This window comes from Microbacterium oleivorans, from assembly GCF_023715745.1.
GTDB classification, from domain to species: Bacteria; Actinomycetota; Actinomycetes; order Actinomycetales; family Microbacteriaceae; genus Microbacterium; species Microbacterium oleivorans_D.
On sequence record NZ_JAMBOV010000005.1, the window covers coordinates 56775 to 169941 of the forward strand.

At 69.6% G+C, this 113167-nt stretch carries 114 protein-coding genes and 3 tRNA genes (2 of these 117 only partly in view); 65 read left to right on the forward strand and 52 right to left on the reverse strand.

What is annotated here, in order from left to right; translation table 11 throughout:
- From M3190_RS12620 to M3190_RS12655, 8 genes are all read left to right on the forward strand, one after another.
- Window positions 1-162 carry the final stretch of an Rv3654c family TadE-like protein gene (locus M3190_RS12620; RefSeq protein ID WP_251582205.1) on the forward strand. Its footprint begins 165 nt before the window's first position, so 162 of the gene's 327 nt are visible here — the last part of the coding sequence; its start codon lies off the left edge, out of view; its stop codon occupies window positions 160-162.
- Between the two features lie 77 nt (window positions 163-239).
- Window positions 240-2903, forward strand: coding sequence for a type I DNA topoisomerase (gene topA / locus M3190_RS12625; RefSeq protein WP_251582207.1), 2664 nt, complete (start codon window positions 240-242; stop codon window positions 2901-2903).
- A complete protein-coding gene (gene tmk / locus M3190_RS12630) occupies window positions 2900-3523 on the forward strand; it encodes a dTMP kinase (RefSeq protein ID WP_251582209.1) in 624 nt (207 codons plus the stop codon). The genes topA and tmk overlap by 4 nt, the downstream gene beginning before the upstream one ends.
- 30 nt (window positions 3524-3553) lie before the next feature.
- Window positions 3554-4705: a DNA polymerase III subunit delta' gene (locus tag M3190_RS12635; RefSeq protein ID WP_251582211.1), complete on the forward strand. Its 1152-nt coding sequence runs from the start codon at window positions 3554-3556 to the stop codon at window positions 4703-4705.
- A gap of 59 nt (window positions 4706-4764) precedes the next feature.
- Window positions 4765-6249, forward strand: a complete 1485-nt coding sequence (locus M3190_RS12640; protein ID WP_285876380.1) for an alpha/beta hydrolase — start codon at window positions 4765-4767, stop codon at window positions 6247-6249.
- A gap of 68 nt (window positions 6250-6317) precedes the next feature.
- Window positions 6318-6393 (forward strand) — tRNA-Thr (locus M3190_RS12645).
- Between the two features lie 17 nt (window positions 6394-6410).
- Window positions 6411-6800 (forward strand): hypothetical protein, encoded by a 390-nt coding sequence (locus tag M3190_RS12650; protein WP_251582214.1) that lies wholly within the window; start codon window positions 6411-6413, stop codon window positions 6798-6800.
- Window positions 6801-6839: 39 nt separating this feature from the next.
- Entirely contained in the window at window positions 6840-9071 is a 2232-nt protein-coding gene (locus M3190_RS12655) for an MMPL family transporter (RefSeq protein ID WP_251582216.1), read from the forward strand.
- A gap of 9 nt (window positions 9072-9080) precedes the next feature.
- On the opposite strand, the gene M3190_RS12660 is transcribed toward M3190_RS12655, so the two are convergent.
- The gene (locus M3190_RS12660) at window positions 9081-9467 is read right to left on the reverse strand and encodes a DUF3054 domain-containing protein (RefSeq protein WP_251582218.1); all 387 of its coding nucleotides are present in this window, start codon (window positions 9465-9467) and stop codon (window positions 9081-9083) included.
- A 71-nt stretch (window positions 9468-9538) separates the two neighbouring features.
- On the opposite strand from M3190_RS12660, the gene M3190_RS12665 reads away from it, so the two are divergent.
- The 5 genes from M3190_RS12665 (at window position 9539) to M3190_RS12685 (ending at window position 14919) form a co-directional block, all read left to right on the forward strand.
- Window positions 9539-10138: an isochorismatase family protein gene (locus M3190_RS12665; RefSeq protein WP_251582220.1), complete on the forward strand. Its 600-nt coding sequence runs from the start codon at window positions 9539-9541 to the stop codon at window positions 10136-10138.
- Window positions 10135-10830, forward strand: a complete 696-nt coding sequence (locus M3190_RS12670; RefSeq protein WP_251582222.1) for a DUF2510 domain-containing protein — start codon at window positions 10135-10137, stop codon at window positions 10828-10830. The genes M3190_RS12665 and M3190_RS12670 overlap by 4 nt, the downstream gene beginning before the upstream one ends.
- 79 nt (window positions 10831-10909) lie before the next feature.
- Window positions 10910-12097, forward strand: a complete 1188-nt coding sequence (locus tag M3190_RS12675; RefSeq protein WP_251582224.1) for a glycosyltransferase — start codon at window positions 10910-10912, stop codon at window positions 12095-12097.
- A 75-nt stretch (window positions 12098-12172) separates the two neighbouring features.
- Window positions 12173-13984: a glycoside hydrolase family 15 protein gene (locus M3190_RS12680; RefSeq protein ID WP_251582226.1), complete on the forward strand. Its 1812-nt coding sequence runs from the start codon at window positions 12173-12175 to the stop codon at window positions 13982-13984.
- A 38-nt stretch (window positions 13985-14022) separates the two neighbouring features.
- A complete protein-coding gene (locus tag M3190_RS12685; RefSeq protein WP_251582228.1) occupies window positions 14023-14919 on the forward strand; it encodes an SDR family oxidoreductase in 897 nt (298 codons plus the stop codon).
- Window positions 14920-14976: 57 nt separating this feature from the next.
- On the opposite strand, the gene M3190_RS12690 is transcribed toward M3190_RS12685, so the two are convergent.
- From M3190_RS12690 to M3190_RS12700, 3 genes are read right to left on the reverse strand one after another with little or no spacing between them, the layout of a single operon-like run.
- A complete protein-coding gene (locus tag M3190_RS12690) occupies window positions 14977-16506 on the reverse strand; it encodes a tripartite tricarboxylate transporter permease (RefSeq protein ID WP_251582236.1) in 1530 nt (509 codons plus the stop codon).
- A 1-nt stretch (window position 16507) separates the two neighbouring features.
- Window positions 16508-17092, reverse strand: coding sequence for a tripartite tricarboxylate transporter TctB family protein (locus M3190_RS12695; protein ID WP_251582238.1), 585 nt, complete (start codon window positions 17090-17092; stop codon window positions 16508-16510).
- Window positions 17089-18102, reverse strand: a complete 1014-nt coding sequence (locus M3190_RS12700; protein ID WP_251582240.1) for a tripartite tricarboxylate transporter substrate binding protein — start codon at window positions 18100-18102, stop codon at window positions 17089-17091. The genes M3190_RS12695 and M3190_RS12700 overlap by 4 nt, the downstream gene beginning before the upstream one ends.
- 138 nt (window positions 18103-18240) lie before the next feature.
- Here M3190_RS12700 and M3190_RS12705 point away from each other — a divergent pair, with 138 nt between their 5' ends.
- Window positions 18241-19506: an ATP-binding protein gene (locus M3190_RS12705; RefSeq protein ID WP_251582242.1), complete on the forward strand. Its 1266-nt coding sequence runs from the start codon at window positions 18241-18243 to the stop codon at window positions 19504-19506.
- Window positions 19503-20216, forward strand: a complete 714-nt coding sequence (locus M3190_RS12710) for a response regulator (protein ID WP_251582244.1) — start codon at window positions 19503-19505, stop codon at window positions 20214-20216. The genes M3190_RS12705 and M3190_RS12710 overlap by 4 nt, the downstream gene beginning before the upstream one ends.
- Before the next feature lie 7 nt (window positions 20217-20223).
- Here M3190_RS12710 and M3190_RS12715 read toward each other — a convergent pair whose 3' ends face one another.
- The 3 genes from M3190_RS12715 to M3190_RS12725 are packed head-to-tail and all read right to left on the reverse strand — an operon-like array spanning window position 20224 to window position 22049.
- The gene (locus M3190_RS12715) at window positions 20224-20814 is read right to left on the reverse strand and encodes a hypothetical protein (protein WP_251582246.1); all 591 of its coding nucleotides are present in this window, start codon (window positions 20812-20814) and stop codon (window positions 20224-20226) included.
- Window positions 20811-21347 (reverse strand): RNA polymerase sigma factor, encoded by a 537-nt coding sequence (locus M3190_RS12720; protein ID WP_251582248.1) that lies wholly within the window; start codon window positions 21345-21347, stop codon window positions 20811-20813. Before M3190_RS12720 ends, M3190_RS12715 begins: the two co-directional genes overlap by 4 nt.
- 39 nt (window positions 21348-21386) lie before the next feature.
- On the reverse strand, window positions 21387-22049 hold the full coding sequence (locus M3190_RS12725) for a TetR/AcrR family transcriptional regulator (RefSeq protein ID WP_251582250.1): 663 nt from the start codon (window positions 22047-22049) through the stop codon (window positions 21387-21389).
- 125 nt (window positions 22050-22174) lie between these two features.
- On the opposite strand from M3190_RS12725, the gene M3190_RS12730 reads away from it, so the two are divergent.
- The 3 genes from M3190_RS12730 to M3190_RS12740 are packed head-to-tail and all read left to right on the forward strand — an operon-like array spanning window position 22175 to window position 25285.
- Window positions 22175-23458 carry an extracellular solute-binding protein gene (locus M3190_RS12730; RefSeq protein ID WP_251582728.1) on the forward strand — a complete coding sequence of 428 codons (1284 nt, stop codon included), beginning with the start codon at window positions 22175-22177 and terminating at the stop codon, window positions 23456-23458.
- 5 nt (window positions 23459-23463) lie between these two features.
- A complete protein-coding gene (locus M3190_RS12735; protein WP_251582252.1) occupies window positions 23464-24390 on the forward strand; it encodes a carbohydrate ABC transporter permease in 927 nt (308 codons plus the stop codon).
- A gap of 1 nt (window position 24391) precedes the next feature.
- Entirely contained in the window at window positions 24392-25285 is an 894-nt protein-coding gene (locus M3190_RS12740) for a carbohydrate ABC transporter permease (RefSeq protein WP_251582254.1), read from the forward strand.
- Window position 25286: 1 nt separating this feature from the next.
- On the opposite strand, the gene M3190_RS12745 is transcribed toward M3190_RS12740, so the two are convergent.
- The 6 genes from M3190_RS12745 to M3190_RS12770 form a co-directional block, all read right to left on the reverse strand.
- On the reverse strand, window positions 25287-27527 hold the full coding sequence (locus M3190_RS12745) for a glycoside hydrolase family 3 N-terminal domain-containing protein (RefSeq protein ID WP_251582256.1): 2241 nt from the start codon (window positions 27525-27527) through the stop codon (window positions 25287-25289).
- Entirely contained in the window at window positions 27524-28549 is a 1026-nt protein-coding gene (locus tag M3190_RS12750; protein WP_251582258.1) for an ABC transporter permease, read from the reverse strand. The genes M3190_RS12745 and M3190_RS12750 overlap by 4 nt, the downstream gene beginning before the upstream one ends.
- 2 nt (window positions 28550-28551) lie before the next feature.
- The gene (locus M3190_RS12755) at window positions 28552-29631 is read right to left on the reverse strand and encodes an ABC transporter permease (protein WP_251582260.1); all 1080 of its coding nucleotides are present in this window, start codon (window positions 29629-29631) and stop codon (window positions 28552-28554) included.
- Window positions 29628-30437, reverse strand: coding sequence for an ABC transporter ATP-binding protein (locus M3190_RS12760; protein ID WP_251582262.1), 810 nt, complete (start codon window positions 30435-30437; stop codon window positions 29628-29630). The genes M3190_RS12755 and M3190_RS12760 overlap by 4 nt, the downstream gene beginning before the upstream one ends.
- The gene (locus M3190_RS12765) at window positions 30434-31258 is read right to left on the reverse strand and encodes an ABC transporter ATP-binding protein (RefSeq protein ID WP_251582265.1); all 825 of its coding nucleotides are present in this window, start codon (window positions 31256-31258) and stop codon (window positions 30434-30436) included. Before M3190_RS12765 ends, M3190_RS12760 begins: the two co-directional genes overlap by 4 nt.
- 88 nt (window positions 31259-31346) lie before the next feature.
- Window positions 31347-33014: an ABC transporter substrate-binding protein gene (locus tag M3190_RS12770; RefSeq protein ID WP_251582267.1), complete on the reverse strand. Its 1668-nt coding sequence runs from the start codon at window positions 33012-33014 to the stop codon at window positions 31347-31349.
- Window positions 33015-33196: 182 nt separating this feature from the next.
- Here M3190_RS12770 and M3190_RS12775 point away from each other — a divergent pair, with 182 nt between their 5' ends.
- From M3190_RS12775 to M3190_RS12785, 3 genes are all read left to right on the forward strand, one after another.
- Window positions 33197-33835 (forward strand): TetR/AcrR family transcriptional regulator, encoded by a 639-nt coding sequence (locus M3190_RS12775; protein ID WP_251582269.1) that lies wholly within the window; start codon window positions 33197-33199, stop codon window positions 33833-33835.
- Window positions 33836-33924: 89 nt separating this feature from the next.
- Window positions 33925-34353, forward strand: coding sequence for a YciI family protein (locus tag M3190_RS12780; protein ID WP_251582271.1), 429 nt, complete (start codon window positions 33925-33927; stop codon window positions 34351-34353).
- A 7-nt stretch (window positions 34354-34360) separates the two neighbouring features.
- Window positions 34361-35611: an RNA polymerase sigma factor gene (locus M3190_RS12785; RefSeq protein ID WP_251582273.1), complete on the forward strand. Its 1251-nt coding sequence runs from the start codon at window positions 34361-34363 to the stop codon at window positions 35609-35611.
- Window positions 35612-35680: 69 nt separating this feature from the next.
- Here M3190_RS12785 and M3190_RS12790 read toward each other — a convergent pair whose 3' ends face one another.
- The 4 genes from M3190_RS12790 to ctaD form a co-directional block, all read right to left on the reverse strand.
- Complete coding sequence (locus M3190_RS12790; protein WP_251582275.1) at window positions 35681-36151, reverse strand: GbsR/MarR family transcriptional regulator; 471 nt, start codon at window positions 36149-36151, stop codon at window positions 35681-35683.
- Window positions 36118-36963 (reverse strand): alpha/beta fold hydrolase, encoded by an 846-nt coding sequence (locus M3190_RS12795; protein WP_251582277.1) that lies wholly within the window; start codon window positions 36961-36963, stop codon window positions 36118-36120. Before M3190_RS12795 ends, M3190_RS12790 begins: the two co-directional genes overlap by 34 nt.
- A gap of 54 nt (window positions 36964-37017) precedes the next feature.
- Window positions 37018-38373, reverse strand: a complete 1356-nt coding sequence (locus tag M3190_RS12800; protein WP_251582279.1) for an HNH endonuclease signature motif containing protein — start codon at window positions 38371-38373, stop codon at window positions 37018-37020.
- 113 nt (window positions 38374-38486) lie between these two features.
- A complete protein-coding gene (gene ctaD, locus M3190_RS12805; protein WP_251582282.1) occupies window positions 38487-40202 on the reverse strand; it encodes an aa3-type cytochrome oxidase subunit I in 1716 nt (571 codons plus the stop codon).
- A gap of 216 nt (window positions 40203-40418) precedes the next feature.
- Between ctaD and M3190_RS12810 the strand changes: the two genes are divergently transcribed.
- The 4 genes from M3190_RS12810 to M3190_RS12825 all read left to right on the forward strand — a co-directional run bounded on the left by M3190_RS12810 (window position 40419) and on the right by M3190_RS12825 (window position 44915).
- Entirely contained in the window at window positions 40419-41621 is a 1203-nt protein-coding gene (locus M3190_RS12810; protein ID WP_251582284.1) for a glutamate--cysteine ligase, read from the forward strand.
- A gap of 123 nt (window positions 41622-41744) precedes the next feature.
- A complete protein-coding gene (locus tag M3190_RS12815; RefSeq protein WP_251582286.1) occupies window positions 41745-42926 on the forward strand; it encodes an NAD(P)/FAD-dependent oxidoreductase in 1182 nt (393 codons plus the stop codon).
- Window positions 42927-43109: 183 nt separating this feature from the next.
- Window positions 43110-44048 carry an alpha/beta fold hydrolase gene (locus M3190_RS12820; RefSeq protein WP_251582289.1) on the forward strand — a complete coding sequence of 313 codons (939 nt, stop codon included), beginning with the start codon at window positions 43110-43112 and terminating at the stop codon, window positions 44046-44048.
- Between the two features lie 33 nt (window positions 44049-44081).
- Window positions 44082-44915, forward strand: a complete 834-nt coding sequence (locus M3190_RS12825) for a MerR family transcriptional regulator (RefSeq protein WP_251582291.1) — start codon at window positions 44082-44084, stop codon at window positions 44913-44915.
- Window positions 44916-44930: 15 nt separating this feature from the next.
- On the opposite strand, the gene M3190_RS12830 is transcribed toward M3190_RS12825, so the two are convergent.
- Window positions 44931-45974, reverse strand: coding sequence for a GNAT family N-acetyltransferase (locus M3190_RS12830; protein WP_251582294.1), 1044 nt, complete (start codon window positions 45972-45974; stop codon window positions 44931-44933).
- A gap of 184 nt (window positions 45975-46158) precedes the next feature.
- On the opposite strand from M3190_RS12830, the gene M3190_RS12835 reads away from it, so the two are divergent.
- From M3190_RS12835 to M3190_RS12850, 4 genes are all read left to right on the forward strand, one after another.
- Window positions 46159-47247 (forward strand): hypothetical protein, encoded by a 1089-nt coding sequence (locus M3190_RS12835; protein ID WP_251582297.1) that lies wholly within the window; start codon window positions 46159-46161, stop codon window positions 47245-47247.
- Window positions 47248-47404: 157 nt separating this feature from the next.
- A complete protein-coding gene (locus M3190_RS12840; RefSeq protein WP_251582299.1) occupies window positions 47405-48958 on the forward strand; it encodes a molybdopterin-dependent oxidoreductase in 1554 nt (517 codons plus the stop codon).
- A 25-nt stretch (window positions 48959-48983) separates the two neighbouring features.
- On the forward strand, window positions 48984-49472 hold the full coding sequence (locus tag M3190_RS12845) for a MogA/MoaB family molybdenum cofactor biosynthesis protein (RefSeq protein ID WP_251582302.1): 489 nt from the start codon (window positions 48984-48986) through the stop codon (window positions 49470-49472).
- Window positions 49469-49894 carry a molybdenum cofactor biosynthesis protein MoaE gene (locus M3190_RS12850; protein WP_251582304.1) on the forward strand — a complete coding sequence of 142 codons (426 nt, stop codon included), beginning with the start codon at window positions 49469-49471 and terminating at the stop codon, window positions 49892-49894. The genes M3190_RS12845 and M3190_RS12850 overlap by 4 nt, the downstream gene beginning before the upstream one ends.
- A gap of 10 nt (window positions 49895-49904) precedes the next feature.
- Here the strand turns inward: M3190_RS12850 and M3190_RS12855 are convergent, their stop codons facing one another.
- From M3190_RS12855 to M3190_RS12870, 4 genes are read right to left on the reverse strand one after another with little or no spacing between them, the layout of a single operon-like run.
- Window positions 49905-50138 carry a MoaD/ThiS family protein gene (locus M3190_RS12855; protein ID WP_251582308.1) on the reverse strand — a complete coding sequence of 78 codons (234 nt, stop codon included), beginning with the start codon at window positions 50136-50138 and terminating at the stop codon, window positions 49905-49907.
- A complete protein-coding gene (moaC, locus tag M3190_RS12860; protein ID WP_251582310.1) occupies window positions 50135-50635 on the reverse strand; it encodes a cyclic pyranopterin monophosphate synthase MoaC in 501 nt (166 codons plus the stop codon). The genes M3190_RS12855 and moaC overlap by 4 nt, the downstream gene beginning before the upstream one ends.
- Window positions 50632-51864 carry a molybdopterin molybdotransferase MoeA gene (locus tag M3190_RS12865; protein ID WP_251582313.1) on the reverse strand — a complete coding sequence of 411 codons (1233 nt, stop codon included), beginning with the start codon at window positions 51862-51864 and terminating at the stop codon, window positions 50632-50634. Before M3190_RS12865 ends, moaC begins: the two co-directional genes overlap by 4 nt.
- The gene (locus tag M3190_RS12870; RefSeq protein WP_251582315.1) at window positions 51861-52640 is read right to left on the reverse strand and encodes a HesA/MoeB/ThiF family protein; all 780 of its coding nucleotides are present in this window, start codon (window positions 52638-52640) and stop codon (window positions 51861-51863) included. Before M3190_RS12870 ends, M3190_RS12865 begins: the two co-directional genes overlap by 4 nt.
- Window positions 52641-52765: 125 nt before the next feature.
- Here M3190_RS12870 and M3190_RS12875 point away from each other — a divergent pair, with 125 nt between their 5' ends.
- The 4 genes from M3190_RS12875 to M3190_RS12890 are packed head-to-tail and all read left to right on the forward strand — an operon-like array spanning window position 52766 to window position 55743.
- Complete coding sequence (locus M3190_RS12875; RefSeq protein WP_251582317.1) at window positions 52766-53158, forward strand: TOBE domain-containing protein; 393 nt, start codon at window positions 52766-52768, stop codon at window positions 53156-53158.
- Window position 53159: 1 nt separating this feature from the next.
- On the forward strand, window positions 53160-53906 hold the full coding sequence (gene modA, locus M3190_RS12880) for a molybdate ABC transporter substrate-binding protein (RefSeq protein WP_251582319.1): 747 nt from the start codon (window positions 53160-53162) through the stop codon (window positions 53904-53906).
- Complete coding sequence (gene modB, locus M3190_RS12885) at window positions 53903-54685, forward strand: molybdate ABC transporter permease subunit (protein ID WP_251582328.1); 783 nt, start codon at window positions 53903-53905, stop codon at window positions 54683-54685. Before modA ends, modB begins: the two co-directional genes overlap by 4 nt.
- Complete coding sequence (locus M3190_RS12890) at window positions 54682-55743, forward strand: ABC transporter ATP-binding protein (RefSeq protein ID WP_251582330.1); 1062 nt, start codon at window positions 54682-54684, stop codon at window positions 55741-55743. The genes modB and M3190_RS12890 overlap by 4 nt, the downstream gene beginning before the upstream one ends.
- Here the strand turns inward: M3190_RS12890 and M3190_RS12895 are convergent.
- Window positions 55730-56119: a hypothetical protein gene (locus M3190_RS12895; protein ID WP_251582332.1), complete on the reverse strand. Its 390-nt coding sequence runs from the start codon at window positions 56117-56119 to the stop codon at window positions 55730-55732. The two genes, M3190_RS12890 and M3190_RS12895, sit on opposite strands and share 14 nt — an antisense overlap.
- A gap of 138 nt (window positions 56120-56257) precedes the next feature.
- Here M3190_RS12895 and moaA point away from each other — a divergent pair, with 138 nt between their 5' ends.
- Window positions 56258-57343, forward strand: coding sequence for a GTP 3',8-cyclase MoaA (moaA, locus tag M3190_RS12900; RefSeq protein ID WP_251582334.1), 1086 nt, complete (start codon window positions 56258-56260; stop codon window positions 57341-57343).
- A gap of 6 nt (window positions 57344-57349) precedes the next feature.
- Here moaA and M3190_RS12905 read toward each other — a convergent pair whose 3' ends face one another.
- The 5 genes from M3190_RS12905 to M3190_RS12925 all read right to left on the reverse strand — a co-directional run bounded on the left by M3190_RS12905 (window position 57350) and on the right by M3190_RS12925 (window position 60223).
- Window positions 57350-58606 (reverse strand): RNA polymerase sigma factor, encoded by a 1257-nt coding sequence (locus M3190_RS12905; protein ID WP_251582336.1) that lies wholly within the window; start codon window positions 58604-58606, stop codon window positions 57350-57352.
- Window positions 58603-58989: a YciI family protein gene (locus M3190_RS12910; protein WP_251582338.1), complete on the reverse strand. Its 387-nt coding sequence runs from the start codon at window positions 58987-58989 to the stop codon at window positions 58603-58605. The genes M3190_RS12905 and M3190_RS12910 overlap by 4 nt, the downstream gene beginning before the upstream one ends.
- A gap of 150 nt (window positions 58990-59139) precedes the next feature.
- Window positions 59140-59421 carry a winged helix-turn-helix transcriptional regulator gene (locus M3190_RS12915; protein WP_251582340.1) on the reverse strand — a complete coding sequence of 94 codons (282 nt, stop codon included), beginning with the start codon at window positions 59419-59421 and terminating at the stop codon, window positions 59140-59142.
- Window positions 59418-59822 carry a VOC family protein gene (locus tag M3190_RS12920; protein ID WP_251582342.1) on the reverse strand — a complete coding sequence of 135 codons (405 nt, stop codon included), beginning with the start codon at window positions 59820-59822 and terminating at the stop codon, window positions 59418-59420. The genes M3190_RS12915 and M3190_RS12920 overlap by 4 nt, the downstream gene beginning before the upstream one ends.
- A gap of 50 nt (window positions 59823-59872) precedes the next feature.
- A complete protein-coding gene (locus M3190_RS12925; protein ID WP_251582344.1) occupies window positions 59873-60223 on the reverse strand; it encodes a VOC family protein in 351 nt (116 codons plus the stop codon).
- 176 nt (window positions 60224-60399) lie between these two features.
- Between M3190_RS12925 and M3190_RS12930 the strand changes: the two genes are divergently transcribed.
- From M3190_RS12930 to M3190_RS12980, 11 genes are all read left to right on the forward strand, one after another.
- The gene (locus tag M3190_RS12930) at window positions 60400-61005 is read left to right on the forward strand and encodes a GtrA family protein (protein WP_251582346.1); all 606 of its coding nucleotides are present in this window, start codon (window positions 60400-60402) and stop codon (window positions 61003-61005) included.
- The gene (locus M3190_RS12935; RefSeq protein WP_251582348.1) at window positions 61002-62501 is read left to right on the forward strand and encodes a glycosyltransferase; all 1500 of its coding nucleotides are present in this window, start codon (window positions 61002-61004) and stop codon (window positions 62499-62501) included. Before M3190_RS12930 ends, M3190_RS12935 begins: the two co-directional genes overlap by 4 nt.
- Complete coding sequence (locus M3190_RS12940) at window positions 62498-64522, forward strand: ArnT family glycosyltransferase (RefSeq protein ID WP_251582350.1); 2025 nt, start codon at window positions 62498-62500, stop codon at window positions 64520-64522. Before M3190_RS12935 ends, M3190_RS12940 begins: the two co-directional genes overlap by 4 nt.
- A 209-nt stretch (window positions 64523-64731) precedes the next feature.
- On the forward strand, window positions 64732-65469 hold the full coding sequence (locus tag M3190_RS12945; RefSeq protein WP_251582352.1) for a DUF4397 domain-containing protein: 738 nt from the start codon (window positions 64732-64734) through the stop codon (window positions 65467-65469).
- Complete coding sequence (locus tag M3190_RS12950; RefSeq protein WP_251582354.1) at window positions 65466-67067, forward strand: class F sortase; 1602 nt, start codon at window positions 65466-65468, stop codon at window positions 67065-67067. The genes M3190_RS12945 and M3190_RS12950 overlap by 4 nt, the downstream gene beginning before the upstream one ends.
- 44 nt (window positions 67068-67111) lie before the next feature.
- Window positions 67112-67894 carry a polyprenol monophosphomannose synthase gene (locus M3190_RS12955; protein ID WP_251582356.1) on the forward strand — a complete coding sequence of 261 codons (783 nt, stop codon included), beginning with the start codon at window positions 67112-67114 and terminating at the stop codon, window positions 67892-67894.
- A gap of 307 nt (window positions 67895-68201) precedes the next feature.
- Window positions 68202-69272 (forward strand): acyl-CoA dehydrogenase, encoded by a 1071-nt coding sequence (locus tag M3190_RS12960; RefSeq protein ID WP_251582358.1) that lies wholly within the window; start codon window positions 68202-68204, stop codon window positions 69270-69272.
- Window positions 69266-70618: a PIG-L family deacetylase gene (locus M3190_RS12965; protein ID WP_251582360.1), complete on the forward strand. Its 1353-nt coding sequence runs from the start codon at window positions 69266-69268 to the stop codon at window positions 70616-70618. Before M3190_RS12960 ends, M3190_RS12965 begins: the two co-directional genes overlap by 7 nt.
- Window positions 70615-71331, forward strand: a complete 717-nt coding sequence (locus M3190_RS12970; protein WP_251582362.1) for a glycosyltransferase family 2 protein — start codon at window positions 70615-70617, stop codon at window positions 71329-71331. The genes M3190_RS12965 and M3190_RS12970 overlap by 4 nt, the downstream gene beginning before the upstream one ends.
- 106 nt (window positions 71332-71437) lie before the next feature.
- Window positions 71438-72388 carry a manganese catalase family protein gene (locus M3190_RS12975; RefSeq protein ID WP_251582365.1) on the forward strand — a complete coding sequence of 317 codons (951 nt, stop codon included), beginning with the start codon at window positions 71438-71440 and terminating at the stop codon, window positions 72386-72388.
- Window positions 72389-72484: 96 nt separating this feature from the next.
- The gene (locus M3190_RS12980; RefSeq protein WP_251582374.1) at window positions 72485-72883 is read left to right on the forward strand and encodes a nuclear transport factor 2 family protein; all 399 of its coding nucleotides are present in this window, start codon (window positions 72485-72487) and stop codon (window positions 72881-72883) included.
- Between the two features lie 36 nt (window positions 72884-72919).
- Here M3190_RS12980 and M3190_RS12985 read toward each other — a convergent pair whose 3' ends face one another.
- Complete coding sequence (locus M3190_RS12985) at window positions 72920-73504, reverse strand: 1-acyl-sn-glycerol-3-phosphate acyltransferase (RefSeq protein WP_251582376.1); 585 nt, start codon at window positions 73502-73504, stop codon at window positions 72920-72922.
- Between the two features lie 202 nt (window positions 73505-73706).
- Between M3190_RS12985 and M3190_RS12990 the strand changes: the two genes are divergently transcribed.
- Window positions 73707-74234 carry a hypothetical protein gene (locus M3190_RS12990; RefSeq protein WP_251582378.1) on the forward strand — a complete coding sequence of 176 codons (528 nt, stop codon included), beginning with the start codon at window positions 73707-73709 and terminating at the stop codon, window positions 74232-74234.
- Between the two features lie 9 nt (window positions 74235-74243).
- Here the strand turns inward: M3190_RS12990 and M3190_RS12995 are convergent.
- The 3 genes from M3190_RS12995 to M3190_RS13005 all read right to left on the reverse strand — a co-directional run bounded on the left by M3190_RS12995 (window position 74244) and on the right by M3190_RS13005 (window position 75328).
- Window positions 74244-74316: transfer RNA gene (locus tag M3190_RS12995), tRNA-Lys, on the reverse strand.
- A gap of 39 nt (window positions 74317-74355) precedes the next feature.
- Window positions 74356-74532 (reverse strand): hypothetical protein, encoded by a 177-nt coding sequence (locus M3190_RS13000; protein WP_251582380.1) that lies wholly within the window; start codon window positions 74530-74532, stop codon window positions 74356-74358.
- A 115-nt stretch (window positions 74533-74647) separates the two neighbouring features.
- Complete coding sequence (locus M3190_RS13005) at window positions 74648-75328, reverse strand: fasciclin domain-containing protein (RefSeq protein ID WP_251582382.1); 681 nt, start codon at window positions 75326-75328, stop codon at window positions 74648-74650.
- Window positions 75329-75544: 216 nt separating this feature from the next.
- On the opposite strand from M3190_RS13005, the gene sigK reads away from it, so the two are divergent.
- The 4 genes from sigK (at window position 75545) to M3190_RS13025 (ending at window position 78858) form a co-directional block, all read left to right on the forward strand.
- The gene (gene sigK, locus M3190_RS13010; RefSeq protein WP_251582730.1) at window positions 75545-76132 is read left to right on the forward strand and encodes an ECF RNA polymerase sigma factor SigK; all 588 of its coding nucleotides are present in this window, start codon (window positions 75545-75547) and stop codon (window positions 76130-76132) included.
- Complete coding sequence (locus M3190_RS13015) at window positions 76129-76980, forward strand: anti-sigma factor (RefSeq protein WP_251582384.1); 852 nt, start codon at window positions 76129-76131, stop codon at window positions 76978-76980. Before sigK ends, M3190_RS13015 begins: the two co-directional genes overlap by 4 nt.
- 44 nt (window positions 76981-77024) lie before the next feature.
- Window positions 77025-77663 carry a DNA-directed RNA polymerase subunit beta gene (locus M3190_RS13020; protein WP_251582386.1) on the forward strand — a complete coding sequence of 213 codons (639 nt, stop codon included), beginning with the start codon at window positions 77025-77027 and terminating at the stop codon, window positions 77661-77663.
- Window positions 77664-77973: 310 nt separating this feature from the next.
- Window positions 77974-78858 carry an aminodeoxychorismate lyase gene (locus tag M3190_RS13025; protein ID WP_251582387.1) on the forward strand — a complete coding sequence of 295 codons (885 nt, stop codon included), beginning with the start codon at window positions 77974-77976 and terminating at the stop codon, window positions 78856-78858.
- A 289-nt stretch (window positions 78859-79147) separates the two neighbouring features.
- Here the strand turns inward: M3190_RS13025 and M3190_RS13030 are convergent, their stop codons facing one another.
- The 8 genes from M3190_RS13030 to M3190_RS13065 all read right to left on the reverse strand — a co-directional run bounded on the left by M3190_RS13030 (window position 79148) and on the right by M3190_RS13065 (window position 88392).
- Window positions 79148-79912, reverse strand: coding sequence for an endonuclease domain-containing protein (locus M3190_RS13030; RefSeq protein WP_251582389.1), 765 nt, complete (start codon window positions 79910-79912; stop codon window positions 79148-79150).
- Window positions 79913-80340: 428 nt separating this feature from the next.
- Complete coding sequence (gene pstB / locus M3190_RS13035; RefSeq protein WP_251582391.1) at window positions 80341-81120, reverse strand: phosphate ABC transporter ATP-binding protein PstB; 780 nt, start codon at window positions 81118-81120, stop codon at window positions 80341-80343.
- Between the two features lie 29 nt (window positions 81121-81149).
- Window positions 81150-82244, reverse strand: a complete 1095-nt coding sequence (gene pstA, locus M3190_RS13040; RefSeq protein WP_251582393.1) for a phosphate ABC transporter permease PstA — start codon at window positions 82242-82244, stop codon at window positions 81150-81152.
- Window positions 82244-83206 carry a phosphate ABC transporter permease subunit PstC gene (gene pstC, locus M3190_RS13045; RefSeq protein WP_251582395.1) on the reverse strand — a complete coding sequence of 321 codons (963 nt, stop codon included), beginning with the start codon at window positions 83204-83206 and terminating at the stop codon, window positions 82244-82246. The genes pstA and pstC overlap by 1 nt, the downstream gene beginning before the upstream one ends.
- 76 nt (window positions 83207-83282) lie before the next feature.
- Window positions 83283-84398 (reverse strand): phosphate ABC transporter substrate-binding protein PstS, encoded by a 1116-nt coding sequence (locus tag M3190_RS13050; protein WP_251582397.1) that lies wholly within the window; start codon window positions 84396-84398, stop codon window positions 83283-83285.
- Between the two features lie 137 nt (window positions 84399-84535).
- Window positions 84536-85474: an NUDIX hydrolase gene (locus tag M3190_RS13055; protein ID WP_251582399.1), complete on the reverse strand. Its 939-nt coding sequence runs from the start codon at window positions 85472-85474 to the stop codon at window positions 84536-84538.
- Window positions 85471-87639, reverse strand: a complete 2169-nt coding sequence (locus M3190_RS13060; protein ID WP_251582401.1) for an RNA degradosome polyphosphate kinase — start codon at window positions 87637-87639, stop codon at window positions 85471-85473. Before M3190_RS13060 ends, M3190_RS13055 begins: the two co-directional genes overlap by 4 nt.
- Before the next feature lie 66 nt (window positions 87640-87705).
- Complete coding sequence (locus M3190_RS13065; RefSeq protein WP_251582403.1) at window positions 87706-88392, reverse strand: response regulator transcription factor; 687 nt, start codon at window positions 88390-88392, stop codon at window positions 87706-87708.
- Window positions 88393-88521: 129 nt separating this feature from the next.
- Between M3190_RS13065 and M3190_RS13070 the strand changes: the two genes are divergently transcribed.
- The 4 genes from M3190_RS13070 to M3190_RS13085 all read left to right on the forward strand — a co-directional run bounded on the left by M3190_RS13070 (window position 88522) and on the right by M3190_RS13085 (window position 91764).
- Window positions 88522-88812: a hypothetical protein gene (locus M3190_RS13070; protein ID WP_251582405.1), complete on the forward strand. Its 291-nt coding sequence runs from the start codon at window positions 88522-88524 to the stop codon at window positions 88810-88812.
- Window positions 88813-88982: 170 nt separating this feature from the next.
- Complete coding sequence (locus tag M3190_RS13075; protein WP_251582407.1) at window positions 88983-89588, forward strand: FABP family protein; 606 nt, start codon at window positions 88983-88985, stop codon at window positions 89586-89588.
- Window positions 89585-90667 (forward strand): CAF17-like 4Fe-4S cluster assembly/insertion protein YgfZ, encoded by a 1083-nt coding sequence (gene ygfZ, locus M3190_RS13080; protein ID WP_251582409.1) that lies wholly within the window; start codon window positions 89585-89587, stop codon window positions 90665-90667. The genes M3190_RS13075 and ygfZ overlap by 4 nt, the downstream gene beginning before the upstream one ends.
- 2 nt (window positions 90668-90669) lie before the next feature.
- Window positions 90670-91764, forward strand: coding sequence for an FUSC family protein (locus M3190_RS13085; RefSeq protein ID WP_251582732.1), 1095 nt, complete (start codon window positions 90670-90672; stop codon window positions 91762-91764).
- 12 nt (window positions 91765-91776) lie between these two features.
- On the opposite strand, the gene M3190_RS13090 is transcribed toward M3190_RS13085, so the two are convergent.
- On the reverse strand, window positions 91777-92601 hold the full coding sequence (locus tag M3190_RS13090; protein ID WP_251582411.1) for a class I SAM-dependent methyltransferase: 825 nt from the start codon (window positions 92599-92601) through the stop codon (window positions 91777-91779).
- A 41-nt stretch (window positions 92602-92642) separates the two neighbouring features.
- Between M3190_RS13090 and M3190_RS13095 the strand changes: the two genes are divergently transcribed.
- Window positions 92643-93392: a phosphoglyceromutase gene (locus M3190_RS13095; RefSeq protein WP_251582413.1), complete on the forward strand. Its 750-nt coding sequence runs from the start codon at window positions 92643-92645 to the stop codon at window positions 93390-93392.
- Window positions 93393-93457: 65 nt separating this feature from the next.
- Here the strand turns inward: M3190_RS13095 and phoU are convergent, their stop codons facing one another.
- Entirely contained in the window at window positions 93458-94129 is a 672-nt protein-coding gene (gene phoU / locus M3190_RS13100) for a phosphate signaling complex protein PhoU (RefSeq protein WP_251582415.1), read from the reverse strand.
- Window positions 94130-94305: 176 nt separating this feature from the next.
- On the opposite strand from phoU, the gene M3190_RS13105 reads away from it, so the two are divergent.
- Both M3190_RS13105 and M3190_RS13110 read left to right on the forward strand, forming a co-directional pair.
- Window positions 94306-95493, forward strand: coding sequence for a sensor histidine kinase (locus M3190_RS13105; RefSeq protein WP_251582417.1), 1188 nt, complete (start codon window positions 94306-94308; stop codon window positions 95491-95493).
- On the forward strand, window positions 95490-96173 hold the full coding sequence (locus M3190_RS13110) for a response regulator transcription factor (protein WP_251582419.1): 684 nt from the start codon (window positions 95490-95492) through the stop codon (window positions 96171-96173). The genes M3190_RS13105 and M3190_RS13110 overlap by 4 nt, the downstream gene beginning before the upstream one ends.
- A 64-nt stretch (window positions 96174-96237) precedes the next feature.
- Here M3190_RS13110 and M3190_RS13115 read toward each other — a convergent pair whose 3' ends face one another.
- The gene (locus M3190_RS13115; protein ID WP_251582421.1) at window positions 96238-96717 is read right to left on the reverse strand and encodes a DNA modification methylase; all 480 of its coding nucleotides are present in this window, start codon (window positions 96715-96717) and stop codon (window positions 96238-96240) included.
- 135 nt (window positions 96718-96852) lie between these two features.
- Between M3190_RS13115 and M3190_RS13120 the strand changes: the two genes are divergently transcribed.
- The 3 genes from M3190_RS13120 to ispD all read left to right on the forward strand — a co-directional run bounded on the left by M3190_RS13120 (window position 96853) and on the right by ispD (window position 99897).
- Window positions 96853-97335: a CarD family transcriptional regulator gene (locus M3190_RS13120; RefSeq protein ID WP_251582423.1), complete on the forward strand. Its 483-nt coding sequence runs from the start codon at window positions 96853-96855 to the stop codon at window positions 97333-97335.
- A 97-nt stretch (window positions 97336-97432) separates the two neighbouring features.
- Window positions 97433-98710, forward strand: a complete 1278-nt coding sequence (locus M3190_RS13125) for an acyltransferase family protein (protein WP_251582425.1) — start codon at window positions 97433-97435, stop codon at window positions 98708-98710.
- The gene (gene ispD, locus M3190_RS13130) at window positions 98707-99897 is read left to right on the forward strand and encodes a 2-C-methyl-D-erythritol 4-phosphate cytidylyltransferase (protein WP_251582427.1); all 1191 of its coding nucleotides are present in this window, start codon (window positions 98707-98709) and stop codon (window positions 99895-99897) included. Before M3190_RS13125 ends, ispD begins: the two co-directional genes overlap by 4 nt.
- 9 nt (window positions 99898-99906) lie before the next feature.
- On the opposite strand, the gene M3190_RS13135 is transcribed toward ispD, so the two are convergent.
- Complete coding sequence (locus M3190_RS13135; protein WP_251582429.1) at window positions 99907-100374, reverse strand: GNAT family N-acetyltransferase; 468 nt, start codon at window positions 100372-100374, stop codon at window positions 99907-99909.
- Between the two features lies 1 nt (window position 100375).
- A complete protein-coding gene (locus tag M3190_RS13140) occupies window positions 100376-101302 on the reverse strand; it encodes an EamA family transporter (protein WP_251582431.1) in 927 nt (308 codons plus the stop codon).
- A gap of 58 nt (window positions 101303-101360) precedes the next feature.
- On the opposite strand from M3190_RS13140, the gene cysS reads away from it, so the two are divergent.
- Genes cysS through M3190_RS13155 form a run of 3 tightly spaced genes read left to right on the forward strand, consistent with a single transcriptional unit; the run spans window position 101361 to window position 104485 of the window.
- Window positions 101361-102809, forward strand: a complete 1449-nt coding sequence (cysS, locus tag M3190_RS13145) for a cysteine--tRNA ligase (protein WP_251582433.1) — start codon at window positions 101361-101363, stop codon at window positions 102807-102809.
- A complete protein-coding gene (gene rlmB / locus M3190_RS13150) occupies window positions 102802-103788 on the forward strand; it encodes a 23S rRNA (guanosine(2251)-2'-O)-methyltransferase RlmB (protein ID WP_251582435.1) in 987 nt (328 codons plus the stop codon). Before cysS ends, rlmB begins: the two co-directional genes overlap by 8 nt.
- 58 nt (window positions 103789-103846) lie before the next feature.
- Window positions 103847-104485 (forward strand): NAD(P)-dependent oxidoreductase, encoded by a 639-nt coding sequence (locus M3190_RS13155; protein ID WP_251582436.1) that lies wholly within the window; start codon window positions 103847-103849, stop codon window positions 104483-104485.
- A 6-nt stretch (window positions 104486-104491) separates the two neighbouring features.
- Here the strand turns inward: M3190_RS13155 and M3190_RS13160 are convergent, their stop codons facing one another.
- Window positions 104492-105802 (reverse strand): DUF4032 domain-containing protein, encoded by a 1311-nt coding sequence (locus M3190_RS13160; RefSeq protein WP_251582438.1) that lies wholly within the window; start codon window positions 105800-105802, stop codon window positions 104492-104494.
- 79 nt (window positions 105803-105881) lie between these two features.
- Window positions 105882-106985 (reverse strand): ABC transporter ATP-binding protein, encoded by a 1104-nt coding sequence (locus M3190_RS13165; protein ID WP_251582440.1) that lies wholly within the window; start codon window positions 106983-106985, stop codon window positions 105882-105884.
- A 226-nt stretch (window positions 106986-107211) separates the two neighbouring features.
- On the opposite strand from M3190_RS13165, the gene M3190_RS13170 reads away from it, so the two are divergent.
- Together M3190_RS13170 and M3190_RS13175 are read left to right on the forward strand one after the other, a co-directional pair.
- Window positions 107212-108189: a DsbA family protein gene (locus tag M3190_RS13170; protein ID WP_251582442.1), complete on the forward strand. Its 978-nt coding sequence runs from the start codon at window positions 107212-107214 to the stop codon at window positions 108187-108189.
- 30 nt (window positions 108190-108219) lie between these two features.
- A tRNA-Thr gene (locus M3190_RS13175) sits at window positions 108220-108292 on the forward strand.
- A gap of 66 nt (window positions 108293-108358) precedes the next feature.
- Here M3190_RS13175 and M3190_RS13180 read toward each other — a convergent pair.
- The 5 genes from M3190_RS13180 to M3190_RS13200 form a co-directional block, all read right to left on the reverse strand.
- On the reverse strand, window positions 108359-109480 hold the full coding sequence (locus tag M3190_RS13180) for an acyltransferase family protein (RefSeq protein ID WP_251582450.1): 1122 nt from the start codon (window positions 109478-109480) through the stop codon (window positions 108359-108361).
- A 119-nt stretch (window positions 109481-109599) separates the two neighbouring features.
- The gene (locus tag M3190_RS13185; RefSeq protein WP_251582452.1) at window positions 109600-110880 is read right to left on the reverse strand and encodes a hemolysin family protein; all 1281 of its coding nucleotides are present in this window, start codon (window positions 110878-110880) and stop codon (window positions 109600-109602) included.
- A 62-nt stretch (window positions 110881-110942) separates the two neighbouring features.
- The gene (locus M3190_RS13190) at window positions 110943-111980 is read right to left on the reverse strand and encodes a TerC family protein (protein WP_251582454.1); all 1038 of its coding nucleotides are present in this window, start codon (window positions 111978-111980) and stop codon (window positions 110943-110945) included.
- Window positions 111981-112173: 193 nt separating this feature from the next.
- Complete coding sequence (locus tag M3190_RS13195) at window positions 112174-113076, reverse strand: hypothetical protein (protein ID WP_251582455.1); 903 nt, start codon at window positions 113074-113076, stop codon at window positions 112174-112176.
- 33 nt (window positions 113077-113109) lie between these two features.
- Window positions 113110-113167, reverse strand: the final stretch of a protein-coding gene (locus M3190_RS13200; RefSeq protein ID WP_439958036.1) for a S9 family peptidase. 2042 nt of this gene lie beyond the right edge of the window; the window shows 58 of its 2100 coding nt (coding positions 2043-2100); the start codon falls outside the window, past its right edge; the stop codon is at window positions 113110-113112.

The window sequence follows — 113167 nt, forward strand, 5'->3', positions numbered from 1 at the left end:
GAGCCGTGCGCCCGGGCGACGGATGTCGCCTCCCGCGCGGGGGCGACGGTCTCCGCGTGTCGCATCGACGGGCTCATCGTCACCGTCGAGGTCTCGATCGCCGTCGGCCCTCTGGACGCGCGGGCGCGCGCCCGCGCGGGGCCCCCGCCGGACGACGAGTGACGTGCCGCCGCTCGATCGTTCTCAGCGCCCTCTTGACAAGGCGGTGTGTATGGTGTGCAACGAAGAAAGGACGCCACGTGGCACAGGGCAAGAAGCTCGTCATCGTCGAGTCGCCGACGAAGATGCGCTCGATCCAGGGATACCTGGGTGACGGATACGAGGTCATGAGTTCGGTCGGGCACATCCGCGACCTCGCCGACAAGAAGGACATCCCGGCGGATCTGAAGAAGACCTCCGTCGGCAAGTACTCCATCGACATCGAGAACGACTTCACACCTCTCTATGTGGAGAGCGAGCGCGGTAAGAAGACGGTCACCGAGCTCAAGCGAGCCCTGAAGAACGCCGACGAGCTCCTGCTCGCCACCGATGAGGACCGCGAGGGCGAAGCCATCGCGTGGCACCTGCTCGAGACCCTCAAGCCCAAGGTCCCCGTCAAGCGGATGGTCTTCCACGAGATCACGAAGGACGCCATCCAGGCTGCGGTGAAGAACACCCGTGAACTCGACCACGCCCTCGTCGACGCGCAGGAGACCCGGCGCATCCTCGACCGTCTTTACGGCTGGGACGTCTCGGACGTCACCCGGCGCAAGGTCGGTCAGGGCACGAGCGCGGGGCGTGTGCAGTCCGCAGCGACCCGCATGGTCGTGGAGCGTGAGCGCGAGCGCATGGCGTTCGTCTCCGCGTCCTACTGGGACGTCGACTCCACCGCGGTCAAGGGTGCCGATGCCTTCGCGATCCGCCTCGCTCGACTCGACGGGGCGCCACTGGCTCGCGGTACGGACTTCGACGACACCGGCGCGCTGAAGAAGGCCGTCGTCGTCCTCAGCGAGGAGCAGGCGCGCGACCTGGCGGCTGCGCTCGAGGCGTCGGGCGCGGCATCCGTCGTCAGTGTCGAGGCCAAGCCCGGCACACGCAGCCCCAAGCCCCCGTTCACGACGTCGACCCTCCAGCAGGAGGCTGGTCGCAAGCTCTCGATGAGCGCCAAGCACGCCATGGGCGTCGCGCAGCGGCTCTACGAGAAGGGCTACATCACCTACATGCGCACCGACTCGACCGCGCTGTCGGCGCAGGCGGTCACGGCGGCGCGCACGCAGGCGGTCGCGCTGTACGGCGACAAGGCCGTCCCCGCCAACCCCCGCAGCTACCGCAACAACGCGAAGAACGCGCAGGAGGCGCACGAGGCGATCCGTCCCTCGGGCGAGCACTTCCGCACGCCCAAGGAGGTCACCTCCGGCCTCGATCGCGATGAGCTGCGCCTCTACGAGCTGATCTGGATGCGCACCGTCGCGAGCCAGATGGCCGACGCCAAGTACGAGACCACGACCGTCACGATCGACGCGGATGCCGCCGGTCGCACCGCGACCTTCACCGCGTCCGGCACCGTCTACACCTTCAAGGGCTTCCTCGACGCGTACGAGGAGGGGCGCGACGAGAAGCGCCACGACAACGACCGCACCGACGACCAGTCGCTGCCCGCGCTCGCGGTCGGTGACGCCCTCCGGCTCACCGACGTGGAGCCGAAGGGGCACGCCACGAGCCCCAAGCCCCGCTACACCGAGGCGTCGCTCGTCAAAGCGCTCGAGGAGCGCGGCATCGGCCGTCCGTCGACCTTCGCCAGCATCATCGACGTCATCCTCGACCGCGGCTACGTGTCCAAGCGGGGCCAGGCGCTCGTCCCGAGCTGGCTCGCCTTCAGCATCGTGCGTCTGCTCGAAGAGCACTTCGCCGACCTCGTCGACTACGACTTCACCGCCGCCCTCGAGGACGATCTCGACGCCATCGCGCGCGGCGAGCAGAACCGGGCCGCCTGGCTGCGCGAGTTCTACTTCGGGTCTCAGGACCACGTGGGCCTGCGCAACATCGTCGACAACCTCGGCGACATCGACGCCCGCGAGATCAACTCGACCAGGATCGGCGACGTCGCGGTGCTCCGCTTCGGCCGGTACGGTCCCTACCTCGAGGTCCCCGGCGATGACCCCGAGGCGCCGCGCCGGATCAACGTGCCCGACGACCTCGCGCCCGACGAGCTCACGCCGGAGAAGGCGCGCGAGCTGATCGACGCTCCGGTCGGCGGCGACCGCGTGCTCGGCCAGAATCCCGAGAACGGCCGCGACGTCGTGATCAAGGACGGTCGCTTCGGTCCTTACCTCGAAGAAGTGCTGCCCGAGGAGGACGCACCGGCCGAGGAGGTCAAGCCCAAGCGCGGCGCGAAGAAGGCCCCGGCACCCAAGCCCAAGCGCGCGTCGCTGTTCAAGAGCATGTCGCCCGAGACGATCGACCTCGAGACCGCGCTGAAGCTCCTGTCGCTGCCGCGCGAAGTCGGTGTCGACCCCGAGTCCGGCGCCGTCATCACGGCGCAGAACGGCCCCTACGGTCCCTACATCAAGAAGGGCACCGATTCGCGCAGCATCGCGAGCGAGGACATGATCTTCGACATCACCCTCGAGCAGGCGCTCGAGATCTACTCGCAGCCGAAGTACGCGAACCGCGCCGCGACCTCGCTCAAGGAGTTCGAGGCCGATCCGGTCAGCGGCAAGCCGATCCGGATCAAGGACGGCCGCTTCGGCGCGTACGTCACCGACGGCACGACGAATGTGACGATCCCGCGGGGGCAGACGCCCGACGACATCACCTTCGAGGTCGCCGTGCAGATGCTCGCGGACAAGCGGGCCAAGGGGCCGGCGCCCAAGCGCACCACACGCAAGCCCGCGGCGCGCAAGCCGGCGGCGAAGAAGAAGTGACCTCCGGGCTCTGGATCACCCTCGAAGGCGGTGACGGCTCGGGCAAGACGACGCAGGCGGCGCTCCTGGAGCAGTGGCTCCAGGAGCAGGGCCGTCGGGTCGTGCGCACGCGCGAGCCCGGCGGCACGGAGGTGGGCGTCCTGATCCGGGACATCGTCCTCCATCACCGCGGCGACATCGCCCCGCGCGCCGAGGCGCTGCTGTACGCGGCCGACCGTGCGCATCACGTCGCCACGCTCGTCCGCCCCGCGATCGCCCGCGGCGACGTCGTCATCCAGGATCGCTACCTCGACAGCTCGGTCGCCTACCAGGGTGCCGGGCGGGTGCTCGACGGCGACCAGATCCGCGACCTCTCGCTGTGGGCGACCGAGGATGCCCTCCCGGACGTCACCGTGCTGCTGGACGTCGATCCGGCGACCGCCCGCGAGCGGCTGGATGCGGCCGACAAGCCGTTCGACCGGCTCGAGGCCGAGAAGAGCGCGTTCCATGAGAGGGTGCGGACCGCATTCCTCATGCTGGCGGATGCCGAGCCCCAGCGCTTCCTCGTCGTCGACGCGACCCAGCCCGTCGAGGTGATCGCCGAGGCGATCCGTGCGCGCGTGGCGCAGCGGCTGTCCTGACCGTCGCCCGCACCTCGTAGGCTGAACGGCATGACCGCCACCACCGACACGCTCCCCTGGGGCGAGGTCTGGGGGCAGGACGACGCCGTTGCGCAGCTGCGCGCCGCGGCATCCGATCCGGCTCAGCTGGCGCACGCATGGCTCATCACCGGCCCTCCCGGGTCGGGGCGGTCGACCCTCGCGTACGCCTTCGCTGCGGCGCTCATCGCCGAGCCGGGCGACGAGAACGCCATGCGCCAGGTCATGGCGCGGACGCATCCCGACCTCGCCGCGCTTCGGACGGAGGGTGTCATCATCTCGATCAAGGAGGCGCGCTCCCTCGTGGAGCGCTCGTACTTCTCGCCGTCGCTCGGTCGCTACCGGGTCATGGTGATGGAGGACGCCGATCGCATGGTCGAGCGCACGAGCAACGTCCTCCTCAAGGCGCTCGAGGAGCCGCCGGAGCAGACCGTGTGGATCCTCTGCGCGCCCAGCGACGCCGATCTGCTCCCGACCATCCGCTCGCGGGTGCGCATCCTCCGACTCCGCGAGCCGGACGTCGCCGACGTCGCGCGTCTCATTGTTCAGCGCACGGGTGTCGATGAGGCCGTGGCCGAGCAGTCCGCGCGGCTCGCGCAGCGCCACATCGGCATGGCGCAGCGATTGGCGACGGATGCCGCATCCCGTCAGCGCCGCGACCGCACGCTCCGCGCGGTCCTCGGTGTGCGCGGTGTCGGCGATGCGGTGGAGGTGGCGGCCACGATCGTGCAGTCCGCCACCGACGATGCCAAGGCGCTGACGGCGGAGCGCGACGAGAGCGAGCGCGAGGCCCTTCTGCGCACGCTCGGCGTCGCTCCCGGGGGAGCCGTCCCGCCCGCCGTGCGCAGCCAGGTCAGCGCCCTCGAGGACGAGCAGAAGCGGCGAGCGACCCGCAGCCTCCGGGACGGGATCGACCGCGTCCTGACCGACCTCGAGTCGCTGTATCGCGACACGCTCATGCGCCAGTTCGGCCGCGAGACCGATCTCATCAACCGCGAGCTCACAGCCGAGATCGACGCCCTCGCTGCGGCGTGGACGCCGCAGCACACCCTGACCGTTCTCGACGCCATCGCCCTCACGCGCACCAACCTCCAGGGAAACGCGGCGCCCGCTCTCGCTCTGGAGAGCATGCTCATCACGGTGGCGACGGGGCGCACGGCGTGATCCGCTCCGTTTCCCGGCGCGCGGCCGCGATCGTGGTGGCCGCAGGTCTCGCGGTGGCGATGCTCGCCGGGTGCGCCCCGAAGACGCCCGTCGCGCCCGATCGCACGCCCGTCGTCTCGGGAGCGCCCGCAGGCTTCGAGAACTACTACGGCCAGGACGTCGACTGGCAGGAATGCACCGGCTTCGACGACGGCGACTACTTCTGCGGCACCGTCACGGCTCCTCGCGACTGGACCGATCCGGACGGCGGCGATCTGGATCTCGCTCTCATCGTGCGCGTCGCCTCCGGCGGCGAGTCGAAGGGGTCGCTCTTCGTGAACCCCGGCGGGCCGGGCGCCAGCGGCGTCGACCTCGTCTTACAGTCGGCCGGTTTCGCCGTCGGCCAGGACCTGCTCGAGTCGTACGACGTCGTCGGATTCGATCCGCGCGGGGTGGGGCGCTCGACGGCGGTGCGCTGCCTCGACGCCGCGGCGATGGACCGCTACCTCTTCGACATCCCCGCGGCGCCGCGGGGCACGCCCGAGCGGGCCGCCGAGCAGAGCCGGTCGGCGTCGGCGTTCGCCCGCGCCTGCGAGAAGAACAGCGGCGGCATCCTGCCCTTCGTCACCACCGAGAACGCGGCGCGCGACCTCGACCTCATGCGCGGCGTCCTGGGCGACGAGAAGCTCGCATATCTCGGCTACTCGTACGGGTCCTTCCTCGGCGCGTCGTACGCGGAACTCTTCCCGGAGAACGTCGGTCGGATCGTCCTCGACGGCGGGCTCGATCCGTCCATCCCCGGCGCGATCGTGGGGGCGCGCCAAGCGGCGGGCTTCCAGTCGGCGCTGGGCGCCTTCCTGACGTCGTGCCTCGAGGGATCCGACTGCCCGTTCACCGGTTCGCGCGACGACGCGCAGAGTCAGGTCGACGACGCGCTGGCCGCGGTGGACGCGTCGCCCCTCCCGGCTACCGACGGTCGGATGCTGGGTGCTGACGCCCTGGTGATGGGCATCGTCTCCGCGCTGTACAGCGAGGGATCGTGGTCGACGCTCTCGTCCGCTCTCACCGGCGTCCTCGAGGGCGACCCCGACGAGATGTTCGAGCTCGTCGATCGGTACTACAACCGCTACGACGGGGCCTACCTCGACAACTCGACCGAGGCGTTCTCGGCCTACAACTGCATGGACTATCCGGCCGACTCCGCGGATGTCGAGGCGGAGGCGGAGGCAGCGGTCGCCCAGGACGCCCCGACCTTCGCGCCCTATTGGAGCTCGGACGTCGACCTCTGCGACGAATGGCCCTACCCCCCCACGGGCACCCGGGACGAGATCCACGCCGACGGTGCGGCCCCCATCCTCGTGATCGGGACGACGAACGACCCCGCGACCCCGTACGAGTGGTCGGCGGCGCTGGCGGAGCAGCTGAGTTCCGGCATCCTGCTGACGCGGGTGGGGGAGGGGCACACGGGCTTCAACAAGGGGAACGCCTGCATCGACGACACGGTGGTCGCGTATTTCGAGGACGGCGCCGTGCCCACGGGCGACGTCCGGTGCGAGGCGGGATGAGGGCCGCGTTCGCACCATCCCCTCGGACCCTGTAGGATCGATGATCGTGCAACGCGCGAGCGAAGCGCGCCACCTTAGCTCAGACGGCAGAGCGATTCACTCGTAATGAATAGGTCAAGGGTTCGATTCCCTTAGGTGGCTCCAGAACAGAGGACACACGGGTGGCACAGGCCCTGGATGCGATTCTCGAGATCTTCTCGTGGGTGGGCTTCGGGGCTGCGGTCGTCTTCGGGGTCGCCGCGATCGTCGTGTGGGCCTCCGACGGCAGTTGGCTCCCGGCCGAGGCGTATCTCGACGAGGACGGCCGGGCTCTCCGGTGGATCGACGATGCGGGTGAGGTGAACGCCGCCGACCTGGCCGAGCATGATCGCGACCACCTCGGCGCGGGCGGCACGGCGCCGATCTGGTATCGCCACGGCTGGCGGGACCGCATGAGGTTCACGAAGCGTCCGCCCGCCTTGCGGATGCTGGTCGGTCTCGCGATCGGCGGCGGCGTGCTCGGGATCGTGTCCACGATCGCGTCCGTCGTCGTCTTCTTCGTCCGCCAATGAGGATTGTTGTAAAAGCGTATATCTAGATAAGCTAGGTATATGTCCTCTGCATCGACGCCTTCACGCTGGCTGCGCATCGCGCTCCCGCTCGTCCTCGTCGTCATCTGGCTGGCCGGTGGATCCATCGGCGGACCCTACTTCGGCAAGGTCGAGGAGGTCTCGACGAACGACCAGTCGAGTTTCCTGCCGCAGAGCGCCGAGTCGACGCAGGTTCAGGAGCGACTCGACGACTTCCTCGGCGGTGACGCGATCCCGGCTCTCGTCGTCTTCGAGGGGACGGGCAAGATCGACGCCGCGGATCTCGACGAGGTGCAGGCGGTCGCTGACGAGGTGGGCGCGCTCGAGGGGGTGCTCGAGGTGTCGCCGGCCATCCCGTCCGAGGACGGCGAGGCGGCGCAGGTCGTCGTCTCGATCGACGCCGCAGCGGAGGTGACGGACGTCGTCGGCGAGGTCCGCGAGCTCGTCGCAGCGGACGGTCCCGCCTCCCTCGAGGCCTGGGTGACCGGACCCGCCGGCTTCACGGCCGACCTGGCGACCGGGTTCACCGGCATCGACGGGCTGCTCCTGCTCGTGGCGCTCGGCGCCGTGTTCGTCATCCTCGTCGTCGTGTACCGATCTCCGCTGCTGCCGATCCTCGTGCTGCTGACGTCGGTGTTCGCCCTCTGCGTCGCCCTCTTGAGCGTGTGGTGGCTCGCGAAGGCCGAGATCGTCGTCCTCAACGGCCAGGTTCAGGGGATCCTGTTCATCCTCGTCATCGGTGCCGCCACCGACTACGCACTGCTCTATGTCGCGCGTTTCCGTGAGGCGATCGGGGAGGGGCGGCGCAGGTGGGACGCCGCGACCTCCGCCTGGAAGGGGTCTGTCGAACCCATCCTGGCCTCCGGCGGCACCGTCATCGCCGGTCTGCTGTGTCTCCTGCTCAGCGACCTCGCGAGCAACCGTGCCCTCGGCCCCATCGCCTCGATCGGCATCGCCTTCGCGATACTGTCCGCCTTGACCTTCCTTCCGGCCCTCCTCGCTCTCGTCGGCCGTGCGGCGTTCTGGCCGTTCATCCCGAAGGCCGGCATGACCGATCTGCCCGCCGACCTGACGCAGCCGACCCGAGGCCTGTGGGCGAAGCTCGCGCGTTTCGTCGCGCGGCGCGCGCGGATCGTATGGATCCTCTCGACGGTCGTCCTCCTGGCGGCATCGGTCGGGGTCACTCAGCTGAAGGCCGACGGTGTGCCAGCCAGCGAGCTCGTGCTCGGGCAGTCGCAGGCGCGTGACGGCGGGGTCGTGCTCGCCGAGCACTTCCCGGCGGGGTCCGGCAGCCCGCTCTACGTGATCGTCGCGGAGGGCGACGCGCCCGCAGCCGCTGAGCTCATCGGTGCACAGGGCGGGGTGGACTCGGTCGGCGTCGTCGCCGCGGACACCCCCTCGGGGCAGGCCGCCGTCAGCGTCGAGGACGGCGAGCTCGTGCTTGCGCCGCAGGGCCCTCCCGGGACCCCCGCTCCGGAGCCGACCGTGGACGGCGGTGACGTGATGCTCGTGGCGACCCTGTCGGACGCAGCCGATTCGCTCGAGGCCGAGCAGACGGTGCGTGACCTGCGCATTGCGCTCACCGAGGCGCCGTTCGACGGGATCGTCGGCGGGACGACCGCGGTGGACCTCGACACGAACGACACGTCGATCCGCGACCGGACGGTGATCATCCCGGTGATCCTGGCCGTCGTGCTGCTGATCCTCATGCTGCTGCTGCGCTCGATCCTCGCCCCGGTGCTGCTGATCCTGAGCGTCATCGTGTCGTTCGCGGCGGCGCTGGGCGTCAGTGCGCTCGTGTTCAACGACGTCTTCGGATTCCCGGGCGGCGACCCCGCCGTCCCGCTCTACGGCTTCGTCTTCCTGGTCGCCCTCGGCATCGACTACAACATCTTCCTCATGTCGCGGGTGCGGGAGGAGTCGCTCGCGCACGGGACGCGCCGCGGCATCCTCCGCGGGCTCGTGGCGACCGGCGGGGTCATCACATCGGCGGGTCTCGTGCTCGCGGCGACGTTCGCGGCACTGGGCGTGATCCAGATCCTCTTCCTCGTCCAGCTGGCGTTCATCGTGGCGTTCGGTGTGCTGCTCGACACGTTCATCGTGCGGTCGCTGCTCGTACCGGCCCTCGCATACGACATCGGGCGGAGCATCTGGTGGCCCTCGAGGCTGTCCCGGATGGACCGGGACGGGACGCAGCCCGCGCCGCCCGGGGAGATGACGCGGGCCGCGTACCGGCGGACTCTCGACGCGTGAGGCGCGCGGTCAGTCGGTCGCGCGGCGTCGGCTGATCAGCGCCGCGACGACGCGCCACCCGACCAGCATGAGCAGCAGCACGGATGCCGCGACGATCACGAAGGCGACCTGCACGCCCTGACCGGACAGCGCGCGCAGGATCATCCCGCCCGCCACCGTCACGGCCCACACCGGGAATCCGGTGCGGAGGATCGCGCGCGGCGCCTGCCACCCGAGGCAGAGGAGCCATCCGGTGACGAGCGCGGCGAGGAACGGGCCCGCCGTCGTGGCGAGACCCGCGAAGGGCGCCTCGGAGTGACTCGCGCGTCCGATCGCGGCGAACACGACGACGAGGACGGCGTCCAGTCCGAAGGCCCCGAGGATGCCCAAGGTCGGGTGCCGGACGGGTGTGGCCATGCCGCCAGCGTAGCCGCGCCGACCGCGACGCGGAGATGCCACCGGGCCCCGTCCCGTCGTACTCTCGACACATGACCCGAGCGCTGTTCATCGTCGATGTGCAGAACGACTTCACCGAGCACGGCGCGCTGGCCGTCGAGGGTGGCGACGCGGTCGCCGTGGCGATCACGTCGTACCTCGCCGCCCACGCCACCGACTACGACCTCATCGTCGCGTCCCGCGACTGGCACGACGGCGAGGGTGACAACGGGGGACACTTCTCCGCCGAGCCCGACTACGTCGACTCCTGGCCTGTCCACTGCGTCGCCGGCACACCCGGAGCCGACTACGACCCCGGCCTGGACACCAGCGCGGTCACCCATCACGTCACGAAGGGGCAGGGCAAGCCCGCCTACTCGCTCTTCGAAGGGGTGACGGATGCCGGCGAGACGGTCGCCGACCTGTTGACGGCGCACGGCGTGGTCGACGTCGACGTGACCGGCATCGCCACGGACCACTGCGTCCGGGCATCCGCTCTGGACGCGATCGCCCACGGCCGCCGGGTGCGGATCCTCACCGACCTCATCGCCGGGGTCGCCCCCGCTCCGAGCGAGGCGGCGCTCGCCGAACTCGCCCACGCCGGTGCCGAGCTCGCCTCGTCGACGGACACCGCCGACGGACGCGACCGGTGAGCCGGCAGGCGCCCGCGGGCTGGTACCCCGATCCTGGCGAACCCGACCAGCTGCGCTGGTGGGACGGCACAGACTGGGCGAGCGATACGGTCGCCCCGCGGACACCGGTCGCCGTGGATGAAGCCGCGCCACCACCGTCCCGTGCGGCCGCTCCGGCTGCGGCGCCTGCCGCTCCCGCGGCCCCGGCGGAAGCACCCGCTCCTGCGCAGGCGCCCGCTCCGACGGCGACCCCCCGGCCGGGCACCGCATGGATCTGGGCGGCGATCGTGGCATCCGCTCTGCCCCTGTACACCGGATCCCTCGTCGACGGGGAAGCGGTGGCGCGCCTGCTCGGGCAGGCGTCGACGGCCCTGACGCCGGCCGGCTGGATCGTGGCGGGATTGAGTCTGCTGCTCATCGTCGACCTGATCCTCGTCGCGCTCGCCGTGCTCTTCGCCCGGCTCGATCATCGAGCGCTCCGTCGCCGCGGCATCGCCTCGCCGTTCGGTTGGGGGTGGGCGACCCTCGCCTTCGTGGTCACTCTCGGGGTCTACGTCGTCGGGCGCACGTTCGTCGTCCACCGTGCGACGGGGCGTGGGATCGCGCCGTTCTGGGGATGGCTCATCGCCACGATCCTCGGGCTGGTCGTGTTCACCGCCTGGATCGTGGGCTTCTCCGACGCCGCGTGGGAGACGGTCACCACCGCGCGCTGACGGATCCGGGCGGGCGATCTTCACGCGATGGTCACCTCCGGTTCATCGCCCCGGCGCGGCCCCGCCCGAGCATGGGGGAATGACCGGTCCTCGCGTCCTCTCCCTGTACGAAGGCCTCTTCTCGGGCGGTGCCCGAGTCCTCCACACGAACGTCGTGACCCAGCTGCATGCGGGCGGCTCGCACGAGCACGCCGTGCTGTCGCTCGCCTCGCGGGCCCGCCGCGAGGGTGCGGTCCAGCACATCGCCGACGACCCGCGCTACCGGTGGCTGCGCGAGGCGGGCATCGACGTCACCGACCTGGGACGCGAAGCCGGTGCGCTGCCCCCGGAGCCGGACGACTTCACCGACGCTGAGCTCGACGTCGCGGCGCGGGAGGTCGCCCGCGCCGACGTCATCCTCACGCTCAAGGAGCAGCCCCTCGGACTGCTCCTCGCGCTCGAGGCGCGCGGCCTGCTCCCCGACATCCCGATCGCCGCGTGCCTGCACCGCTCGGATCCGACCCACTCGGGCGCCGCCGCACGGTGGATGGGGGAGCTGGCGGCGTCCGGTCGCCTCACCACGACCATCGCGTGTGCGGAGTCCACGAGTGACGCCTATGCGCGGTACCTGCCGCCGTCGACCGCACGCGTCGTGATCCCGAACGGGATCGACCTCGCACGGTACCGCCCCAAGCCCCACGAGCGGATGCCGCTGCGCGCCCAGCTGGGAATCGCGCCGTCCGCGCCCGTCGTCCTCTTCGCCGCGCGATTCGATGCGATGAAGGACCCGGGTCTGTTCCTCCGGGCCGTCGCCGCGCACGCGCAGCGCGACACCCGCACGCAGTACGTCCTCTGCGGCGCCGGCATGACGGCGGACAACGAGGCGCTCACCGCCGAGATCGCGGAGGCCGGTGCGCCCGCCGGACGCCTCCACCGGCTGGGGATCCGAAACGACATGCCGCGTGTCTACCGCGGCGCCGACGTCGTGGCGCTGACGAGCGCGTTCGGCGAGGCGTCGCCCCTGTGCCTCATCGAGGGCGCCGCCAGTGGCGCGACCCCGGTCACGACAGCGGTGGGCGATTCCGCGCAGGTCGTGGCCGGCATGGGACTGGTCACACCGCACGATCCGCACGCGATCGCCGCCGCGTGGGCCAAGGTCATCGCCCACCGGCCGGCCTACCGGGCCGCGGCGCTCGCAGCGCGCCCGCGGCTGGGGGCGGACCGCATGCTCGACGCCTACCGCGGTGTCATCGACGGGCTCGCGGCGCGCCGCGAGGCTGCTGCCTGACCGCGCACCGTCACACATCGACGGCGGGGTGTCAACCGGGACACGATCCGTCGCCGTCCCGGGAAGACTCGCGGCATGCCGCCTTCCGACGACACCGCTCCCGGCCAGGATCTGCGCAGCTATGCGCCGATCGGCGACGGACGGACGGTCGCGCTCATCGGGCTGCGGGGTCAGATCGACTGGATGCCGCTGCCCGGCGTCGACGATCTCCCGATCTTCGGGCGTCTGCTCGACGACGACGCGGGCGGCTGCATCGAGCTCGAGCCGGTGGAGGAGTACGACGTCCGACGGCGGTACCTGCCGCGCACGAACGTCCTCGTGACCACGTTCCGCACCCCGTCGGGCACGGCGACCGTGACGGACGCGCTCGTGACGGGCGTCGCGGGACGCCTGCCGTGGGCAGAGCTCGCCCGCCGCGTGGACGGCGTGGAGGGAGAGGTCGCGTTCCGCTGGCGCGTCCAGCCGGGCACGTCGCTGAAGACGGCGGCGCCATGGCACGATCGGGCGAACGGACGCAGCATCCTGCGGTCGGGACTCACGACGATCGGTGTGACGGGCCGCGACCACGGGCCGGAGCCGGCCGCATCCGCCGACGGCATCGCGACAGGGCTGGCGGGCGGCTTCACGACCGAGAGGGGCAGCCGACACCTGCTCATCGTCGTCGGGACCCATGACGAGCCGATCCACTTCCCCGACCCCGACAACGTCGACCGCGGCATCGACCGCACGATCGAGGCGTGGCGCGCGTGGTCGCGGGAGTTCTCGTACGACGGGCCGTGGGCGACCGACGTGCAGCGCAGCGCGCTCATGCTCAAGCTCCTGATCCACAGCCCGACCGGTGCGATCGCCGCCGCAGCGACCACGTCCCTCCCCGAGAGCCTGGACGGGCAGAAGAACTGGGACTACCGGCTCGCCTGGGTGCGCGACCTCGCCTACACGCTCGACGCCCTCGTCGGGTTCGGTCTGCGGGAAGAGACCCATGCCGCGATCTCGTGGCTTCTGCGGACGATCCGACGCCACGGTCCGGAGCTGCACGTCATGTACACGCTCGACGGCGAACTGGATGGGCACGTCACGGAGTACGACGTCCCCGGCTGGCGGGGCGTCGGGCCTGTCGTGACCGGGAACCCGGCCCGCGAGCAGGTCCAGCTCGGGGTGTACGGCGACCTCTTCGCGATCTGTCGCGCATACGTCGAGGCGGGGAACGCTTTGGATGTCCAGACCGGACGGATGCTCTCGATGTACGCCGACAAGGTGTGCGACTCATGGCGCAACCCCGACTCGGGTATGTGGGAGCTCCCCGAGGAGCGGCACTACGTGTCGTCGAAGATGGGCTGCTGGCAGGCGCTGAACGACGCCGTCCGCCTCGCGGAGCTCGAGCAGATCCCCGGCAGCAGCGAACGATGGGCGGCCGAAGCGCAGCTCGTGCGCGAATGGGTGGAGGAGCACGGCTGGTCGGAGTCGCGCGGCGCCTACGTCATGGCCCAGGGCAGCCGCGACCTCGACGCCTCCGTCCTGCTCCACTCTCTCAGCGGATTCGACCGCGGTGAGCGGATGTCGCGCACCATCGACGCGCTCTCGGGGGAGCTCGGCGAGGGACCGCACCTGTTCCGCTACACGGGGATGCGCGACGAGGAGGCCACGTTCGTCGCCTGCGGCTTCTGGCGCGCCGCAGCGCTCGTCTGCGTCGGACGCCATGACGAGGGCATCGCCGCGATGAACGAGCTCGTCGCCTCCGGCAACGACGTCGGGATGTTCGCCGAGATGATCGACCCCGACGACGGCGCCTTCCTCGGCAATCTGCCGCAGGCACTGAGTCACCTGGCGCTGATCCGCGCCGCGCTGACGATCCGCGAACTCGTCGGCGACGACGCCGACGGCCGCTGACGACCACCACGACCACCATGAAGAAGAAGGAGAGCACGATGGCACGCGACCAGTACACGTTCACGAATCCGGTGGAGCTCTACGCGCACATCGAACCGCGCAAGAGTCACCAGGAGGAGCCCGGCCTCGACGCCGACCTCGCTCCCCAGGCCGACCTCGGCGAGGACACCTATCGCGGGACGGGCCGGTTGACGGGGCGAAAGGCCCTCATCACCGGTGGCGACTCCGGCATCGGCGCCGCGACGGCGATCGCCTTCGCCCGTGAAGGGGCCGATGTCGCCCTGTCCTACCTGCCGGAAGAGGAGGAGGACGCGCAGCGGATCGCCGGCATCCTGCGTGAGGCCGGTGCCAACGTCCTCACCCTGCCGGGCGACCTGAAGGACAAGGACTACTGCGTCGGCCTCGTCGCGCAGGCGGTCGAGGGCCTCGGCGGCCTCGACATCCTGGTCAACAACGGCGGCAAGCAGATCTACAGCGAGGACATCACCCAGCTGGACGACGAGCAGTTCGACCACACGTTCACCACCAACGTCGACGCGATGTTCTGGATCACCAAGGCGGCCGTTCCCCACCTCCCCGCGGGATCGACCATCATCAACACGACCTCGATCCAGGCGTACTCGCCGTCCGAGACCCTCGTGGACTACGCCTCGACGAAGGCGACGATCAACGCCTTCACCAAGGCGCTCGCCCAGCAGCTCGCACCCAAGGGCATCCGCGTCAACGCGGTCGCTCCCGGGCCGGTCTGGACCCCGCTCCAGGTGACGGACGGTCAGCCGCCCGAGAAGCTCGAGCAGTTCGGCGAGGACACGCCGCTCGGACGCATGGGACAGCCCGCGGAGCTCGCTCCCGCGTACGTCTTCCTCGCGTCGCCGGAGTCGAGCTACGTCCTCGGCGAGACGCTCAACGTCAACGGCGGGATGCCGACCCCCTGACGATCGCATGACGAAGGCCCCGTCGCATCGCGCGGCGGGGCCTTCGTGGTGTCCGGGTCAGGCGTCGACGAGCTCCTTCGCGTCGGCCTTTGCGCGCTTGCGGGCGACGATCTTGCTGCGGACCGAGAACACCAGCACCGCCGCGAGCAGCGCGTACAGCGTGATCGAGATGGGACCGTGGACGAGCACGGTGAAGTCGCCGTTGGCGCTCATCGCGGCATCCCGCAGGCTCGTCTCGGCGAGGGGACCGAGGACCATGCCGATGATGAGCGGGGCGAGTGGGAAGTCGAGCGCCCGCATGAGGAACCCGAGCAGGCCGATCCCGAGCAGCATCACGAGGTCGAAGGTCGACCCCGACGTCGCGTAGATGCCCAGGGCGCAGAAGAGCGTGATGCCGGCGTAGAGGTACGGGCGCGGGATGAGAAGGAGCTTCGCCCACAGCATCGCGAACGGGAGGTTCAGGATCAGCAGCACGACCATGGCGATGAAGAAGCTCGCCAGGAGAGCCCAGACGAGGTCGGGGGCCCGGTCGAACAGCAGCGGTCCGGGCTGCAGTCCGTACTGCCGGAAGGCGGCGAGCATGATGGCCGCCGTCGCCGAGATCGGCAGGCCCAGCGCCAGCAGGGCGCCCATCGCCATACCCGTCGTCGAGTTGCCGGCCGCCTCCGGGGCGGCGAGGCCGCGGATGGCGCCCTTGCCGAACATCGGGTTCTTGCGACGCGCGTCGAGGCGCTTCTCGAGGCCGTAGGCGAGGAAGGTCGGGATCTCGGACCCACCCGCGGGGACGACACCGAACGGCAGGCCGATCGCGGTGCCGCGCAGCCACGCGGGAGCAGCTTCCTTCAACTCGCGGCGGCTCAGCCACGGGCGACCGGTGGGCTTGATGAGCGCCTTGTCCGTCATGTGCCGCTCGAGGCAGGCGACGTAGATCACTTCACCGAGCGCCAGGATCGCGACCGTGACGGTGACGAGCGAGATGCCGTCGAACAGATTGGGGGAGTCCATCGTGAACCGCGGCGCCCCCGAGACGCCGTCGATGCCGATGACCGCGATCCCGAGACCGATGAACAGCGACGTCAGACCCTTGATCGCGCTGTCGGCGACGACCGACGAGGTCGCGGCGAACGCGAACACGGCGAGGGCGAAGAACTCCGCCGGCCCGAACCGGCTCGAGAAGTCCGCGAGCGCGGGAGCGACGAAGACGACGACGATCGAGGCGACCATGCCACCGATGAAGGCTCCGATCGCAGCCGTGGCGAGGGCCTGCGCCGCCCGGCCGTTCAGCGCCATCTTGTGCCCCTCGAACGTCGAGGCGATGGCGGACGCCTGGCCCGGCGTGTTCATGAGGATGCCCATCGTCGAATCGCCGAAGAGGCCTCCGAAGTACACCCCCGCGAACATGATGAACGCGGCGGTCGGGTCGAGGGAGAACGTGATCGGCAGCAGGAGGGCGACGGCCATCGACGAGCCGAGGCCGGGGAGCACGCCGACGGCGGTGCCCAGGAGGCACCCGATCAGCACCCACAGCAGGTTCGCGGAGGTGAGGGCACCGGCGAAGCCTTCGCCGAGGAGTGTCAGGACGTCCATGTCAGAAACCTCCGAGGATGCCGGACGGGAGGGGCATCCCGAGGGCCATGTCGAAACCGATGTAGGCGAGGGAGCTCAGCGTGAGTCCCACGATGAGGCCCCGCAGAGGCCGGGTCGCGCCGAACGCCCGCGAGACGCACCAGAAGAGGAGCCCCGCCGCGAGGATCCAGCCGAGGACCTCGAGGAGGAACGCGAAGGCGAGGAAGGACAGCACGACCCAGGCGAATGAGCGCAGGTCGACGCGGACGGGGCGCGGGGCCTCCTCGCCCGTCCGCTCGGCCTCGAGCTCGGCGGTGAGCGCGTCGGGCGTCGCGCGCACCTCTCGGACCGCGCCAACGGCGAGCACCGCCGCGAAGGCGTAGAGTCCCGCCGCGATGATCCCCGGGAAGAACTGCGGACCCGGGAAGGCCGCGCCCTCGGGGACGCGCATCGTGAGGATGCCGATCACGAGATACGTCGCGAAGGCCATGAGGACCAGCGGCATCGTGAGGCCCTTGAGCAGGGCGGCGAGGCCCGGGCCGGAGACCAGGCGGAGGCGCTGGCCGACGACGGCGGACGCCGATGTGGGGTTGGCGGGGAAGCTCACAGACCCATCTCCTCGTACAGTTCGCGGATGCGGACCTCTTCGTCCTTCAGGAAGGCGTCGAGGTCGTCACCGGTGATGATCCGTTCGGTCCAGTGGTAACGCTCCATGGCGTCGGCCCACTCGGGGGTCGCGATGCTGTCGAGCACGAGCTCGGTGAGCGCGTCGCGCTCCTCGTCCTCCAGGCCGGTCGGGGCCGAGAGCGACCGCCAGTTGGTGAGGGTCACGTCGTGGCCCTGCTCGACGGCCGTCGGGATGTCGATGCCCTCGATCGGCTCGTTCGCCACGAGTGCGAGCGCGCGCAGGCGTCCGGCCTCGATCTGGTCGATGTTGTCGGGGTACCCGCCCGCGGCCGCTTTCGCGGTGCCGTTGAGCAGGGCCTGGATGGCCTCACCGCCGCCGTCGGAGGAGATGTAGGTCGTGTCGACGGGGTCGATCCCGGCGGACAGTGCCAGATCGGTGACGACGAGCTGGTCGAACGAGCCGCCGCCGGTCCACGGCAGCGCCTTCGGATCCTCCTTCCAGGCCTCGACGAGATCGTCGAGCGTCTCGTACGGGGAGTCGGCCGGCACGACGATGACGTCGTACTCCTCGACGACGACCGCCAGCGGGGTGACGTCTGCGAGGGTCGCGGCGGAGTCGAACTGGATCGTGGCGGCGAGCAGCCCCGTACCGCCGACGAGCATGTTGTTCGGCTGTCCCTCGAGCACCGAGACGTTCCCGAGTGCGATCGTGCCGCCGGCGCCCGGCATGTTGACGACCTGCACGTTGTTCACGAGGCCGTTCGCCTTCTGCGCCTGCTGCAGCTCGCGGGCGACGCCGTCCCACCCGCCTCCTGCGGCGGCAGGCGCGACGATCGTCATGGACGCGCCGACCTCGCCCCCGGTCGAGGCGGAGACGACCGATCCGGTGGCGGCCGTGCCGATGGCGGCGGCGGCGATCACACCGCCGACGATCTTGCCGACCACATGTCGGGCGCGACGCGGCGGCGCGGGTGTGTCTGTCTGGGTCATCGTTGCTCCCTCCGCGCGGACATCGTCGTCTCCGCGCGATCGAAATAGGATGACAGCGCGCGGCGACGGGCCGGCATCCGCCGTCAGTTGTTCTCTTAAACGCTCACGCGTCGCGCGACGGACGAGGAGTGGTGCACGATGACGTCTCCGCTGCGGCCCCGCACGGTGCGGTTGCTGCTGCTCGTGCTGCCCTCGGTCGTGGGTCTCGCCGCCCTGTCGGCCACGGTGGCGGTCGCGATGGACGTGCAGGAGCGCACGATCCGCGAGGCGACCGCCGAGCGCGTCATGGGCGTCGCGCAGAGCATCGCCGATCTCGAGGACGTGCGTGCGACGCTGTCGGCGGTGACGGATGCCGGTACCCCGGCGGATCTCGCCGACGCGACCGACCTCGCCGCGGCCACGGCGGCGCTGCAGCCGCTCGCCGAGCTCGTCGCGGCATCCGCGGGGGTGTACTACGTCGTCATCACCGATGACGAGGGGGTGCGGATCACGCATCCCTCTGCGTCCGAGCGCGGGGTGCAGGTGGAGACGACGAACGCAGCGGTCCTCGCCGGTGAGACGTTCCTCGGCACCGAGCGCGGCGCCTCCGGTCCGTCGCTGCGGGCGAAGGTTCCCGTGCGTGCCGACGACGGCGGGATCGTCGGGATGGTCGCGGTCGGTGTGCTGGAGTCGAGCATCGCGGAGGATCGCGACCACGCGCTCGCGGGGCTCCTCCCGTGGGGGATCGGGGCGCTGATCGTGGCGACCCTCGCGAGCTCTGCGCTGACGGCCGCGGTCGAGCGCCGCTTCCGCCGGGCCGATGTCGTCGCCGCCGAGAACGCGCAGATGGCGCGGACGACGGCGGCGTTGCGGGAGCAGTCGCACGAGTTCCGTACGAGATTGCACGTCATCCACGGGCTGGTCTCGCGCGGGGACGACGCCGCCGCCCTCGGCTACATCGAGGACGTCGTCCCGGTGCGATCCGCCGAGAGCCGGGAGAGCGACGCCGAGCCGGTCGCGGAGGCGACGATGCACGCCGTGCGCGCCGAGCTGCTCGACCTCGGGGCGCAGGCCGAGTTCGACCTGGTCCTCGACGGAGATCTCGACGAGGGCGCGGTCTCGGTCGTGACGAACCTCTGCCGCAACGCGGGCGAGGCCGGGGCGACCCGCGTGCGGTGCGTGGTCCGCGGCGAGGGCGGACGCCTGCGGGGCGCCGTCGAGGACGACGGCCCGGGGGTCGATCCGCGGGTCGCGGGCCGGATCTTCGGACAGGGGTTCTCGACGAAGGTCGACTCGACGGGATTCGGGCGCGGCTACGGTCTCGACCTCGTCCGCCGGACGGTGACGTCGCGCGGCGGCACGATCGAGGTCGGTCCGTCGTCGCTCGGCGGCGCTCGGTTCGCGTTCGAGATGGAGCGGGTGTGAGCGCCGCGCCGATCCGGGTGCTGGTCGTCGACGACGACCAGGGTGCCCGCGCGCTGCACTGCCGGTTCGTGGACGCCGTGCCCGGCTTCACCGTTGCGGGTGCCGTCGGCACGGGACGGGATGCGATCGTGCAGACCCGGGCGGGGGTGGACCTCGTGCTGCTCGATATGCGGCTGCCCGACGTCAGCGGCATCGAGGTGCTGCATCGCCTGCGGACCGTCGGCGATGTCGGGCCCGACGTGCTCGTCATCAGCTCCTCCCACGATCAGACCACCGTGCGACAGGCGCTCGCCGCCCGCGTGGTCGGCTACCTCGTGAAGCCCTTCACCGAGGCGGCTCTGCGTGAGCGATTGGAGCGCTATCGCGAGGAGCGCCAGGCGCGATCGGATGCGGGCCGCGACCGCCCGCTCGCGCAGGGCGAGATCGATCGCCTGCTGGCGACCGGCGGCATCCGGACCGTCCCGGCGTCCACCGGCGGATCGCGCCCGCTGCCGAAGGGGCTCGCCGCGCCCACCTTGGCGCGCGTCCTCGAGGCGCTCGACCCGGTCACGGGGCGTTCGGTCCTCGAGGTGGCGACGGCGTGCGATCTGTCGCGCGCCACGGCGCACCGCTACCTGACGCATCTGGCCGAGTCCGGCGCGATCGCGGTGTCGCACCGCTACGGTCGGCGCGGCCGCCCCGAGGTGCTGTACCGTCTCGCCCCGGTCTGAGCGGGGCTCAGCCGGGGAACGCCTCCTGGTACAGCGCCTCGAGCTCGGGTGAGTCGACGTCGCTGACGCCGCAGGTCGCGACGACGCCGTCCGTGGCCGCGATCAGGTAGGTGGTGCCGTCCTCGAAGACGATGGGGGCTCCGTCCACCGCGGTGTCCTCGCCCTGGGCGACCTCGACCGTGTTGCCGACCTCTCCGGCGAATCGGTCGTCGACGCTCAGCGTGACGACGCCGTCGTCGATCGAGGTGACGGTGGCGCGGAACGCATCCTCCGCCTGTCCGATGACCTCGGGCGTGGTCTGCGCGCACATGGCGGTGAGGCCGCCGCCGGGGGCGAGCTCGAGGCGCGTCGGTGCGGCGGGCGACGTGAGCGCCATCGGCAGGAGGAGCGCGGCGGCCGCGGCGGCGACGACGATGCCGCCACCGGCGACGAGCCAGCCGCGGCGTGACGTGCGGGCGCCCGCGGGCGCGAGTTCGGTGCGGGTCATGGTGTCCTCCGTCAGTCGGGTGAGCCGGTCCTCGCGCAGGGGCGCGAGCGACGCGGAGGGATCGGCGCGACGGATCAGTCGTCGCAGGTCGTCCTGATCGTGGCTGCTCATCGTCCGCTCCTCTCCTTCACTTCGACATGTCCGGCGGATGCCGCTTCCTTACGCCACGCGTCGGCGAACTTCTTCCGGGCGCGGTGCAGCCGGACGGTGGCGGCGTTCGCGGTGATGCCGAGGACGACGGCGATCTCGCGCGGCTCGAGCTGCTCCCAGGACCACAGACGCAGCACCTCGGCATCCGCCGGGCGCAGCGACCCGAGGACCTGCCGCACGGCGTCGTCGATCCCGTCCTCGGCGACGGGCGCCGCTTCGTGCGGCGGATCGAGAATCCGGATGCGGCTGCTCAGCCGCTCGCGTCGACGCGCGGCGCGCTCGGTGTTGGCGAGCTGCAGCCGTGCGATCCCGATCGCCCAGGCGATGTGCTCGGCGGGGATGTCGTCGAGGCGCCGCCACAGCGCGAGGAGTGTCTCGGAGACGACGTCGTCGACGTCGGCCGCGGGCGCGCGCCGGTGGGCGTACCGGCGCACGGGCTCGATGACGTCGCGGGCGATCTCCTCGAAGCGCCGGCGGCGGTCTGCGTGCGACATGGGCCCCATGCTCCAGCATGTCCGGCACGGCGCCCGTTCTTACGCGTCCGTGTCGTCGGCTCCCGTGTCGTCCCTGGCCGGGATCTCCAGGAGGTGCAGGAAGTCCTCGAAGAGGCCCTCCATGTCGACGGCATCGGGGTCGAGCAACCACTGCAGCTGCAGACCGTCCATCATCGCTGTCACGAGCTGACCGACCCGCTGAGGGTCGAGGTCGGCGCGCAGCTCGCCCTGCTCCTGCAGACGTGTGAATGACTCGTCGTCCTGATGCCGGATCGCGCGGTAGCGCTCGCGGAACGACTCGTGTGCCGGATGCTGCGGGTCGGTCGCTTCGGCCGAGAGCACGACGTGCAGCGCCACGAGTCCGGGGGAGCGGGTGTTGCGGGCGACCTGCTCGCGCATCGTGTCGACGAAGCTGACACCCGCGGCCTCCGACTGCTCGCGCCGGTGCCGGTCGATCTCGTCGCGTTCGGCGATGGTGGCGGCGAGCAGGCCCACCTTCGACCCGAAGTGGTGGAGGAGGCCTGCATCCGAGATGCCGACGCGCCGGGCGATCTCGCGGAGCGACGTGCCGCGGTATCCCTGTTCGCCGAAGACCTCGACGGCGGTCTCGAGGATCGTCGATCGTCGCTTGTCGCCGCGCACCCGGCGCAGGTCGGGTCGCACGGGGGACTCAGTGGGGGTCTCTTCGGCTGCGTTGGTCATGGCCTGCTCTCTTGCGAGGTCGATGCCCGCCAGTTTATGCTCAACAAACTAAGCGAGCAGTCGCTAAGTTAGTTTTCCGACCAGCTGCCGCTGCGTCAAGACTCGATGAGGAGGAACCCGTGAAGATGCGCAACAAGGCACTCGCGTTCGGAGCGATCGGTGTGGTGGGCATGCTGGCCCTGGCCGGATGCGGCCGCGCCGACGACGCCGGCCAGGGCGGCGGCGGTGGCGAGGCTGCGACGGTCGACGATTCGCCCGCGACGGGCGACATCGAGATCTGGGCGATGGGCGAGGAGGGTGAGAACCTCGGCGACTTCGCCGACGCGTTCATCGACGAGAACCCCGACGCGAGCGTCACGGTCACCTCGATCCCGTGGACCGACGTCATGACCAAGTACCAGACCGCGGTCGCCGCCGGCACCGTTCCCGACGCGATCATGATCGGCTCGTCGCTGCTGCCCTCCATGGTCGCCGCGGGCGGCCTCGCGCAGGTCCCGGACGACCTCGTCGACGACGACTCCTTCAACGAGACCGCACTCGAATCGACAGAGGTCGAGGGCACGGCCTATGCCGTGCCGTGGTACGTCGAGACGCGCGTCATGTACTACCGGACCGACCTCGCCGAGCAGGCGGGCGTCGAGGCCCCGAAGACGTGGGACGACCTCACCGCCTTCGCGAAGGCGATGAAGGCGAACGGGTCGGACTACGGCATCCAGCTGCCGATGGGCGACGCCGAGGACTCGACGCAGATCATCCTGCCGTTCTATGCACAGGCCGGCGGCGACGTGCTGAACGACGCCGGCGACGCGTACGCGTGGGACGAGGCCGCTCTCACCGACGCCCTCGAGTACTACGCCTCGTTCTTCACCGAGGGTCTCGCACCCATGTCCGGCTACGGCGACGAACAGACGGCGGCGTTCGCGAACGGCTCGAACCCGGCGTTCATCTCCGGGCCGTGGATGGTGGGCGTGCTCGGCGACCAGGAGTCGCCGGAGTGGGTCGACGAGAACGTCGGCACGGCTCCCGTCCCGGCGGGTGCCGATGGCAACGACTCGTACCTCGGCGGCGGGCACCTCGGCGTCTTCGAGGACGCCGAAAACGCCGACGGCGCGTGGAAGCTGATCACATGGCTCTCCGAGCCGGAGACGCAGCAGCGGTGGTTCGAGACGGTCAACGCCCTCCCGGCCGTGACCTCCGCGCTCGACGCCGAGCCGTTCACCTCAGACCCGCGCCTGTCGGTCCTGAACGACCAGCTCGAGGACACCGTGGCTCCGCCGTCGGTGCCGAGCTGGAACGAGATGTCCGCGTTCATCGAGACCGAGGCCGAGAAGGTCGCCAACGGCAGCAGCGCGGCGGACGCGGCATCCGCCATCGTCGCGAAGGCCGAGTCGCTCGGCACGGGCTGGTAAGCATCGTGGCGCTCGCCTCGACGAGCGCGGCTGGGCGGCGAGGAGGCTTCGCCGCCCAGCGGCGCCGCACCGCGGTGGTGGCGTGGCTGTTCGCGCTGCCCTTCCTCGTCGTCTTCGCGGTCTTCATGCTCGGCCCGCTTCTGGGCTCGTTCGCGATGTCGTTCACCGACCTCGGCGTGCGGGACCTGCGCTCGCCGTTCTCGGTCAACGTCATCGGGTTCGACAACTTCGTCGCGCTGTTCCAGGACGAACTGTTCATGAAGTCGATCGTCAACACCTTCTACTTCGTCGGTGTCGGCATCCCGCTCACGATGGCGCTCGGCCTGCTGCTGGCCGTCGCGCTGAACTCGGGCATCGAGAAGTTCCGGAGCGTCTTCCGGGTCGGGTTCTACACGCCGGTCGTGACCTCGATCGTCGCAGTCGCCGTCGTGTGGAAGTTCATCCTGCAGGACTCGGGCCTGCTGAACACAGTGCTCTCCTGGGTCGGGATCGACGGTCCGGATTGGTTGAACGACCCCTTCTGGGCGATGCCGTCGATCATCGTGATGGGGGCCTGGCGCAACATGGGCACGCTCATGATCATCTTCCTCGCGGGACTGCAGGCGATCCCGCGGGACGTCTACGAGGCGGCCGAGGTCGACGGCGCGAGCGCGTGGCGACGCTTCACGAGCATGACGCTGCCGCTCATGCGGCCGACGCTGCTGCTGGGCGCCGTGCTGCTGTCGGTCGGCTTCCTGCAGGTGTTCGAGGAGCCCTTCGTCATGACGCAGGGTGGCCCACTGAACTCGACCCTCACCATCAGCTACTACGTCTACAACCAGTTCGGGTACGGCGACTACTCGCTCGCGTCGGCGGCGGCCTACGTGCTGTTCGCTTTCATCGCGGCTCTGTCGGCCGTGCAGTTCCGGCTGCTGCGATCGAAGGACAACTGACATGGCGATCACGACGGTGACCGAGCCCGAGAAGGCCGCAGTGACGACGGATGCCGCGCCTCGCCGGCGCCGGCGCTCGCCCGGCTGGTCGCGGGGTGCCACCTACCTCGCGCTGACGGTCGGGCTGATCCTGACGCTCGCGCCGTTCATGTGGATGCTGCTCGGCAGCTTCAAGACGCAGGGCGAGCTGCTGCAGCGGCCCATCACCTGGTGGCCCGAGCAGGCGACGCTCGACAACTACTCGCAGTGGCTGACGCAGCTGGACTACGGCCAGTTCTTCCTGAACTCGGTGGTCGTCGCGCTCGTCGTGGTGGTCGGCAACATCGTGTTCTGCTCGATGGTCGCCTACGCGCTCGCGAAGCTGGATTTCCCCGGCAAGAAGGTGCTGTTCGGTCTCGTTCTGCTGACGCTCATGGTTCCGGGTGTCGTGACGCTCGTGCCGATGTTCGTCCTCGTCGCCAACATGGGGCTCGTCAACACGTACCCGGCGCTGATCCTGCCGTTCCTCGCGGGACCGCTGGGCGTCTTCCTCATGCGGCAGTTCATCATGGGTGTGCCGGACGCCCTGATCGAGGCGGCGCGCATCGACGGTGCGGGGGAGTGGCGCATCTTCCTGCGTGTCGTCCTGCCGCAGTGCGGCCCGCCGATCGCGACGCTCGCGATCCTCACCTTCCTCGGCTCGTGGAACAACTTCCTCTGGCCGCTCGTGGTGGCGCAGACGGAGCAGATGTACACCCTTCCCGTCGCGCTGTCGCTCTACTCGGTCGGCTCGAACGGGACGTACTACGGCCTGCTGATGGCAGGGTCGGTCCTCGTCGTCACGCCGATCCTGCTGCTGTTCCTTTTCCTCCAGCGCTACTTCGTGCAGGGCATCGCGATGACGGGACTCAAGTAGGTCAGCGGATCTCGAACGAGACCGCCTGCAGCACCTCGAGGCGTGACGACGGTCCGATGAGGAGCTCGAACTCACCCGCTTCGACGATGCGGGTGCCGGCGGCATCCACGATCGTGCACTCCGCAGCGGGCAGCTCGATCTCGACCGTCGCCTCCGCGCCGGGGGCGAGGTCGACGTGGCGGTACGCCTTGAGCTCGCGGTCGGCCCAGCTGACCGAGGTCACCGTGTCGCGGACGTAGACCTGCACGACTTCGTGCGCGGGGCGCGTGCCCGTGTTGCGCAGGGTCACGCGTGCGCGGACCGTGTCTTCGGGGGAGACCACGGGGGTCACAACCTCGGGCTGGTCGTACTCGACGGTGGTGTACGACAGTCCGTCGCCGAAGGCGAACGCGGGGTCCTGCGTGAGGTCGGCGTAGCGGTCGCCGTGCTGGCCGCGGATCTGGTTGTAGTACGTCGGCTGCTGCCCGGCGTGACGGGCGAACGAGATCGGCAGGCGGCCGGCCGGTTCGATCTCGCCGAGCAGGAGCTCCGCGATCGCGCGGCCGCCCTGCATGCCCGGGTTGGCGACCCAGACGACGGATGCCTCGCGCACCGACTCCGGCAGGATGAGCGGCTTCGACGCCAGGAGCACGACGACGAGCGGCGTGCCCGTCGCGGCCAGGGCGTCGAGGAGCGCGCGCTGGCCGCCGATGAGCTCGAGCGTGGCGGTGGATCGGCCTTCGCCGACCAGCTCGATCCGGTCGCCGACGACGGCGACGACGACGTCGGAGCGCTCGGCGAGGGCGACCGCCTCGGCGATCTCGGCCTCGTCCGGGTCGCTCGGGACGACGACGGGCGGACGCGGCTGGCCGTCGGGGAACGTCCCGGCAGGGTCGTCGGTCAAGCGGAGGATCTCAGCGCCTCGCGCGTGCTCGACCGTCGCGGCCGCGCGCTCGCGCAGTCCGTCGAGGACCGTCGTGATCTGCGCCCGCGGGTGGCCGTCCGGCATCCAGTCGACCTGTCCGGACGAGCCGGCCCAGTCCCCGAGCTGGGTCTGCGCGTCGTCGGCGAGGGGGCCGACGACGGCGATCCGGCGGGTGTCGGGGGCGAGCGGCAGGGTGCCGTCGTTGCGGAGCAGCACGAGCGAGCGGCGGGTGACCTCGAGATTGAGGTCGGCGTGAGAGCCGCGGGCGACGACCGAGGCGATGCGCTCGCGATCGGGCAGACGCGGGTTCTCGAACAGCCCGAAGCGGAACTTCAGCGACAGGATGCGGGAGACGGCCCGATCGATGTCGGCCTCGGTCAGCATCCCGCGGTCGACGGCCTCGAGCGCACCGGAGAAGAACCCGGGCGTCGTCATGATCATGTCGTTGCCGGCCTTCGCGGCGGCGGCCGCCGCGTGCACGAAGTCGGGCTGCACCTTCTGCTCCCACACCATGCGCCCGACGTTGTCCCAGTCGGTGATGAGCGTGCCGGTGTAGCCCCATTCACCGCGCAGGACGTCGCTGAGCAGCCAGTCGTTCACCGTGATCGGCACGCCGTCGGTGGTCTGGTAGCCGAGCATGAAGGTGCGGCATCCCTCCCGCGCCACGCGTTCGAACGGCGGAAGGAACCAAGAGCGCAGCTTGCGGCGCGAGATGTCGGCCTCGCTCGCGTCGCGTCCGCCCTGGGTCTCGGAGTACCCGGCGAAGTGCTTCGCCGTCGCGAGGATCGCATCGGGGTCGCCGAGGCCGTCGCCCTGATACCCGCGCACCATGGCCGAGGCGAGCTCGCCGATGAGGAACGGGTCCTCACCGAAGGTCTCGTCCACACGGCCCCAGCGCAGGTCGCGTGCGATGCAGAGGACGGGGGAGAAGGTCCAGTGGATGCCGGTGGCCGCCACCTCGGCGGCGGTCGCCTTCGCGACCTGCTCGACGAGCTCGGGGTCCCAGGTCGAGGCCATTCCGAGCTGGGTCGGGAAGATGGTCGCGCCCTCCCAGAAGGAGTGTCCGTGGATGCAGTCCTCGGCCACCAGCAGCGGGATGCGCAGGCGGGTCTGCGCGGTGAGCTCTGCGGCGCGGAGCACCTTCTCGGGGGATGTGTGCAGGATCGAGCCGGCGTGCCGCTCGTGCACGATGTGCTCGAGGTCCTCGCGGGCGTCGAACTGCATCATCTGCCCGACCTTCTCGGGCAGCGTCATGCGTCCCAGCAGATCGGCGACACGCTCCTCGACGGTCAGTGCGGGGTCGAGGTAGGGGGCGGTGGGCAGGTCGACGACGGTCATGCGGTGCTGTCCTTCGAAGTGGTGCTGTGCGGTGCGGCAGAGGCGGGCGCGCGGACGACCGTGACGGCGTCGTTGACGTTCAGCCCCTTCTTCTTCATGGCGCGGGCGCGCTCGCCGGCGGAGCGCAGACGCGGGTTCACGTACTCATCGATGCCGAAGTTGATGAGCGAGAGCGCGACGCCGATCGCGGCGATGCACAGGCCCGGAGGCAGGTACCACCACCACTGGTTCTGCCGGAACGCGCCCTGCGCGCTCGCCCAGTTCAGGATGGTGCCCCAGTTGTAGGTGTTCACAGGGATGACGCCGATGTACGAGAGCGTCGTGAGGCCGAGGATCGCCGCCGTCACGGTGCCGACGAAGCTCGCGGCGATGAGTGCCATGAGGTTCGGGAGCATCTCGACGGCGATGATGCGGCGCAGGGGCTCGCCGTTGGCGCGCGCGGCCTGGATGAAGTCGCGGTTGCGCAGCGACATCGTCTGGGCGCGCAGCACGCGGGCGCCCCACGCCCAGCCGGTAATGCCGAGCACGGCGGCGATGAGGACGAGCGGCGGCTGCTCGAACATCGCCGCCACGATGATGATGAGCGGCAGGCCCGGAATGACGAGGAAGACGTTCGTCAGGGCCGACAGACCTTCGCTCTTCCAGCCGCGGACGTAGCCCGAGACCACGCCGACCACGATCGCGATGATCGTCGCGATGATGGCGGCGAGGAAGCCGACGACGATGACCCCGCGGGTGCCGTGGATGACCTGGCTGAGGACGTCCTCGCCGATGTGGGTCGTGCCGAGCCAGTGTTCGGCGGACGGCGGCTGGAACCGGGCGGTGTTGTCGACCTGAGTCGGCGAGAACGGTGCGAGGACGTCGGCGAAGATCGCGATGAGCACGAAGAAGCCGAGGATCGCCAGACCCGTGATCGACTTCGCGTTGCGGAACATCGCGAACGCCGAGCCCAGGCGCGACCAGAAGGTGTTCGGGGTGGGCTCCTGCGTGCGCGCCATGCGGATGGTGGCGGTTGCGGTCATGGTCATGCCTCCGTCTGACGGGTGCGCGGGTCGAGGAACGCGTAGGCGATGTCGGCGAGGATGTTCGCGACGAGCACCGACAGCGTGATCACGAGGAAGACGCCCTGCATGAGCGCGTAGTCCTTCGCGTTGGTGGCGTCCAGGAGGAGCTTGCCGACGCCGGGGTAGCTGAAGACCATCTCCATGACGATCGTGCCGCCGACGATGAAGCCGATCGACAGCGCGAAGCTCTGGATCTGGGGGAGCACCGCGTTGCGTGCGGCGTAGCGCCAGAGGACGCGCGAGTTCGGCATCCCCTTGGCCTGCGCGACCGTGATGTAGTCCTCGTCGAGGACCGTCAGCATCATGTTGCGCATGCCGAGCATCCAGCCGCCGAGCGAGGCGATGATGATCGTCACCGCCGGGAGCGTGCCGTGGTGGATCACCTGGCCGATGAACTCGGGGGTGAACTCGGGTGAGACCCCGACGCCGTACGCCTTGCCGATGGGGAACCACTTCAGGTTCACCGAGAAGAGGGCGATGGCGAGGAGGCCGAGCCAGAAGTACGGGATGGTGCTGAGGAACGTCGTGATCGGGATCAGCACCTCGGAGCGGCTGCCGCGACGCCAGCCGATGATGGCGCCGCCGATCGTGCCGATGAGGAACGAGACGATCGTCGCGAACCCGACGAGGCCGACCGTCCACGGCAGCGACTGGCTGATGACCTCGGTGACGGGGCGGAGGCCGTGCAGCAGCGAGACGCCGAGATCGCCGCGGAACATGAGACCCCAGTAGTCGAGGTACTGCTGCCAGAGCGACTTGTCGGTGTCGATGCCGAGGAGGGCGCGCAGGGCGTCGGCCGCCTCGGGGGTGACGTTGCGGTTGCGGGCGAGGTACTGGTCGACCGCGTCGCCCTTCATGAACCGAGGCAGGAAGAAGTTGATCGTGATCGCGGCCCACAGTGTGAACAGGTAGAAGAGAGCGCGGCTGCCGAGGAAGCGCCACGGGATGCGGGTGCGTCCCTTGACCGTCGCGGTGGCGGTGGTGCCGACCTCGAGTGCGTCGGTCGATTCGACGGGCGGTTGCGGCTGGACGGCGGTCATCGGGCACCTCCGGGCAGTCCGGGAGCCGATGCGAAGTGGCTCTCGGGGTCGGGGGACGCAGCGCGGAGCTCCTGCGTGTACGGGTTCTGCGGGCGCAGGATGACGTCGTCGGCGGTGCCGCTCTCGACGACCCTGCCCTGGTTGAGGACGAGGATCTCGTCGCTGAAGTGACGCGCGGTCGCGAGGTCGTGAGTGATGTAGAGCACCCCGAGCCCTTCTTCGCGCTGCAGGTCGGCGAGCAGGTTCAGCACGCCCATGCGGATCGAGACGTCGAGCATCGAGACGGGCTCGTCGGCGACGAGCAGCCGGGGGCGGGATGCCAGGGCCCGGGCGATCGCGACGCGTTGCCGCTGCCCGCCGGAGAGCTCGTGCGGACGGCGGTCGATGACCGAGTCGGGGTCGAGGCGGACGCGCTCCAGGAGCCGGCGGACCTCGTCCTCGACCTCGCGCCTCGGGACCACGTTGTCCAGGCGCAGCGGGCGCTCGACGTGGTGGCGGATCGAGTGGTAGGGGTTCAGCGAGGCGAACGGGTCCTGGAAGACCATCCGCAGCTGCTGGCGGTAGGCGCGCAGGCCCTTGCCTCGGCGGGGGATGGGGGTGCCGTCGAGGCGCACCTCGCCGCTCGTCGGGGTCTCGAGCTGCGTGAGGATCTTCGCGATCGTCGACTTGCCGCTGCCGGACTGGCCGACGAGGCCGATGGTCTGTCCGGAGGTCAGGGTGAACGAGACGTCGTCGAGGGCCTTCATCTGGCCGGCGCCGCGGACGTGGTAGACCTTCGTGACGCCGTCGAATTCGAGTGTGGTCATCGGACGACGACCCCCCTTTCACCGGTCAGTCGCGGGAACGAGGACAGCAGGGTGCGCGTGTACTCGTGCTGCGGGGCGGTCCAGATGCGCTCGGCGGTGTCGATCTCGACGATCTCGCCTTCGCGCATGATGGCGATGCGGTCGCTGATCTCGAGGAGCAGCGGCAGGTCGTGGGTGATGAAGATGACGGAGAAACCGAACTCGTGGCGCAGCTGCGAGATCTGCTTGAGGATCTCGCGCTGCACGAGCACGTCGAGCGCGGTGGTCGGCTCGTCCATGACCATCAGCTGGGGGCGCAGGGCGAGCGCCATCGCGATCATGACGCGCTGACGCATGCCGCCGGAGAGTTCGTGGGGGAAGGAACGGCTGCGGGCGGCGCCGACCTTGACGATCTCGAGAAGCTCGTTCACCGCGTCACGTCGCGCGGCGCGGCTCATGTCCGGGCGGTGGACCTCGAAGACGTCGGAGAGCTGCGAGCCGATCGTGGCGACCGGGTTGAGCGCGTTCATCGCGCCCTGGAAGACCATGGAGATCTTGTCCCAGCGGAAGCGGCGCATCTCCTCCGGGTCGAGGGAGTTGACGTCGATGTCCTCGCCGGAGACGTCGCGGAACACAACGGAACCGCTCGAGATGACGGCGGGCGCCTTGAGCAGGCGCTGCACACCGTAGGCGAGGGTCGTCTTGCCGCATCCGCTCTCGCCGGCGAGCCCCAGGATCTCGCCGCGGCGCAGTTCCAGGCTGACGTTCTTGACGGCTTCGACCGGGGGGTCGACGTCGTAGACGACGGAGAAGTCGTCGACGGACAGTAACGAATCGCGCATCGGTGCGTGCTCGCTTTCGTGGAGGTGAGCAGGGGTGGCGGGGCGGATGCCGCCGGGCCAGCGGCATCCGCCCCGTCACTCGGTCGGATTACTCGGCGGGCTTCAGCTTCGTCAGGATCTGAACGATGCCGGGCTGCGTCGGGTCACCCGCGGCGTACTGGTCGTCCTCCGAGGGCCAGCCGACGTAGTTGCGCGTGTTGAACTCGCCGAGGAGCGGGTGCGCACCGAGCGGGATGGCCGGGACGTTCTCGACGAACGCCTTCTGCAGCACGGCGCTGGCGCCCGCGCGGTCCTCATCGGAGCTCGCGTTGGCGTACGTGTTCAGCGCCTCGGTCACCTTCGGGTCGTCGAAGCGGCCGAAGTTGAACGACGCCTTGTCGTCGACGATCCACTTCGGGTCCATCGTCGACGTGTACAGGCCGTACGCGTTGCCGGTGTCCTCGAGCCAGTGGATGATCGCGTCGAAGTCGCCTTCCTGGCGGGCGGCGTCCCAGCCGCCCCAGTCGGGCTGGTCGACGTTGACCTTGATGCCGAGCGCCTTGTCGAGCTCCTCGGAGATGAGGGCCTGCTCGGTGTTCCAGTCGCTCCAGCCGGCGGGGACCGAGATCGAGAACTCGACGGCCTCACCGTCGGGGTCGGTCAGCGCACCGCTGTTCCACGTGTAGCCGGCGTCCTCGAGGACTTCCTTCGCCTTGTCGACGTCGACCGAGTAGTTGTCATCCTTGTACTCGTCGATGATCTCGCTCTCGAGCACGGAGCTGAGGCCGGTCTTGTTCCAGATCGCCTCGCTCGCACCTTCGCGGGCGATGTCGACGTAGGCCTCGCGGTCGATCGTCCATGCCAGGGCCTCGCGGAGTGCGGGGTCGTTGAACGGCTTGCGCTGCAGGTTCATGAACAGCGTGCCGGCGCCGGGGGTCGGCGAGACGAGGAAGACGTTGTCCGGGTCGGCGTCGAGGTAGCTCTGCTGGATCTGCGGGATGAACGCCTGCGCCCAGTCGGCGTCGCCGGTCGCCAGCGCGGTCGTGAGGGCCGCGTTGTCGCCGTAGGAGACGTAGTTGAGCTGCGGCACGGCGAGCTCGCCACCCCAGTAGTCGGGGTTCGCGGTCAGCGAGACGGACTCGGTCGACCAGTTGGAGAGCACGTACGGTCCGGTGCCGACAGCCTTGCCCTCGTCGGTGAGGGGGTCGGTGTTGGGGTCGGCGATGTCCTTCCAGATGTGCTCCGGCACGATCGGGGTGTGCAGGACGCGGCCCTGGGCGGTGAACTTCGAGGAGCCGAAGCTGATCACGACGGTGTCGCCGTCGGCCTTGACGTCCGTGACGCCCAGAGCGCCGGTGTCGGTGAGCTTGCCGCTGAGGTACTGGTTGAAGGTGAACACGATGTCGTCGGCGGTGAAGTCCTCACCGTCGCTCCAGGTCACGCCGCTGCGGGGCGTGACGGTGAGCTCGGTGTAGTCGTCGTTCCACTCGACCGTTTCGGCGAGCCACGGGGTGGTGCCGAGGTCGCCGGTCGGGTTGACGAGGGCGAGGGGTTCGAAGATGACCTTGCCGTAGCCGTACTTGTTGGCGGACGAGTCGCCGAGGTACGGGTTGTGCGACTCGGTCGTGATGGCGCCGTCGGGCTTGGCGATCGTGAGGGCGGCTCCCGTGCCGTTGCCCCCGGAGTTGTTGCTGGTGTTTCCACCACCGGCGGCGCAGCCGGTGAGGATGAGTGCCGCGGTGAGACCGGCGGCGGCGAGGGAGGTCTTCAGCCTCATTGCTTCTCCTTCATCAGTGGGTCCCGGCGCCGCGTTCAGACCTCCGAAGGAGTGCCACTCGGCGCTGAGTGTGATTGCATGGATTAACTTACGATCTAGTAAGTAAGTTTTCAAGCGCGGTTATCGAAGCGTTGTCGAAGCCCTGCGTACAATCTGCTCCAGCGCCGAGGAAGAGGTGGAACATGGTCGACGTCCGTCGCCAGCCGCGGTCGCGGCCTGAGACGATCGCGCGCCGGCGCGTGATCCTGGATGCCGCGCTCGACATCTTCGGCGCCAAGGGTTACTCCGGGGGCACCCTGCAGGACATCGCCGACCAGGTCGGCATGACGCACGCCGGCATCCTCCACCATTTCGGGTCGAAGGATCAGCTGCTGCTCGAGGTGTTGACTCGCCGCGATGAGACGGACGTCGCAGACCTCGAGGATCAGCACATCCCGGGCGGGATCGACCTGTTCCGGCACCTCGTGCGGACGGCGTTCGCGAACGCGCGGCGAGCGGGGATCGTGCAGGCGTTCGCGGTCCTCTCGGCGGAGTCGGTGACGGACGATCACCCGGGGCGCGCATACTTCGAGGAGCGCTATCGCAACCTGCGCCTCGAGGTCGCGACGGCGTTCGAGCGCGTGTGCGCGGAGCGGGGGATCACCTCTCCGGGCGCGATCGCCGACGGCGCAGCCGCCATCCTCGCGGTGATGGACGGCCTGCAGGTGCAGTGGCTGCTCGATCCGACCGCGATCGACCTGGGTCGCTCGTCGGAGTTCGCGATCGAGGCGATCGTCGCGGCAGTGCTCGAACCACGTGGATCGGTGCTCGCGGGCGAATAGATTCTCGGCACGATGTCGATTTCCTCACCGCCCGTTCGACGCGATAGTGAGAGGGACGAGATCGCGTCCCCCGAACTCAGGAGAAGACGATGAAGCACATGCTGATCATGCGGGCCACCCAGGCAGCCGTGGAGAACTACGAGAACATGGATTTCGAGGCGGTCATCAACGCCATGGGCGCCTACAACGAGGCGATGATGAAGGCGGGCGTCCTCGTCGCCGGCGAGGGGCTCGCGCCCGAGGCCGGGTATGTCGTGGACTTCTCCGGCGAGACGCCGGTCGTGAGCGATGGCCCCTACGGCGAGATCCACGAGCTGTTCAACGGGTTCTGGATCCTGCAGACGGCGACCGCCGAAGAGGCGATCGAGTGGGCGAAGCGGGCGCCGCTGACGCCGGGCAACAAGCTCGAGGTGCGTCGCGTGACCGACGAGTCGGACTTCGCGGACTACGCGGACAACGAGTACATCCAGAAGGAGAAGGGCTGGCGCGGCGAGCAGGCCGAGAACGCGAGCGCCTGACCCGATCATGAGCGACGCTCGGCGTGAGGTCGAGGCCGTCTGGCGCATCGAAGGCGCCCGGATCGTGGCATCCGTCGCCAAGATGACGGGCGACCTCGGCCTCGCCGAGGACGTCGCTCAAGAGGCTCTGGTCGAGGCGTTGGGTGCGTGGTCGCGCGACGGCGTGCCGGCGAATCCGGGGGCCTGGTTGACGACGGTCGCCAAGCGGCGGGTGGTGGATGTGTGGCGTCGCCGATCCACGCTCGACGAGCGATACGCCGGGATCGCGCGGGGCTTGGACGAGGCGATGGATGCCGAGTGGGAGCCCATCGACGACGACATGCTGCGGCTCGTGTTCACCGCGTGCCATCCCGCGTTGTCTCGGGAATCGCAGGTCGCGCTGACACTACGCGTGGTGGCGGGGCTGACGACCGAGGAGATCGCACGGATGCTGCTGACCTCGGTGCCGACGGTGCAGGCGAGGATCACGCGCGCGAAGAAGACGCTGGCGGCGGCGGGGGTGCCTTTCGAGACACCCGACCCGTCGGAGTGGACGGCGCGTCTGGGTGCCGTTCTCGGTGTGATCTACCTGGTCTTCACGGAGGGGTATGCGGCGACGGGGGGTGACCGCTGGGTGCGTCCAGATCTGGCCGACGAGGCGATCCGCCTCGGGCGTGTGGTGTCGGGGTTGTTGCCGCGCGAGCCTGAGGCGCTTGCGCTGCTGGCGCTCATGGAGTTCCAGCGCTCGCGGTTCGCCGCGCGTGAGACGGCGTCAGGCGGCGCAGTGCTGCTGGCGGACCAGGATCGGTCGCGATGGGATCGGGGGCAGATCGCTCGGGCGGCGGATGCATTGCGACGAGCGGATGCCGCGGCCGCGGCGCGCGGGGCCGGTCGGGGGCCGTACGCACTGCAGGCCGAGATCGCGCGATGTCATGCGCTCGCGCCGAGCGTTGCGGAGACCGACTGGGGACGGATCGTGCTGCTCTACGAGATCCTGGGGCGGGTCGCGCCGAGCCCGATGGTCGAGTTGAATCGCGCGGCGGCGGTGTCGATGGCGGTCGGTCCGGCAGAGGCGCTGGCGATCGTCGAGGAGGTGGAGCGTTCGGGCGCGTTGCGTGGTTCGCACGTGATCCCGAGCGTGCGGGGCGAGTTGCTGGCACGGCTTGGGCGGGCGGCGGAGGCACGCGCCGAGCTGCTAGCGGCCGCGGAGCTGACCGCGAACACGGTTCAGCAGGGGGTCTTGCGCGACAAGGCGGCGAGCCTGGAGGCGGGGGCGTAGTCGGGGTGGCGAGAGGTCGGCGGCCGCGCTGTGCCAGTCGGATCCGCGACGGACGACGGTCGTAGTGCGTTACGTCTGCCGCCTGGCTCGCAGTGCATGCTCTGCCGCGTCCACGTAGGTGGTGAAAAGGTTCGTCACGTCGCGGAGGCGCGCGGCGGCGCTCGGGCCGTCCGATACACGCTCGGCGGCTTCGAGTGTGCGGATGAAGGTACGGGTGCGCTCGTGGCTGGCGGCGAGAAGCTGCTCGAACCCGCCGGCAGCCTCGATGAGCAGCCTCCTGCTGCCCGGCTGTGGGAGTGTCCTCGCCAACCCCCAGGACACGAGTTCCCGGACAGCGGCGCTGACGGCACCTGAACTCAGGGAGAGGGCTTCGCGCAGCTGCTCCGAACTCGACGCCTCTTCTCGCAGAAGAAGATAGCCGTACACGCGTCCGGTAGACCGAGAGAGATGCCAGGTCGCCAGGATGTCTCCCATGGCGTTGATGAACTGATGCTGGTCGCTCGACATCACGATCGCCTGTCCGTGTCCGCGCTCGTCCATTCCTCGAGAATGTCGAGCAGAGCACGTGTGCTCTGTTCCGGCGCGTCCCATGTCACGATGTGCCCAGCCCCCGGGATCACATGCTCGGCTACGCCTTCAAAGGCGGCCCATCGAGGCATTGCGCTCGCGATGTTTCCCGTGCGGTCATCAGCACCACGGATGAGGGCCAGCAACACGTCGGCGCGAGTCTGAACGTCGGGATCGACGAATGACACCGTTGCTTTCCACACGTCCAAGAATCTCGATTTCGGCATCCGTGCGAACAGCGCCTCTGCCCAGGCAACAGCCTCCGGCGTCACTGCCGAGGCCCGAGCCATCAGACTCGGCAACTGCCGGGCCGGAACCAGCGACAGAGCCGGCGCGGCGAGACGGAGCGCGGCGCGCTCGACCATCGAGAGCGGGCCGACGTTCCACGTGGAATCGATGACGATGATGCCTCGAACTCGGTCGGGATGCTCACGCGCGAAAGCCTGCACGAGATTTCCGCCGAGCGAGTGACCGACGAGCACGGCCCGCTCCGCTCGGCACTCGACGAGCAGAGCGTCCAGGTCGTCAAGCGCGTCTCGCGCCACGAAACGGGCTCCGTCAGCGAGCACTGCCCGTGCGCGCGCATATCCCAGACGATCACACGAAAGCCATGGTCGATGAGAGCGGCAGCCTGCACCTCGAACATCGAGTGATCGAGGCCCGCACCATGAGTCAGGACCACCGGAACCCCACGATCGCCCGAGTCCGCATACGCGATGACGGAACTCGGACGAATCATGCGTCCTCTCAATTTCACCATTCTCTGAGAATAGTGCATGGTTCACCTCGGCTCGGCAGTCCCCGGGAGGGCAGAGCGAGGCGGGGAAGCCAGACTCGCCTCAGAAGGGCGCGGGTCCTGCGGGCGCGGTCGGTGCCGGCGGTGGCGGTGGTGCGGCAGGGCTGAAGGCGACGGCCGGTGTGGGTGCGTCTTCTCTGTAGGTTCTGCCGAGGGGTGAGGTCCATTCGAGGACGCCACCCGTGAGTTGTCGGACTGTCCAGGCGGTGAACTGCTTCATCGAGTGGTGCCGTTGGCACAGGTGCGCGAGATTCGAAAGTTCGGTTCGTCCGCCGAGGGCGTGGTCGTGGGTGTGGTCGATCTCGCAGCGGATCGCGGCGGTGCGGCATCCGGGGAACCGGCAGTGCTGGTCGCGGGCCTGCAGGAACCGTCGCATCCCCGACGGGACTCGGTATGAGTCGGTGGCGATCGTGATCCCGGTGGTGGGGTCGTGGAAGAGGCGCTCCCACATCCCGGTGCCACCGGCAAGGGTGCGGGCGGTCGCCGGGTCGATGGGGGAGCGGCCGGCGAGGTCACAGGGTCCGTCGTCGTCTCCCGTGAGTGTCGCGGCCGGGACGAGGATCTGCACGCGTGCGCGGATCGCGCCCAGCGGTCCCGCGGTGGTGTCACGTGTGTCGTCGAGCGCCGGAGTCCCGGAGAGGACGAGGTCGGCGAACACGTCGGCGCGGACCTGATCCGTCGAACGGGTGTCGGTCGCGATCACGGCGACATCGGCGTTCCCGGCGCGCGCGACAGCGCGTTCGTCGCGCGTGTCGATGATCGCCCGCGCTTGCTGCGTCAGCCGGTCATGGATCCCCTCGGCGATCACCGTCGGCAGGTTCGCGATCAGGTCGCTCATCCCGTCCCGTCCCGGAACCAGTCGCACGCAGCGCCCGGCGGCGGCTTCCTCGTGCCGTTCCGCGAACGAGCGCGGGTGCATCCGGTGCGCGAGGATCTCCAGCTCGCCGCGCACCCGGTTGGGGGTGTCCTGTTCGCACCGGGTGATCGCGACAGCTTCGAACTCCGCCCACATCTCCGCCGGCAGCGCCATCCCGGTCTCGACGATCAGGAACGCGTGCCCGCGCACGATCCGGCCCTGCTCCCACGCCTCGACCGTCGCGGGGAACCCTTCGATCAGCGTCCGCGCTTCGCCGATGCGTCGTTGCACGGTCCGGTCGGTGACACGCATCACCCCACCGACCTCCGCCGCGATCGACCGCAAGGCCATGTCATGCACCTGCACGCGCGCGTTGCGCTGGGCGGTCTGCGCCTCCGCCAACCGCCCTGCCGCGGCCAAGGCGCGCAGCTCGCGGATCTGCACCCGAGCCAACTCGATAGCCAGATCTCCCACGTCCGCGACGATGCCCGCCAACGCGGCGAGATAGTCCTCGCCACCGGGGGTTTCCGTCCTGTCCGTCATACCTGCACTCTGCCACCGACCACCGACATCGACGCCTGGAAAACCGGTCGAGAACACCCGTTATGCCGACCCTCAAGATGAGAATCCGCTCATCCGTTCGGCGAGCCTCCGGCCTATTTCACCTCGCCGTCGCTCACGTCGACGATCGGGGTGTCCGGCGCATCCTTCGCCGGACCGATTCCCACCGGGAGTCCGGCTTCGGGATGGTGCAAGTCGAATGCCGGCCGCTCGCTGCGGATGCGCGGAATGTGCGTGAAGTTGTGCCGCGGCGGCGGGCAACTGGTGGCCCATTCGAGGGAGGCACCGTAACCCCACGGGTCATCGACGGTGATCCTCGGTGCTCTCCGCGCCGTGACCCAGACGTTCAGGAGGAACGGGATCATCGATGCCGCGAGGATCATCGAGCCGACGGTGGACAGCTGGTTCTGCCACGTGAAGGCGTCCTGGCTGGCGTAGTCGGCGTAGCGTCGCGGCATCCCGTCGGCACCCAGCCAGTGGTGGATGAGGAATGTCGTGTGGAAGCCGATGAACAGCAACCAGAAGTGCATGAGACCGAGTCGCTCGTTCAGCATCCTGCCGGTCCATTTCGGCCACCAGAAGTAGAAGCCGGCGAACATCGCGAAGACGACCGTGCCGAACACCACGTAGTGGAAATGGGCGACCACGAAGTACGAGTCGTGCACGTGGAAGTCCAGTGGTGGAGAGGCGAGGATGATGCCGGTCAACCCGCCGAAGACGAAGGTGACCAGGAACCCGAGCGCGAAGGCCATCGGCGTCTCGAACGTGATCGAGCCCCGCCACATCGTGCCGATCCAGTTGAAGATTTTCACGCCCGTCGGAACCGCGATGAGCATCGTCAGCAGCGCGAAGAAGGGCAGCAGGACCGCTCCGGTCGCATACATGTGGTGCGCCCACACCGAGACCGACAGTGCGGCGATGGCGATGGTCGCGTAAACGAGTGTCTTGTAGCCGAAGATCGGCTTGCGACTGAAGACCGGGATCACCTCCGAGATGATCCCGAAGAACGGCAGTGCGATGACGTACACCTCGGGGTGGCCGAAGAACCAGAACAGGTGCTGCCACAGCAGCACGCCGCCGTTCGCCTGGTCGAAGATGTGAGCGCCGAGGATGCGGTCCGCCGCCGCCGCGAAGAGCGCGGCCGCCAGCACCGGGAAGGCCATCAGGATCAGGATGCTGGTGATGAGGCTGTTCCAAGTGAAGATCGGCATCCGCCACATCGTCATGCCCGGTGCGCGCATCGTCATGATCGTCGTGAGGAAGTTCACTGCGCCGAGAATGGTGCCGAATCCGCTCATGCCGAGGCCGAGCATCCACAGGTCGCCGGCGGCACTGGGTGTGAAATCGTCGTTGGCGAGAGGCTGGTAAGCCGTCCACCCGAATCCGGCCGCGCCCTCGGGGGTGAGGTAGCCGCCGACGGCGATGAGGGAACCGAAGAGGAAGAGCCAGAACGAGAACGCGTTCAGCCGAGGGAAGGCGACATCCGGAGCCCCGATCTGCAGGGGGACCAGCGTGTTCGCGAAGCCGGCGAACAGCGGCGTCGCGAACATCAGAAGCATGATCGTGCCGTGCATCGTGAACAGCTGGTTGTACTGCTCCTTGGTCGGCACCACTTGCATCCCCGGCTCGAACAGCTCGGTACGGATGATGAGAGCCAGGACCCCGCCGAACAGGAAGAACATCATCGACGCGATGATGTACATGTAGCCGATCGTCTTGTGATCGGTGGAGGTGATCCACCGCACGACCGTGTTGCCTTTCGGGCTGTCGGGGACCTGCTGGGTCGCCTGTCTGGGTGACGTGGTCGTCATGGTGCTGTGGTCCTCCGCTCGGCGCTCTGCGGGCGCCCACGGAGCGTGGGCCTGCGACCCTGCATCCCACCCGGGGGTTGACATCGGCACACAAACAGGGGCGACGGCTCGCGGTCCCAGCGATGCCTCTCCTTCTGGGGTCCGCTGACTCGGAAAGTCAATCCCCCTGGAGGGAGTCGCTGGTGCCACCGACTCTTGCCGGGACAGGAGGCCATGATGGTCGCAGCAGGAGGCCCACGCACCCCTTCGCAGGTCACGACGACCTCCGGGCCGGGGGCGTCTCAGAAGTCCACCGCGCGGACGCTCGGCGTGGAGGAGGAGTTCCTCGTCGTCGACGGTCGGACGTTGCGACCCGCCCCGCGGGCTGACGACGTGTTGAAGGTGCTCGCGGAGGCTGCTGACGAGGGCGGCTGCCCGGCCCTCGGCTCCATCGCCTTCCACGCGGAGATGAAGCGCGAGCAGATCGAAGTCGTCAGCCCGCCGGTGCGTACGCGCAGCGAACTCGCCGCGGTCATCGGTGAAGGCCGGCGCCGTGTCGATCGGGCTGCGATGTCGGTGGGTGCTCGCGCGGTGCCGCTGGCGACGGCACCGCATGCGTGCGATTCGCAGGTCTCCGACTCGCCGCGCTACACCGAGATGGCAGCGCGGTTCTCGGCCACCGCGCGGGAGCAGCTCACGTGCGGCATGCATGTACACGTCGCGGTGGACTCGCCCGAGGAAGGCGTCGGCGTGCTCGACCGGATCCGGCCGTGGCTGCCGGTCATCCTTGCTCTCAGCGCCAACTCGCCATTCTGGCGGGGAACCGACACGGGGTACGCGAGCTACCGCTACCAGGCGTGGATGCGGTGGCCGACGGCGGGCCCGACCGATCTCTTCGGCTCACTGGACGCGTACCGACGCGAGGTTGCGGCGATGCTCAAGGCCGGCGTGTGCCTCGACGAGGGGATGATCTACTTCGATGCGAGGCTCTCGACCCACGCTCCGACCGTCGAAGTGCGGATCGCCGACGTCTGCCTCCGAGCCGACGATGCCGTGACGCTGCCCCTGCTTGTTCGGGCGCTGGTCGATCGGGCTGCTGCCGACTGGCGAGCCGGGATCGCGCCGCCGGCATGGCCGACGACCATCCTCCGGCTGGCGAGCTGGCGAGCGAGCAAAGACGGCCTCGATGGAGAGCTCATGCACCCCGAGCTGACGGACCTCGTCCCCGCTGACATCGCCGTCCAAGCTCTGTTGGACCACGTCCGCGGGCACTACTTCTCCGTCGTGGAATGCGACCAGGTCGAGGCGGGCGTTGCATCGATCGTCGAGAAGGGGGTCGGGGCCGCGATCCAGCGGGACGCGATGCGCGTCACCGGCACGGCCTCCGCCGCATTGTGGGAGGCGCTCCGCTTCGGTATGGATACGTCGCCGGCGCAATGAGCGGCGCGAGGCCCTTCTGAAGGCGGATCACGACTAACCCGCTCGCCGCGACGACGCAACCCTTCCTTCGATCCCTTCGTGCCCGCCTACCGTGGCTCGCAACGACCTGGAGCGGAGTGAGTGATGAGGACCTACGACTATCTGATCGTCGGCGGCGGAATGGTGGCGGATGCGGCGGCGCGCGGCATCCGGGAACTGGATCCCGACGGCACGATCGGCATCCTCAGTGCGGACATCGACCCGCCGTACACTCGGCCTGCTCTGTCGAAGAAGCTCTGGACCGACCCGGACTTCACGTGGGACCAGGTGCCGCTCGGCACGGAGGAGGCGACCGGCGCCGAATTGCGACTCGAGACGCTCGTCACTGCCATCGACCGTGAGGCGCAGACCGTGTCGATCGGCGACGGGCATGAGCTCGGCTACCGGCGCCTCCTGCTCGCGACGGGCTCGAAGCCGCGCGAGATCCCCGCGCCCGAGGACGACCGGGTGCTCTTCTTCCGGTCGGCGGACGACTACCGCCGGCTGCGGGAGCTTTCCGCGCAGGGAGGTCGCGCGGTCGTCGTCGGCGGCGGCTACATCGGCGCCGAGCTCGCGGCGGCACTCGTGCAGAACGGCCTGGAGACCGAGCTGCTCTTCCCCTCCGAGGTCCTCGGCGACGGCACATTCCCGCCCGAACTGGCGCAGCGGTACGAGCGGCTGTTCCGCGACGGCGGGGTCGAACTGCTCCCGAATTCCCGCGTCGAGGAGGTCCGCACCGAGGGCAACCGCCTGCACGTCGTCCTCGAGGGCGGGGACGAGCGTCCCGCCGACATCGTCGTCCTGGGGCTCGGCGTCGACCCGGTGACAAACCTCGCTGAGCAGGCAGGTCTCGAGGTCGACGAGGGGGTCGTCGTCGACGAACACCTCGTCACGAGCGACGATGCGATCTGGGCGGCCGGCGACATCGCGTCCTACCCCGACCCGATCCTCGGACGCACCCGCGTCGAGCACGTCGACAACGCCAACGAGATGGGCGCCGCCGTCGGTCGGTCGATGGCGGGTGAACGGCTGCCGTACACGCACACGCCGTACTTCTACTCCGCCGTCTTCGGCGTCCGGTGGGAAGCGGTGGGCAGCCTCGATCCCGAGAAGGATCCGCTCGTCGTGGACCTCGACGATGACCGCACGGTCGTCTACTACCGCGACGATTCGGGTGCCCCCGTCGGCGTGCTCCTCTGGAACGTCGAGGACGCCCGCGATCTCGCTCGTGCGGTGCTGGTCGACGGCGAGACGGATGCCGAGGTGCTGCGCACCCGCATCGGCTGAGCGCGCGCGGGTGGCTCTCGTCGCTCCGATCATGATGTGGTCGCCCTCGCGCACGGCCTGTGTGGGGTCAGCCGAGAAGCAGTCAGGTCCATCAATTGCATGGAGCGGATGCCGGCTGTCGTCGATCCGATCGCATCACCGCGACGAATCATCATCGTGAAAGGAATCGGGCGCCGAGAGGTGATGTCGACGACGCGAACGCGGTTGACGACGGATGCCGAGGCTATAGGCCTCCGGACGGTCCGCGTCGCCACGGTGATCGGCGTCGTCTCAGTGCGCGTCGGCGTTCGACGTGGACCGGTCGCCACGGTGTTCCTGCACGGCGCCGCGGGGTCCTGGACGACATGGACGCCTCTCCTGAGGGAAGCCGCGCACATCGGGGCGCCCGTGCCGAACGTCGTCGCGCTCGATCTCCCGGGCTGGGGCGAGAGCGAGCTGCCGCGCGAGGGAATCGACATCGCACGCACGACCACGGCCATCATCGAGGTCGTCCGCCAGCTGGGATATCGCCGCGCGATCGTCGTCGGACATTCCCTGGGTGGTGCCCTGGCCTTGGACGTCGCCGCCCGTGCCCCCGAGCTGACGGACGCGGTGATCCTCGTGTCCCCGTCGGGCGCGGCCGTGTTCGATGCCGTCCGGCGACCGATCCGTGGCGGGCTGCGCCTGCCCTGGTTCGCGGGAATGCTCCTCGCGATGCGGTTCCTCCGCAGCCTGCGGGGCGCGGCGACCGGCTTCCTACGCCGCCTCGAGCGTGCGGAAGCGCTCCGCGCCCTGAGCTCGCCCCTCTTCGCAGCGCCTCGGGAGATCGACCCGACCGTCGTTCGTTCGCTCGCGGAAGAGATCCGTCCCGCGGCGTTCGTCGCCGCCGCGCACGCAGCCGCCGCCTACGACGAGTCGTCGTGGCGCGGCATCCGCTGTCCGGTCAGGGCTGTTCGCGGCGATCGCGATGTCTTCGTGGGCGCCGGCGACGATGCGGCGCTGTCGGCGCTGATCGCGGACTTCAGCGAGACGACCCTGCCGGGCGTCGGGCACTTCGCCGCGATCGAGAGGCCCGCGGCGGTGATCGCGCTTGTGCGTTGCGCCATCGATTCTCCAGTCGACCCCGTGACGCGCGCTGCTTGACCTGGCCCCAGGGGCATGGTCGAGGCTGAGCACGTGACCGAACATGACGAGTGGATGACCGCCGGACGATTCGGCGCGGAGACGCTGCTGACGGCGAAAGCGCTGCGCATCTACGCGGAGCGCGGGCTGCTGCAGCCGCGACGCATCGATGAGAGCACCGGCTACCGCTACTACTCGACCGATCAGGTGCCGACCGGGTGGCTGATCGCTCTGCTCCGCTCAGCCGATCTGTCGCTCGATCGGATCGCGGCGATCATCGCGGCCGCCGAAGCCGATCCCGCCGCTGCGGTCACCCTGCTGGACGACGCGGTCGACGCGATGCATCGCCGCAACGAGTCCAACGCCGTCGTGCTCGCTCGAGCGCGGCTGCATCTCACGAAGGAGAACCCCATGTCCACTGTCGAGACCGCGATCGAAGCCGACCGCCCCGTGCTCAGCGTGATGCGTCGGATGGCGCCGCACGAGATGGACGAGGTCATTCACGCCGAGGTCGGCCGTCTGCGCGACCTCGCCGCGCGCAACGGTTTGCGCCCGACCGGCGACGCGTTCGGCGTGTTCCACGCCCCGGTGACCGACGACTCCGACGGTCCGCTCGAGATCGTCCTTCCGGTCGACGGGCTCATCGACGAAGCAGACGGCGTGCGCAGCTACCGGATGACCGGAGGTCGGGTCGCGCTCCGACACGCGGAAGGGCGCGAGACCTTCTTCCCCGAGATCCTCGCGCTCTACGATGAGGTGCATGCGTGGATCACGGATGCCGGGGCGACCCCGGTCGGCCCGCCGCGGGAGATCTGGCACAACTCACCCCGCGACGACGAGCCCCTGCGACTCACCGTCGCCTGGCCGTTCGCGGGCGGAAGCGCCTGACCCGGGGATCCGCCGTCAGAGCCGCCGGACCATCGCGACGACCCGCTGTGTCGCGACGAATCCGACGCTGTCGTACAGCCGGTTGGCGCCGGTGGGGGAGTCGGTGTCGACGTCGAGTACGGCGCGTTCGAGCCCCTCGGCCTTGATCGCCTCGAGCGCCGCCGCGATGACGAGCGGCGCGAGTCCCTGCTTGCGGTGAGATCGGATCACGCCGATCAGGTCGATGTAGGCGTGGGATGCCCCGAGCGTCGCGAAGTCCTCCTCGTTCACCGAGGCGAGGCAGAACGCGACGATCTGCCCGTCGTCGGTGACGGCCATTCGTGACAGGTCGGGGCGGAAGAACTCGCCTCCGACGAACTGCTGCCAACGCTCCTCGTTCGAGGGGAGGCTTCCCCAGTGATCGCGGAACGCGTCGTTGCGCGCGGCGAGGGCGTCGGCATCCCGAGTCCGGTCGTACGGCACGACCGAGATCCCGTCGGGGGTGTCGAGCGTGTCCACGGGCTGAGCGAGGTTTCGTTCCATCGTCGAGAACCACCGCTCGGCGGTGTACCCCTGGGCCGCGAAGATGGCCGCGTGGTCGGTGTTGGGCTCCTCGACGTAGGCCTTGATCCGCCCCTCCGATCCGCCGTTCTCGAGCGACTGCGCCGATCGTGCGACCTGCTGCACCGCGCGAGCGTCGAGCCAGCGCAGCAGCGCGGTGCCGATGCCGCGCCGCCGCCAATCCGGGTGCACCGCTCCGCTGAGGTCGACCGACAGCATCCCGCCCGCGCGCGAGGGGTGGAGGGCGCTGACACCGGTGGCGACGATCTCGCCCTCGGCGGTGACGGCGACCAGGGTGTCGCGGGCGGGGGCGATGTGGCTGGACTCGAAGGTCTCGGCGACGTCTTGCCGCGGCGTGGTCCAGGTGGGGTGGTCGACCGCGTCGGCCGCGCTGACCACGGCGTGGATCGCATCGATGTCGGCGGAGGTCGCCGAGCGCCAGGTCTCGATCGCCGGATGCGAGGGCAGCTGAGGCTCAGGGGTCTTCTCGAGCCGATCGGCGAGGTGCAGGGGACTCACCGGGCCGACACTACTCGACGCCGTCGTTGGCTCGACCGCGCGCGCCGACGTCGGTACAACGCCGTTGTCCTGGCGCCGTCCGCCCCCTAGTGTCCGGTCATGGGGACAGACACACGTGCCGCGCTCGAGAAGCGCCTGCAACAACTCATCGACGGCGAGATCGCCACGGCGCCGGGGGACTGAAATGGCCGATCGGACATCGGGGGAGTCTCACGCGACCCCCTCACCCCGGGTGGTGGGCACCGTCCTGATCGTCGCGAGTGTTGCGGGCGCGGTGGCGGCCGGTGGCTTCATGCCCACACCGCTGTGGTCGATCCCTTCCCCGCTGGCGCTGACGCTCTGCACGATAGGGATGGGTCTCGGCGTGCTGTGGACGCTGCGCTCTTCGTGGTCGGAGAAGTGGTGGGAGCGGCGATACAGCGACATACCGGCTGGACGGCGCGCACGTCGCGCATTCCGGAACGCCGGAATCCTGATGCTCGCACCGCTGCCGATCGCTGTCGCCGCGCTCACCTGGGTCATCAGCGAAGGTGACGTCGAATGGTCGAGGGTCCTGTATTGGGGCTTCTTGGTGAGTGCCTACGGTGCCAGCGGGGTGCAGCTCATTCGGATGTCGCGCGGCGCCCGCAGCTCTCCGGGAATGCGGGCATCAGAGCGCCCCGACGGACGAGAGGATGCAGGGCCGGGGTGGCATCCGCTCGGAGGTCCGCTCGGCAGCACCATGCTCGGCGCATCCCTTGCTCCGTATGGGTTGTTGGTGCTCGGTGCCACGAGCCAGCTCTACCTCACCTTCGACGACGGATCAGAGGGCGCCGTGGTCGGATTTGCCTTCATCGCGGTTGCCGCGATCGTCGCGTTCATCCTTTTCCGCCGTTTCGACCGACAGGCGGAGGTTGACGTCGACGCCGGGCTCATCCGTCTCGGTTCGACGACTGTGCACTGGAATGAGATCGTGCGCGCCGAGCTCATGGCGCAGCCCTGGTGGACGGGGTCGCCGCGGACCCTGATCCTGGTGCTCGGCGACGCCGCGAAGGCCCGGGGCCGGATCGTCCTCCGTCGGCGCGAAGCCCTCGAGCTCAGCGGTGACGAGACCGACGTGCTCGAGCGCATCATCGAGGCATCCCGCATCGAGCTGCCGCGCGACAAGGACGATCCCCGCGGCAGGTTCTCGCGTCAGCTGTACCCCAACGCGTTGACGAAGGAGCAGGCCGCTGCGCTCGTCGCTGATCCGCCCACCATGGACGAGGACCTCCCCGTCGGCGCACCGACCTGAGCGCACGCGCCAACGCATGCGGCATCCGCCCCATATCCGCAAGAGCAGGTTTTCGACCGCCGCACCCGGCAGAGTGAGACGCATCAGCTCGCCTGCGCGCCGCCTCCTCGGTTCATCCGATCGCGTGTTCGCTCCGAACACCTACAGAAGGGATGACATGAGCACTCACACCAGCGGTAAGCGGTTCACTCTCTGGGCCGCTCTCTCGGGTCTCGTCGCGGGCGCGGTGTTCCTCGCCATCGCCGAACTCGCGGCCCTCTTGTTCTCGAGCACGGCCAGTCCGATCCTCGCCGTGGGTTCGTTCGTCGTCGACATCGTGCCGCGGCCCCTCAAGGAGTTCGCCATCACGACCTTCGGCGAGTACGACAAGATCGCTCTGCTCGCGGGGCTCGGCCTCGCGGTCGCGATCGCGTCGGCCATCGCCGGCATCCTCGAGTACGTGCGACCGCCCGTCGGCGTGATCGCGCTCTTCGTGGCGGGGATCCTGTCGGGCGCGGCGATCGTCACCCGTGCCGACGCCACGCCGCTGGCGTTCCTTCCCCCCACGCTCGGCACGCTCGGGTCCGCCGCGATCTTGTTCCTGCTCGGACGGTGGCTGCGCGGCTGGCGAGACGACGCCCGCACCGATGAGGCACAGGGCCTCGACCGCCGACGCTTCCTTCTGACGACCGCCATCGCCGGGGCATCCGCTGTCGTCGTCGGCGTCACCGCCCGCGCCGTGAGCGCGGCCACCGCGTCGGCCGAGGCCATCCGCCGCGCCGTGAAGCTCCCCGCGCCGAAGACGAAGATCGACATCCCCGCGGGTGCCGAGCTCGACGTGAAGGGCATCAGCCCACTGATCACCCCTAACGCGGACTTCTACCGCGTCGACACGGCGCTCACCGTGCCCACGGTCGACCCCTCGACGTGGCGGCTCGTCATCGACGGCATGGTCGACCAGCGCGTCGAGCTGACCTTCCAGGACCTGCTCGACATGGGCCTCGACGAGTACGCGATCACGCTCACGTGCGTCTCGAACGAGGTCGGCGGCGGGCTCGTCGGCAACGCCATCTGGCAGGGCGTACCACTGCGTGAGGTGCTCAAGATGGCGGGTCCGAAGGCGGACGCCGACATGATCCTCTCCCGCAGCGTCGACGGATACACGGCCAGCACCCCGCTGTCCGCCGGGACCGACGAGAACATCGACGCGATCCTGGCGGTCGCGATGAACGGCGAGCCGCTGCCGCCCGAGCACGGCTTCCCTGTGCGGATGGTCATCCCGGGTCTCTACGGGTACGTCTCTGCCACGAAGTGGGTCACCGAACTGAAGATCACGACCTTCGCCGCGGATGAGGCGTACTGGACCCCGCGCGGATACTCCGCCGAGGCGCCCATCAAGTTCTCGTCCCGTCTCGACACCCCCAAGAGCGGCACGCCCGTCGCGGCCGGAAAGGTGCCCCTCGCCGGCGTCGCGTGGGCGCAGACAGTGGGCATCGAGCGCGTCGAGGTCAGTATCGACGACGGCGACTGGCAGTCGGCGAAGCTGTCGACGCCCATCAACGAGGACACCTGGGTGCAGTGGGTCCTCGAGTGGGATGCCACGCCCGGGCCGCACTACGTGGCGGTGCGCGCGGTCAACAAGGACGGCGACACCCAGATCGAGGATCGTGCACCGATCGCGCCCGACGGATCGACCGGCTGGCAGCGGTCGCTCATCACCGTCTCGTCGTGACCGCGCGGCCGTCTAGGGTGAGCCTGTGACCCCCGTGCGCGCCTTCGTCATCACCGTCTCCGACCGCTCGGCGGCGGGGGAGCGGGAGGACCGCGGCGGCCCCGCTGCCGTCTCGCTCCTCGACGCAGCGGGCATCGCGATCGCAGGCACCGCCGTCGTCCCCGACGGAGCGGATGCCGTGGCTCGGGCCCTCCGCGATGCGCTCGACTCCGGCGCTCGGCTGATCGTCACGACCGGCGGCACCGGTGTCGGACCGCGCGATCAGACCCCCGAGGGCACGCAGCGCGTCGTGACGCGACAGCTCCCCGGTATTGCCGAGGAGCTCCGCCGCGTCGGCCTCGCCGACACCCCCATGTCCGTCCTCTCGAGGGGAATCGCGGGTGTCGTCGACCCGGAGGGAGCGCTGGTCGTCAACCTGCCGGGCTCGACGCGCGCGGTGGTCTCCGGCATCCCGGTGATCGTCGCGGTCGCCCCGCACGTGCTCGACCAGGTGACGGGCGGGGACCACTCGTGAACATCGTCCGGATCGCCCGCCTCGAAGAGACCGCACTCGACCTCGACGCGCACCTGCGCGCCGTCGAGGAACCGAGGTACGGCGCCGTGACGTCGTTCGTCGGACGGGTGCGCGACAACGACCCGGATGCCGCGACCGCCGTCATCGGTCTCGAGTACAGCGCCCATCCCGACGCCGAGGCGACGCTGCATCGCATCGCGGCGGAGGCCGGGAACGCGTCGGCGGCCGTGGCCGTCAGTCATCGCGTCGGCAGTCTCGCCGTCGGCGACGCTGCGGTCGTCATCGCGGTCGCGTCGGAGCACCGCGCCGAGGCGTTCGACGTGTGCCGCGCGATCATCGAGACGATCAAGACCGACCTGCCGGTCTGGAAGCGTCAGCTCGAAGAGGACGGTACGACGGCGTGGAAGGGCATCGGCGGCTGAGGCCGACCCGTCAGCCCCCCGCGAAGGGCGGCAGCACGTCGATGAGACGCGCGTCGGCGAGCGAGGCGTCACCGTCGGTCCGCACGCCGTCGACCAGCACGGCGCAGTCGGGCAGCACGAACCACAGCTTGGGGTGCTCGTCGAGGACGGCCGTGCGGAGCTCGGCGAGGGTCGCCTCCGACCGTTCCTCGCTCTCGGTGCCGGCGGCCTCGGCGGCTGCCGCGAAGTAGCGTACGAGGGTCATGACTGCTCCTCATCGGAGGTGCCGGACTCGCCGGGGCGCACCCAGTCGCCCGAGCGACCGCCCGACTTCGCGACGATGCGGATGTTCTCCATCACGACCGACCGGTCGAGACCCTTGATCATGTCGACGACCGCGAGCGCGGCGACCGAGACGGCGGTGATGGCCTCCATCTCGACACCGGTGCGGTCGGCTGTGCCGACGGTCGCCTCGATCTCGACGCCTTCGTCGGTGATCTCTAACTCGACGGATGCCCGGTGCACACCGATGACGTGCGCCAGCGGCAGCAGCGCGGCAGTCGACTTCGCCGCTTGGATGCCGGCGATCCGGGCTACGGCGAGCACGTCGCCCTTCGGTGCGGTGCCGTCGCGCAGCGCGGCGACGACCTCGGCGCTGCACCAGACGAACCCGCGGGCGGTCGCCGTGCGGACCGTCGGGGTCTTCGCCGTGACGTCGACCATGTGCGCCCGGCCGGCCGAGTCGAGGTGGGGGAAGCTCATCCCACCAGCATGACATCCACATCGTCGCCGGCGGCCACGCTCGCGACCTCGGCGGGGACGATCGCGAACGCGGATGCCCGTGCCAGCCCGCCCGCGAGGTGCGAGCCCGAGCCGCCCGCCGTCGCGGGCCGCACGGTCCGCGCGGCGAGGTCGACGACGGCCGGCAGGTACTGCCGGCGTCCCGGTGGTGTCGTCCACGACTCCGCCGCGGTCAGCGTCAGGCGCGGCCGCTGGGTCTCGGTGCGGCCCTGCAGCGCGAGGAGTGCGGGTCGCACGAACACCTCGAACGACACCGCGACGCTGACCGGGTTGCCGGGAAGGCCGAAGACGAGGCATCCGTCACCCACCGTCCCGAAGGCCTGCGGCTTGCCCGGCTGCATCGACACCTTCGCGAACTCGACCTCGCCGTGGCCGTCGAATGCAGCGCGCACCGGCTCGTACGCTCCCGCGCTGACGCCACCGGTGAAGACGATGACGTCGGCGCCGAGCTCGCGGGCGTCGGCGGTGACCTGCGCGACCGCGTGACCGTCGTCGGCGACCCGCGCGGTCAGGACGAGGTCGGCATCCGCGTCGAGGACGAGCTGCGCGAGGAGCGGCCCGTTGGAGTCGGGGATGAGCCCACGGCGGATGGGCTCGCCCGGCGCGATCAGCTCGCTGCCCGTCGACACCACGGCGACTCGCGGCGCCCGGACCACCGCGACCGCGTCGATGCCGGCGGCGACGGCCGCAGCCACCTGGAACGGACCCATCCGCTCGCCGGCGTCGATCACGACGTCGCCGGCACGCAGGTCCGCGCCACGGCGTCGGACGAACGCGCCGGATGCCGGGGCAGAGAGCACCTGGACGACGTCGAGGGAGTCGGCGAGCCCGCCCGCCGTGTCCTCGAACGGCACGATCGCGTCGGCGTCGGTCGGCGTCGGCGAGCCGGTCATGATGCGGGCTGCCTCGCCCTCCGCGAGGGGAGGGTCGGTCGCCACCCCGGCGGGGAGGTCGGCGACGACGCGCAGCGCGACCGGGTGATCGCCGCTCGCGGACGCGACGTCGGCGGCGCGCACGGCGAACCCGTCCATTGCCGAGTTGTCGAAGAGGGGGATGTCGTGCGCGGCGACGGTCGGCGTCGCCAGCGTCCGACCCGCTGACCCGCGGACGGGGACCGTCTCGCTCGGCAGCGTGCGGACGGCGCCCAGGACACGGGCGAGCTGGTCCTCGACGCTGCGCAGCCCGCTCATGCGCCGGCCGCCGCGGGCGCCGCCGAGCGGAGCGGGAGCTCGTGCTGGCGGCTCGAGAGCGCGTCGAGCACGAGCATGCGGCCGAGCAGCGGCTGGCCGACGCCGATCGCGAGCTTGACGACCTCGGTGGCCAGGATGCCGCCCACCTGGACGCAGAGTGCGCCGAGCACACCGACCTGCGCGCACGTCGGCGGGTCGCCCTCGGTGCCGACGGCGAAGAGGTCGTTCAGCACGACGGGGTCGCCCTCGGTCGGGCGCGACCAGAAGACGGTGACCTGCGCGTGCCATTCGCGCACAGCGCCCCAGACGAGCGGCAGGCCGAGCGCCTCGGTGGCCGCCGCGACGGCACGACGGGTCGCGAACGAGTCGCTCGTGTCGATGACGACGTCGGCGCGCGCGAAGAACTCCTGCGCGTTGCTCTCGTCGAGGCGCGCGGTGACCGGGGTGACGACGGTGACGGGGGAGAGGGCGGCGACCGCGCGCACGGCGCTCTCGGTCTTGTGCACGCCGATGTCCTCGATGCGGTGGGCGATCTGGCGTTGCAGGTTGTGCAGCTCGACGGTGTCGTCGTCGATGACGATGAGCTCGCCGACTCCCGCGGCGGCGAGGGCGAGGATCGCGGGCGAGCCGATGCCTCCCGCACCGACGATGGCCACGCGAGTGTTCGCGAGACGTCGCTGCCCCTCGTCGCCGATGCCCTTCAGCACCGTGTGCCGCGCCGTCCGCCTGCGCTCGTCGGGATCCAACTCGGGTATGGGATCGACCAAGGGGTCCATGTCTTGAGTTTACGGGCGCGAGGGGATGCCGGGGCGCTGCCGCGCGATCGGCTCCCCTGCGCGATTCAGGTCGCAGATGCGGATACAACACGCTCTGAGAGCCGCTCGTGCGGCATGATCGAACCATGACGACGTACCGTGTCTCCCGAGCCGCTCGACTGCTGGGCGTGAGCGACGATTCCGTGCGCCGATGGATCGACCAGGGACTGCTGCCGGTGACGGATGCCGTGCCCGCCGAGATCCCCGGCGAGGCCCTCGCCGCCTTCGCCGTGAACATGGCGAACGACCCCGCCGACGGGTACGAGCACCGGTCGAGCGCGCGCAACAGCTTCATCGGGATCGTGACGCGGGTGCAGGTCGACGGGGTGATGGCGCAGGTCGACATCCAGTCCGGTCCGCACCGGGTCGTCTCGCTGCTGTCGGCCGAGGCGGTGCGTGAGCTGCAGCTCGAGGTCGGCACGCTGGCTCGTGCGTCGGTGAAGGCCACGAACGTCGTCGTCGAGCTGGCGGGGGAGTGACGTGCGCCGTTCCGCCGTCGCGCTCGTCGCGCTCGTGCTCGCACTGACCGGGTGCGCGGCGCCCGCTCCGGCACCTCCGAGCGACGAGGTGTCCGGTTCGCTGACCGTGTACGCCGCGGCGTCCCTGCAGGCGTCGTTCGACGAGATGTCCGCGGCGTTCACGGCGCAGCATCCGGGTACGCAGATCAGTCCCGTCTACGACGGCTCGTCGACTCTTGCGACGCAGATCACGGAGGGCGCCCCGGCCGATGTGTTCGCGTCGGCGGACGAGGCGACGATGGCGAGCGTGGCGGAGTTCGCGTCAGACCCGGCGGTGTTCGCGACGAACACCCTCGTGATCGTCGTCCCGGCGGGCAACCCCGAGAACGTCACGTCGCTCAGGGATCTGTCGGATGTGGTGACGGTGCTGTGCGCACCCGAGGTGCCGTGCGGCGCGGCATCCGCTCGGCTGCTCGACGGCGCGGGCGTGACGGTCGACGCGGCGAGTCTCGAGCAGAACGTGACTGCCGTGCTGACCAAGGTGGCCGCGGGCGAGGCCGATGCGGGCCTCGTGTACGCGACGGATGTGGTCGGTCGCGACGACGTCGAGGCGATCGTCCCCGAGGGGAGCGCCGAGGTCGTGAATCGCTACGAGATCGCCGCGCTGACGGATGCCGCGAATCCGAAGACGGCCGAGGCGTTCGTCGACTTCGTGTTGTCGGATGCCGGGCAGCAGATCCTCGCGGACCGCGGATTCGGCGCGCCGTGAGCGACGCGCGCGGGTACGTCCCTCGAACCCTGTCGCTGCCCGCCGCGGTCGGGCTGGCGTTCCTGATCCTGCCGCTGGTCGCGCTGATCGCCCGCGTGCAGTGGTCGACGTTCGTCGCCGACGTGACCTCGCCTTCGGCGCTGGCGGCGCTCGGGCTCTCGCTGGGCACGGGCGCGGCGGCCACCGCGATCTGCGTCGTGATCGGGGTGCCCCTGGCCCTGCTCATCGCCCGCTCGGGGCCGCGTCTGGCGGCGACGCTGCGGGCGGCGGTGACGATTCCGCTGGTGCTGCCGCCGATGGTCGGGGGCATCGCACTGCTGTACCTGTTCGGGCGGCAGGGATGGCTCGGTGGGTGGGGGCTGTCGTTCACGACGCCCGCGGTGGTGGTCGCGCAGACGTTCGTCGCCCTGCCGTTCCTCGTCCTCGCCGTCGAGGGTGCGGTGAGGTCGACGGGCGTTGATTTCGAGCGGACGGCGGCGGCGCTCGGGGCCGGCCGGTGGACGATCCTGCGGCGCATCACTCTGCCGCTCGCGGCGCCGGGGATCGTCGCCGGTGTCGTGCTGTGCTTCGCGCGGGCGATCGGCGAGTTCGGCGCGACCGCCCTGTTCGCCGGCAACCGGCCCGGGGTGACGCAGACGATGCCGCTGGCGATCTACACGGCGTTCAACGGCGCCGGTGTGACGCAGGGCACCGCCGTCGCACTCGCCTTGCTGCTGCTCGCCGCGGCGGTGCTCGTGCTCATGCTCGTGCGCGGGTGGCGGCCGGGGGCGGTGCGATGAGCGGCCTCCAGGCGCGGGTCGTCGTGGACCGGCCGCGGTTCCGGGTGGATGTCACCCTCGACGCCGCCGCGGGGGAGACGATCGCGGTGATGGGACCCAGCGGCGCCGGCAAGTCGACGGTGCTCGAGGCGCTCGCCGGTCTGCTGCCGCTCGACGACGGCGAGATCTCCGTCGCCGCTCGTATCGTCGAGCGGGCGGCCGCACCGCGGGTGCGGACGGCGCCGATGCACCGGGGGGTCGTGCTGCTCGGTCAGGACCCCCGCCTGTTCCCGCATCTGAGCGCGCGCGAGAACGTGGCGTTCGGTCCGCGCGCCGCCGGGACGCCCGTCGCGCAGGCGCGTGCCGAGGCCGACGCCTGGCTCGAGCGAGTGGGGCTGGCCGGTACGGGAGCGCGCATGCCGCGCGAGCTGTCGGGAGGCGAGCAGCAGCGCGTCGCGATCGCGCGAGCGCTGTCGGCGTCGCCGCGGGTGGTGCTGCTCGACGAGCCGCTCGTCGCGCTCGATCCCGTCACGGCGTCCGCGATCCGAGGGATGCTGCGCGAGCAGCTCGCCGGGACGACGACGGTCGCCGTCACGCACGACGCCGGCGACGCGGTCGCCCTCGCAGAGAGGCTGTTCGTGATCGAGGAGGGAGGCGTGGTGCAGAGGGGCGCGGTGCGCGAGGTGCTGGGAGCACCGGCATCCGCCTTCGTCGCCTCGGTTGCCGACATGAATCGGATGCCGGGGGTCTCGGCCCGTGGTGGGTGGCGAGGTTCGGCGGGTCAGGTGCTGACGAGCGCGGATGCCGCGTCGACGGCGCTCGCCGCCGGTGAGGGAGTGGCGCTCGCCGCCGTGTTCCGGCCGGGTGATGTGCGGATCGCGGACGGTGAGGGGCTGAACGCGTGGGCGGCGACGGTGGTCGGGGTGGAGCCGACGCTCGCGGGCACGCGGATCCGGACAACGGCGGGCGTGGTCGACGTGCCGGAGACGGCGGTCTCGGTCGGTGACGCGGTGTGGCTGCAGGTCGACCGGGCGCGGGTGCGGTTCGTCGGCATGACGCGCGCGGCTACTTCCGACTGACCCAGACGTTGTCCGAGATCATTTCTCGGTCCTCGCCGCTTCGGTAGCTGAGGTCGGCGTCGACGCTCACGGTGTCGCTGATCCGGATGGACACGTAGTCGGGCTCGCACTCGGTGGCCTGCCAGACGTCGTCCAGGGTGAGCGAGAGGCAGAGCGCGTCGCCGTCATCCGCTGCACGCGCCAGGTAGACGTCGTAGGCGTCGGCCTTGCCGACGTATCGCAGCGTCGCGACGTCGACGGAACCGTCGGCTCCGGCGACGACCGAGTCGGGTCGGTCTGCGGCCGTCTGCTCGCGAGCGAACTCCGCCGGTGTGCAGGCGGTCAGGAGCAGTGCGGTCGCGGCGAGGGCAGGCAGGGCGGCGCGGCGGAGGCTCATGTGCCGAAAACTAGCGTGCGATCTGGCATCGAACCGGCGATTGGGGCCGATTTCCCAGCCCAGGGCGGCTCTGTTCGCCCCGGTCGCGCATGCCGCCGATTAGGCTCGGAAAATGGAATGCCACGGGGGGACAGAGCGGTGACGGCCGTTCCGATCTCGCTGGGTCGCGCGGCGCCGCAGATCCCGTCGGGCGCCCTCCCGGATCCCGCTGTCGGCCTCGTCGACACGCACGGTCGCGTGCACCGCGATCTGCGGATCTCGCTGACCGATCGATGCTCGCTGCGCTGCACCTACTGCATGCCCGAGCAGGGGAACGAGTGGCTGGCGCGCACGAGCATCCTGACGACGGACGAGATCGTCGAGATCGCGGAGGTGGCGGCGGGCCTCGGTATCCGCACGTTCCGGCTCACCGGCGGCGAGCCCCTGCTGCGGACCGACATCGTCGATGTGGTGCGTCGCGTGGCTGCGATTTCGGGGCCCGAGGGTCCGGTCGAGGTGGCGATGACGACGAACGGGATCCGGCTGGCCGAGGTGCTGCCGGACCTGATCGACGCGGGCCTGACGCGGCTCAACATCAGCATCGACACGATCGACCGCGAGCGGTTCGCCGCGTTGACGCGACGTGACCGGCTCGATGACGTGCTCGAGGGGATCGCGGCGGCCGCGGCATCCGATCTGAAGCCGTTGAAGCTCAACGCCGTCGCGATGCGGGGCGTGAACGACGACCAGCTCGTCGATCTTGTGGCGTTCGCGATGGAGGTGGGCGCGCAGCTGCGGTTCATCGAGCAGATGCCGCTGGATTCGGGGCATACGTGGGATCGAAGCGCGATGGTGACGCGCGAGGAGATCCTGGCGGCGCTGTCGGAGCGCTGGTTGCTCGAGCCGGTGCCGGGCCGCGGCGGAGCTCCCGCTGAGAAGTGGCGGATCGATGGCGGCCCGCACGAGGTCGGCGTGATCGCGTCGGTGACGGCGCCGTTCTGCGGTGCGTGCGACCGGCTGCGCCTGACCGCCGACGGTCAGTTCCGCAACTGCCTGTTCTCGCTGACGGAGTACGACGTGACGAGCGCGGTGCGGGGGATGCCGGCGGATGCCGCGGACGCCGATCGACGGCGCGTGATCGCCGAGGTGCTGCACGCGTGCGTGCTGGGCAAGCTGCCCGGGCACGCGATCAACGACCCGTCGTTCCTGCAGCCGGCGCGGGGGATGAACGCGATCGGGGGCTGAGCCCCCTCACGCCGATCCCGCGGCCGCGAGGTCGTCGCGGCGGCGCGCGAGGTAGGTGCGTTCGGCTGCGTTGCCGGCGAGGGCGATCGCGCGGTCGTAGGCCGCGCGTGCGTCGTCGAGGCGTCCGGTGCGGCGCAGCAGGTCTGCGCGCGCGGCGTGGAAGGCGTGATAACCCGACAGCGCACCGGCGAGCGGGGCGATCTCTTCGAGGCCGGTCGCGGCGCCGTGGAGCTCCGCGATGGCGACGGCTCGGTTCAGTCTGACGATCGGCGAAGCGTCGACCGTGAGCATCCTGTCGTACAGGGCGACGATCTGGCGCCAGTCGGTCTCTTCGGCGGAGGCGGCATCGGCGTGCACGGCGTTGATCGCGGCCAGCAGCTGGTAGCGGCCCGGCCTGGCGGAGCCTTCGGCGACGGCGGCGATTCGCTCGTACACGAGCGTGTGTCCTTCGGCGATGAGCTCGCGATCCCACAGGCTGCGGTCCTGCTCGGGAAGGGTCACCAGTTCGCCGTCCGGGGACACGCGTGCCGCGCGGCGCGCGTCGATGAGCAGGGTGAGTGCGAGCAGCCCCGCGACCTCGCCTTCGTCGGGCAGGAGCTCGCGCAGCAGGCGCGCCAGCCGGATCGCCTCCGCTGTCAGTTCGACCCTCACCGCGTCTCCACTCGAGGTGGACAGGTAGCCCTCGTTGAAGATGAGGGAGATCACCGTGAGGACGCCCGCAAGTCGCTCCCTGACGTCGGCTGCGGAAGGCATCCGGAAGGGAACGCGCGCGGTGGCGAGGGTGTGTTTCGCGCGGGTGATGCGGCGCGCCATCGTGGTCGTCGGCACGAAGAACGCGTGGGCGATTTCGGCGACGGTGAGTCCGCCCACCATCCGCAGAGTGAGAGCGACTCGCGACGGCATCTTCAGTGCGGGGTGGCAGCAGACGAACAGCAGCCGGAGCCTGTCGTCGTCGACGTCGCCGATCGGTGCACGAGGTTCGTCGTCGACGAGCAGCTGCGCCTCGTCGTGCTTGCGGCCGCGCTGAGAGTCCCGGCGCACGCGATCGATCGCTTTGCGGGTGGCCGTGGTGGTGAGCCAGGCCCCCGGGTTCGGCGGCGCCCCCTCACGGGGCCAGTGCTCGACAGCGGCGACGAATGCGTCGGCCGCGGCGTCTTCGGCGAGCTCGAGGTCGCCGAAGCGGCGAGCGAGACCCGCCACCACCCGCGCCCACTCCTCGCGGTGGGCGCGGGTGATGTGGTCTGCAGTGGCGGGAGTGGTCACCCGGCTTCGGGGGTCTGCCGGTCGATGACGTCCTCGACGCCACCCGGGAAGCGGTGGACTTCTTGCGGCCAGTCGAGGCTGAGGGCCAGGCGGCCCGCCCAGTGGCGCGCGTCCTCGTCGGTCGGCACGTTGATCACGGTGAACCCGCCGAGGTGCTCCTTGGTTTCGACGAAGGGCCCGTCGGTGAACACCGGCTGGCCGTCGGTCAGCTGCACGCTGAAGAGCGCCGTCGAGGCATCGATGCCGCCGTCGGCGAAGACGAACACGCCTGCCTGCTTCATCTCCTCGAGCACCGCCATCGACGCCTGGCTCTTGGTCTGCAGCTGCTCGGCGGTCTGCGGGGGCACCCACTCGTCGTTGAACGCGATCAGGTAGTTCGGCACTGTCGTCTCCCTCTTATCGAGATAGCGGCCGCGGCTCAGCGCGGCGGTCGCAGCGATCCGTTCGGGTCGCCCACACAGTCCACGAACGGCGACCCGCGAATACGACACTAGGACGCGAAGAGATTTCGAGAGCGGGAGAGACCGAGCCGATCACGTCGCTTCTTTGCCCCAGCGGCTCAGCGCAGCGATCGCGTCTGTCAGGTCCAGCCCGCGCTCGGTCAGGGCGTAAGCGCGGGTGTTGTGCTTCAACGGAAGTCGGCGGAGCACGCCTGCTGCTTCGAGTTCCTTCAGGCGGGTCGCGAGGATGTTCGTGGGTACGCCCAGCTCACGCTGGAGGTCGCCGTACCGCTGCGGACCCTCGAGCAGCCGCTCCACGATGAGGAGAGCCCACCGCGCGCCGACGACGTCGAGAGCTGCGGTGAGGTCGCTCACGAGGTCTGGTCGGCGTCCGGCTTCATCCAGAACGGGGAGTAGTGATAGCCGTCGGGGTCGTCGAACTGACGCTGGTACATGAAGGGGTAGTCGTCGGTGTCGCCGACGCGGCCGCCCGCGGCTCGCGCCCTTTCGATCATCGCGTCGACGGCTTCGCGGCTGTCGAGGTCGAACGAGACGGTGACCTTCGACGGGGTGTCGGGGCCACCGATGAGGTCTTCGACGCCGCCCACGCTCGCGTACATCTCGCGGCTGCCCAGCATGACGTACTGGTCGGGGGCGATCGCGAAGCACGACACGTTGTGGTCGGACATCTCGGCGTTGAGGGTCCAGCCGATGGCTGTGTAGAAGGCCGTGGCACGTTCGACATCGACCACGGGGCACGTGATGAAGAGGCTCATGTCGCCATACTTGCAAAATGCAAGTACGCGGTCAAGAGGTCTGAAGCCGGCTACTGCAGCTCGGTTACGAAGCCCACCGTGTTGCCGTCGGGATCCGTGAGGCTGAAAAACTCGACGACGCCTTCGAACCGCTGGATGTCCGAGACCTCGAAGCCGAGACCCCGCAGTCTCGTGTGCTCACCCGTCGCATCGGGGACGCTGAAGTTCACCGAGATCCCGTGGGTGCCGGCGAGCTCGGGGTTGAGGGCCAGCTGCAGCCATACGGAGCCGAGGCTGAACTCCACCAGGCCGTCCAGCGGCCGCAGGTCGACGTCCCCGAGCTCCAGGGCTGATCGGTACCAGTCGATCGCCGCATCCAGGTCGCGGACGGGTATGCCGACGGTGGTTGCTCTGATCTCCATGTGGTCAACGTACCCGCGACCTCTGACCATCGACCGGCCATGGTGGGGAGCCGAACCGCGCCGGTTGTCGGGTGAGTTCCCGTCGACGAGCGAAGGCAGGTGAACCGGAGGTTTCGCCGCCCTGGGAGGCTCCTGACTCTTCCAAACCGCGCAGTGAGCAGCTCCGGATCACCACCGTGCGGAAGAACATCGAAACTGATCACGACATCATCATCGGGAGCCCCGCCGCCGCGGCCCCTGCACCTGCATCGCTCGCCGCAGACGCCACCACGTCCTCGCCAACTCCCACTCCCGTCGGGCGTTCCTGGCGCTCACGTCTCCTGGGCCAGCTGACGGGGTTCGGCCTCGTCGGAGGTCTCGCGTTCATCGTCGACCTGGCGGTCTACAACCTCGTGCGGGCGACCGTCCTCGACGATTCACCCATCTGGTCGAAGGTGGTGAGCGTCTCGGTCGCCACCGCGGTGGCGTGGCTAGGCAATCGCTATCTCACATTCCGGCGAGAGCGTTCGCCGCATCCGCTGCGTGAAGCCGCGCTGTTCGCTGTCGTGAACGTAGTGGGTCTCCTGATCGCGGCGGGGTGCCTGTTCGTGTCGCACTACGTCTTCGGTTTCACCTCGCAGCTGGCCGACAACATCTCGGGCAACGGCGTCGGGCTCGTGCTCGGCACGGCCTTCCGATTCGCCGCGTACCGGTGGTTCGTCTTCGCTCCCCGCACGCGCACACTGCGTCTTCCCCGCACGGCCCACCTGCCCTCAACCGCACCGACCGGAGGCCTCTCGTGATCACCACGCCCACAGGATTCGCCCCGCTGCGTCTTCGCGCGCAGGCCACCCCGGAACCGCTGTTGACTCCGGTCGCACCCGCGCCCGGACAGCAGGCGCCCGAGGTGACCGAATCTCCGATGCCGGTGCAGCAGACGGCTCCATCCGGGGTCGTGCTGCCGGACTGGTCCGTGGGCGAGTGGTTCGGCTACAGCGGCATCATCGCCCTCGCGCTCGTCCTCACGGCGATCGCCGTGACGACGCTCTGGTGGATGCTGCATGCCTGGCGATCCGCCGACGACCTGCGTGCGACGCAGTTCAGCGCCTCGCCTCGCCCTTCCCGGCATCGGTTCACGCTCCTCGTCCCGGGTCGCCACGAGGAGGAGGTGATGGGGCAGACCCTGGATCGCCTCGCGCAGCAGGACCACCCCGACTTCGAGATCATCGCGATCGTCGGTCATGACGACCCCGGAACAGAACTCGTGGTTCGAGAGGCTGCCGCCCGGCATCCCGACCTCATCACCGTGGTCGTCGACGACAGCGTGCCGAAGAACAAGCCGAAGGCGCTCAACCGCGCGCTGCAGTTCGCCACCGGCGACATCGTCGGCGTGTTCGACGCCGAGGATGAGGTGCACCCCGGACTGCTCACCGTGGTCGACTCCAAGTTCCAGGAGACCGGCGCGGACGTCGTGCAGGGCGGCGTACAGCTGATGAATTTCGAGACGACCTGGTGGTCCTTGCGAAACGTGCTGGAGTACTACTTCTGGTTCCGCTCGAGGCTGCACTTCCACGCCCGCTCGAAGTTCATCCCCCTCGGCGGCAACACCGTCTTCGTCACGCGTGATCGTCTCGAGTGGTCGCGCGGGTGGGACGACCAGTGTCTCGCCGAGGACTGCGAACTGGGCGTGCGGCTCTCGAGCGACGGCGCGAAGGTGGCCGTCGCCTACAACCCCGAGTACGTCACGCGCGAGGAGACGCCACCGACCCTCACCTCGCTGTACAAGCAGCGCACGCGCTGGAACCAAGGCTTCCTCCAGGTGCTCGGAAAGGGCGAGTGGAAGAAGCTCCCTACCCTGCGCCAGCGGATGTATGCCCGGTACCTGCTGAACATGCCCTTCATCCAGGCTGCCACCGGCCTGTTGATCCCGATCTCGATCGTGTTCATCCTCCTCGTCAAGGTCCCCACCGTCGTCGCCCTCGTCACCTTCCTCCCGCTCATTCCGACCGTCGTGACGCTCGTCGTCGAGGCGGCCGGGCTCGCCGAGTTCGGGCGGGTGTACGGCCGGAAGGTGCGCGTGCGCGACTATGCCCGGCTCGTACTCGGCCTGGTGCCCTACCAGGCGTTCCTGGCGGCGGCTGCTGTCCGGTCCGTCGTCCGGCAGCTGCGTGGCGACGGGAGCTGGGAGAAGACCGAGCACACCGGTGCCCACCGTGACTCGCCTGCAGCCGATGGCGCGGCGAGGGACCGTGGCTCGGATGAACTGATCGCCGTCGCCGCATCGGAGGAGAGCAAGTGACCTCGACACTCGACCGCACGAGCCTCGACGCAGCGTCGGCGGCGCCGACGCTGCCCGGTGCAGCCGAACGGAGTCCGCGCGCCGGCATCCGTGCGGCATCCGTCTGGCGCGAACGCCTCATCGACCTCGCCTGGCTCGTGCCCGCACTCGTCGTGGGCATCGTCGTCAACGTCGTGAACCTCGGCGGCTCGCCCCAGCGGATCGACGACGAGGGGACCTACACGGCACAGGCGTGGGCCATCGGCAACCTCGGTGAATTGACGCACTACACGTATTGGTACGACCACCCCCCGCTCGGGTGGATCCAGATCGCCGGTTACGTCGGGCTCACCGGGGGGTGGGACCGGTACGAGGTTGCCGTCATCGCGGCTCGAGAGGCGATGATCGTCGCCACGGCGATCGCGGCGATCCTGCTCTGGGTCATCGTGCGGCGCATCGGGTTCGCCCGGCCGACCGCGTCGGTTGCAGCCGCCGTCTTCCTGTTGTCGCCGCTCGCGGTGCAGTTCCACCGGCAGGTGTACCTCGACAACATCGCGACGGCCTGGCTGCTGGCGGCGATCTTCCTCGCCATGAGCCGTCACAAGCAGCTGCTCGGATACATCGGCGCGGCCGCGGCCTTCGGTGTCGCTGTGCTGACGAAGGAGACATACCTCCTCGCCCTCCCGCTGCTCGTGTGGTTCATGTGGCGCGGTGCGGATAAGACGACCAGGCGCTACACGCTGTCGGTGTCAGCCGCAGTGCTGGCGCTGTTCGGCCTCACCTACGTGGCGTTCGCCCTGGTCAAGGGCGAGGTCATGCCCGGTGCCGGACGCGTCAGCCTCTTCGAGGGCCTCACTTTCCAGCTGGCCTCCCGCGAGGGGAGCGGCTCGCTCTTCGATCCCGACAGCCTCATGTCGCGCACCGTCGGCATGTGGTGGCAGCTGGACTCGATCCTCATCGTCGCGGCCCTTGCTGCCGCGATCGCTGCGCTGTTCGTAGCGCGACTGCGGGCATGGGCGATCACGCTGCTCGCGCTCACCGCGTTCATGTTCCGCGGCGGGTACCTGCCGGTGCCTTATGTCATCATCATGCTGCCGCTCGCCGCGATCGTTGTCGCCGGCGTCGGACAGGTGGCTGTCGAGTTGCTGCGAGGCCGCGGCTCCCGGCATCCGATCGTTGTGCGGGCCGCCGGTGGAGTCCTGGCGGCGGGCACCGTCGCCGCACTCGTCGCGGCAGGTCCGCTCTGGGCCACGCAGTTGCGTGGCTTCCTCCTGGCGGATCTCGACCGGCCGCTGCGCGACGCCGAGCAGTGGATGGCGGACAACGCCGCCTCGGATGCTCGGATGCTCGTCGACGACGCGATGTGGGTCGACCTCGTCGAGAGGGGATTCGTCCGCGAGAACGTCGTCTGGTACTACAAAGCGGACACAGACTCCGATGTGCAGGCGCTGGCCCCCGAAGGCTGGCGTGACTACGACTACGTGGTCACCACTGACTCGATGCGGACCTTCCCGACGGAGTTCCCGACCGTCCGCCAGGCGATCGACAACAGTGTCGTCGTGGCCACCTTCGGTGAGGGCGCCCAGATGGTCGAGGTCCGCTACGTCGACAGCGAGCAGTCCGGCCTGGAGCAAGCCAGCGACGACGGTCTCTACGCAGCGCGATCCCTCGCGGGACAGCAGCTGTCGAGTAATCCCGACGTCGGCATCCCGGCGGAGGCGCGCGACCTGATGACCTCCGGCGTGGTCGACGGCCGGATCCTGCTGACCCTCGCCCAGTCGTCCTCGCTCGGGCAGATCGACGTCGCCGAGATCACTCAGCTGAACGGTGACCCTTCGGGTGTGCACAGGCAGTTGGTCATCAGCTCCTTCGCCGGCGAGGACGCGCGCGGTGACGCCGCGGGGGCGGATGCGGCGTTGCGCTTCTATCGCTCGCTCACCGGCGCCCTTGCGCCGCTGTCAGCAGAACGCAGCGATGCCGGCGTCGTCATCACCTTCTCGCCTGTCGAGCCGCTCGACCTCCTGCCGCGACCGGCGGCGTGATCCCGACGCCGGCGGAACATCCGTCGGCGCATCCCGAAGGAAGGAACACCATGATCCGTAACACCTCTCCCTCCCCGGCGCCTCATGTCTCTCGGCGGGGCGCCAGAGGGCTTGCCCTCGCAGTCGCAGCCGTTGTCCCGTTCGCCATCGGTGTCGCGGTCGCCCCCGCCGCATCCGCCTCCACCGCCGAACCCGGCGGCTGGGCTCGGGTGGCACACCTCTCTCCCGACACGAAGGCCGTCGATGTTCAGCTGACCGCGCTCGCCGGCGGCGACGTCGTGTACGAGCTCGACGACGTCGCCTACGGCGCAGTGAGCGACTACATCCCGCTCGCCGAAGGCACGTACGTCGTCTCGATGGTGCCTTCGGATGCCGCCGACGACGCCGAGCCCGTGGTCCAGCAGTCCGTCGACGTGGCAGCCGGGGACCCCCTCACCGTCGCCGCGTACGGCCGAAACGCCGAGCTCGACACCGTGGTCTTCGAAGACGACCTCTCGGCACCCGCGAAGGGCGAAGCCCGGGTGCGCGTCATCCAGGCTTCGACCGTCGAACCGCTCGTGAGTGTCGACACGGCGGCAGGCCGACCCATCGCGAGTGACGTGCCGACAGGGTCCGCGACCGATTACGCGGCGGTGACCGCCGGCGAGTGGGACCTCGAACTCGCGGGCGCCGATGACGTCTCGTCCGCCGGCGTCGATCTCCCCGCGGGTTCGGTCTCGACGATCTTCGTGCTCGACACCGCGTCCGGTGCGCTGACGGCGAAGGCCGTCACCGACTCGGCGACCCTCGCCGACATGCCGGTCGGCGGCATCGAGACCGGTGGAGGCGGCACGGCCGGTGACGGGGAGGCACCGGTCGGCCTCTTCGCTGCCGGCGCGCTGCTCGTAGGCGCGGCCGGCGTGACGATGTTCGCGCGTCGTCGTCGCACAGCCGGGACAGCCGGATGACACGGGCCGCCCGTGCGCTCGCGGTGACGTCGGCCGCGGCTGTTCTCGCGCTGGCGGTCACGGCGTGCTCGGGTCCTGAGGCGGACGCGCCGGCATCCCCCACGGAGGATGCCGCGACGACCGCCGACGCCTTCCTCGAGACGTACGTCGACGGTGGACGCGTCGCGCGTACCGATCAGGGTGGCGACACCGTCAGCGAAGGTCAGGCCTACGGCCTGCTGCTGGCGGTGGTCGCCGGCGACGAGCCGGTCTTCGATGAGATCTGGGACTGGACCACCACCAACCTCCAGCGGGAGGACGGTCTGCTCGCCTGGCGGTGGGACGACGGGGCCGTGGTCGATGACCAGCCCGCATCGGATGCCGACCTCGACGCCGCACGCGCGCTCGTCCTCGCGGGCGACGCGTTCGACCGCGACGATCTCCGCGCAGAGGGTGTGGACCTCGGCACGGCGCTCCTCGACGAGATGACGGCATCCACCGCACTAGGCAGGATCCTGCTGCCCGGGCCGTGGGCTACGGCGTCGCCCCATGCCTATAACCCCTCGTACGCGTCGCCGGCAGCCTTCGCCGTGCTGTCCGAGGCATCGGGCGACCCTCGGTGGGACGAGCTCGCCGAGGGCAGTCGAGCAGCGACCGAAGCGCTGCTCGATGCGAACGCGCTACCGACGAACTGGGCCACCGTCGCGACCGACGGTACGGTCGCGATCGCGGGCGCCGCAAACGGCGAGGGGGAGCCGGAGTACGGGTATGACGCCGCGCGCGCGTCGATCCGCTACGCCGAGTCGTGCGATCCGGAAGATGCGGCCATCGCTGCGCGCATCGCGTCGGCGCTGCCCGACGATGAGGTTCTTCCCGCCGAGCTGGACTCGGGTGCCGGGGCTGTGACCAGCGACCAGCATCCCGTGGCGTATGCCGCGCGAGCCGCGGCATACGCGGCGGACGGGCGCGGCGGCGACGCGGAAGCCGATCTCGGCCGGATGACGGCGACCGCAGCGGAGGCGCCCACCTATTACGGCGACGCGTGGACGGCGCTCGCGGAGGCGATGCTGACGAACGACGCCCTCGCCGGCTGCCCGCCGCTCGCGGCATCCGAAGCGGATGCGGCGACCTCGAGTGCCGGAGCCCTGCAGGATCCGGTGGCCGAGGAGGCGGTGTCGGCCGCCGTCCCGGAACACGTCTCGATTCCCGCCATCGGTGTGGAGTCTGACCTCATCGGCCTCGGCCGCGGGGCGGATGGGTGGATCGAGGCGCCCGCCGACTACAACGATGTCGGCTGGTACGAGGACGGTGTGGTGCCGGGAGACATCGGTCCAGCCGTGATCGCCGCGCATGTCGACTCACCGTGGGCAGCCGCCGTCTTCCATGACCTTGGAAAGCTGCAGCCGGGCGACACCGTGTCGGTCTCGCGCAGCGACGGCACAACGGCGGAGTTCGTCGTCACCGGCATCCAGAACGTCAAGAAGCACGACTTCCCCACCGCATCCATCTACGCACCGGTTCCGACTCCCGAGCTCCGGCTCGTGACCTGCGGGGGACCGATCAGCTCCGAGACGGGCCTGTACGAGGACAACGTCGTGGTCACCGCGGTCGCGGCCTGAGCCGCCGACAGCCGGCGATCCGTCAGACAACGAAAGGCATCGACATGAACAGCGCGCTCACCATCATCCCCACCTACAACGAGTCCGAGAACATCGAAAGCATCGTCGAGCGCGTCCTCGCCGTGGGCCGATCCGACGTTCTGATCGTCGACGACGCGTCGCCGGACGGCACGGGCGACATCGCCGATCGCCTTGCTGCCGCGAATGGCCGTGTGCACGTCCTGCATCGCACGGCGAAAGACGGCCTCGGGCGTGCCTATCTCGCAGGCTTCGCATGGGGTCGTCGGCGGGGTTACGACGTGCTGATCGAGATGGATGCTGATGGCTCGCACCAGCCGGAGTCTCTGCCGATCATGCTCGACGAGCTGGCCACGGCTGACATCGTGCTCGGCTCCCGGTGGGTGCCGGGCGGCCGCGTCGTGAACTGGCCGCTGCATCGCAAGATGCTCAGCATCGGCGGCAACGTCTATGCCCGGCTTGCGCTCGGGATCGACGTGCGCGACGCTACGGGCGGATATCGCGCCTACCGCGCGAGCGCACTCGATCGCATCGGGTTGGACGGTGTCGCATCGCAGGGCTACTGCTTCCAGCTCGACCTGCTGTGGCGCGGGCTGGAACGCGAGCTGCGCGTCGTCGAGGTCCCCATCACCTTCGTGGAGCGGGAGCTCGGCGTGAGCAAGATGAGCGGCAACATCGTTCGCGAGTCGCTCGTCATGGTGACGATGTGGGGGATACGCCGTCGTCTGAGCGCAGTCCGTGAATTGGTGCTGCATCACCGTCGTCTACCGTCCGTGCGTGCGAACACCCGGCGGCTCGCCCCGTCGTGACCGGTCTCGATCGGGTGTGAACGCGGGAATCTGTCGATTCGGGTTGAGCCGACGGTCGCGCCCCGCCGTGATCGTGCCGCGGCCTCGAAGTACACGGTCGAGTACTCGCCGTGTCGTCGTCGAGGCGACGCGTTACGCCCGAGAGTCGAATGCGATCAGGTATTTCAGCCCTTCCGTCTGCACTTATCGAGATAGCGGCCGCGGCTCAGCGCGGCGATCGCGAACAGTTTCGGGGAGCCCGTACCCGAGTCAACGGCGGAACCGCAAGGCTTCGCCTGACAGCTCGCGGCACGCGCACACTCCATGTGTGAACCTCCCGCACGATGCCTCCTCCCCGGCCCGCCTGAGTGACGGACCGTTCGGCAGTGCGACGGCCGCGGCGCTCGACGAGGCCGACCTCATCGACGGGTTCGGGGTCGACGTTGCAGCAACACTTGCATGGGCGGTCGGCGCGGGAGCAGCGCGGAGCGACGGGCGTTCGCTCGCCGACGACTGGTCGTTCCTCGCCGCGGTTGCGAGCCGGGATGTCGGGGCCGCGCGCATCCTCGAGCCCCATCTCGACGCGCTCGACATCCTCGACCAAGCCCGTCGCGACGGCTACGAGATCGATCTCGCGTCGATCCAGGCGGACGTCGAATCCTCGTGGGGAGTGTTCGCCGCCGAAGGCGCCGGGACTCGGCTGGAGGCTGGCGCCAACGGCTCCGGTTGGCGTCTCGCGGGAACGAAGCCGTGGTGTTCGCTCGCCCGGCATCTGAGCCACGCACTCGTCACGGCTTGGGTCGGCGACGAGCGTCGCCTTTTCGCCGTGGCTCTGCAGCGCCCCGAAGTGTCACCACACACGGGACCGTGGCACGCACGGGGACTGCCTCAGGTTGTGAGTGCACCGGTGGACTTCGCCGCGGCTCCGGCCGTGCCCGTTGGTGAACCGGGCTGGTACCTGCGTCGCCCCGGCTTCGCGGCAGGCGGCATCGGAGTGGCGGCGTGCTGGTGGGGTGGTGCTCTGCCGATCCGCGACGCTCTGATTCACGCGGCACGGCGCGAGGGTGCAGATCAGCTGTCGCGCGTGCACCTGGCTCGAGTGGATGCCGCGCTCTGGACAGCGAGGCTCGCCCTGCGATCGGCGGCGCACCAGACGGAAGGGCTGCCGGTGGCATCCCACCCCGGCACCTCCGCCGCACGCGTCCGGACGATCGTCGCCGGCGCGGTCGAGACGACGCTCGCCGAGTCCGCTCGAGCTCTCGGACCGCTACCCCTCGTGGCGGACGAGACTCACGCTCGCCGCGTGGCCGACCTCGAGATCTACCTGCGACAGCACCACGGCGAACGCGACCTGGCGCGCATCGGCGCCGACATCACGGAAGGGCTGGGTGCATGGTGAGCTTCAGCCACCGAGATCCGGGAACGGACGAAGCGGTGTGGCGGAAAGCGTTCCTCGACCGGGAGCTGCCGTCGTTGGACGAGACGTTCGAGCGCCTCGTCGTCGTCGCGGCCCACCCCGACGACGAAACCCTCGGCGTCGGGGGACTCATGGCCCGCACCGCAAGTCGTGGCGCGAGCGTCACCGTTCTCATCGCGACCGACGGCGAGGGCTCTCATCCGGATTCGCCGTCCCACACCCCCGTCGATCTGGCCGCGGTGCGACGGCGCGAGGTCGCCGCAGCGCTCGATCAACTGAGCCCGTCGATCGACGTGCAGTTCCTCGCCCTCCCGGACGGCGGCACGGACGACCATCGCGACGCGATCGCGGAGGCGCTCCGCGCGCTGCTGCAGGGGCAGGGAGCGCATCTCGTCGTGGTGCCCTGGTCAGGCGACAGTCACCGCGATCATCGCGTCGCTGCGGAAGTGACGGCCGAGGTGTGCGCGGACCTCGGGGTCCCGTGGCGGGAGTATCCGATCTGGCTCTGGCACTGGGGGTCGACGGAGGACGTACCCTGGGGCGACCTCGAGGTGGTTCAGCTCGATGAGCCGACGGTGAAGCTCAAACGCACCGCGATGCATCACCATCGCAGCCAGATCGCCCCGCTGTCGTCCGCGCCGGGGGATGAGGTGATGCTCCACGAGGGGATGCAGGCGCACTTCGACCGGCCGCTCGAGGTCCTGATCCGCCCTGCTGGTCGCAGTCTGGCGGAGAGCTTCTTCGACGATTTCTATCGTCGCAACGGGGACGACCCGTGGGGTTTCGAGTCGCGCTGGTACGAGCAGCGCAAGCGCGCGATCACTCTGGCCAGCGTGCCTCGCGAACGGTACGCCTCGGCCCTCGAACTGGGCTGCTCGACCGGCGTTGTGACGGAGCTCCTCGCCGATCGGTGCGACGCCGTGCTGGCAGTCGATATCGCGGACGCGCCGCTCGCGATCGCACGCCGTCGCCTCGGCGATCGCGAGGACGTTCGCCTCGAGCGTCTCGCGCTGCCGGGGGAGTGGCCCGTCGGCACCTTCGACCTCGTCGTGTTGTCGGAGGTCGGCTACTACTGGAGCGCTGCGGACCTGACCCGCGTCGTCGACCTGATTCGGAATGCGATGGATGCCGGTGGCCACCTGGTCGCGTGCCACTGGCGGCATCCGGTCGCGGAGTATCCGCAGTCCGGAGACGATGTGCACGCGGCACTTCGCGCGGCCGAGGGTCTCGTCCGACTCGTGCTGCACGAGGAGGAGGACTTCGTGCTCGAGGTCTATGGACTCGCGGGCGCCCGCTCGGTCGCCGCCGAGACGGGGATCATCGCGTGACAGCGGGCGGTACCCCAGCGGTGGCGATCGTCGTCCCGGTGCACAATGAAGCCGAACTCCTCGACGAGTGCCTCGCCGCGCTCACCGCTGCCATCGAGCACACCCGACGGACGCATCGGGGAGTGCAGATCTCGACGGTTGTCGTCCTCGACGCGTGCACGGATGCCTCGGGCCGGATCGCGCGGTCGTGGCCGGTGCGAACTCTCGACATCGACGCGCGGAACGTGGGGACGGCTCGACGCCTCGGCGTGGCCGCGGCCGTCGCTGAACTGGGTTCCCCGCCCGCCGACGTGTGGATCAGCACCACGGACGGAGACTCGGTCGTTCCTGTCACCTGGCTCAGCCACCAACTTGACCTCCGCGCTGCGGGTGCCGATGTCGTGCTCGGCACCGTTCGGCCGGACTTCGCCGACCTCACACTCGAGCACGCGGAGCACTGGCTGCACACGCATCCGCGCGGCCGTCCGGCCGGCAACGTTCACGGCGCCAATCTCGGCCTGCGTGCCGGCGTGTACCTCGCGGCGGGAGGGTTCGCCGACCTCGAGCAGCACGAGGACGTCGCGCTCGTCCGTGCTGCGCGAGCCCAGGGTGCCCGTGCGGTCGCGACGGACGAGAACGAGGTGGTCACATCCGGCCGATTCTGGGGGCGGACGCCCGGAGGGTATGCCGCATTCGTCCGCGCGACTCACGAACGAATCGCCGGGGCCGGCTGAATCGTCTCCGGGGTCGGAAGGTAGTCGGTGGCGTCCGCATCGGCAAGGGGCGCGGTGGGACGGGGAGACCAGCGGATCGTCGGGATCCCCAACCCCCGGAGGAACCATGTACTTCCACGTTCAAGAGTTCATCAACGAGATCGCACAGGACGAGCCGGATCCCGCGGCCGCCAACGCACTGCAGGAGGGTCTCGGCGGACAGTTCGGTGAGATGCGCACGATGATGCAGTACTTGTTCCAGAGCATCAATTTCCGCGGTCCGTCGGGCAAGCCCTACAAGGACCTCATCCAGGGCATCGGCACCGAGGAGATCAGTCACGTCGAGCTCATCGGCACGACCATCTCTCGTCTGTTGGATGGTTCGCCGAGGTACAAGGGAAAGCCGTCAGACCCTGTCGACGACCCCGGCGCGGGTGGTGCGACGCCGCTCAGCATCGCCGTTGATCACAGCAACATCCACCACTATCTGGTCGGTGCGCAGGGTGCGCTCCCGGTGGATTCCGCCGGCAATCCCTGGATGGGCAGCTACGTCTACAACTCCGGCAACCTCGTGCTCGATCTGCTGTACAACCTGATGCTGGAGTCGACGGGTCGACTGCAGAAGTGCCGGCTGTACGAGATGACGGACAACAAGATGGCGCGAAGCACGATCTCGTACCTCATCGTGCGTGACCAGGCGCACGAGAACGCGTACGCGAAGGCCCTCGAGACCCTTGGAGTGAATTGGCGTACGTCGCTTCCGATCCCGAAGACGAACGCCGAGCAGTTCCCCGAGGTGAAGCGTCTCGTCGACCTGGGGCTGCAGAGCAAGCAGTATTCGTTCGATCTGGGCAATCAGTCCGAAGCCGGTCGCATCTTCCAGGGTGCGTCGCCGTCAAACGATGGCACGCAGCTTGACGCGAGCGAGCAGGCCCCGGTCGGCTCGCCGATGACCGTGTCGCCGGAGCGACCCGAGGAATTCTCTCCCGGAGCGGATGCCGAGCTGCGAGCGCTCATCGAGGCGACAGCCGCGATGGAGATGGCCGATATCGACGCCACGTTCGGACGCATGAAGTAACCGGAGGATGCGGCGACCCCGACCCTGTTCTGCGGGGTCGGGGTTCAGTGGGTGGAGCACCTTGCGCTCGCCGCACCCGTCAGCGAGCCTGAGTCCATGTGGGATCGCGAGACAGCGGCGGCAGCCGCCAACGAGTGGATCGGCCGATACGTCCGCGCGTGGGAGACCAACGACCCGGACGACATCCGGTCGCTGTTCACGGCGGACGCGGAGTATCGCGATGGCCCGTCGACGAACCCCTGGATCGGTCACGATGCGATCCTCGCGGGTTGGCTCGGGCAGAAGGACGACCCCGGCACATGGTCGTTCGAGCATGAGCTCACTGCGGTCGACGGGGACATCGCGATCATTCGCGGTCGAACCAGCTACCCGAGTTCGACGACGAAGAGTCGGCAGTACGACAACCTCATGGTCATTCGTTTGGCGGATGACGGTCGGGCGAGCTCGTTCACCGATTGGTTCGTGACACCGGACACCACGGGGGCAGAGGGGTAAGGACGTGCCGGGGCCGAACGCCGTTCCGCGGTGGGTTCAGCCGCGACGAGGCAGCGGATCGCCTTCGTCGCGCAAGCGAGGCTCGACGCGTCGCGCGGGACGCAGCCCCGACTTGTCGGAGTAGAACGCACGGATGGCATCCATGTCCGCGCCGACGTCGCCGGTGAGGGTGAGAGTCGGTCCCAGTCCGGTCGTCATGGTGGCGCGATCCACGTACCCGAGCGTGACGGGAAGGCCGGCCTCGCGGGCGATGCGGTAGAAGCCCGACTTCCAGTGTCCGGCGCCGCCGCGCGTGCCTTCGGGCGTCACGACGAGGCCGAAGACGTCGCCCTCGCGGATGCGACGGACGAGAGTGTCGACCACGCCGGCGGGGTTCGCTCTGTCGACAGGGATGCCGCCGATCGAGCGCATCAGCGGGCCGCGCCAGCCGCGGAAGAGGCTTTCCTTGCCCAACCAGCGGAACCGCATCCTCAGGCGCCAGGCGATCGCCAGCATGAGCACGAAGTCCCAGTTGGAGGTGTGCGGCGCCCCCAGGACGACGGTGGGGCGAGGCGGCGCGGGCTCGGTCGCGAGCGTCCATCGGCTGAACGTCCAGTAGGCCCGGGCGAGGAGGCGGAGCATTCCGCAACCGTAACGCTCGCGTGTGCTCCCCGGACCCGAGGGGCGCCGGGTCAGCTCTCAGGTTCCAGAGGTATCCTGATACCGATAGGCGGACTTCTCATTCGTCTCGCCCCGGCTGTGTGGTAACAGTCGGGGCTTTCTTGTTGTGCGGGCGGGCCGCTGCACCCTTGGCCGACTCTGCTTCGCAGGTAACGTGGCCCGCATGAGCCGACGTCGGGTGTGGACTGCCGCTGTGATGCTCGCCGCGCCGATGTTGCTCTCGGGGTGTGTCTCCACGACCGGTCTGGACGACGACCCGACGACGACTCCGCCGGCGGTGACGCCTTCTCCCGTCTCGTCTGCTCCCAGCCCGCCCGTGACGGTCGATGGAGATTATGCCGTGCCCGCCGTCGCTGACGACGAGCTGTCGCGGATCACATTCGTCGCCGAGGGCGCCAACGGCATTTCCGAGGGCGAGGCGACCGTCTCGGGTGTGGTGGAGGCCGGGGAGCGGTACGTGATCGACTTCGATTGCAGTCCGTCGAGGGCGCAAGTGACGCTCGAATGGGCCCCGGCCCCCGCCTCAGGCGAGGAGCCGGCCAACCCCGTGGGGCCGACGTCCGTCACCCAGGATTGTGGCGCGCCCGGGCGGATCACGGGAATCGCTTACGACGCGGACACGCCCGTGCAACTCAAGATGTTCGCGGACGAATTGAATGCGGGCTGGGCAGTCCTCCGCCCCGGCGGATGACTTCAGAGGTGGGCCCCGTGGGGCTCGAACCCACGACCCGCGGATTAAAAGTCCGATGCTCTACCGACTGAGCTAGAGGCCCTCAGCGTCCCAGCCTAATGGGGGAGCGGCGCGGCATCCTTCACTCGGTGCTCTTCGCACTGCCGAAGATGATGCCGAGCATGATCCCGAACGACAGGCCGAAGCCGACGCCGAGCCCGATGTTGTCGAGGAAGAGCAACCCGACGATCACGCCCCCGAGCATCCCGAACGCGATCCAGAGGCCGAACGACATCCCGTTCATGTTCTTGTTCGCCATACCTCGACGCTAGGAAAGGCGCCGACCCGCGGCATCCCCCGTGCGAGGGAAAAAGAAGGCGGCGCCGTCGAAGCCCGCAGAGCTTCGACGACGCCGCCGGTCAAGAAGACCGTGATCACATCGGGGGCATCAGCACCGTGTCGATGAGGTAAACGGTCGCGTTGGCGGTCTGAACGCCACCGCAGATCACCATGGCCTCGTCGTTGACCATGAGCTCGTCGCCCGAGCCGGTGACCTCGAGGTCGGCGCCCTGAACGGTCGCGTGCGTGCCGACGATCTCGTCGGGCGCGATCTGGCCGGGGACCACGTGGTAGGTGAGGATCGACGTGAGCGTCTCGGAGTCCGTCTTGAGACCCTCGATGGTCTCGGTGGGGATCTTGGCGAAGGCGTCGTCGACCGGGGCGAAGACGGTGAACTCGTCACCGTTCAGGGTGTCGACGAGGTTGACGTCGGGGTTCAGCTGACCGCTCACGGCAGCGACGAGCGTCTTGAGCAGCGGGTTGTTCGATGCCGCGGTGGCCACCGGGTCCTGCGCCATGCCGGCGACCGATCCGGCGCCGTCCGGAACGGCCTCGGCGTAGTCCGCGCAGCCCGGGCCGACCAGGTTGGCGGCGGGGTCCATCGTGTCCTCGGTCATCTCGGGCGAGGGCGACTCCATCGGAGCCTGCGACGACTCGGTGCCCTCGCTGCTGGTGCCACCCTCGGGAGCGGAGCTCGACGAGCAGCCGGCGAGAGCGAACGCACCGACCAGCGTCAGAGAGAGTGCTGCGGTCATCTTCTTCTTCGTGCTGAACATGTTGTCCTCCATGTGTTGGGACCGCCCTCTGCGGCGGCGATGTCTGGTCTTCGGAACCACTAGGCAAATGGATTGCACATTTCCCGAGATTCTTTTTCGCGGGTTCCGATGAAGCGGATGCCGACGATCACGAAACGCTCTCGATTCCGCTGTTCGCCGGGGTTTCGCGCCCCGCCATCCGGGTTCCCGTACGCGGGAATGGCATGCTGGGGAGTAATGGTTATCGACGGTGTGGACGTCCCCGAGGACGGGCAGTCGGCGGATCACGCCGGCGATCTGCTCGTCCGCATCGCTGACGGCGACCAAGCGGCTTTCGCCGAGCTCTACGACATGCTGTCGTCGCGTGTGTTCGGCCTCATCCGACGCGTCCTCGTCGACCCGTCCCAGAGTGAGGAAGTGCTGCAGGAGGTCTTCCTCGAGGTGTGGCAATCCGCTTCCGCCTTCGCTCCGAACAAGGGGCAAGGAAGAAGCTGGATCCTGACGATGGCACATCGTCGGGCCGTCGACCGGGTGCGCTCAGCTCAATCGAGTGTCGACCGGGATATGCGTGTCGGAGCCCGAGACGCCTACACACAAGAAGAAGGCATCGCCGAGCAGGTCGAGATGAAGATCGAAGGACGTCGTGTCGTGCGCGCACTTCGGTCTCTGCCCGACCCGCAACGTGAGGCCCTGACCCTCGCGTACTTCGGGGGATACAGCCAAAGTGAGATTGCGACGCTCCTCGGAGCACCGCTGGGAACGATCAAGACACGCATGCGCGACGGACTGAACCGCCTACGACAGGAGATGGGGGTGACACTGTGAACGAGAAGGAGTTCGCTGAGCTTTCGGCAGGGCACGCGCTCGCTGCGCTGTCCCCGGAGGACGAGCGCGCGTACCACGAAGCGCTGGCCGCCCACCCTGAATGGCAGGACCAGGTCGACCTCGACGCGCAGGTCGCCGGTTTCCTCGCCGAAGGCGCGGGCGAAGAAGCCCCGCCGGTGGAGATCCGTGCGCGACTGCTCGCGCAGATCAGTGGGATGCCGCAGCTCGGGGCGCCTGCTGTGGCCGCTGAGCCTGCGGGCGACGATGTTGCTGTCGCTGAGCCAGCTGTTGCGTCCGAGACCGCTGTCGCCTCCGAGCCTGCCGCCGGGGAGGAACCTCGCGAGCACGTGGTCGCGGGACCGTCGACTGAGGCGATCCAGACCGTGGAGCGCCGAACCTGGACCCGTGGACTGTTCGCCCTCGTGGCTTCGGCCGCCCTGCTGGTCGGCGTCGGCTGGGGTGTCGGCTCGCTCGTCGAGCGCGCCCGCACGCCGATCGAGGTTCAGGCGCTCGAGCAGATCGAGTCCGCACCCGACGCGCAGACGGTCACCGGTCAGTTCGCCGACGGCGGCGAGGCCGTCCTGCACTGGTCGGACGAGCTCGACAAGGTCGTTCTCACCACCGACGACGCCCCCGAGATCCCTGCGGACCGCTCGTTCGAGCTGTGGTTCGTTCGCGGCGACCAGCCGATCTCGGCGGGGGTGTTCGACCCGTCCGACGAGGTCACCGCGCTGCTGTCGGGCGAGTTCGAGCCGGGTGACGTGATCGCTGTGACGGTCGAGCAGAAGGGCGGATCGCCTGACGGTTCGCCCACCACCGACCCGATCATCACGATCCCCACCGCCTGACTCGTTGCGCTGCTCGGCGCTGCGGTGCGGGGTAGCCTGGAGCGATGTCTGACGCGTCCCGCGACTTCCACAAGCCGGTCCGCCGTTCCCCCGACTCGTTCGATCGAAACTTCGCCGCGGACGATCCCGCCGAGGCCAGCCGCGTGGCGCACGCCACGGCATCCGCTTTGCTGTCCCGGGTGCGCGAACAGCCGCACGACGAGGTCATCGACCGGCTCGTGACGTTCACCGACGCGCACGGCATCGCGACCATCGCGGAGCTGTGGGCGCAGTCGCCGGCCAGGTCGCTGCCCGGCGCGCTGTGGCGGCTGTACCTGCTGCAGCTGATGATCCACGACGATCCCGCGACGTCCGCGCTGCTGTACGAGCGCGGCCGCACGCGCCTGTCGTCGGCCGATGTCGTCATCGCAGGCGCGCCGACGCCGGCCAGTCCCGACGAGCTCGTGTCGCTCATCGACCTGATCCTGCGAGGGGTCTTCGCGGGCGACTTCGCGCTCGCGCTCGAGCGCGCGGCGGCCTTCTCGCGCGTCGTCTCGGCGGGCGCGACCGATCTGGCCGACGACTACGACGAGAGCGAGCCGGGACGGGCGTCGCAGTTCACCACGCGGGCCCTGCGCCTCGACACGTACGCCGGAGATCTCACGGCGGCGGCGGCACTGTGGCGCCGCGATGGCCTGACCTGAGCCCGGGTACGAAAGTGCCGGGCCGCAGAACGCCTCTCGGCGCGTGGCCGCTCGCAGCGGCTGAAGATGGAGCCCGGGGTTACTGCGGCCCGGCTAAGACAGTGTAACGGAGGGGCTCCCGGGGTATTCCTCCCGGTCGGCGATTTCGCTGCGGCCGGGCGTGTCGGGGCGCGTGCCGTGTGCGCGTGCGCGGATGCGATGGATGCGCGGCGACAGGCGGCATCCGCGGGTCTCCTGGCGGCATGTCGCGCGGGATCTGTTGCATCCGCGAACGACGCCCGTGACGGGTGCCGCCGCGTAGGCTCAACGCATGGCCTGGCGCTTCGCTCTCATGATCGACCCCGCGGCATCCGACGATGCGCGCACCGACTTCGCCGACACCTTCACCGAGGTGGATCCGTCGGCCCCCGCGCTGACCGTGGGCGAGCTGAGCACGCAGCGCGGCGACGGGATCTTCGAGTCGATCGGCGTCGTTGAAGGGCACGCGCAGGAAGTCGAGCCTCACCTCGAGCGTCTCGCGCACTCGGCGGAGATCTGCGAGCTGCCGGCGCCGAATCTGGCGCAGTGGCGCGAGGCGATCCGGCGCGCGCAGGCCGCGTCGGGGGAGGGTGAGGCGGTCATCAAGCTGATCCTGAGCCGGGGCGTCGAGCACGGCCCGACCCCGACCGCGTGGGTGACGGTGGCGCCGGCGGCGGACTTCACGACGCCGCGCACCGAGGGCATCGCGGTGGCGGTGCTCGACCGCGGGTACAGCATCGATCTGCCGGGGCGGGCGCCGTGGCTGCTGCTCGGGGCGAAGACGCTGTCGTACGCGGTGAACATGGCCGCGATCCGCGAGGCGAAGCGCCGTGGAGCGGACGACGCCGTCTTCGTGAGCTCCGACGGTTTCGTGCTCGAGGCGCCGACCGCGTCGCTGATCATCCGGCGGGGTGACACGTTCGTGACGCCGGCGCCGAACGGCGGCATTCTGCACGGGACGACCCAGCTGAGCCTGTTCGAGCACCTCGCGGCACAGGGATTCGAGACCGCCTACGAGACGCTGCCCGTGTCGGCCCTGTACGACGCGGATGCCGCCTGGCTCGTCTCGAGCGTGCGCCTGGCGGCCCCCATCACCGCCGTCGACGACCGCCCCCTCGCTGTCGACGCCGAGCTCACCGCATCCTTCAACCAGTACCTGCTCAGCCCGCGCGACTGACGTCGCGAGCGGCCGCGCCGCTGTGCGCGGATGCAAGAGATCGCGCCCGACGCGCCGCGCTTCGCGCCGCGGATGCCGCGTGTCGCCTCGCATCCATTGCATCCGCGCACGCGCCTGCCGCCTGACCGCGTCACCCCCCCCCGAGCCCGTCAGCCGATGCACCAGATCGCGCGCGACACGCTGCCGATCCGGCCGCGGATGCCGCGTGTTGCCTCGCATCCATTGCATCCGCGTACGCGGATCAGGACGCGCGCGCGAGCGCCGCCAGGATCGCGCGCTCGACGAGGTCTCAGTCGTGCAGCACCATCGCGTAGTCGAACCGCAGGGTCGTGTAGCCCCACATCGCCGCGTTCGCGTCGCGGACGAGGTCCTTGTGCCGCAGCGACTCGCTGTCGTGGTTCTCCCGCCCGTCGACCTCGACGATGATCCGATCGCCGATCAGCGCATCCACGACACCGACACCCGCGATGCGCACCTGGGTCCGCACCGTCAGGTCGAGGCCGCGCAGCCGCCACCGCAGGAGCGACTCGAGTCCGCTGTCGGCGTCATCACGACTGAGCGACATCGCCTCGCGGGCGGCTGAGTTGAGATTCTGCGCGAGCCATCGCATGTCGTCGCCGTCCAGCATCCGCTGCCGTCGCGCCGACTCGAAGGCGACGAAGAACGTCTCGACGCCGCGACACAGCAGGATCTGTCGCAGCACACGAGGGAGCGACGGCTCGCGGCGCGACTCGCCCACCCCGGGAGCGTCCCAGTGCTCGGTGCACGCACAGTCCGCGTCGTAGGAGCGCCCGCCCGGCCGCATCCACACATGCGGAGACGCCTCGTCTCCCAGCACCCACAGCCCGCGGTGCCGCGCCGCCGTCACACACGCCATCGCCCCGCCGTGATGCGCGATCGCCACCGCCTCGGCGCACGCCGCCGGAGGCACGAACACCCCGACTCGCAACCGCCGCAGCTCACCCGTCCGCAACGCGCGCTGCACCCGCCGCAGCGACCAGCCACCGTCGAGCAGCTGCCGCAGTCGGAGGATCGGATGCCGGAGCTCGCACATCCCCCGATCGTCGCCGCGCCGGTCGTCCCCGCATCCGGCAGGCCGGCAGATGGGGACAGCCCCCGAAGCCCGCCCTTCGGGGAGGAACCCGCGCGCGGATGCAACAGATCCGCCACGACACCCCGCCTCAGACCGAATGGATGCCGCGTGTCGCCCGACATCCATTGCATCCGCGTACGCACCCTGCCCGCAATAGCCGGCGCCCTCCTGCGGCGCCCCCGCGCGCGTATGCAACAGATCCGCCGCGACACCCCGCCTCAGACCGAATGGAAGCGGCGTGTCGCCCGGCATCCATTGCATCCGCGCACGCACCCCACCCGCGAAGGCGAACAGCCCGCCCCACCCACACAAAGAACGCGCCGGCACGGAACCCGAATCCGTGCCGGCGCGTGTGCGGCGTCGCTGGCCCCCCGGCCGCGACGCGCGTGTCATCCGAAGCGGCCCGAGACGTAGTCCTCGGTGGCCTGGACGGACGGCTTGGTGAAGATGGTGCCGGTCTCGTCGTACTCGATGAGCTTGCCGGGCTTGCCGGTGCCGGCGATGTTGAAGAACGCCGTCTTGTCCGAGACGCGCGACGCCTGCTGCATGTTGTGCGTAACGATGACGATCGTGTACTCGCTCTTGAGCTCCTGGATGAGCTCCTCGATCGCGAAGGTCGAGATCGGGTCGAGGGCCGAGCAGGGCTCGTCCATCAGCAGTACGTCGGGGGAGACGGCGATCGCGCGCGCGATGCACAGGCGCTGCTGCTGACCGCCCGACAGGCCCGAGCCGGGTTTCTCGAGCCGGTCCTTGACCTCGTTCCAGAGGTTCGCGCCGCGCAGCGACTTCTCGACGAGGGCGTCGGCGTCGGACTTCGAGATGCGCGAGTTGTTGAGCTTCACACCGGCCAGCACGTTGTCGCGGATCGACATCGTCGGGAACGGGTTCGGGCGCTGGAAGACCATGCCGATCTGCCGGCGCACGAGCACCGGGTCGACGCCCTGCCCGTAGAGGTCCTCGCCGTCGAGCAGGACCTCACCCTCGACGCGCGCGCCGGGGATGACCTCGTGCATGCGATTCAGCGTGCGCAGGAACGTGGACTTGCCGCATCCGGACGGGCCGATGAAGGCCGTCACGCTGCGGGGCTCGATGTCGAGGGACACGCCCTCCACGGCGAGGAAGTCGCTGTAGTAGACGTTCAGGTCGTTGACTTCGATGCTCTTGGACACTTCGGGTGCTTTCTGTCGGATGCCGCGGGTCAGCGGCCGAACTTGGGGGCGAACTTCTTCGCGACGAAGCGTGCGATGAGGTTCAGCGCCATGACGATGATGATGAGGGTGAGCGCGCCCGCCCAGGCGCGCTCGAGCGCCGCCGGGACGTTGGTGCCGGGGTTCTGGAACTGGTCGTAGACGAACACCGGCAGCGTCATCATCGGGCCGTCGAACGCGTCCATGTTGAGCGACTGGGTGAAGCCGGCTGTCAGCAGCAGCGGCGCGGTCTCGCCGATGACACGCGAGATCGACAGCATGATGCCGGTCGTGATGCCCGCGACGGATGTCGGGAGGACGACCTTGACGATGGTCAGCCACTTCGGCACGCCGAGGGCGTAGCTCGCCTCGCGCAGCTCGTTGGGCACCAGGCGCAGCATCTCCTCGCTGGAGCGCACGACGACCGGGATCATCAGCACCGAGAGCGCGAGCGAACCCATGAAGCCGGTGTTGAGCCCGGGCCCGTAGAGCAGCGCGCAGACGGCGACGATGAACAGACCCGCCACGATCGAGGGGATGCCGGTCATGACGTCGACGAAGAAGGTGATGGCCTTCGCCAGGCGTCCGCGGCCGTACTCGACGAGGTAGATCGAGGTCATGAGACCGATCGGCACCGAGATGAGCGCCGCCCACCCGGTGACGATGAGCGTGCCCCAGATCGCGTGGATGGCCCCGCCGCCCTCGCCGACGACGTTGCGCATCGAGTACGAGAAGAACATCGGGTCGAAGCGCGCGATGCCGTTGACGATGACCGTGAACAGCAGCGAGATGAGCGGCAGCAGCGCGATCGTGAAGGCGATCGAGACGAGCACCGTCGCGAGACGGTCGGCGGCCCGTCGGCGCGTCTCGACGACGCTCGAGAGGATCACGAGCACGATCGCGAACAGCACCACGCCGAGGAAGACGGCCGCGGCGATGTTGAAGTCCGCGACGTCGCCGCCACCGTTGATGATGGCGAAGAACACGCTCGACAGGGCGAGGGCACCGGCCAGCAGCACCCACGGCATCCACTTGGGCAGCTGACCCGCGGTGAGCGAATTGCCCACCGGCGTGGGGGTCGCGGAGCGGGTGAGAGTCGTCGTCATCAGTTCGCTCCAGAGAACTCGGCGCGACGGTTCACGATCCACCGCGCGAGCGCGTTGACGGCGAAGGTCACGAGGAAGAGGATGAGGCCCGTCGCGATGAGGACGTTGACGCCCTCGCCGTACGCCTCACCGAAGTTGAGGGCGATGTTCGCCGGGATCGGCGTCGGGTTGTTGGAGTTCAGCACCTGGAAGGTGACCGCGCCGGTGGCCGACAGCACCATCGTGACCGCCATCGTCTCGCCGAGCGCGCGGCCGAGCCCGAGCATCGCGCCCGAGACCATGCCGCCGCGGGCGAACGGGAAGACGGCCATGCGGATCATCTCCCAGCGCGTCGCGCCGAGGGCCAGCGCCGCCTCCTCGTGGAGGACGGGCGTCTGCAGGAAGACCTCTCGCGTGATGGCCGTCATGATCGGCAGGATCATGACCGCGAGGACGAGAGATGCCGTGAGGATCGTGCGTCCGGTGGGCGACACGGCGCCGGCGAAGATCGGGATCCAGCCGAGGTTCTCGTTCAGCCAGAGGTAGAACGGCTGCAGGATCTGCGAGAAGACCAGGGCGCCCCACAAACCGTAAACGACCGAGGGGATCGCGGCGAGCAGGTCGATGACATAGCCGAGAGCCGACGCGAGTCGGCGCGGGGCGTAGTGGGAGATGAAGAGCGCGATCCCGATGGCGAGCGGCGTCGCGACGACGAGCGCGATGACGGACGCCCAGAGGGTGCCGAAGACGAAGGGCCAGACGTACTCCCAGAACGGCCTGCCGTTCAGGAACTGGGTCTCGTCGGGATTCGCGGTGAAGGCGGGCACGCTCTCGACGATGAGGAACAGCGTCACCGCCGCGAGGACGATCAGGATGATGATGCCCGCGCCGAGCGCGGTGCTGGAGAAGACGAGGTCGCCGCGGCGACGCATCTGTCGTCTCTGAGGCGCCTGGTCGGTGGCCAGGTCGGTGGTGGGGGGCATCGCAGTCCTCGGGTCGGAAGCGGGCGGACGTGGGGCTGCGGGTGACCCTCGGAGAGGGCCACCCGCAGCAGAGGTGTTACTGTGCGGCGCCGATCATGTCGATCGCGGTCTGCGCCTCGGAGGCGACCTCGCTCGACAGCGGAGCGGAGCCGGCGGCCTCGTTCGCGGCCTTCTGGCCGTCCTCGCTGACGATGTACGAGAAGTAGTCCTTCACGATCGCCGCGACGTCGGCGTCCTCGTACTGCTGGCAGCCGATGAGGTAGCTCACGAGGGCGATCGGGTAGGCGCCGGCCGGAGCCTCGGCGGGGTTCACGTCGTAGACGAGGTCACCGTCGGCACGGCCGTCCTCGAGCGGCGAGGCCGCGACGAGCTCGGCAGCGGCCTCGGACGAGAACGGCACGAACTCGTCGCCCACCTGGATGGCGGCCGAGCCGAGGTCGCCGACGCGGGAGGCATCGATGTAGCCGATGGTGCCGTTACCGGCCTTGACGGCCGCCTCGACGCCGGAGGTCTGCTGCGCAGCCTCGGAGCGCTGGGTGTCGACCGGCCAGGCGTCGTCGTCCTCGTAGGGCCACGCGTCGGGCGCGACCGAGGCGAGGTAGGCCGTGAAGGTGCCCGTGGTGCCCGACTCGTCGCCGCGGAAGACCGGGGTGATCGCGAGGTCGGGCAGCTCGACGCCCTCGTTCAGCTCGGCGATCTTCGGGTCGTTCCACTTCTCGATCTGCTCGTTGAAGATCTCGCCGATGACGTCCGCGGTCAGGTTGAGCTCGGTGACGCCCTCGAGGTTGAAGACGACGGCGACGGGGGAGATGTAGGCGGGAACCTCGACGATGTCGTCGGTGGCGCAGGCGCCGAAGCCGCCCGTGGCGATCTCGTCGGTCGTGTAGGCGCGGTCCGAACCGATGAAGTTGCTCGAGCCGGCGAGGAAGTTGTCGCGGCCCGTGCCCGAACCGGTCGGCTGGTAGTTGACCGTGACGTCCGGGTTGGCGGTCTGGAAGGCCGCGGTCCAGGCCTGCTGCGCGGCACCCTGCGACGAGGCGCCAGTGGCCTTGACGGTGCCCGACAGCGTGCTGCCGCCGTCGGAGGGCTGGCCACCGCCAGCAGGGGTGCCCTCGTTGGCGGCACAGGCCGACAGGGAGAGGACGGCGACGGCTGCGACAGCGCCCACGCGGGCGATGCGGTTGAGCTTCACGTGTGAATTCCTTCGGGTGATCGGGACACCCCGGTGCGGGGCTGGCTCGACGGTAGGAGTCGCCGGTGACCAGGTTCCGCTCGACAGGTGAACGACAGGTGAACGGGTCGGGTCCGATCGTCTGTCGCTCAGCCGATTCACACGTTGGCGGGATGCGTCTCGATCGCGACGATGCCCGAACCGGGATTCGTGGCGGACAGATGCGCGACGGAGAATCCCCCCACCTCGAGGTCGGAGGCGCTCTCGATGTACGACCCCTTCAGGCTCCCGGTGGCCAGCGCCAGCTCGCTCATGATGGTGGGGATCACCGGCCGGTGCGAGCACAGCACGGATGGTTTGCCGGACCGGACGCGCTTGCCGACGACGGTGCGCACGTCCGCGTGCCCGTCCTCCCAGGCATCCTGCGAGATCAGGTCGGTCCGGCGGATGTCGCGGCCCAGCGCCTTCGCGAGCGGTGCCACGGTGTCGACGCAGCGGACGGCGTCGCTCGAGACGACCCGACGGATGCCGAACGAGCGCAGGGGACCGACGGCCGCCTTGGCCTGGCGCTTGCCGCGGTCGGTGAGGGGGCGGGCGGCATCCTTCCCCTTCCAGTCCTCGCGCGGGGTCGCCTTGCCGTGACGCAGGACGACGATCGGGAACGTCGCCAGCACGCCGTCGTCGACGAGCCGCAGGAAGTTCTCGAGGATCTCCACATCGACCGGGTAGCTCAGCCGCTCGAGCGCCTTCTTCGGCGTCAGCCACTCGATCGCGGCGATCTCACGGTTCGGAACGAAGGACGACGCCCGGATCGCCTCCTCGGTCGCCTCCGTGCTCCAGTAATGGACGATCTTCGTGCGTTTGCTGGGCAGGCGGTACTTCGAGATCCCGACGGGAACTCCGAGGTGCACACGGATGCCGGTCTCCTCGAAGATTTCGCGCACGGCCGTCTCGGCGAGCGTCTCGCCCGGATCGACCTTGCCCTTGGGCAGGGTGATGTCGCGGTACTTCGTGCGGTGGATCGCGAGGACGAGCAGCCTGCCCTCGACCATCCGCCAGACGACGCCGCCCGCGGCGTAGACCGCGGTCTCCGTCATCGCACCGCCCGTGCCCGCCGACGGCGGAGCACCTGCGACATCGTCTTCTCCTGCAGGTCGACGAGCGGGTTGCCCTCGGCGTCCAGGTGGTGACGGGTCCACTCGCCCTCGGCGCCCAGGTGCCACGAGCTCGTCGTGTCCGACATCGCCAGCTCGAACAGGGAGATCAGCTCGTTGACGTGCGCGGGCTCGGTGACGCGCACGAGCGCCTCGACGCGGCGGTCGAGGTTGCGGTGCATCATGTCGGCGCTGCCGATGAACACCTGCGGGTCGCCGTTGTGCTCGAAGGTGAAGATGCGCGAGTGCTCCAGATACCGGCCGAGGATCGACCGCACGGTGATGTTGTCGCTCACCCCCGGCAGGTCCGAGCGCAGCGAGCAGATGCCGCGCACCCAGACGTCGACCTTCACACCCGCCTGGCTCGCGCGGTAGAGGGCGTCGATGATCTGCTCGTCGACCATCGAGTTGACCTTGATGCGCACGTGGGCAGGCTTGCCGGCCAGCGCGTTGCGACGCTCGCCGTCGATGAGGCGCAAAAGTCCCTTACGTAGGTGAAGGGGCGCGACGAGGAGGCGCTTGAACTTCTTCTCGATCGCGTAGCCGCTGAGCTCGTTGAACAGGCGCGTCAGGTCGCGACCCACCTGCTCGTTCGCAGTGAAGAGGCCGTAGTCCTCGTAGATGCGGCTCGTCTTCGGGTTGTAGTTGCCCGTGCCGATGTGGCTGTAGCTGCGGAGGACGCCGTCCTCCTCGCGGATGACGTGCAGCAGCTTGCAGTGCGTCTTGAGGCCGACCAGGCCGTAGACGACGTGCACGCCGGCCTTCTCGAGCTTGCGCGCCCACACGATGTTCGCCGCCTCGTCGAAGCGCGCCTTCACCTCGACGAGCGCGAGCACCTGCTTGCCGTTCTCGGCCGCGTCGATGAGTGCCTCAACGATCGGGCTGTCGCCCGACGTCCGGTACAGCGTCTGCTTGATCGCGAGCACGTGCGGATCGCGCGCCGCCTGCTGCAGGAACGACACGACGCTCGTCGTGAACGATTCATACGGGTGGTGGACGAGGACGTCCTCCTTGCGGATCGCCGCGAAGATGTCGGCGCGCCCGTTCTGCTCCGCGGGCTGGAAGGGCGTCGAGGTCTTAGGGACGTGCGCGGGGTAGCGCAGGTCGGGACGCTCGATCTGCGACAGCGAGAAGAGTCCGCGCAGATCGAGGGGAGCCGGCAGCCGGTAGACGTCGTTCTCGGTGATGTCGAGCTCGTCGAGAAGCAGCGAGAGGGTCACCTCGTCCATGTCCTCGGTGATCTCGAGGCGGATCGGCGGGCCGAAGCGGCGGCGGAGGAGCTCGGCCTCGAGCGCCTGGATGAGGTTCTCGGTCTCGTCCTCCTCGATCACGACGTCCTCGTTGCGCGTGAGGCGGAACGTGTGGTGCTCGAGGATCTCCATCCCCGGGAACAGGTCGGCGAGGTTCTCGGAGATCAGTTCCTCGATCGGCAGGTACCGCACGGTGGAGCCGTTCTTCGCCACCTCGATGAGGCGCGGGAGCATGGGCGGCACCTTCAGGCGGGCGAATTCCTGGCGGCCGGTGCGCGCGTTGCGGATCCGCACGGCGAGGTTGAGCGACAGGCCGGAGATGTAAGGGAACGGGTGGGCCGGGTCTACAGCGAGCGGCATGAGCACCGGGAAGACCTGCGCCGAGAAGTAGTCGTAGAGCGTGCTCCGCTCGGAGTCCGACAGCTCGGCCCAGGAGACGACCTCGATGCCCGCGTCGGAGAGGGCGGGGCGTACCTGCTCGGACCACACCGCCGCGTGACGCTCCTGCAGGGCGTGCGCGGCCGTGGCGAGGTCGGTCAGCACGTCGAGGGGAGCGCGGCCGACGTTGGTCGGCACGGCGAGTCCGGTGAGGATGCGGCGCTTGAGACCGGCGACCCGCACCATGAAGAACTCGTCGAGGTTGCTGGCGAAGATCGCGAGGAAGTTCGCACGCTCCAACGTCGGCAGGTTCGGATCCTCCGCAAGCTCCAGCACGCGCTGATTGAATGCGAGCCAGCTGAGCTCGCGGTCGAGGTAGCGGTTGTCGGGCAGCTGCGAGTCGTACGCTTCGACGACGTCGTCGAAGTCGTCGTCGTCCGCGTCGCCCAGTCCGGAGTCGTGAACCTGGGTGTCGATCATCTCCACATCATTGCAGGGGACGGTGACGTGTGCGTGAACACGGTCACGGATGCCGCGGCATCCGGCTCATGCCGATGGTGTCGGCAGCTGCTCGTCCTCGTAGACGTTGAAGCGGTAGCCGACGTTGCGGACCGTGCCGATGAGCTGCTCGAGGTCACCGAGCTTGGCGCGCAGGCGGCGGACGTGCACGTCGACCGTGCGGGTGCCGCCGAAGTAGTCGTAGCCCCACACCTCGCTGAGCAGCTGCTCGCGGGTGAACACGCGGGAGGGGTGCGTCGCGAAGAAGTGGAGGAGCTGGAACTCCTTGTAGGTGAGGTCCAGCGGACGACCGTGGACCTTCGCCGAGTACGAGGACTCGTCGATCGTGATCCCCGAGGTCTGGATCCGCGTGGAGACCTGTTCCTTCGAGACCCGTCCGACGGCGAGTCGGATGCGGGCATCGACCTCGGCGGGGCCGGCGCCGACCAGCACGACGTCGTCGATGCCCCAGTCCGGGGAGACGGCGGTGAGTCCGCCCTCGGTCACGACCAGGAGCAGTGGCGCGTCGAGCCCGGTCGTCGTGAGGATCTTGCACAGCGACTTGGCCGCGACGAGATCTCGGCGCGCATCGACGAAGACGACGTCGGCGTTCGGGGCGTTGACCAGCTGCGCCGCCTCGGCCGGGATCTGGCGGACGCGGTGGCTGAGGAGTTCGAGTGCAGGCAGGACGGAGTCGCCGCCGGCGGCGGAGCTCAGAACGAGCAACTGTGCCAAGGGGGACCCTCCGGTGCGGACTCGGAACCGCGTCTCATCTTAGGGGCTCGTCCGGTGCGCGCAGCGCCGGGGCGCCGTCCGGCTCGCTCGTACGCGCGACGTCGCAGCCGGTACGTCAGAATGGGTGGCATGACCGCACCCGAGATCCTTCCCCGTCGACGGGCTGCCGGCGTGGTCGCGGTCTGGGTGGCCGCAGCCCTGGTCGCGCTCGCGGTGGGAGTGTTCGTCGACCCGGACTGGCGGGGTGCGTGGCTTCTCGTCGGCTTCGGATTCTGCTTCTTCCTGGCCTTCGCGGTGCAGCTCGCCTCGGGTCGGTCGCAGGGTTTCATCATCCGGATCGCCGCGAGCGTCCTCGGCGCGATGCTGGTGATGGGTCTCCTCGGCGCGGGGTTCGCCCTCGCCGAGCTGTTCGCGGGCTGACGCCCCGCAACCCAGGGCCGCGACGGTGTCCCCGGCCGCTAAAGTGGACGGCATGGATCTCGTCGCACTCGAACTCTTCTTCGTCGGGCTGCTCGGCCTCGCATCGCTCGCGATCGCGTTCGTGTCCGGCGTCGTCGTCTGGAACCTCTACCGCGGTCAGCGCTGACACCGTGATCGATCTGCCGACCGACCTTCCGGCTGATCTGGTCCCGCTCTCCTGGCTGCTCGGCGTCTGGGAGGGTACCGGCGTCCTCGAATACGACGCCCAGGGTCGTTCCATGTCGGGCGAGTTCTCCCATCGCGTGAGTTTCAGCCATGACGGCGGCGACGCCCTCAACTACGCGGCGACCGCCTGGTTCGAGGATGCCGACGGCCGCCGCCGCGACCTCGTCGCCGAGACCGGCTACTGGCGGCTGTCCCGCCCTGCGACCGAGCAGGACGCCGGGCCCGCTCTGCTGCCGGCACTGGCGCCTCGCAGCGAGGCGCGCACCGTGCACGACGTCGAGGCTCTTCGCACGGCGCAGGACGGGTTCGAGATCGAGGTCGCCCTCGTGCATTCCGACGGCATCAGCGAGCTCTACCTCGGGCAGGTGCGGGGACCGCGCATCGACATCGCCACCGACGCGATCGTCCGTCCGGCGGGTGCGAAGGAGTACGGCGCCGCCACCCGGATGTACGGCCTCGTCGACGGTCACCTGCTGTGGGCGTGGGACATCGCGGCGCTCGGTTCCGAGCTCTCGTCGCACGCCTCGGCCCGCCTTGCGAGGGTCCAGTGAACCCCGACGTCCTCGCCCGCGTCCCCGGCGCTGTCGTCGACGACCGCGGGCTCGCGCACCTGGGTCATCCGGTCCGCGAGCAGCGCGACCTCGCCGCCGGCGCCGCCGTCGCCCCCCTCGGCGATCGCACGGTCCTCACCGTCTCGGGCGAGGACCGGCTCTCCTGGCTCGACTCGATCACCTCGCAGGCGCTGACCACCCTCGCCCCGGGTGCGGGCACCGAGCTCCTCGTCCTGGACCCGCAGGGGCACGTCGAGCATGCGGCATCCGTCGTCGACGACGGGGAGCGCACCTGGCTCATCGTCGACCGGGATCGTGCCGAAGCGCTCCTCACCTGGCTCACGCGCATGCGCTTCCGCCTGCGCGTCGATCCGCAGGACGGCTCCGCCGGCTACGCCGTGATCGGCGGGACCGCCGCCGCGGTCGACGCCCTGCATGGGGAGGTCGTGTGGCGGGACCCGTGGCCCCGCGTCAGCTCCGGCGGCTGGGGATACTCCCCGGTCGAGCCGCATCCCGGTGCCGAGCGCGACTGGGCCGAGGCGGTCGTGTCCCTTTCGTCGCTCGACGACCTCGCCGCCGCGGCGGAGCGGGGTGACGTCCGACTCGCGGGCTACCTCGCCGTCGACGCGCTGCGCGTCGCCGCGTGGCGCCCCCGGGCCGCGACCGAGGCCGACGGCCGGACCCTCCCGCACGAGGTCGACTGGCTGCGCACGGCCGTGCACCTCGACAAGGGCTGCTACCGCGGGCAAGAGACCGTCGCCAAGGTGCACAACCTCGGACACCCGCCGCGCCGTCTCGTCGCTCTGCAGCTCGATGGATCGGACGCCGACCTGCCCGAACCCGGCGCCGCCGTCCGGCTGGACGGTGCGGACGTCGGGGCTGTCACCTCGGTCGCCCGCCACCACGAGGAAGGCCCGATCGCCCTCGCGATCGTGAAGCGCTCCGTCCCGGTCGACGCCGCCCTGACCGTCGCCGTCGCCGACGGTGAGATCGCCGCGGCGCAGGAGGTCGTCGTCCCGCCGGATGCCGGGCGCGCGGCATCCGTCCCGCGTCTGCCCCGGCTGTCGCAGCGCCGGTGACGATGGCGCCCGAGCCGACCACCACGGTTCCGGTGCCGACCGCCCGGAAGTATCCGCGCGAGGGATGGGCCCGCCTGCGCGGATCCGCCGTGGCGATCCTGCAGCTCGTCGTCGCCGCGAGCGCGGCCTTCTCGATCGCGCATTACGGGCTGGGGCACCCGGCTCCGCTGATCGCGGCGACCGTCACGATCTCGAGTCTGGGTCTGGTCCGTGACGCCCGGCCGTGGCGCGTCCTCGAGACCGTCATCGGCATGGTGCTCGGGGTCTTCGTCGCCGAGCTGGTCGTCTTCGCCGCCGGGAGCGGATGGTGGCAGCTCGCCCTCACTCTGGCGGTGAGCCTCTCGATCGCCCGATTCGTCTCGCCGCAGGCGGGGTTCGCGATCGCGGCGGCGATCCAGTCGATCATCGTGGTCGTCGTCCCGTCGCAGACGCCGTTCCTGCGCCTGCTCGACGCCCTCATCGGCGGCGCGATGGCGCTGCTGGTCACGGCGCTCATCCCGCGCAGCCCGCTGCGCACGGCTCTCGCGGACGCGACGCGGCTGTTCGCGGATTTCGAGAACGCCGCCGGCACGGTCGCGCAGGGACTGCGTCGGGGCAGCCGCGTGCGCGCGGAGCGAGGTCTCGAGAAGGCCCGCGACCTGCAGGGACGCGTCGACGACTGGCGGGTCTCGGTCGAATCCGGTGCCGCCATCGCCCGCATCTCGCCGTTCCTGCGCCGCCAGCGGTTCGAACTCGAACGCTTCGAGCGGATGCGGCAGGCGATGGACCTCGCCGTGCGCAACCTCCGGGTCGTCGCACGGCGGTCGGTCTACCTCGTCGACGACGGCCGTGAGCGCGACGTCGCCGCCGACCTGCTGCTCGAACTGGTCCGGGGTGCCGATCTCGTGGCCTCCTCGCTGACCGACATCTCGGACGAGCCCGCGGCGCGCGAGGTGCTGACGGCCGTCGCCGCGCGGCTCGATCCCGTGGCGCTCGTGCCCGACGGCTCGCTCGGCGATCAGACCCTCATCACGGCGCTGCGTCCGCTCGCGACCGATCTCCTCTGTGCGACGGGCCTCGGTCCGGACGAGGCCCGGGCGCGCCTGCCGCGCGTCTGAGTACGCGCCGGCTCACCGGGGAGCGACGGCCTCCCACGGCAGGGTCATCTCGCCCAGCCGCCATCGCGTCCGGCCGCCGATCGGCCAGCCCGCCTCGACGAGCGCGTCCAGCGCCGCCCGCCACCGCTGCACCGGACCGAACGAGGAGGCGGCGACGGCGCGGGTCCACTCGCGGTCGAGGGCGGTCAGGACGTCGTGGATGCGCTCTCCGGGCACGTTGCGGTGGATGAGCGCCTTCGGCAGTCGCTCGGCGGCGACCGCGGGGGACTCGAGCTCCGCGAGCCGCAACGAGATCGTGAGGGTGCGGGGCGCGGCATCCGGTCCGATCTCGATCCAGGTCGAGATCCTGCCGAGCTCGTCGCACGTCCCCTCGACGAGCATGCCGTCCGGGCGCAGCCGGGCCGCCATGCGCTCCCACGCCGCGGGCACGTCCGCCTCGTCGTACTGGCGCAGCACGTTGAACGCGCGGATCACCGCCGGGCGTCGACCGTCCGGCACCGGCACCTCGAACCCGCCGCGCGCGAACGACACGCGCGCGTCCGGCGCGAACACCCCCTCGCCCGCGCGGACTCGCGCCAGCTGCGCCCGAGCGCGCTCCACCCGCGCCGGCTCGATCTCGAGCCCGAGCACCTCCACGTCGGAGCGCACGCGGCGCAACCGCGCCTCGAGCTCGAACGCCGTGACTCCGCTCGCCCCGTAGCCGAGGTCCACCACGAGCGGATCGGCCGTCCGCCGGAGGAGGGGATGCCGCGCGATCCAACGGTCCACGCGGCGGAGGCGATTGGTGTTCGTCGTCCCCCGGGTCACCTGTCCGACGACAGGATCGGAGCGCGTCATGACCCCATGATCGCACCCGGCACGCCGGTAGGATTGCGGGCATGACAGCCCCCTACACCTTGATCCTCCTCCGGCACGGCCAGAGCGAGTGGAACAAGTCGAACCAGTTCACCGGGTGGGTGGACGTCCGTCTCACCGATCAGGGCAAGGCCGAGGCCCAGCGCGGCGGCGAGCTGCTGAAGGAGTCGGGTCTGCTTCCCGACATCCTGCACACCTCGGTGCTGTCGCGCGCCATCCAGACGGCGAACATCGCCCTCGACGCCGCGGACCGCCTCTGGATCCCGGTGAAGCGCTCGTGGCGTCTCAACGAGCGTCACTACGGCGCCCTGCAGGGCAAGGACAAGGCGCAGACGCTCGACGAGTTCGGCGAGGAGCAGTTCATGCTGTGGCGCCGCTCGTTCGACGTGCCGCCGCCGGACATCTCCGACGACGACCCGTACACGCAGGTCGGCGACGTGCGATACGCCGACATCGACGGCGAGGTGCCCCGCACCGAGTCGCTGAAGATCGTGATTGACCGCCTCCTGCCCTACTGGGAGAGCGAGATCGTCCCCGATCTGAAGACGGGCAGGACCGTCCTGGTCACGGCCCACGGCAACTCGCTGCGCGCCCTCGTGAAGCACCTCGACGGCATCAGCGACGACGACATCGCCGAGCTGAACATCCCCACCGGCATCCCGCTCGTGTACCGACTGGACGAGAACCTCGTTCCGATCGGCCCCAGCGAGTACCTCGACCCCGAGGCCGCCGCTGCCGGCGCCGCGGCGGTCGCCTCGCAGGGCAAGAAGTAACCCGCCTCCGGCCGGGAACACGAAGAGCGGATGCCTCGCGGCATCCGCTCTTCGCCGTCCGGCGCTCAGACCTCGAGGTCGACGCCCTCGGGGTCGGCGGCCCAGGTGCCCGTCGCGAGGTACGAGACCTTCTTGGCCACGGACAGGGCGTGGTCGCCGAAGCGCTCGTGGTAACGCGAAGCCAGGGTGGCGTCGACGGTGGCCGACGCCTCGCCCTGCCAGTTGTCGCTGAGGACCTTCTCGAACACCGCGAGGTGCAGGGCGTCGAGCTGGTCGTCGAGCTCGTGCAGGCGGTTCACCAGGGAGAGGTCCTCGGTGCGCAGCAGATCGGACAGCGTGCGGGCGACCTCGGTGTCGATCTCGCCCATCTTCGTGAAGGTGTTCTTCAGGCCCTTGGGCACGGCGCGCTCGGGGAAGCGCATACGCGTCAGCTGGGCGATGTGCTCGGCGATGTCGCCCATGCGCTCGAGCGAGGCGCTCACCCGCAGGGCGGCGACGACGATGCGCAGGTCGCGTGCGACGGGCTGCTGGCGGGCGAGGATCTCGATGGCGAGCTCGTCGAGCTCGATGGCCCTGTCGTCGATCACCTGATCGTTGTCGATGACGTCTTCCGCGAGGGCGACGTCGCTGGTGGCGAACGCGCGGGTCGCCTTCTCGATCGCGACGGTCACGAGCTCGGAGATCTCGACGAGACGGGTCTGCACGTCCTCGAGGGACTGGTGGAAAACTTCGCGCATGGAGCACCTTCTCTTCGTGCGGGCGGGTGAGGGGCGCGACTGTCGCGCAGAGACCTCGGCGATCCTCCCGCGCTCAGGTTAACGGTCGGTGCCGACACGGTGAACACTCGGCGGTGACCGGCGCACGGCCCGATTTCCGTCCGATTGCGGGGGTGCGCCCACCCTACGCTGGGGACATGGATTCGACGCAGCTTGAGCTGCTGGCGCTCGTCGTGGGCCTGCTCGTGGGCGGCGGTGCAGCCGCTCTCGTGTTCTACGCGGCGCGCGCGCGTGAGCGCACGCGGCTGGTCACGTCGACCGAGCTGCCCGAGGGCACGGCATCGGTCCTGCAGGCCATGGACGACGCCGCCGTCGTCGTCGATCCGTCGATGCTCGTGCTCGCGGCCTCGGCCACGGCGGAGGTCTTCTCGCTGAGAGTGGGAGAGAGCCTCGACGCCGAACGCCTCCGCGCGCTCGTGCGCGGCGCGCGGCAGACGGGGCTTCCGGCGACGGAGAACATGACCCTGAACCGCGGTGTCGAGCCGCGTGTGGTCGCGGCCCGCGCCAGCGTCATCACCCCGCGCCTGACCCTCGTCGTCATCCGCGACATCACCGAGCGCGAGCGCGTCGAGCAGATGCGCCGCGACTTCGTCTCGAACACCTCGCACGAGCTCAAGACGCCGGTCGGCGCGGTCACGCTCCTCGCCGAGGCGATCGAGTCGGCTGCCGACGATCCCGAACAGGTCCGCCACTTCGTGCGGCGGCTGAGCGCCGAGGCCACGCGGCTCGGCCAGCTGACCTCGCGCATCATGAACCTCTCGCGGCTGCAGTCCGCCGACGAGATCGCCGAGATGCGCGATGTCTCCGTCGACGAGGTGGTCCGTTCGGCGATCGATTCGCTGGCGGTCACCGCTGAGTCGGCCGACATCACCGTCGCCCGCGGGGGCGACCGCGGACTGTTCGTCCGCGGCGATCGGCAGATCCTCGTCGAGGCGGTGGGCAACCTCCTCGCCAATGCGATCGCGTACTCGCCGGCGGGCGCGCAGGTGGGTGTCGGGGTGCGCGAGGCGGACGGCGCGGTCGAGATCGCGGTCGCCGATCACGGCATCGGCATCCCCGAAGACGATCAGCAGCGGATATTCGAGCGCTTCTACCGCGCGGACCAGGCGCGCTCGCGGCGTACCGGCGGCACAGGACTCGGTCTCGCGATCGTCAAGCACGCCGTGCAGCGTCACGGCGGCTCGGTCGACCTCTGGTCCCGGCCCGGTCGCGGGTCGACGTTCACGATCCGCCTCCCGCTCGTCACCGTCGACACCTCGACGCGTCGTAAGCCCAAGAAGAAGAAGACCGGCGCGAACGCGCCCAGCCGAAGGAAAGCCTCATGACCCGAGTCCTGATCGTCGAAGACGAACCCGACCTCGCCGACCCCCTCGCCTACCTGCTGCGTCGGGAGGGGTTCGAGGTCGAGATCGCCGAGGACGGCGGTGTCGCCCTCGACGCCTTCACGTCGCGGGGGGCCGACATCGTCCTGCTCGACCTGATGCTGCCCGGGATGCCGGGGACCGAGGTGTGCCGGGTCATCCGGCAGACCTCCAAGGTGCCGATCATCATGCTGACAGCGAAGGACAGCGAGGTCGACATCGTGGTGGGGCTCGAGTTGGGCGCCGACGACTACATCACGAAGCCGTACTCCTCCCGTGAGCTGCTCGCGCGGATGCGTGCGGTGCTGCGCCGGGCGGACACCGACGAGCTGGACGTCGACGACCGGATCATCCAGGGGGGTCGCGTCACGCTGGACATCGATCGTCACACCGTGTCCGTCGACGGCAAGGAGATCTCGATGCCCCTCAAGGAGTTCGAGCTCCTCGAACTCCTCATGCGCAACGCGGGCCGCGTGCTCACCCGCGGCCAGCTCATCGATCGCGTGTGGGGGAGCGACTACTTCGGCGACACCAAGACGCTCGATGTGCACATCAAGCGCATCCGTTCGCGCATCGAGACGAACCCCAGCGACCCGGTCATGCTGCTGACGGTGCGCGGACTCGGCTACCGATTCGAGGCCTGAGTCCCGGTCGCGAACGACGAAGGCCCCCACCGCAGGGTGGGGGCCTTCGTCGTCGTCGGGGAGGTCAGCCGGCCGGCGTCGCCGCAGGCGTCGGGACGAACTCCGTGTAGTAGGGGAGCGTGCCGTCCAGGATCGGGACGGCGACGCGGACGCCCTCGCCCTCGCCCGACTGGAAGGACGCGTCGACGTCGGAGCCCGGCTTGCCGGTGTCGTCGAAGGTGAGCGGTGCGGTCGTCACCCCGAGGCTGACGGTGCTGTTCGCGGGCACGTTGACACGCTGCGGCTGGTCGGCGATCGAGACGTTCAGGACCAGGTCCTCGTCCGTGGTGTTCACGATGCCCGCGATGAGGTTGCCGAGGCTTCCGTCCTCGTTCGCGATGATCATCGCGTTGCGGACCAGCAGCGGGCCGGAGTCGGGGACGTTGACGCCGTCCGAGGCCGAGTACTGGATCGTCGTCGCCTGCGGCGCGAGCATGTTGCAGCCCGTGGTTCCCAGAACGACGGCGGCGCCCAGGGCGAGGGACGCGATGAGACGCGATTTCACGGATCCTCCAGATGACACGAACGGCGGCACTCTCATCCTATGGGGTCGCGACGTCGCGACCGGGCGGGGGAGGGCGGCGAACTCTAGCGTATGTCGCCTGTGGTATTCTGGAGGTTGCCGAAAGGACACAACTGCATGCTTTTTGAGGTTGGCGAAACCGTCGTCTATCCGCACCATGGCGCTGCGACCATCATCGAGGTCAAGGATCGCGTCATCAAGGGAGAGACGAAGAAATACCTGAAGCTCAACGTCACGCAAGGCGATCTCATCATCGAGGTTCCCGCGGACAACGTCGATCTCGTGGGCGTCCGCGACGTGATCGGCAAAGACGGGCTCGAGAAGGTCTTCGATGTACTGCGCGCTCCCTTCACCGAGGAGCCGACCAACTGGTCGCGCCGCTACAAGGCGAACCTCGAGAAGCTCGCGTCGGGTGACGTCATCAAGGTGAGTGAGGTCGTGCGCGACCTCTGGCGCCGCGACCAGGACCGCGGCCTGTCGGCCGGTGAGAAGCGGATGCTCGCGAAGGCGCGGCAGATCCTCATCTCCGAGATCGCCCTGGCCCTGAAGGCCGACGAGGACAAGGCGTCCACCGTCCTCGACGAGGTCCTCGCCTCCTGAGACATCGACAGAACGGCCGGCTGCTCAGCCGGCCGTTCTTCGTTGTCCGCGGGATGTGAGGCGTGCGGCGTGTGGATGCGCGCGCCATGATGAGCCCGTGACCACTCGCGCCGCTCCCGTCGCCGTCGACCTCTCGCGTCGCGATCTGACGCTCGACCTCGCCCGGGTCGTCTGCGTCCTGTTCGTCATCGTCGTCCACCTCGTACAGGTGGGCATCGGGCCCGGACCCGATGGCGGTCTCGTCGCTTCGCGACCCGCCGAGGAGCAGCCGTGGTTCGACGCCGCGACGTGGGTCGGTCAGATCATGCCGCTGTTCTTCGTCGTGGGCGGGTTCGCTGCGGCGACGGGCTGGCGGTCGTGGACGGCGAAGGGCGGGGATGCCGCGGGATTCATCCGCACGCGCACGCTCCGCCTCGCGCAGCCCGCGCTGCCCCTCTTCGTGTTCTTCGCCGTCGTCCTCGGTGTCGCGACAGCGGCGGGTCTGCCCGAGCAGCTCGTGGCGGATGCCGCGGTGGGCGCGGGCTCGCCGCTGTGGTTCCTCGCGGCCTATCTCCTGTGCCAGGCCGCTGTTCCGTTCCTCGCCGCCTGTCACGCGCGCCGTCCGACGGCGACGCTCGCCGTCCTGGCCCTCGGCGCGACGCTGGTCGACGTCGCGCGCTTCGGCACCGGCATCGAGGAGATCGGTCTCCTGAATCTGCTGTTCGTCTGGCCGCTCGTGCAGCAGTTCGGGTTCTGGTACGCAGACGGATGGTTCGACCGGCGGCATCCGCTCACCCTTCTCGCGGTCGCGACCGCCTGCTATCTGCTGCTGTGGCCGCTCGCGGCCGTCGGACCATACTCGACGAGCATGCTCGGCAACCTCAATCCGCCGACGGTGCCGCTCGTGGTCCTCGGCATCGCGCAGGCGTGCCTGCTGCGTCTACTCAAGCCTGTGCTCGCGCGCCTGATGGCGCTCCGCGCGATGCAGGGCATCGTCTTCGTGCTCGGCTCGAGGCTGATGACGATCTACCTCTGGCATCTGCCGGTGATGCTGGCGCTCACCGGCCTGAGCCTGCTCATCCCGGGCGCTGCGCCGACGCCCGCGTCCGAGGCGTGGTGGTGGTCGCGGCCGATCCTCTTCGTCGTGGTGCTGGGCGTCCTGCTCGCCCTGTCACTCGCGATCGCGCGCTGGGAAGCCCTGGGCGCACTCGGGCCGACGCCTCCGCGGATCGTCGTCGTCGTCGCATGGGTCTGCGCCTTCGCGCCGCCGTTCGCGGTCATGGAGTGGTTCCTCGACCTTCCGATCGCCGTCGGCGGCGCCGTCCTGCTCGCGGCCGCGGTCTTCCTCCTCCGACGCCGCTCGCCGGCGCGCGCCTGGGTACGCTCGGAGGCATGAGCCTCATCCCCGTTCCGCGCGTTGCCGTCGTCGTCGTCGCCGCCGGGTCGGGGACGCGGTTGGGGGCGGAGGCGCCCAAGGCCTTCGTGGGGATCGATGCGCACACGATCCTCCGCCACGCGCTGCACGGCGTGTTCGCGGCACCGCAGGCGCAGGTCGTCGTCGTCGCCCCCGAAGACCGGGTCGGCGATGCGACGACCGAGGCGCACGAAGCCGCCGGCGACCGCGTCGACCTGGTCTCGGTCGTCGCCGGCGGAGCGACTCGGCAGGCGTCGGTCGCCGCCGGCCTCGCCGCCGTCTGGCCCGACGTCGAGGTCGTCCTCGTGCACGACGCTGCTCGTGCCCTGACCCCGCCCGAGGTGTTCGCCCGAGTGATCGACGCCGTCGCCGCGGGGTCCGATGCCGTCATCCCCGTCCTCCCCGTCATCGACACCCTCAAGCACGTCGATGCCGACACGGTCGTCGCTCCCGTGGATCGATCGGTCCTCGCTGCGGCGCAGACGCCGCAGGGCTTCCGCCGGGCCGTGCTCGACGCCGCGTACCAGGATGCCGCGGCCGACCACACCGACGACGCCGCCCTGCTGCAGGAGGCGGGCACCACCGTGCGAACGGTGGCCGGCGACGAGCGGGCATTCAAGATCACGACGGCCGCCGATCTCGATCGCGCCCGCGGGCTCGTGGCACCTCTCCCGTCAGCCACGCGCGCCCCCTCGGTCGCAATCCCGCGCGTGGGTGTCGGGACCGACGTCCACGCCTTCGGCGGCGACGGCACGCTCTGGCTGGCCGGACTCGAGTGGCCGGGGGAGCAGGGGCTGCACGGTCACTCGGACGGGGATGCCGTCGCGCACGCAATCGTCGACGCGGTCCTCGCGGCCGCGGGTCTGGGTGACATCGGCACCCACTTCGGCACGGATCAGCCCGAGTACGCCGGCGCCCATGCCCCGGCGTTCCTCGCGCGGACGCGCGCCCTCGTCGGCGAGGCGGGATGGCGTATCGGCAACGTCAGCGTGCAGGTGCAGGCGAAGCGTCCGCGGTTCGCGGCTCGCCGCACGGAGGCGGAGCGCGTGCTGTCCGAGGCGCTGGGAGCGCCGGTCTCGGTCTCGGCGACGACGACGGACGGCCTGGGCTTCACGGGGACCGGTGACGGCGTCGCCGCGTTCGCGGTGGCCGTCGTGGTTCCGGCCTGACCGGACCGGTCAGAGCGCGCGCGTCATGAAGGTCGACGCCGGGTCGGGCCGGTAGCTCCCGAAGGGTGCGCACTCGTCGAAGCCCTCGCTCGCGTAGAGCGTGCGTGCCGCGAGGAACGGGGCATCCGAGCCGGTTTCCAGCCACACGCGGGTGAGGCCTGCGGCGCGTGCCGCCTCGAGGATGTGGCGCAGGATCGCCCGCCCGACACCGGTCCCGAGATGCGCGTCGACGACCCGCATCGACTTGAGCTCCCCGTCCTCGTCGCCGAGCCGAGCGAGGGCGCCGATCCCGGCGATCTCGCCGTCGCGCCAGGCCGACCAGACGGTGACCGACGGATGCCGCAGCCCGGCCACGTCGAGCGCGTGCACACTCTCGGCGGGGGTCTGCGCATGCATGCCGGCGAGGTGCTGTCGCACGAGACCGATGCTGGCCTCGCTCGTCAGGTCGTCCACGCGGATGTCGAGGGGAGCGGGCATGTCAGGCCTCCACGGCGAAGGGAGCGGGATCGCGGGGCCGCCGGGATCCCCAGGCGAGCGTCACAAGACCGGCGGCGAGGACGACGAGCCCCGCCACCGCGAGGGGTGAGAGGGCCTCGCCGAGCACCGTCACCCCGAGCACCGTAGCGGTGAGCGGCTCGCCGAGCGTCAGGGTCGCCGCGGTCGCCGCCGTCAAGCCCTGCAGCCCCCAGGTGAACAGGACATAGGCGACCGAGATCGTCGCGAGACCGAGCCAGAGTGCCATCGCGAGCCCGGAGGGCGTCGTCACCCAGCTCAGGTCGACGAACGGGATCGCGGCGGCGCACAGGATGGCGGAGCCGACCCCCATGGACCCGACGACGGTGAAGGCGTCCCAGCCCTGGTCCAGGAGCCGGCGCTGCACGTTCGCGATGACGGCGAAGCAGGCGCCGGCCCCCACGGCGGCCGCGAGACCGAGGCCGTCGACGCCACCGCTGCCCGAGCCTCCGCCGACGCCCAGGAGCACGACGCCCGCGGCGGCGAGGGCGGTCGCCGCCATCCACAGCCACGACGGAACCCGCCGCGAGATCAGCCACTCAAGGATTCCGGCGAGGACGGGGGCGGACCCCAGGGCGATCACGGTGCTCACGGCGACGCCGTTGGTCTCCGTGCCGAGGAAGAAGAGCGGCTGGTAAAGGCTGATCGCGGCACCCGTCACGGCCATGAGGCCGAGCGTCCCCCATGTGAGCGCGAGGCGCGGGCGGGCGGGTGCGCGACGACGATGGCGGGCGGCGAGGGTGAACGCGAGCGCGGCGAGTCCGATGCCGCCGATCACCATCCGCGCCACGCCGACCGAGAGGGTGGAGGCGTCGTCCGGGCCGAGGGCGTTCGCGGTTCCCGTCGTCCCGAACAACAGCGCGGCGGCGAGGACGGCGAGCAGATGCAGCACCCGTCCTTTCTACCGTCTCGACGCGGGTGCCGTCGCCACCCGCCGGTAGCATGGACCGGTGACGGTTCGGCTCTACGACTCCCAGGCTCAGGCGCTGCGCGACTTCGCGCCCGCCGATCCCGAGAACGTCACGATGTACGTCTGCGGACCGACGGTCCAGTCGGGTCCGCACATCGGCCACGTCCGCGCCGCGCTGAGTTTCGACGTCCTCCGCCGGTGGCTCATCCACCGGTTCGGGCGGGTCACCTTCGTCCGCAACGTCACCGACATCGACGACAAGGTGCTCGCGAACGCGACCGACGCCGAGCCGTGGTGGGCACTGGCCTACCGGATGGAGCTCGAGTTCTCGCGCGCGTATGCCGCGGTCGGCATCCTGCCCCCGACGTACGAGCCGCGGGCGACGGCATCCATCCCGCAGATGCAGGAGCTCATCGAGCGATTGATCGAGGCCGGCCACGCGTACGCCGCGGCGGGTGACGTGTACTTCGACGTGCGTTCCTGGCCGCAGTACGGGTCGCTCACCCGCCAGTCCGTCGACGCGATGGAGTCCGCCGCCGACGCCGATCCGCGCGGCAAGCGGGACCCCCGCGACTTCGCGCTCTGGAAGGGCGCGAAGGAGGGTGAACCGGCGGACGCCTCGTGGGCGTCACCGTGGGGATCCGGCCGCCCCGGGTGGCACATCGAGTGCTCCGCGATGAGCCGGCGATACCTCGGCCCCGAGTTCGACATTCACGGCGGCGGACTCGACCTGCGCTTCCCCCACCACGAGAACGAGCTCGCGCAGTCCACGGCGGCCGGCGACGCGTTCGCCCGCTACTGGGTGCACAACGGGCTCGTGACGGTCGGCGACCAGAAGATGTCGAAGTCGCTCGGCAACTTCCTCCTCGCCGTGGACGTCCTCGCCGAGTACGACCCGCTCGTGGTCCGGTATGCACTGCTCGCCGCCCACTACCGCTCGAACCTCGACCTGTCGTCGTCGACGTTCGCCGAAGCAGATGCCGCACTCGGCCGCATCCGCTCGTTCCTCGAGCGCGCGGAACGACGCCCCAGCCCGTTCACGTGGGCCGCGAAGCCTCCTCACGGCGCGTCCGAGGCGGACTCCGACATCGAGGAGGCGTTCGTCATCCCGGCTGCCTTCGCGGAGGCCATGGACGACGACCTCTCCGTCCCGCAGGCGCTCGCCGTCATCCACGAGACCGTGCGCCGCGGCAACGTCGCGATCGATGCGGACGACGACGAGTCGGCGGCGATCGCCGCGTGGCAGGTGCGGCAGATGACGAGCCTGCTCGGAATCGACCCGACCTCGACGCAGTGGAAGGTCGAGGGCGACGAGGCCGCCTCGGCCGCGCTCGATGCCCTCGTCAGCACCATGATCGACCAGCGCGCGGAGGCCCGCGCGACGAAGGACTGGGCGGCAGCCGACCGTATCCGCGATGCCATCGCGGCGGCCGGCGTCGTCCTCGAAGACGGTCCCGAGGGGACCCATTGGAGTTTGAACAATGGCTAAGCCAGGCAATCCGTCCGCCGGACGCGGCAAGAAGGGTCCCACGAAGGGATCCGGCGGCAAGAACAAGCGCTCGCTCGAAGGTCGCGGCCCGACACCCAAGGCCGAGGATCGCGCCTGGCACCCCGCCGGCAAGCGAAAGGCCGCCAAGGAGCGCTTCGTCGCCGGCGGCGGCAAGCCCCAGATCCGACAGACCACCGGAGGTCGCGCGCCCAAGGCGAAGTCCGGTGACGACACCGAGACGGTCACCGGGCGCAACAGCGTCCTCGAGGCGCTTCGCGCGAAGATCCCGGCGACGGCGTTCTACATCGCGCAGCGCGTCGAGATGGATGACCGCGTGAAGGAGATGCTCTCCATCGCGACGAACCGCGACATCCCCGTCCTCGAGGTGACGCGTCAGGAGCTCGACCGCATGGCCGGCTTCGACGGTGTGCACCAGGGTGTCGCACTCAAGGTGCCGCCCTACGAGTACGCGCACCCGCAGGACCTGCTCGAGCAGGTCATCGACCGCGGTCAGCTTCCGCTCTTCGTCGCGCTCGACGGCGTGACCGACCCCCGCAACCTCGGCGCGATCATCCGGTCCACCGCCGCGTTCGGCGGTCAGGCGATCATCCTGCCGCAGCGCCGCTCCGCGGGCGTCAACTCCGCCGCGTGGAAGACGAGCGCGGGTGCGGCCGCCCGCATCCCCGTCTCGATCGCCCCGAACCTCACGACGACGCTCAAGGAATTCAAGAAGCAGGGCGTCTTCATCCTCGGGCTCGACGGCGGCGGCGACGTGTCGCTGCCGGCCCTGCAGCTGGCCGACCGCCCGGTGGTCATCGTGGTCGGTTCGGAGGGCAAGGGGCTCTCGCGTCTGGTCACCGAGACCTGCGACCAGATCGTGTCGATCCCGATCAACGCGGCGACCGAGTCCCTGAACGCCGGCATCGCGGCATCCGTCGCCCTCTATCAGGTCGCGACCTTGCGCGCGGCATCGGAGTGATAGCCCGACCATAGGATCGCGCGCCAGACTGGCGTCACCGACAGCGAAAGGACACCCCATGACCCGTATCGCCGTGATCGGTGGCACCGGCTACGCCGGCAGCCACATCCTCGCCGAGGCCGTCGGCCGCGGCCACACCGTCGTCTCCGTCGCCCGCAAGGTGCCGACCGAGCGGGTCGACGGTGCCACCTACGTAGAGGGCACCCTCCTCGACGCGCCCGCTCTCGTCGCGGAGCTCGAGGGTGTCGAGGTCGTCGTGTTCGCGACGTCTCCGCGTGGCGACATGGTCGGCAAGATGCGGGATGCCGTCACCGAGGTCATCCGCGATCTGCCGTTGTCCGTACGCGTCGGTATCATCGGCGGCGCCGGCGGCAGCCTGGTCGCGCCCGGCGGTCCTCGCGTCATCGACAGCGGCTTCCCCGAGGAGATCAAGCCCGAAGCCATGGAGGCCATCGGGATCCTCGAGGACCTCCAGGCCGACACCACCGGGCGGGAATGGTTCTACATCCACCCCGCGGGCGGGTTCGGCGCGTGGGCGCCGGGGGAGCGGACCGGGTCGTACCGCGACGGCGGCGAGGTCATCGTCACCGACGAGAACGGCGAATCCTTCATCTCGGGTGCCGACTTCGCGATCGCCGTGCTGGACGAGATCGAGTCGCCGAAGCACCGCAACGAACGGTTCACCGTCGGCTACTGAGCCCGTTCAGACGAGGTCGCGCCAGTCGACCTGATCGTCCTCGTCCTCGTCGGGCAGCGGGAGGTCGGCCGTCACGACCGGCACCGCCATCGTCTCCGTCGGCGGCCCCATGACGGTCGCCTCGTCGCGGCGGTGACGGAGGACGTCGTCGATGTACGACGAGAGCACCTCGGCGATCGGGATGGACTTCCCGCGCGCCTGCGACATGTACCACCGGTGCTCGAGCACCTGATGGAACACCTCGGCGGGCTCGAGCTTGGCGCGCAGCTCCCACGGGATCGCCTTGACGACCGGCTCGAACACGCGTGTGAGCCACTCGTGCGCGACCATCTCCTCATCGCTGCCCAACCGCGAGACGCGGGCGGCGAACTCGTCCATGTCGTTGAGCAGGCGGCGAGCCTGGTTCTCCTCCACGTCGAGCCCCGTCAGCCGCAGGAGGCGGCGCTGGTGGTGGCCGGCATCCACGACCTTGGGCTGGATGAGCACCTTCGTGCCGTCCGCGGTCTCGTCCATCGACATCTCGCCGATGTCGAAGCCGAGGCTGTTCAGGCGCTGCACGCGTTCGGTGATGCGCCAGGTCTCGTTCGCTGCGAACGTCTCCGTCTCGGTGAGCGCGCTCCACAGGGAGCGGTACGACGACATGATCCCGTCGGCGATCGCGACCGCGTCCACGCCGCCCTCGAGGCGACCGCCAGCTTCGAGGTCCATGATCTCGCCGGCGATGTTCGTCCGGGCGACGTCGAGGTCGTGCTCGCGCTGACCGCGGGTCAGGCCGCCCTCGTGGAGTTCGCCCGTCTCGGCATCGACCAGGTAGGCGGCGAACGCCCCGGCATCCCGTCGGAAGAGGGTGTTCGACAGGGACACGTCGCCCCAGAAGAAGCCGACGTTGTGGAGCCGCACGAGCAGCGCCGCCAGCGCGTCGACCAGACGGGTCGCGGTGTCGGGCCGCAGCACCTGGGTGAACAGGGCCCGGTAGGGGAGCGAGAAGCGCAGATGCGCCGTCACGAGGGCTGCGGGAAGGGGCTCGCCCTTCGGTGTCCGTCGCCCGTCGATCACCGCGACCCGGCTGACGCAGGGAACATCGAGCCGGCCGAGGGAGCCGAGCATCTCGTATTCGCGGCGGGCCATCTCCGCCGTCGTCTCCTTGACGGCGATGACCCTGCCCGACAGGCTCGCGAAGCGCACGAGGTGTCGCGACAGGCCCTTGGGGAGGGAGACGATCGCGTCGCTCGGCCACTCGCCGAGCGGTGTCGACCACGGCAGGGCGAGGAGCCCTGCGTCGACGCTGCTGGCGGTGATGCTCAGGGAATGGACCACGCGGTGACCTCCGGCTGACGCGCCGCGGCGCGGGAGGTCCGGAGACCTTCCCGCGCCGCGGTCCTGCTGATGATGACGATCAGGCCGAGACGACCGGCTTGTCGTTGAGGCGGTCGCCCGACTCGAGGTCGAACGCGTGGACGTGACCCGGCTTGGCGGCCAGGGTGACCGTCTCGCCCGCGTTCGGGTGGTTGCGGCCGTCGACGCGGGCGACGACGTCGGTGCGCTTGCCGTTGATCTCGGTGTGGCCGTAGAGGTAGCCGTCCGCGCCGAGCTCCTCGACGAGGTCCACCTGGACCGCGAGGCCGCGGCCGTCGGCGGGGCCGACCTCGATGTCCTCGGGACGCACACCCACGGTGACCTGGCTGCCGTTGGCGCGGCCGACGGTGTCGCGGTCGAGCGGGACGACCTCGGTGCCGAACTGGATGCCGCCCTCGGCGAGGTCCGCGGGGAACAGGTTCATGGCGGGCGAGCCGATGAAGCCGGCGACGAACACGTTGTTCGGCTTCTCGTACAGGTCGCGCGGGGTGCCGACCTGCTGCAGGATGCCGTCCTTCAGGACCGCGATGCGGTCACCCATCGTGAGGGCCTCGGTCTGGTCGTGGGTGACGTAGACGGTGGTGACGCCGAGGCGACGCTGCAGCGACGCGATCTGCGTACGGGTCTGGACGCGGAGCTTCGCGTCGAGGTTCGACAGCGGCTCGTCCATGAGGAAGACCTGGGGCTGACGGACGATGGCGCGACCCATGGCGACACGCTGACGCTGACCACCCGAGAGGGCCTTGGGCTTGCGGGTCAGGTACTGCTCGAGGTCGAGGAGCTTGGCGGCTTCGAGGACGCGAGCGGCGCGCTCCTCCTTGCCGACACCGGCGATCTTGAGCGCGAAGCCCATGTTCTCGGCGACGGTCATGTGCGGGTACAGCGCGTAGTTCTGGAAGACCATCGCGATGTCGCGGTCCTTCGGCGGGACGTCGGTGACGTCGCGATCGCCGATGCGGATCGAGCCGGAGTTGACCTCTTCGAGACCCGCGAGCATGCGGAGCGAGGTGGACTTACCACAGCCGGACGGGCCGACCAGGACGAGGAACTCGCCGTCGGCGACCTCGAGGTTGAGCTTGTCGACCGCGGGGCGGGTTCCACCGGGGTACAGACGGGTTGCGTTGTCGAACGTGACGGACGCCATTGTTTCTTCTCCTTCACCGGCAGGTACGTGCCGGACGATCCGTAGTGAAGCGAGCGGGGACGACCCCGCACACCCGCCATCGGGTGCGTGTTCAGTATGGCACGGGTGCGGCGTGCGGGGGGATGCGGTCTCGTCAGCCTTTTTCCAGCGCGTCTGGCTAACATCGGACCGTGCGCCACCCCCGAGCGCCGGGCCGTTCGGCCACCACAGATCTTCCCGAGGTTCCATGTCCACCGATTCCGGCGACACTCCGTCATCCGCGACCGACCGCCGCGAGGCCGTACGCGAGAAGGCGCAGCGCGTCCATGTCCGTCAGTCGCGCGCACGCATCGCGCGACGTGTCTCGCTGGGCGTGCTGGCCACCGCTGCCGTCGCGGCCGTGGCGATGGTGGTCGTGTGGTCGGTCACCTCGACGATGGGCGGCCGTGACCTGACACCGAGCACGGCGACCTCCGACGGCTTCGCCGTCAGCGACGTCACCGGGGTCTCGGCGGACCAGGGTGTCATCGACGAGAGCGCCGTCGAGGCGACCCCGGGTTCGGACAAGGCGGCGACGCCGGCACCCACGGCATCCGCCACGGCTGCCCCCGTCGACATCCGCGTCTACGTCGACTACCTCTCGCCGGGGGCGCGCGAGTGGCAGCTCGCCAACGTCGACCAGCTCACCACGTGGGTGGATCAGGGCGCGGCGACGCTCAGCTACCACCCCGTGTCGATGCTCACGGCGAAGTCGAACGGCACGAAGTACTCGCTCCGCGCCGCCGCTGCGGCGGCCTGCGTCGCGACGCACGACGAGAGCGTGTTCTTCGCGTACAACACCGAGCTCCTCACGCGGCAGCCCGCGATGGACACCGACGGGTTCTCCGACGTCGAGCTCGCCGATCTCGCGCAGGCCGTGGGCGCGAGCGATCCCGAGAAGCTGCGATCCTGCATCGAGGACGGCGACTTCACCGAGTGGGCGAAGGATGCCACGGAGCGGGCCATCGCCGGCATCCCCGACACGGACGGTCTGGAGCTCACCGGGACGCCGATGATCCTCGTCAACGGCCAGCCCTACATGGGTGCGTTGTCGGATGCCGCGGAGTTCTCGCAGTTCGTGCTGACGAGCGCCAGCGACGCGTTCTACACCGAGCAGACCCCGACTCCCACGCCGACCACACCCGCAGAGACGTCGACGCCGACGCCGACCGAGCCTGCGGAGTGACGGCCGCGGCCCGGATAGACTGGGCCTTCTGCCGGCTTGGCGCAATTGGTAGCGCACCGTACTTGTAATACGGGGGTTGCAGGTTCAAGTCCTGTAGCCGGCACTCCGACTGTGCGTCGTGTCGTCCTGTCGAGACGGAGGTCGCAGGTTCGCGTCCTCGAGCATCCGCTCACGAAGCGTCGACGGCCTGTGCTTTCGCCTTCGCGTGCTCGCGCCGCAGGCGCAGGCGCAGGAACGGGCGCTCGACGAGCCAATACGACGCCTCCGCGGCCAGGAGCAGCGCGACGAGGCCCCCGAGAGTGAGCCCGCCGAACCACGTCGTGTTGTGGTTCGTCATGAACAGCTGCTGATACAGGTACAGGCTGTACGAGATCAGACCGACGTGCACGACGGGGCGCCAGTTGAGGAACCGTCCGAAGGGCGATGCCGGTGCTCGCATCATCCACACGATGACGAGCGCCACGGCGAGAGCGTCGCCGACGTACCCGACCGTGTACATCCACACGCCTTCGAGCCGCGACGTCAGGGCCCACGACAGCGGGAGCCACACGACGACCGCCCACTGCAGGTGGCGGGCGAACACCCAATCGGTGAGGCGCTCGAACCAGCGTTCTCCCGCGCCGTAGGCCAGGAGGCATCCGATCATCAGCGCGTCCGCCCGGGTGTGGAACATGTACGTCACCCCGCCTTCCGGCACGAACGGGAGGAGGTAGGTCCCGATGCGCACGAACGGCGAGATCAGGACGCCGACGACCAGGACCTTCACGGCGACACGACGGGGCATGAGGATGACGGCGAGCGGCCAGAGGACGTAGAACTGCTCCTCGACGCTCAGCGACCAGGTGTGCCCCGTCCACCATGCACCGTCGAGCGGCCAGTAGTCCCGCAGGAAAAGGGCCGGACTGATGATGTCGCGCGGCCCGACGCCGTCGATCACCCCCGTCGCCACGAGGACGACGACGACCCCGAGGAAGACGAACAGGGCGGGCAGAATGCGGTAGGCACGTCGGCGGTAGAACCCGGCCAGCGAGATGCGCCCGGTCTTGCCTCTCTCGCGCAGGAGCAGTGTCGTGATCAGGAACCCGGACAGGACGAAGAACGCCTGCACGCCGAAATACCCTCCGGGCAGATTCGCCCGGAGGAACGTCACCAGGTCCGTCTGCGGAAGTGTGACCGCGCCATGACCCCAGATCACGCAGAGCACCGCCAACGCGCGGATCCCGTCGAGCGACGGGATGGTGCGAGCGAGCGCCGGATCGGTTGCGCGCCGGACGGTCGACGTGCTCGTCATGTCTTCCCCCAAGAAGTCGCGAGCAGCGCAGGTCCCCACCGCGCTCAGCTCGTCTAGGGGATGACGCTACCCGCTCGCTCGACCTTTCGCGAGGGTCGAGCGAGCCGGGCGGCTCCGGCTCAGGCGACCGGCGTCTCGGCCTCGCGAGGCGTGACGCGGACCTCGGCGATGCGGCGGCGATCCATGGCGGTCACCTGGATCGTCGCGCCGTCGACCTCGATCGTGTCGCCCACGACCGCGAGGCGGCCGAGCTGCTCGGTCACGAATCCGGCGACGGTGTCGGAGGCGCCGCGGGGGAGCGTGATCCCCGTCGCCTCGGAGAAGTCCTGCAGATTGAGGCGCCCGTCGATGATCTCGCGATCGCTCACGGGAGCGACCGCGGCGTCGTACTCGTCGAAGATCTCACCGACGACCTCCTCGACGAGGTCCTCGAGGGTCACGATGCCGTCCGTGCCGCCGTATTCGTCGACGACGACCGCGATCTGATGTCCCTCCGCCCGCATCTTCGTCAGTGTCGGCAGGACACGCGCCGTCGACGGGAAGTACGGGATCGGCCGGACGATGCTCGACAAGGGGGCCGCCGCATCCGAGGCCGCCTCGAACAGGTCGCGGACATGCACGAAGCCGACGATGTCGTCGATGGACGTGTCGGCGACGGGATACCGCGAGAACGGCAGTTCGTGCACCGCAGAGATGGCCTCGCCGATCGTCGCGCTGTCGTCGAGGGAGGTGACGTCGGGGCGCGGCCGCATGACCTCGCTCAGCTGACGCTCGCGCAGCGAGAGGACGTCCTCGAGGATGCGTCGCTCGTCCTCGGGGAGACCCTCGTGGCTCGCGACGATGTCGCGGACCTCCTCGTCGGTGAGCTCCTCGCCGGTCTTGTGCGGGTCGCCGCCGAGCAGACGCACAAGGGCGTTCGTCGACACCGACAGCAACCAGATGACCGGTCGCATGACCTTCGCGAACCCGTCGAGGACAGGCGCGACGACGTAGGCGAACTGGGCGTTCCGCTGGATGGCGAGCCGCTTCGGCACGAGTTCCCCGAGCACGAGCGACAGGTAGGCGATCAGCAACGTGAGAATCAGCGTCGCGATCGTCAGGGCCAAGCCCGGATCGGCGCCCCAGGATTCGATGAGCGGCGCCACCGACGGTGCGATGGAGGTCGCACCGTAGGCGGCGGATGCGAACCCCGCCACCGTGACGCCGATCTGCACCGCGGAGAGGAACGTATTGGGGTTCCGGGCGAGGCCCGCGACCTTCTCGCCGCGCTTTCCGCGCGCGGCGATCGCGTTGATCTGGCTCTCCCGCAGGGTCACCAGCGCCATCTCGGTCGCCGCGAACACCCCGCCCACCAGGACGAACACCACGACGAGGGCGATGTTCAGTGCCAGATCGTTCATCGGATCACTCCGACGGGTCCGGTCTCATCGGTGGGCGGGATCCTATGATCGCTGTCCATCGGTCAGCGGTGCTCCTTCGTCTCTGCGGGGGAGGGGGTCGTGGTCGGTGCGCCGGCGGCGAGCTCGCGGTCTCGGTCGCGACGCGTCTTGGCGAGGCTCGCCACCGTGGCCACGACGATAGTGGCCGCGATGAACAGGAGCGAGAACCAGATCGGGATCTCGGGAGCCCACAGCATCGGCTCGCCCCCGTTGATGAACGGCAGCTCGTTGACGTGCATCGCGTGCAGCACGAGCTTGACACCGATGAAGGCGAGGATGACGGCCAGGCCCTGCGCGAGGTAGACGAGACGCTCGAGCAGACCGCCGATGAGGAAGTACAGCTGACGCAGGCCCATGAGCGCGAACGCGTTCGCGGTGAACACGATGTACGCCTCGTTCGTGAGGCCGTAGATCGCGGGGATCGAGTCGACGGCGAAGATGAGGTCGACGAAACCGATCGCGATGATGACGAGCAGCATCGGGGTGACGAACCGCTTGCCGTTCTTCTTCACCGTGAGCTTGTCGCTGTTGTACTCGTCGCTGACGGGGAGGATGCGGCGCACGAACTGCATGAACTTGCCGTTGGCCGGGTCGGACTCACCGTGCGCGAACGCCTGACGGTAGGCGAGGAAGAGAAGCAGCAGACCGAAGATGTAGAAGATCCAGGAGAAGTTCTCGATGAGGGCGGCACCCACGGCGATGAACGCACCGCGCATGATCAGCGCGATGACGATGCCGATCATCAGCACCTTCTGCTGGTACTTCTTCGGCACCGCGAAGCCCGTCATGACGATCAGGAACACGAAGAGGTTGTCGATGGACAGCGCCTTCTCCGTCAGGTAACCCGCGAAGTACTCGCCGGAGTAGACCCAGCCCCACCCGGGGATGATGCCGATGACGACACCGAAGATCAGCGCGAGACCGATGTAGAAGGCGGACCAGCGAGCGGACTCGCCGACCGACGGCTCATGCGGCTTGCGGACGTGTGCGAAGAATTCGTAGACGAAGAAGGCGATCGTGACGGCGATCGTGATGCCCCAGACGAGAGGGGTGATTTCCACAGGAGTCTCCTCGATGGCGTGAACGGACGACGCCAGAGTCTTCTCCATCCCGATTGCTCGGGACCGGTGGTCCGGGATGCGTCTTCACACCCGTAGTGACGAACCGACCGTCGTGGAGTACTCCCCCTGGGAATCAAAATGCTACGGGATCCAGGCGACCGAAACTGACAATTGCCTGACGCAGCCGCTCGTGCTAGCCGCGGGACGGCTCCTTGATGTCGTCGCTCGCGTAGGGGGCCGGGGCAGGGGCGTGCGCGTACGGGATGAACCAGCTGGCGAAGTCCAACGGAGGTGTCGCGGTGGCGGCATCCCGCTTGCTGGTCGCATCCTGGTCGACGAAGAGGGATTCCGCATCGAGATCCTGGAACAGCACGGTGTCCAGGTGCTCGCGCCAGCCCTCCGGGAGGTCGCCGGTGAGTCGCTCGGCGCTGCGTGCCGCCTCGTCCAGCACGAGCTTCAGCGCCAGCTCATGAGCCACGGTCGGCGGGTACACCGGCGAGGCGCTCAGTCGAGAGGTCACCTCGATCGTGGCGGCGAGGAACTTCTGCGCGAACGCCCGGTCGTAGTGCGTGGCGTACTGCGGAGGCAGCTGCGAGATCACATGCGTCTCCCGCCAGGCGGATCGGTCGTCGGCCGCGTCCGCGAGCTGCCGCACGTCGTCGAAGAGGCAGTCGACGACCAGGACCGAAGCGTTCCAGACGAGACCTTTGATGATCGTCCGCTGACGCAGCTCGGATGCCGTGGCCTCACTCGTCGAACCGCCGAAGAGCTCGTCGAGCGCCCAGTCGATGCCGGCCAGGCGCGCGCCGGCCCGGGCGACCCGCGCGGTGTCCGACGAGCCCTCGGGAAGGGTCCCCGACGTGCCCTGCCACTCCGAGTCCACGATCGAGGAGCTCGTGGACGCGATCCGCACCAGATGCTGGGCCCCGTCGGTCACGGACACCTCGATCAGCGACAGCAGTGCGTCCTCGGCATCCAGCGATGACGCGGACATGCGTGACGCATCATCCACTCCGCTGACGAGGTCGTCGGGGTGCGCGCATACGAGGTCGAGATCGATACGGACCGCCGCGCGGTAGCGAGGAACGGGTGCCATGGGGGCATCGTACCCACGGCCCCGCTTACGGTGTCAGTCCGACTCGACGAGTCCCAGGACGTCGAGGAGCCAGGCCAGCTCGAATGCGCGC

Coding starts and splice junctions, on each gene's coding strand:
- M3190_RS12635 (WP_251582211.1), top strand. CDS start 3,554: ATGACCGCCACCACCGACACGCTCCCCTGGGGCGAGGTCTGGGGGCAG.
- M3190_RS12640 (WP_285876380.1), top strand. CDS start 4,765: ATGCTCGCCGGGTGCGCCCCGAAGACGCCCGTCGCGCCCGATCGCACG.
- M3190_RS12655 (WP_251582216.1), top strand. CDS start 6,840: ATGTCCTCTGCATCGACGCCTTCACGCTGGCTGCGCATCGCGCTCCCG.
- M3190_RS12660 (WP_251582218.1), bottom strand. CDS start 9,467: ATGGCCACACCCGTCCGGCACCCGACCTTGGGCATCCTCGGGGCCTTC.
- M3190_RS12665 (WP_251582220.1), top strand. CDS start 9,539: ATGACCCGAGCGCTGTTCATCGTCGATGTGCAGAACGACTTCACCGAG.
- M3190_RS12675 (WP_251582224.1), top strand. CDS start 10,910: ATGACCGGTCCTCGCGTCCTCTCCCTGTACGAAGGCCTCTTCTCGGGC.
- M3190_RS12680 (WP_251582226.1), top strand. CDS start 12,173: ATGCCGCCTTCCGACGACACCGCTCCCGGCCAGGATCTGCGCAGCTAT.
- M3190_RS12685 (WP_251582228.1), top strand. CDS start 14,023: ATGGCACGCGACCAGTACACGTTCACGAATCCGGTGGAGCTCTACGCG.
- M3190_RS12690 (WP_251582236.1), bottom strand. CDS start 16,506: ATGGACGTCCTGACACTCCTCGGCGAAGGCTTCGCCGGTGCCCTCACC.
- M3190_RS12700 (WP_251582240.1), bottom strand. CDS start 18,102: ATGACCCAGACAGACACACCCGCGCCGCCGCGTCGCGCCCGACATGTG.
- M3190_RS12705 (WP_251582242.1), top strand. CDS start 18,241: ATGACGTCTCCGCTGCGGCCCCGCACGGTGCGGTTGCTGCTGCTCGTG.
- M3190_RS12715 (WP_251582246.1), bottom strand. CDS start 20,814: ATGAGCAGCCACGATCAGGACGACCTGCGACGACTGATCCGTCGCGCC.
- M3190_RS12720 (WP_251582248.1), bottom strand. CDS start 21,347: ATGTCGCACGCAGACCGCCGCCGGCGCTTCGAGGAGATCGCCCGCGAC.
- M3190_RS12725 (WP_251582250.1), bottom strand. CDS start 22,049: ATGACCAACGCAGCCGAAGAGACCCCCACTGAGTCCCCCGTGCGACCC.
- M3190_RS12730 (WP_251582728.1), top strand. CDS start 22,175: ATGCGCAACAAGGCACTCGCGTTCGGAGCGATCGGTGTGGTGGGCATG.
- M3190_RS12740 (WP_251582254.1), top strand. CDS start 24,392: ATGGCGATCACGACGGTGACCGAGCCCGAGAAGGCCGCAGTGACGACG.
- M3190_RS12745 (WP_251582256.1), bottom strand. CDS start 27,527: ATGACCGTCGTCGACCTGCCCACCGCCCCCTACCTCGACCCCGCACTG.
- M3190_RS12750 (WP_251582258.1), bottom strand. CDS start 28,549: ATGACCGCAACCGCCACCATCCGCATGGCGCGCACGCAGGAGCCCACC.
- M3190_RS12755 (WP_251582260.1), bottom strand. CDS start 29,631: ATGACCGCCGTCCAGCCGCAACCGCCCGTCGAATCGACCGACGCACTC.
- M3190_RS12760 (WP_251582262.1), bottom strand. CDS start 30,437: ATGACCACACTCGAATTCGACGGCGTCACGAAGGTCTACCACGTCCGC.
- M3190_RS12765 (WP_251582265.1), bottom strand. CDS start 31,258: ATGCGCGATTCGTTACTGTCCGTCGACGACTTCTCCGTCGTCTACGAC.
- M3190_RS12770 (WP_251582267.1), bottom strand. CDS start 33,014: ATGAGGCTGAAGACCTCCCTCGCCGCCGCCGGTCTCACCGCGGCACTC.
- M3190_RS12775 (WP_251582269.1), top strand. CDS start 33,197: ATGGTCGACGTCCGTCGCCAGCCGCGGTCGCGGCCTGAGACGATCGCG.
- M3190_RS12780 (WP_251582271.1), top strand. CDS start 33,925: ATGAAGCACATGCTGATCATGCGGGCCACCCAGGCAGCCGTGGAGAAC.
- M3190_RS12785 (WP_251582273.1), top strand. CDS start 34,361: ATGAGCGACGCTCGGCGTGAGGTCGAGGCCGTCTGGCGCATCGAAGGC.
- M3190_RS12790 (WP_251582275.1), bottom strand. CDS start 36,151: ATGGACGAGCGCGGACACGGACAGGCGATCGTGATGTCGAGCGACCAG.
- M3190_RS12800 (WP_251582279.1), bottom strand. CDS start 38,373: ATGACGGACAGGACGGAAACCCCCGGTGGCGAGGACTATCTCGCCGCG.
- ctaD (WP_251582282.1), bottom strand. CDS start 40,202: ATGACGACCACGTCACCCAGACAGGCGACCCAGCAGGTCCCCGACAGC.
- M3190_RS12810 (WP_251582284.1), top strand. CDS start 40,419: ATGGTCGCAGCAGGAGGCCCACGCACCCCTTCGCAGGTCACGACGACC.
- M3190_RS12815 (WP_251582286.1), top strand. CDS start 41,745: ATGAGGACCTACGACTATCTGATCGTCGGCGGCGGAATGGTGGCGGAT.
- M3190_RS12820 (WP_251582289.1), top strand. CDS start 43,110: ATGTCGACGACGCGAACGCGGTTGACGACGGATGCCGAGGCTATAGGC.
- M3190_RS12835 (WP_251582297.1), top strand. CDS start 46,159: ATGGCCGATCGGACATCGGGGGAGTCTCACGCGACCCCCTCACCCCGG.
- M3190_RS12840 (WP_251582299.1), top strand. CDS start 47,405: ATGAGCACTCACACCAGCGGTAAGCGGTTCACTCTCTGGGCCGCTCTC.
- M3190_RS12855 (WP_251582308.1), bottom strand. CDS start 50,138: ATGACCCTCGTACGCTACTTCGCGGCAGCCGCCGAGGCCGCCGGCACC.
- moaC (WP_251582310.1), bottom strand. CDS start 50,635: ATGAGCTTCCCCCACCTCGACTCGGCCGGCCGGGCGCACATGGTCGAC.
- M3190_RS12865 (WP_251582313.1), bottom strand. CDS start 51,864: ATGAGCGGGCTGCGCAGCGTCGAGGACCAGCTCGCCCGTGTCCTGGGC.
- M3190_RS12870 (WP_251582315.1), bottom strand. CDS start 52,640: ATGGACCCCTTGGTCGATCCCATACCCGAGTTGGATCCCGACGAGCGC.
- M3190_RS12875 (WP_251582317.1), top strand. CDS start 52,766: ATGACGACGTACCGTGTCTCCCGAGCCGCTCGACTGCTGGGCGTGAGC.
- M3190_RS12890 (WP_251582330.1), top strand. CDS start 54,682: ATGAGCGGCCTCCAGGCGCGGGTCGTCGTGGACCGGCCGCGGTTCCGG.
- M3190_RS12895 (WP_251582332.1), bottom strand. CDS start 56,119: ATGAGCCTCCGCCGCGCCGCCCTGCCTGCCCTCGCCGCGACCGCACTG.
- M3190_RS12920 (WP_251582342.1), bottom strand. CDS start 59,822: ATGAGCCTCTTCATCACGTGCCCCGTGGTCGATGTCGAACGTGCCACG.
- M3190_RS12925 (WP_251582344.1), bottom strand. CDS start 60,223: ATGGAGATCAGAGCAACCACCGTCGGCATACCCGTCCGCGACCTGGAT.
- M3190_RS12950 (WP_251582354.1), top strand. CDS start 65,466: ATGACACGGGCCGCCCGTGCGCTCGCGGTGACGTCGGCCGCGGCTGTT.
- M3190_RS12955 (WP_251582356.1), top strand. CDS start 67,112: ATGAACAGCGCGCTCACCATCATCCCCACCTACAACGAGTCCGAGAAC.
- M3190_RS12965 (WP_251582360.1), top strand. CDS start 69,266: ATGGTGAGCTTCAGCCACCGAGATCCGGGAACGGACGAAGCGGTGTGG.
- M3190_RS12975 (WP_251582365.1), top strand. CDS start 71,438: ATGTACTTCCACGTTCAAGAGTTCATCAACGAGATCGCACAGGACGAG.
- M3190_RS12980 (WP_251582374.1), top strand. CDS start 72,485: ATGTGGGATCGCGAGACAGCGGCGGCAGCCGCCAACGAGTGGATCGGC.
- M3190_RS12985 (WP_251582376.1), bottom strand. CDS start 73,504: ATGCTCCGCCTCCTCGCCCGGGCCTACTGGACGTTCAGCCGATGGACG.
- M3190_RS12990 (WP_251582378.1), top strand. CDS start 73,707: ATGAGCCGACGTCGGGTGTGGACTGCCGCTGTGATGCTCGCCGCGCCG.
- M3190_RS13000 (WP_251582380.1), bottom strand. CDS start 74,532: ATGGCGAACAAGAACATGAACGGGATGTCGTTCGGCCTCTGGATCGCG.
- M3190_RS13005 (WP_251582382.1), bottom strand. CDS start 75,328: ATGTTCAGCACGAAGAAGAAGATGACCGCAGCACTCTCTCTGACGCTG.
- sigK (WP_251582730.1), top strand. CDS start 75,545: ATGGTTATCGACGGTGTGGACGTCCCCGAGGACGGGCAGTCGGCGGAT.
- M3190_RS13020 (WP_251582386.1), top strand. CDS start 77,025: ATGTCTGACGCGTCCCGCGACTTCCACAAGCCGGTCCGCCGTTCCCCC.
- M3190_RS13025 (WP_251582387.1), top strand. CDS start 77,974: ATGGCCTGGCGCTTCGCTCTCATGATCGACCCCGCGGCATCCGACGAT.
- M3190_RS13030 (WP_251582389.1), bottom strand. CDS start 79,912: ATGTGCGAGCTCCGGCATCCGATCCTCCGACTGCGGCAGCTGCTCGAC.
- pstA (WP_251582393.1), bottom strand. CDS start 82,244: ATGACGACGACTCTCACCCGCTCCGCGACCCCCACGCCGGTGGGCAAT.
- pstC (WP_251582395.1), bottom strand. CDS start 83,206: ATGCCCCCCACCACCGACCTGGCCACCGACCAGGCGCCTCAGAGACGA.
- M3190_RS13055 (WP_251582399.1), bottom strand. CDS start 85,474: ATGACGGAGACCGCGGTCTACGCCGCGGGCGGCGTCGTCTGGCGGATG.
- M3190_RS13060 (WP_251582401.1), bottom strand. CDS start 87,639: ATGATCGACACCCAGGTTCACGACTCCGGACTGGGCGACGCGGACGAC.
- M3190_RS13070 (WP_251582405.1), top strand. CDS start 88,522: ATGACCGCACCCGAGATCCTTCCCCGTCGACGGGCTGCCGGCGTGGTC.
- M3190_RS13085 (WP_251582732.1), top strand. CDS start 90,670: ATGGCGCCCGAGCCGACCACCACGGTTCCGGTGCCGACCGCCCGGAAG.
- M3190_RS13090 (WP_251582411.1), bottom strand. CDS start 92,601: ATGACGCGCTCCGATCCTGTCGTCGGACAGGTGACCCGGGGGACGACG.
- M3190_RS13095 (WP_251582413.1), top strand. CDS start 92,643: ATGACAGCCCCCTACACCTTGATCCTCCTCCGGCACGGCCAGAGCGAG.
- phoU (WP_251582415.1), bottom strand. CDS start 94,129: ATGCGCGAAGTTTTCCACCAGTCCCTCGAGGACGTGCAGACCCGTCTC.
- M3190_RS13105 (WP_251582417.1), top strand. CDS start 94,306: ATGGATTCGACGCAGCTTGAGCTGCTGGCGCTCGTCGTGGGCCTGCTC.
- M3190_RS13110 (WP_251582419.1), top strand. CDS start 95,490: ATGACCCGAGTCCTGATCGTCGAAGACGAACCCGACCTCGCCGACCCC.
- M3190_RS13120 (WP_251582423.1), top strand. CDS start 96,853: ATGCTTTTTGAGGTTGGCGAAACCGTCGTCTATCCGCACCATGGCGCT.
- ispD (WP_251582427.1), top strand. CDS start 98,707: ATGAGCCTCATCCCCGTTCCGCGCGTTGCCGTCGTCGTCGTCGCCGCC.
- M3190_RS13135 (WP_251582429.1), bottom strand. CDS start 100,374: ATGCCCGCTCCCCTCGACATCCGCGTGGACGACCTGACGAGCGAGGCC.
- rlmB (WP_251582435.1), top strand. CDS start 102,802: ATGGCTAAGCCAGGCAATCCGTCCGCCGGACGCGGCAAGAAGGGTCCC.
- M3190_RS13155 (WP_251582436.1), top strand. CDS start 103,847: ATGACCCGTATCGCCGTGATCGGTGGCACCGGCTACGCCGGCAGCCAC.
- M3190_RS13165 (WP_251582440.1), bottom strand. CDS start 106,985: ATGGCGTCCGTCACGTTCGACAACGCAACCCGTCTGTACCCCGGTGGA.
- M3190_RS13170 (WP_251582442.1), top strand. CDS start 107,212: ATGTCCACCGATTCCGGCGACACTCCGTCATCCGCGACCGACCGCCGC.
- M3190_RS13180 (WP_251582450.1), bottom strand. CDS start 109,480: ATGACGAGCACGTCGACCGTCCGGCGCGCAACCGATCCGGCGCTCGCT.
- M3190_RS13185 (WP_251582452.1), bottom strand. CDS start 110,880: ATGAACGATCTGGCACTGAACATCGCCCTCGTCGTGGTGTTCGTCCTG.
- M3190_RS13195 (WP_251582455.1), bottom strand. CDS start 113,076: ATGGCACCCGTTCCTCGCTACCGCGCGGCGGTCCGTATCGATCTCGAC.